The following is a 115,343-nucleotide window of genomic DNA, read 5'->3' on the forward strand; positions in this document are numbered from 1 at the left end:
GACGTCAATCGTTCGTTATGACGAGATGGACTTCCCAGAACATCCACGTCAATCATAATCAGTGAGCCACCTTCAAATGAAGGTGGCTTTTTAGATGTCGCTTCAAGTAAGATGAAAGAAAAACAGGAGGCGATCTTCGTGAATTACTGGTACCACTTTAAGCGTGCCTTCTTACCGATCGCATTATTGCTTGTGACGCTAGCCTTATACCAAATGATTTATCGTTTGAATAACATCTGGTATTCGCTTGGAGGACTTCTCCTTGTCTTTGCGGCGATTTACTTCGTCATGCGTCGTCTAAAAGCGAACCCAGAGGATTGAATGAGCAGGAAAGTCGAGTCCATTCTCTGAACGCGGTAAAATAGACACATACAGAGGAGGGGAAGATAGATGGCAAAAGCAATATTTGCAGGTGGTTGTTTCTGGTGCATGGTCAAGCCATTCCATAAATATGATGGGGTAGAGCAGGTCATTTCAGGATATACCGGTGGTCATACAGAGAACCCGACTTATAAAGAGGTCTGTTCGGAAACGACAGGTCACTTGGAGGCGGTTGAAGTCACGTACGATCCGTCCGTCATTACGTACGAAGAATTACTCGAGATCTTCTGGCGTCAAATCGATCCGACAGATGGTGGAGGTCAATTCAATGACCGTGGTGAATCATACCAACCGGCTATCTTTTATGTCGATGAAGCACAGCGTGAAGCAGCTGAACGTTCGAAAGCAGCGCTTGACGCATCAGGACGCTTCTCGCGTCCAGTCGCGGTAGAGATTCGTCCAGAAAAGCCGTTTTGGCCAGCCGAAGAATATCACCAAGATTATTATAAAAAGAATCCGTTCCGTTATCAGATGTATAGTGTCGGCTCAGGTCGCGCGAAATTCATCAAAGAAGCGTGGAAGGACCACGGTAAGGAAAAAGAATTGAAAGAGCGTCTGACACCAATTCAGTATAAAGTCACACAAGAGAACGGGACAGAACCCGCTTTCCGTAACGAATACTGGGATGAAGAACGTCCAGGACTGTACGTCGATATCGTCGATGGTACACCACTCTTCACATCAAAAGATAAGTTCCAGTCAAACTGCGGTTGGCCGAGCTTCGCTAAACCCATCTCAGAAGACAAGATGGAAGTCGAACTCGATACGAGTCACGGGATGACGCGGACGGAAGTGCGTTCTGCGAATGCGGATAGTCACCTCGGTCATATCTTCGATGATGGTCCGACAGAACTTGGTGGTCTTCGCTATTGTATCAACTCAGCAGCATTACGATTTATTCCGCTTGAAGAGCTTGATTCGGCAGGATATGGGGAATATAAAAAACATTTCGAGTAACATGTAAGGAGCAGTCAAACGATTTCGTTTTGACTGCTCTTTTTTTCAAATGGAAGGGAGAGAATCGAATGTTTCGACCTGTATATGAAGAGATTCGACAAATGACGATTGCGAAGGTGCTTGATTTCTACGATCACGAAATCCGTCAGCTCGATGAGCAAGCACGTCAGGAAAAGTACGACAAGATGAGCTTGAGTCCGTTTCGCTTTTTCCGTGGGAGTTCGCATCTGTTTTATTATGACGTGACGCGAATCCCCCTTGGTTTTGATACACCTCTTGATAAACCGACGTGGATTCAGGGAGATCTTCATTTTGAGAATTTCGGTGTCCATGGCAATGCGAAGGGAGATATCATCTACGACGTCAATGACTTTGATGAAGGGTACTTAGGATCTTATCTATACGATTTGATTCGCATGGCGGTCTCCGTCCGGTTGTTCGCTGAAGAGGCAGGATACGATCCGACTCCTGCGATTCGAAATTATGTTCTGGAATACTTACACGATTTAAAAAAGTACGCTCTCGGAAAAGATCCGAGTGATGTCTGTTTTACGCGGGATAATACGAAAGGACCAATCAAGAAGTTGATCAAAAAAGCAGAAAAGAAACGTGAGGAATTAATGGGAGAGCGGACGGAACTGGTGGATGGCGTGAGACGTTTTTGTACATTACCGGATATGCAAGCGGTAGATGATCCGACGCGAATAGCGATTGAGTCTGCTTGGTCCTCCTATATCGAGACGATTGACGCAGAGGATCGTCGTGACGAAGCGTTCTATACAATCAAGGATATCGTCCGGAAACTAGACAGTGGAACGGCATCGATTGGTCTTGAACGCTATTACATCTTGATTGAGGGGGAGGGAGGGGAAGAAGATTTGATTCTAGAGATGAAACAAGCTCAAACTTCTGTCCCTTCGTTGTTCCTTCCCGTCTATCGTCCAGAAGCAGAAACAGTTCATCAAGGACGCCGGATCATCACATCTCAAAAAGCGATGCAGGCATATGAGGATCCATATCTTGGCTACCTGACGATTGGGAAAAAGGAATATTATGTACGTGAGCGCTCCCCATATAAGAAAAAACTAAAAGCAAAGCATATCAAAAGTCAGGAAGACCTTGAGAACGTGCTGTGTATTCAAGGTCAAATTACCGCGAAAATCCATGCGCGGGCGGATCAGGACGCCGGGATTAAAGAAAAAATTTTGACACATCATGCGGATGTTGAAATCATCCAAGCCATTGGTGTTTCGGACACCGCTTTTTTAGAGCAAATCGAGCGTTGGTCAGAAGCCTACGTGACACGAACAAAGCTGGATTACCAAGTGTTTTTAGAGTGGATGAAGACCCGAAAAATAATTTAAAAACCTAATAAACTGAGGCTTGTTAGATGGGTGTGTAACATGTGTTACATATCCATCTTTTTTGTACAGATTTTTTTGTTTAACGAATGAAAGCGTTCAACAAAATAGAAATAGGTATAATGACCTATATCAATTTATCAGAAAACTTCGTAAATTTTTGATTAAGTTCTTACGGACGACTCGCTCCGTAGGACAAATCAAAAGAGACATAGGGGGAAGTACATCATGAGCTTGACGCGGAAAAAAGATGTTTCCGCTATGATTGCTGCAAGTAAACGAAACAGTGGACTTGCTCGAAATCTTGGCGCGATGGATTTAACGTTTTTAGGAATTGGCGCCATCATCGGAACCGGAATCTTCGTTTTGACGGGAACAGGAGCATTGACTGCAGGACCAGGACTTATCGTATCATTCATTCTATCTGCCATCGCCTGTGGTCTAGCTGCTCTTGCTTACGCTGAATTCGCATCAACGATTCCGGTCAGTGGATCCGTCTATACGTACACGTATGCAACGATGGGAGAGATCTTCGCTTGGATCATCGGTTGGAACTTGATCCTCGAATATGGACTCGCCTCGAGTGCTGTTGCAGCCGGATGGTCTGGATACTTCCAGTCCTTGCTCGCAGGCTTCAATATTCATATACCGACGGCGCTCTCAGCGGCTCCTGGAGCAATCGAAGGAGCGAAGACATTCTTCAACCTTCCAGCGTTCTTAATCCTCTTTGCCATTACGGCATTGTTGTCGATGGGGATCAAGGAAACAAAACGTGTCAACAACATCATGGTCGTCATCAAATTAGCAGTTGTTGTTCTCTTCATCGTCGTAGGGGTTGGCTACGTTGAACCTACGAACTGGGCACCATTTACGCCATTCGGTTGGGGAGGCGTCTTCTCGGGTGCCGCGATCGTCTTCTTCGCGTACATCGGTTTTGATGCTGTTACATCAGCAGCAGAAGAAGTCCGCGACCCACAAAAGAACTTACCACGCGGGATTATCGGTTCACTTGCTGTCTGTACGATTTTATACGTCATCGTTGCAGCCATCATGACAGGGATCGTACCTTACCAACAATTTGCTGGTGTCGATCATCCGGTCTCACTCGCCATCCAAATGGCGGGGCAAAACTGGGTTGCCGGATTCATCGATCTTGGTGCAATTCTCGGGATCACAACGGTCATTCTCGTCATGACTTACGGAATGGTGCGCCTTGCATTCGCCATCTCGCGTGACGGAATGTTCCCGAAAGTGTTCTCTGAAGTACATCCGAAGTACCAAACACCATTCAAGGCGACGTGGATGATTGGATTAGGTAGCTCACTCGTTGCTGGATTCGTTCCGCTCGATGTCATCGCAAACCTCGTCAACATGGGTACACTGGCAGCATTCGTCTTGATTTCTGTTGCTGTCTTGGTTCTTCGCAAGACACAGCCGGATCTCCCGCGTGCGTTCAAATGTCCTGGTATGCCATATGTGCCAATCGCAGCGATTGCTTCGTGTCTCTTCTTGATGTTCAATTTGAAACTCGAAACATGGATCGCGTTCGTGATCTGGCTCGCGATTGGTTTAGTACTCTACTTCGCCTTTGCGCGTAAGAGTTCGAACCTGCATCCCGGAAATATGCCAGCGGCTGAACTCGCTGCTTCAAAAGAAGAACAGTAACACACAAAAAGACCCGGTCGCCTGAAGGCGATCGGGTCTTCTGATGTTATGAAAGTGGAACCGGTCCTTTGACGCGGACCGCATCAAATTCACGACGAATACTTTCATTGGCTTTGGCTTCATCTTCTGCCGACCAGCCGAGTTCGCTACGCATCAAGGCGAGAACACCATCTGCGTACTGTTCAGCGTGAGGGAAATCAAAGAAGACGGCCGAGGCACGACGGTTCAAGAAGTCGCCGGGTTGCATGACGAGCTCAGCTTCTAATCCATATAGAAGGGCGCCGAACCAATGTAACGGTAATTGATAACGAGCCGCCTCGTCACCACGTGTCCGAATCAACTCGTAGACACGTTCGACGTTCGTACCGTAACGTTGGATGAGCCATGTCGCCTCATTCGGTGACAATCCGAGTGCTTCTCCTTTTGGTTGTTGTTCCTTCAAGTAGCGGGCAAATCCTTTACTTCCTTGTGGATGACCACCACCAAGCAAGATATCGTGCGTCCGGGAAGCGAGGTAAATCCGATTTTCTTCTGTCTTGAATTGGTCTGCGACCATATCGATGATTCGTTCTGCCATCTTCCGGTACCCGGTCAACTTCCCACCAGCGATTGACATCAGCCCAGATTTCGAGACGAAGATTTCATCTTTTCGGGACAGTTCACTCGGGTCCTTTCCATCTTCATGAATGAGTGGACGAAGTCCGGACCATGTCGATTCGACGTGTTCAGGTCGTAGCTCGACGTTGAACATTTGATTCGTCGCCTCTAGGATATAGTCCTGATCCTCCACAGTGACACCCGGCTCAAGAATATCTCCTTTATAGTTCGTATCAGTCGTTCCGACATAGGTTTTCCCTTCGCGTGGAATCGCAAAGATCATCCGACCATCTGGGACGTCGAAATAAACGGCCTGTTGTAGTGGGAAATGCGCTTGATCGATGACGAGGTGAATGCCTTTCGTCAGGTGGAGTGATTTCCCAGCTTTCGAACCATCTTTTTCTCGTAGTTCGTCGACCCACGGACCAGTCGCATTGATGATTTTCTTTGCCCGAATCGTATACGTTTTGTCACTTAAGACGTCACGGACTTCGACACCGACAACTTTTCCATTGTGGTAGACGAGCGATTCAGCCTTCGTATAGTTGACGGCACGTCCACCGTAACCAACGGCTGCCTTTAAGACTTCGACTGTCAATCGGGCATCATCCGTTTTATATTCGACATAACGACCACCACCGACTAAGTGTTCCGAACGTAATAGTGGCTCGTAACGTAATGTTTCTTCTTTGCTGAGCATCGTCCGGCGTTCATTGCGTTTGACGCCTGCGAGCTGGTCATAGACGCGTAAGCCGATCGATGTCGAGAAGCTGCCGAACGTTCCGCCTTCGACGAGTGGAAGCATCATCCACTCCGGCGTCGTCACGTGTGGGGCGTTCTCATACACGATGGCACGTTCTTTTCCGACTTCGGCAACAAGTTTGATTTCGAACTGCTTCAGATAACGCAATCCACCATGGACGAGTTTCGTCGATCGGCTCGATGTCCCTTCGGCGAAGTCCTGCATCTCGATCAATCCTGTCCGCATGCCTCGACTTTGTGCGTCAAGTAAAATACCGGCTCCCGTGATACCGCCCCCGATGACGAGCACGTCTAAAAGTTCTTGTCCCATCTCTTCTAACCAAGCTGTCCGTTCCGTACTTGAAAACATCTTGTCTTCCCCCTGTTCGTCTGAATGGATAGTTAGTCTACTTCTATCCATGTACCCGATTTTGCACTCTTTTGAGCACGATCAATGATTTTCATGACGAGTTCAGCCTGTTTTGGGGAAACAGGTGGTGTTGTTCGCTGTCGAATGGCTGGGGCGAGATCTGTATAATAATCCCCAAATTGCCCGGAGACAAAAGGAAAGTCTTCAAGGGGACCGTTTGCTTCAGCCAATTGATACGTCGCTCGTTTCGTATCGACTTCATCGACGAAATAGCTAGCCTTTGTCCCGTGTACCATTAGCGAAGGACCAACAGCCGGAACGATGGAACCGATGTGCAAAATAGCGCGTCGCGTGCCGAATGCTAAAATCAAATGTGTATAGTCATCAACGATCCCACCTTGCCGTTGGATCGTTTGATCACAAAAGACGCGATCTGGTACTGCGTTGAAGGCGACGAGTGCTTGATCGATCAAGTGTGATCCAAGATCGTACAAGAGACCAGCACCGGGTACGTCCTGTTCGCGCCAACGATCCTCAACGTCTGGACGATAGCGATCATAATGCGCTTCGAACGTTTGGAGCGTACCGAGACGTCCGGATTCGAGTAAGGTCATCAGCGTTCGAAAGTCCTTCGTATACCGACGATTATGATAAACTGTCAGTAACCGATCGTGTACACGTGCTAGTTCCGTCAACGTTTCGGCTTCTTCAAGCGTGACAGTGAACGGTTTCTCGACGAGTACATCACAGCCCGATAGCAAAGCGAGGCGCGCAAGGGGATAATGTAGTTCATTTGCTGTCGCGATGACGACTAAATCGATCTGTTCTTTAGCGAGCAGGGCTTCAAGTGTCGAATAAACAGGTAGCGTCGCGTCATAAGCAGCGACGGCTTCCGGACGACTCGACTGAACAGCGACTAACTGATAATCAGGTGCGTGTAAATAAGGAGCATGTAAATGTTCACCGGCAATACCAAAACCAACTAAAGCGGTACGAATCATGGAAAACACATCCTTTTCAAGTTCATACCCTCAATCTACCATAAGGAGGAATACAAGATGATTACGGAACAACACATCATCGAAAAGATGCGTCAAGCGATGCAACGCATTGAGCAAACGACAGGAGCCGCGCAGAAAGAGCAGATTGCAGCAATGAAGGCGTACTGTGAACTATTACTTGAATCTGAGGCAACATCAAGTTCAACGATATCGCTACCTACGTCAACACCTCAGGCAACACCAACAGTCGATCCGATGTTAGCGCGTTTCATGGGTGTTTCGCAGGAGAAAGAAGAAAAAGGCACTTCATTGCTCGATTTTTGAATGAAATGACGCGATTCAGGGAATAACCATCACAGTTGAAACGAGAAGGGGAGATACGTCATGAAAACAGTAATCGTCATCGGAGCAGGACCAGGAAACGGATATGAAATCAGTAAACGATTCGGACAAGAAGGTTTTCAAGTCGTTTGTGCGGCGCGGACGCAAGAAACACTCGCAGCCGTCATCACGGAACTAAAAGAAGCGGGCGTGGAAGCGGTCGGAGTGGAATGTGATGCTTCACGAAAAGCTGATATCGCATCCCTCATCGAATGGACAGAGGAGCAATACGGACAAGTTGATGTCTTAGTCTACAATGCTTCGATTTTACATCAAGCGTCTGTCCTTGAAGTCTCGGCAGAACAGATTACGAAAGAGTTCGAAATCGATGTTCTCGGTGCACTGCATGCCGCACAACTCGTTGCGCCGTCGATGCAGGAACGGAAAGACGGCGCCATCCTGATTACTGGAGGCGGCGCTGCGATGCAAGCGATCAAATCGTTACCAGGACTTTCAATCGGGAAGGCAGGCGTTCGCCAAGTGACGCATATGTTACACGATACGTTAAAGGAAGACGGTGTCTACGTCGGAACCGTCACGATTGCCGGGGAAGTGAAGCGTGGAACGGCACTTGATCCGAAAAATGTAGCGGAAGCGTTCTATCAACTTTATACGAACCGAAATGAAGTCGAAACGGTTCTTTCAGCAGACTAATGAATAAACAAGATAGCGTATGCGGGTTCGGGCTTTGACCGAATCCGTATTTTCATGGAAAGGAGCGAAACAGAAGTGAGACGATACGCCATGATGAGTCTACTTTTTTTATTCGTTCTCATCGGTTGTGCACCAGAGGAGACAGACTTGCTTGGCATCAAGCAACCGGACGACGAAAAAATCACGAAGGCGACGGTCGAACGCGTCATCGATGGGGATACGTTAAAAGTGAAGTTGGCGGATGGGAAAACGGAGGACGTTCGTCTACTCCTTGTCGATACACCAGAAACCGTCAAACCGGATACACCGGTTCAACCGTATGGAACGGAAGCTTCAGCGTTTACGAAAGAGACCTTACCGAGCGGGACAGCAATTCGGTTGGAGCGTGATCATTCCCGGACCGATCGATACGGAAGATTACTCGCATACGTCTGGTACGGCGATAAGATGTTGAATCAGGAGTTACTTCGAAAAGGACTCGCACGTGTAGCGTTCGTCTATGAGCCGGACACACGTTATGTCGATATGTTCGAACAGATCGAACAGGAAGCCAAGCAGGCGAAGAAAAAGATTTGGGAGCACGATGGCTACGTCACGAATCGTGGCTTCGACGCTCAAGCGATTACAGAAACGAAATCCTGCGAAATCAAAGGCAACATCAATCGGTCGGGTAAAAAAATCTACCATGTACCGGGAGGTCAGTCCTACGATGAAGTGAAGCCAGAGCAACGGTTCTGTACGGAAAAAGAAGCAGAAGAAGCTGGATTCGTCCGCGCTGCACGCTAATGAATGCAAACAAAAAGCCATCGAAATCGATGGCTTTTTGTTTATTCTACAGGTGGTGAGGGAGATTGATACTGCTGTACTTTATCATCTTCATCAAAGGAAATCGTGACATCGGTGACCCCTTTAAGAATTCGAATTTGTAGCTCCAGTCGATCCTTGATGTCGTCCGCTTGGGCAATCGTTAATTTAGGATCCACTTCAATCTCTGTCTCGACATGGAAGTGATCGCCTTCCTTGATGACTTCAAGCTTTTCAATATCACGAACCGCTTCATCACGTAATAGGATTTCACCGATTTTAGCAGTCAATACTTCATCAATCTCACCGAGTGCACCGGCAGCATTTTGAATAAAGACATTATAAACGACGTAGAACATCATCAGACCAATCAAAATCGATGCAATGCCCTCTGCTTGATAAAACGATGTGTAATGCGAAATCAGAACGGCGATGATCGCGATGATACCACCGAGAGTCGCAACAAGGTCTTCCATGAAGACAAGGCGTGTCGCTGGTTTTGCCTGCCCAAGATGGGTGAAGCTTTGTCCGACAAGCGTCAATCCTCGGGATTTGAGCCCGGTTTCATGAGCAATCTCGATCATTGCTTTATAAAAGACGCCGACTTCGAGGACGACACCAATTCCAAGTGCCGTCAAAATAATCCAAAGCCCAGTCGTCTCTTCGCCAGGACCGTGTGCGATATGCAAGATGCCTTCACGAATCGTCTCATACGCAAGGAGGGCGACGACGATGATTGCAGCAAGTAACACGAGGTTAACAAGCCGACCGAATCCGTTCGGGAATCGTTTCGTTGGTGCTTTTTTACTGAGAGCAGAACCGATATAGACGAAAAACTGATTCGCCGCGTCACCGATCGTATGCATCATTTCAGCGAACATTGCAACGTTCCCAGTCAAGATATAAGCGACGAACTTGATGATAGCAATGATCGTGTTGACGACAGCAGCAGCAAGTGCTGACTTATTGCCGCGACGGATCAATGAGAAAAAAGTGGCCATAAGCGGTTCTCTCCTTGTCTATTCAAAATAGGTTAACCGCGTCCTGCTTGGAACGATGGATAAAGTGTCATTCCGCCGTCCGCAAAGAGTGTGATACCAGTGACATAACTCGCTTCGTCCGACGCAAGCCATGCGGCAACGGCTGAAATTTCCTCAGGTTTTCCGATATTGCCCATTGGAATCATACTCTCGACTTCTTTTCGTTGTTCCGGATCTTCGAATTTTTCAGCGTTGATCGGTGTATTAATCGCACCAGGTCCAATCGCATTGACCCGAATGCCTTTTGGTGCATATTCCATCGCAAGGGTTTGTGTCATTAATTTAACGCCACCTTTACTTGCAGCGTAGTGGACGAACGTTGGCCATGGAATGATTTCATGAACACTCGACATGTTGATGATGCTACCTTTGACATCATGTTCGACGAAGTACTTCAGTGCTTCACGCGCACCAAGGAATGCCCCTGTTAAGTTGACGTCGATGACTTTTTGCCAGTCTTCGAGTGACATTTCATGAGATGCTGACGGCATCTCGATTCCTGCGTTATTGACGAAAACATCCAACTGACCAAAGTGAGCGACAGTCTCTTTGACGAGATTGATCATATCGTCTTCTTTCGAGACATCTCCTTGAATCGTGATGGCTTCGCCACCCTGTTCTTGAATCGATTCAGCGATTTTCTTTGCTTCTTCCGGATGACTGCGATAGTTGATGACGACACGCATGCCTTCCTCTGCATAACGGCGGACGATGGCTTCACCGATTCCCATTGATCCACCTGTCACGATGGCTACTTTTCCCTTTAAACTTTCATACATGATGCTTCACTCCTTCATTATTGTTTCGTAAATCCAATCATGATCCCACCAGCAACGACTAAAATACAACCGATGATGACGAAGGTCATTTCTTTCTTTGTCTTCGTTTCTTTTAGTAAGAGGACACCGCCAATCGTTGAGATGACGACTCCTGTTTGAGATAAGGAGAAGCTCGTTGCGACTCCGACTTTTGCTGTGGCAAACAGTAAAGCGACGTTCCCGACAGCCCACATGAGTCCACCGACTGTATTGCCGGCTGTTTTCTTCGTGAAGAGATCTCCTTCTCGTAAAGAAAGGAGAATCGCACTCACGACCATCCCGACAGCTTGTGGTAAGACTGCTTCCCATCCATTGATATCGAACCAACGGGCAATGACGACGTAGCCGACATACCCGACAGTCGAGATGAGGAGGAGCGTCAGTCCTTTTCCGATATTCTCATCTTCTTTACTCTTATCTTCCTTGTAAGACGTGAAAGCTGCTCCGGCAATGATCAATACAAGGGCACTGATTCCGAGAATCAACGCAGTTGTCGTTGACCACTCTCCAAAAGCGAGAACTCCAAACAACGATGTTCCGACGAGTTGCATCCCTGTTGAGATGGGCATCGTCTTTGAGACACCCATTTGACGGAATGCGGCAAACTGATTTTTTTGCCCGAGCGCCCAGAAGGCACCAGAAAAGAATCCGGCGACCCAAGCAGTCGTCGACATCTCTGGGCTGACAAAAAAGAAGGTGACGATCGCGAAAAGCAACGCACCCAGAGTCGTACCGATAATTTGTTGCGCCGTTGAACCTCCGATTTTTGAGACGACGAGCGGCAACGATCCCCACATTAATGCAGGAACGATGGCAATTAAAATATCAATCAAGTGTTTCACCTCTCCTTACTGTTATCTCTCTACTTGAAGCTGTACCCCGCGAGACGCGAGGAAAAACCTCGAAGCGTGAAGAAGAATTATTCTGAAATAAAAAAACGCCCATCGAAATGGACGTTTACTGATATTTCGTTTATCGGAACGGTTCGTCAGCAATCCGGACGATTTGTCGTCCGATCCGTCGACCATTCCATAATGCGATGACGGCGATCGTCAAGGAAATGCCCATGACGTCGTACTGCGTAAAATAATAGCCGAGATAACTAAAGGGAAGACTGATGATCCCGACGAGTGAACTCGTCCACTGCCGGATTTTGAGTGATTCGATGTTCGCGACACGAGAGAACTTTTGTTGCTCCATGATCCGCCAACGCGTCGGTTCGCTGAGAGCGTCGTTGACAAGACGCGGGAAGGCGAGCAATCGCGCACCGTACGATCCAGCGATTTGCAGATAACGATTTTGGTTTTTTCCTTCATCATCGAGCCAACGCCGAACCATTGGTTTGGCTAACTCGAGTAGGTTGATTTGCGGTGAAAGAATCTGAAGAATCCCAAGAATCGTCGAGGCAGCACGACCGAAGAACGCAAACTCGGCAGGGAGCTGGATCGGTTCGTTTCGGACGAGCAATTCGATATCGGATAAGACCTTCTCAATCAGTTTCGTATCGACGTTTTCCATATCACTCTCGAGATAGAACGTGACCGCTTTTTCAATTGCTTGTCGGATATTTTGCTTATTCGCATTCGGCAACAGGAATCGTAAATCTTCGAGACCATCGACGATCGCATCATAATCTAATGTGACGAAGGATTGGAGGATTCGTTGAATCGCTCGCATGTCATCAGGCGTCGTCGCTCCAATCATCCCAAAATCAAGCAAGACGATTTTGCCGTCGGACTGGACGAGGACGTTGCCCGGGTGTGGGTCGGCGTGAAATTTCCCGCCGAACAGTAATTGCTCACCAGCGTTCAAGAAGAGATTACGCGCTAGTTCGTCACGATCAATCTGATGTTCCGCTAAATAATCGAGATCGGTGATACGTGTCCCGTCAATCCATTCCATGACGAGCACACGATTCGTACAATGTTCTTCATAATAACTCGGAATATAGATGACAGGATTCGTCTCATACATTTTTTTAAAGTAGAGACCGTTTTTTAATTCAGTTCGGTAATTCAATTCATCACCGATGACGAAGACCATTTGGCGATACAGACTTTGTAAATCAGTCGATTTGTTTAATGAAGTCCGGCGTAACATGGCAATGACGATGCGCATGGCACGGAAATCGGTTTTGATGATTTGTTCGATGTTCGGTCGCTGAACTTTGATCGCAACTTTTTTACCATTTGATTTTAAGGTTCCGCTGTACACCTCACCAATCGAGGCAGAAGCGACAGGACGGGAACTGATATCCGAGATGATTTCTTCGATCGGCATACCCCAATCCTCTTCGATGATCTTACGTGACTCTCCAAGTTTACTTGAAGGCACTTTATCGACGAGTTCGGTCAGTTCCATCAAGACGGACGGAGGAAATAGATCGGCTCGAATCGACAAGAACTGACCGAGCTTGATCAGTAACCCTTCTAACCGTAATGCTTTTTTCTTATAGTCACGCGCAATCCGGATCATGATGCGCTCAAACTCTTCGTTGTTCGTACCTGGCCGGTTTTTCCGGGTGAATCGATAGATCGTAAAAATGTAACGTGCGAACATCGTCACGATGACGACGATGCGATAAAGCGCCCAACGTTTCATACGGTCACCTAGCTTCCTGTACAGTTTGTTTCAGTATAGGTTACTTTACCTAAAAACGTCACTCGCAAACGGTCGAAACGGTGACAGAAAATTAATGCTTTACGGAAACTAAAAAGAGAGTATAGTAAGTATTGGAATTTCTTTGTAGAAAGGTGAAATGTGCGCATGTCCTGGGACTTATTGAATATCATCGGCACGGTCGCTTTTGCGATGAGTGGAGCAATCGTTGCGATGGAAGAAAAATATGATTTATTCGGTGTCTGGTTACTTGCTTTGATCACAGCATTCGGTGGTGGTGCCATTCGTAATTTACTGATTGGTGTACCGGTATCGGCTCTCTGGTCGCAAGGTGGTCTCTTTTTAGTCGCGATTCTCGTTGCGTTGTTGATCTTCATGTTACCCCAGTTGTTCTTGCCGCACTGGACACGTTGGGGCGTCCTTGCGGATGCGCTCGGGTTGTCTGCGTTTGCGATTCAAGGTGCCTTGATGGCAACAGCAAAAGGACTGCCGTTGTCCGCGACGATTTCAGCTGCTGTGCTGACTGGTGTTGGTGGTGGAGTGATTCGCGATTTACTCGCTGGTCGGAAACCACTCGTCTTGCATAAAGAGATCTATGCGATGTGGGCCGTCATGGCAGCACTCGTGATTGATCGTTTCCAATTGACGAATCCTCTACATTTGTTCACATTGCTCGGACTCATCACCGTTTTACGTATGCTATCGTATTATTATGAATGGAATTTACCAGCACGACGGTTAGGGGGAGAATAAGCATGAAAGTTTTCATTATGATTGGCGCGATCTCGATGATGTTATCGGTCGCACTAGGTGCATTCGGTGCACACGCCTTAAAAGATATGTTGACGGAACGGATGCTCGCGAACTGGCAGACAGGCGTACTTTACCAGATGGTACACTCGCTCGGTATCCTAGCACTCGGGGGACTCTTACTAAAAGCATCGATCCCGCAATGGTCGTTGGCTGCATGGCTGATGCTTGCCGGAATCGTCTTCTTCTCCGGTAGTCTGTACGTCATGGCATTGACGAATGTAACAAAACTGGGTGCCATCACACCGATTGGTGGCGTCTTGTTCATCGCAGCATGGATCTTTGTCGCAATTGGTGCCTACAAAGGATTATGAGGATTGACCGTTTTTCTTCCGTCATGGAGAAGAACGGTCTTTTTTTGTATGAAAAACGCCTACTCGCGATGGAGTAGGCGTAAGTATCAAAACGAGTTCATCGTTTTGTCGTTTGTGTTTTGTTTAGCTTCGATAATGCTTGCTCATAGCGATCCAGTACACGATCTGCAACCGGTTTCAGCTCTTTTGAAAGCACAGCGAATTGCAATTCACGCGATCGTGTCGATCGGTTCATAGCATTCCCCATGGTAATTCCTCCTTACGTAATCAACCTACTATTTTATAGCCTGTTTTGTAGCCGCAAGGAGTATATTCCCATGAGATATTTCAATCAAACGTCATTCAACACATTAAAGTGCAAAATGAGTACTTAATTGTTCACTTTCGAGACGGTTCCCGATGAAGAACTCACCAAACTCACCGTACTTCGCGCTGACTTCGTCAAAACGCATTTCATAGACGATTTTCTTGAACTGGAGAATGTCGTCTGAGAAGAGCGTGACGCCCCATTCCCAATCGTCAAATCCAGTTGATCCACCGATGATTTGCTGAATTTTCCCAGCATAACTTCGACCGATCATACCGTGACGATACATGAGTTCTTTTCGTTTCTCCATTGAGAGCGTGTACCAGTTGTCGCCATCGCGACGTGACTTGCTCATCGGGTAGAAGCAGATGTGCTTCGCTTGCGGCAAGATTGGATAGAGACGATCACGCACGTAAGGGTTCTCGTATGGGTTTCCTTCGCCTGAACCACGGTACGTACCGAGTTCGACGACAGAGACGTAAGAATACGTCGGGATCAAGTAATCATAGAGATCAAGTTTCTGCATTTTGACTTCGACGTCTTGAATTTGTTCCATCGTTGGACGAAGAACCATCAAGACGAGATCGGCTTTTTGACCGATGATCGTGTAAAGTGCGTGGCTTCCGTCTTTTGCCGCTTCGACACCAGAAAGCTCTGAGAGGAAAGCTTGGAATTCTTCAATCATGCGCGCGCGGTCTGTCGCGTCGACTTGTTTCAAGCGTGACCAATCGATCCGGCGGAAATCATGTAATGTATACCAGCCGTCGAGTGTTTCAGCGGCTTGTTGCGTAGCAGTCGGTTCAGATGTTTGGTGTTGCATGGGATGACCTCCTGAGTCTGAAATAAATTGTCTTTTTCCATATCCTATCTTATCACATTCTACTGAAACGCTTCGCCCGAAAAGGTCTTTGTCCATGAGATCGTAACACATGAAAAAAGCAGAGAGTGGGTAAAAGGGGAAGTGGAGATTACGTTGCTTGGAAATAGTCTCTGTACCATTCTTGAAAATGACTGTAATAGTCAGTGAATATGGCTTCAGTGCTTTTGTTAGATAACTTTTTTGCAAATTGTTTTAACAACGATTGAGAACTGTGTATAATAAACGATGGAAAAGAAAATGGATCAAATCGACGACGTCGTGTTTACCTAAAAAGGAGAGAAACTCATGCAATTATTCGATATGTTAGAACAAAAGATTAAAGCGCACCAACCGAAAATCGTCTTCCCAGAAGGAATTGACGCGCGTGTTCTTGGCGCAGCTGTCCGTTTGAAGAAAGACGGTCTCGTCACACCGATCGTCATCGGACCACGTGTACAAATCGAAGAAACAGCAGCAGCAAACGGAATCGATGTCACGGGACTTGATACGATCGATCCTGCTTCTTACGCTGGAATTGATGAGCTCGTCGCATCGTTCGTTGAGCGTCGTAAAGGAAAAGCAACAGAAGAGCAAGCACGTGCTGTCATCTTAAAAGACGTGAACACGTTCGGTACGATGCTCGTTCACACAGGACAAGCAGAAGGTCTTGTATCGGGTGCGATGCACGCAACAGGCGATACAGTTCGTCCAGCACTTCAAATCATCAAGATGCAAGAAGGCTATAAAAAAACATCAGGCGTCTTCATCATGGTACGTGACGATGAGCAATACGTCTTCGCAGACTGCGCAATCAACATCGCACCAGATGCGAACGATCTAGCAGAGAACGCAATTGCATCTGCGAAAACAGCGAAAACATTCGGTATCGATCCGAAAGTGGCATTGCTCAGCTTCTCGACAAAAGGTTCAGCAAAATCACCAGAGACAGAGCGTGTCGTTGAAGCAACTCGCATTGCTAAAGAACGTGCACCAGAGCTTGCAATCGATGGCGAACTCCAATTCGATGCAGCATTCGTTCCAAGTGTCGCGAAATCAAAAGCACCAGAATCAGATGTCGCAGGTCAAGCGAACGTCTTCATCTTCCCAAGTCTTGAAGCTGGAAACATTGGCTACAAAATCGCACAACGTCTTGGTGGATTCGAAGCAATCGGTCCGATCCTTCAAGGGTTGAACAAACCGGTCAACGATCTTTCACGCGGTTGTAACGAAGAAGATGTCTACAAACTCGCGATCATCACGGCAGCGCAAGCAGTCGAAGAACGCCAAGCCTAAGCATGGTGTGAAAAAGTCTTTACTTTTTCGCTAAACCCCGTACAATGGTACACATCACGAAAATCACGAAACGTAAACGTATAGCAACGCTCGTATAATAGTGGGAATTGGCCCACGAGTCTCTACCGGATCGCCGTAACGGTCCGACTACGGGTGGTGAGTTACTGCTCTCTTTTTTGGCGTACAGTGGCTGCCCCCGGGTAGCGGCTGTACGTTTTTTCGTTTTTAAAGAGGAGAATGCATGTATGAAACGTCTACACGACATGATTAATCAAGAAGGAATCGTATTATCGGATCAAGTATTGAAAGTGGATGCCTTTTTAAACCATCAGGTCGACCCGACCTTGATGTGGGAAATCGCCTATGAGTTCATGGATCGCTTCCAAGATGCCGGTATCACGCGGATTTTGACGATCGAAGCAGGTGGTATTGCCCCGGCAATGATGACGGCGCTCCGTTTAGGGGTACCAATGGTCTATGCCCGTAAGACGAAATCCGTCACCCTGAATGAAGGAACGATTTCAGCTGAAGTCTTCTCGTTTACGAAACAACAGACGAGTACGATTACGGTTGCAGAAAAATACCTACAACCGGGTGAACGAGTTCTGATCATCGACGATTTCCTCGCGAACGGAGAAGCGGCATTTGGTCTCGCTCGCCTCGTTGAGCAGGCAGGTGCGGAAGTTGCTGGTTTTGGAATCGTCATTGAAAAGTCGTTCCAACCGGGACGTCAAAAGTTAATCGAAGCCGGGTTCCGCGTCGAGTCACTCGCTCGTGTGGAGTCATTGAAGGATGGAAAAGCGACGTTCGTTGACTCGGTGACCGTATGAGACTATCGAACTTCAAAGCCGCTAGTCTCGGACTTCAGCATGTGCTTGCGATGTACACAGGAGCAGCTGTAGTTCCGCTGATCGTCGGGAGTGCGATCGGATTGTCGGGAGAAGAACTTGCTTATTTAGTGGCGATTGATCTCTTCATGTGTGGCGTAGCGACCTTACTACAAGTGCTCGTCACGAAATATACAGGCGTCGGTCTTCCTGTCGTCCTCGGTTGTACCTTCACCGCAGTCGGTCCGATGATCGCGATCGGTAGTCTTCAAGGGATTACGGCGATTTATGGTGCTTTAATTGCGAGTGGGTTGATCATTCTCGTCATCTCAGGCTGGTTTAGTAAGATTGCAGTCCTGTTCCCGCCAGTCGTCCTTGGTTCTGTCGTGACGATCATTGGGATTTCCTTGATTCCGGCTGCAATCAACGATATCGGGGGCGGACAAGGGGTGAAGGACTTTGGTGACGCACGTTATCTTGGACTCGCCGGACTAACGATCGTCTTGATTTTAATCTTGAATCGCTACGGCACGGTCTTTTCAAAAGCAGCAGCCGTCTTGATTGCTGTGATGATCAGTACACTGGTTGCGTTTGGCATGGGGATGATCGACTTCAGTCCGGTGGCGGAAGCGTCATGGTTCCAAATGGTGACGCCGTTCTACTTCGGTGTTCCGACATTCAATGCGACGGCGATCTTGACGATGACGCTGGTTGGTCTCGTCTCGATGGTCGAATCGACAGGTGTGTTCTTGACACTTGGTGAGATCACGGATCGCCGTTTGACGGATAAAGACCTAGCACGTGGCTACCGGGCAGAGGGTGTCGCGACGATCGTTGGCGGTATCTTTAATAGTTTCCCGTATACGACCTATAGCCAAAACGTCGGTCTAGTTCAGTTGACTGGCGTGAAGACACGTAAAGTCATTCTGTTTGCGGGCGGATTTTTAATCTTGCTCGGCTTCTTACCAAAAGTGGCGACGTTCACGACGTTGATTCCAAAACCTGTCCTAGGTGGGGCAATGTTGATCATGTTCGGAACGGTCGCAGCGAGCGGGATTCGTATTCTGTCGCGGGTCGATTTCTCGAAGAATGAACACGTCATCACGGTGGCACTTGCCCTCGGAATTGGTCTAGGAATCAGTATGAATCCTGAGATCGTAGCCGGTCTACCATCGCAAATCCGTGTCTTGACGGATAGCCCGATCGTCGCAGGGTCACTAACGGCATTATTGCTAAATGGAATCTTCCGATTGACGAGTAAGTCGGAGTCAGTAGACGCGCCACTTGCTAAAGTTGAATAACAATTGTAACTTTCCGAAAGGAGCTGTCCTGTATACTACTTAGTAGCAGGAGGTTCCTTTTTTTATACTGCTAACGTAATCAGAATATTCCGAGTATGTGGATTTGGTAAGAAATATACATTGAAAACGTTTACAAAATCGACACATCTTCTTTATACTGACAACGTAGCGGTACGGGGAACTGCTAAGAAACAAACAGAGACGGGAAGGACGTCGTAAAAATGAAACAACAGACAGAGTTGAATCGGGGACTGGAAGAACGTCATATTACACTGATGTCGCTGGGGGCGGCAATCGGTGTCGGACTCTTCCTAGGGTCAGCAAAAGCGATCCAATTAGCAGGACCAGGGATCTTACTTGGTTATCTGATTGGTGGTGTCATCATTTTCATTATCATGCGAGCACTTGGGGAGCTTGCAGTGCGGGAGCCGGTGGCTGGTAGTTTTGCGGAGTATGCCCGGAAGTATGTCAGTCCATTAGCTGGCTTTTTAACAGGTTGGAATTATTGGTTACTCTGGATTTTTACGTGTATGGCGGAAATCACAGCAGTCGGTATTTACATGAAAGTATGGTTCCCGGATTCTCAGGGGTGGGTATGGGCACTAGCAGCACTTGTCTTGATGACGAGCATCAACTTCATTGCTGTTAAATTTTATGGTGAATTCGAATTTTGGTTTGCGTTGATTAAAATCGTCGCGATCGTCGCCATGATCATCTTAGGGACCTTGACGATTGTCATTGGTCTTGGAAACGGCGGCACACCGGTTGGGATTTCGAACCTGTGGTCACATGGTGGATTCTTACCAAACGGATTCGGTGGAGTACTTCTTGCCATGCAGATGGTCATGTTTGCGTTCTTAGGAATTGAAGTGATTGGGGTCACAGCAGGGGAAGCGAAGAATCCGAAGAAAACGATTCGAAAAGCCGTCAATAACGTCTTCCTTCGGATCTTAGTATTCTATATCGGAGCGCTCTTCGTCATTTTATCGATTTATCCGTGGGATCAAGTCGGTGCGAACAATAGTAGTCCGTTCGTATTACTATTTCAATCGCTCGGTATTGAGTCAGCAGCCGGCATCATCAACTTTGTTGTCTTAACGGCAGCACTCTCGTCATGTAACTCCGGTATCTTCTCGACAGCCCGGATGATGATGAACTTATCCGAGAACAGTGAAGCGCCACGTCGTTTCTCGAAAATCTCGAAAAACGGTGTACCGGCTCTAGCGACGATTCTTTCAGGTGTCGCCTTACTCGTCGGTGTCGCTTTGAACTACTTCTTACCGGAAGACGTCTTTGCAATCGTAACGAGTATCGCGACGTTCGGAGCTGTCTGGACGTGGGCAATGATTCTGATTGCACAAATGCGGGCGCGGAAGGTACATGGTTCAGCAGAATTCGCTGTTCCATTCTTCCCGATTGCGAACTATATTGCCCTTGCGGCACTTGCTGGTGTCATCGTCTTGATGGCATTTGACGCAAGTACGCGAATCGCTTTGGTCGTTGGACCACTGTGGTACGCGATTTTGATTGCTGTCTATTATGCACGGGGAATGCATAAGGAGACACGTCAGTCGACGCGTCGAGCATCAGGAGAATAAACGGATAGACAAGATTAATTGGAAGCAAGATATGAGATGATCTCGATAAACTGAGTCTGGTAAATACTAGACTCAGTTTTTCATTCAAACAAATTTTGAAAGCGCTTCATAAATAAGTTGACGTCATTCTAATTCCGTCGTATTCTAATAGGGAAAAGAATAAACCATTCAGGATTGTTACTGCAAAAGCAGGCAAAACCTAAATTGATATCTGTTGCGTGTTGCGGCGATGGATATGAATTTAGGTTTTTTCTTTTCAATTCGATGCTCAAGGGTGGAGGTGAGAGATTCCATGCAAATCGTGAAAGTGTTTAATAATAACGTGGTGGCGATTGAATCGAATGGGCAGGAACACGTCGTCATGGGGCGAGGAATCGCGTTTCAAAAACGAATGGGTGATGTGATTGACGAATCACGGATTGAAAAAATCTTTACGCTCGAGAGTAAAGAGAGCCGAGAACGATTTATCGACTTTTTAAATGAGATGCCGCAAGCTGAAATCGAAACAGTCAAGGAAATCGTTAAGATGGCAGAAGCGAAGCTCAACAAATCGCTCCATGACACGATTTACGTAACGCTAGCCGACCACATTCATTATGCGCTATCACGATATGCGGAGGGAATTGTGATTCGAAACCCGCTCGTCTGGGAAGTGAAACGATTTTATGGTCCGGAATTTGCTGCTGGAAAAGAGGCAGTTCGACTCATCAATGACCGGCATGAAGTTCACTTGGAAGAAGAAGAAGCGGTCTCGATCGCCTTGCACCTCGTCAATGCATCGATGTCTGGTGTCAAAGGCGAGAGCCTGCATATCGTTACTGAAATGACGAAGGCGACACAGGCGATCATGACGATCATCACATACCATTTCCAGGTGGAACTGGATGAGGAATCTCATGCGTACGCTCGTTTTTTAACGCATCTGAAGTTTTTTGTACAACGAATCGTCTCAAAGACAAAACTGAAAGTTGGAGGAGACGAGGAGTTGTATGAAATGGTCAAATCACGTTATCCACTCGCATTTGATTGTGTCGAGAAAATTGCTAATCTGATCACTGGGAAGTATGACTATGAAGTCTCGAAGGATGAGCGTTTGTACTTGATGATTCACATTGAAAATCTCATGAAACAAAATCGATCCTAAGGATGGTTACCGCATCGACGGGCCAAACCTAAATGATTGCAGGTGTTTTTCCACTTGCCGTCGTTTAGGTTTTTTTATTCCAAAAATATGAATGGAGTGAGTCAAATGGGCAAATATCAAGCTCTTGCACAAGATATCGTGCGCTTGGTTGGTGGCGAAGACAACGTCAAAACCGTCTTTCACTGTGCGACACGTTTACGCTTCAAATTGAAGGACGAACAACAGGCAGATGCTGAAGCGTTAAAACAAGTCGATGGCATCATTACCGTCGTAAAAAGTGGTGGTCAGTTCCAGGTTGTCATCGGTAATCATGTCGGTGAAGTCTATAACGAACTAAACGGGATTGGTCAGGAAACTTCGGAAGAAACAGAAAAAACGAGTCTGTTCAATCGCTTCATCGACACGATTGCTGGTATCTTCACACCAATTCTCGGTCCGATGGCAGGAAGCGGACTGCTAAAAGGCTTGCTTGCAATCCTTGTAGCGACGGGACTGTTGACGCCGACGATGGGGACGTACATCGTTTTAAATGCAACAGCGGACGCCTTATTTTACTTCCTCCCGGTCGTCCTTGGTCACTCGGCGGCGAAAAAATTCGGTGGTAACCCATATATCGGGATGATCATTGGGGGAGCACTAGTTTACCCGTCGATTGTCGCTTTGCAGGCTTCTGGTGATGGCTTAACGTTCTTGACGATTCCAGTCGTCCTCATGAGTTACGCATCGTCTGTTATTCCAATCATCTTGGCAACATTCGTTTCATCAAAACTTGAAAAATTCTTTAATCGTCATTCGCATGAAGCGGTCAAAAACTTCACGACACCGATGCTCGTCATCATGTTGGTTGTCCCACTAACTTTCCTTGCAATTGGTCCACTTGCAACGTATGCCAGCCAAGGACTGGCAGCTGGCTACTCGTTCATCTATAACTTGAGTCCAGTAATAGCGATTGCTTTCATCGGTGCGTTTTGGCAAATCTTCGTCATGTTCGGTCTGCACTGGGGACTCGTACCGATCATCATCAATAACTTGTCTGTCAATGGATTTGATACCATCACAGTTGGTGTATTGATGGCAACCTTCGGTCAAGTGGGTGCAGTTTTCGCGATCACGATGCGGGCGAAGGATCCAAAAATCAAAGGATTGGGTACTTCTTCGACGATTGCCGGTATCTTCGGTATTACGGAACCCGCGATGTACGGTTTGACATTACCGCGTAAAAAGCCATTCATCTTCGGTGTCGTTGGTGGTGCTGTAGGCGGATTAGTAGGCGGTGCGCTGGGAACAGCTTCCTACGCACTCGGTGGACTTGGGATTTTCGGAGTACCGGTCATGATTCCGCAAGACGGTATCAACCTCTCGTTCTGGGGTGCACTGATCGGACTAGCTGTTGCTACAGTAGTCTCGTTCGGATTGACATATTTCTTTGCACGTGACAAGCAACAAGTCACGGAAGAAGTACCGACAATCAGTGAACAAGTAGGTTTACCAGTACTTGCACCGGTCAAAGGACAAATTATTTCGTTGGATGAAGTGAACGATACCGTGTTTTCGAGCGGTGCGATGGGAAAAGGACTCGCGATCATTCCGGATGAAGGTGTTGTCTATGCCCCATTTGACGGAGAAGTCGTGACCGTCTATCCATCAAAACATGCGATTGGTTTACGATCTGACACTGGTGTTGAGATTTTAGTTCATATTGGTCTTGATACGGTTCAGTTGAATGGTCAGTATTTTGAATCGCTTGTCGACAATGGTCAGTCGATCCGAGTTGGAGATCCATTGATTCGTTTTAATATTGAACAAATCAAACAAGCGGGTTACGACATCATAACGCCGGTTATCGTCACAAATACAGCAAATTACCTGGATGTTTTACCGACGTACCAAGGGACAGTCGAACCGTCGCGTGATGTTTTACGCGTCTTAGTCTAAACCAAATTAGAGGAGGAATTTTTCATGAAACAGATCAAATCCGATTTTTTATGGGGCGGCGCAACTGCAGCCAATCAATTAGAGGGTGCGTATGCGACAGATGGAAAGGGATTATCGATTGCTGATGTCATGCCGGGCGGAAAGCACCGAATGAACGTCATTCACGATCCGCAGTTTGATTTTGAATTGAAAGAAGAATACACGTATCCGAATCATGACGGAATTAATTTTTACCATCACTACAAAGAAGACATCGCTTTGTTCGCTGAAATGGGCTTTAAGACATACCGGATGTCGATTGCTTGGAGTCGCATCTTCCCGAACGGAGATGAGACAGAACCGAATGAAGCAGGACTGCAGTTTTACGATAATGTTTTTGACGAGTTGTTGAAAAACGGCATCGAGCCGCTCGTGACGATTTCGCATTACGAATTGCCGCTCCATCTCGCAAAAGAATACGGCGGCTGGCGTGATCGTCGACTCGTAACGTTCTTCGAGCGATACAGTCGAGTATTGTTTGAACGCTATCAAGGGAAAGTTAAGTACTGGTTGACGTTCAATGAAATCAATGGTGCCCAGTTCATGCCGATGCTTAGTCTTGGGATGGCAATGCGTGAAGATGAAAATATGCTGCAGTCAACATATCAAGGGTTACATCATCAATTCGTCGCGAGCAGCCTAGCGACGAAAGCGGCTCGCGAAATCGATCCGTCGATGCAAATTGGCTGTATGCTGATCGCTGCACCGGTATATGCGTACAGTTCAAATCCAGTCGATGTTCAGTTTGCGCTCGAGGCAGAACGGATGATGAACTATTTCTGCGGGGACGTCCATGTCCGTGGGGCTTATCCGGCATTTGCCGACCGCTTCTTCGCAGAAAACGGAATCGAGTTGGTGATCGAAGACGGTGATCTTGATCTGTTACGCGACTATACGGTCGATTTCTTCTCGCTTAGTTATTATATGTCGCGGACGGAAAAAGCAGAAAAAGATGGAGATGAAGCTGGCGGAAATATCATGAGCGGGGTCAAAAATCCGTATCTGAAAGCGAGTGATTGGGGCTGGGAAATCGATCCGGATGGTTTACGTATTATCTTAAATAAACTGTATGATCGTTACCAGATTCCGCTGTTCATCGTCGAAAATGGACTCGGTGCTTACGACGAAGTGGAGCCAGATGGTGCGATTCATGATTCCTACCGGATTGCGTATCTCGAAGGACATTTGAAAGCCATGATGGAGGCGATTCAAGATGGCGTTGAGATGATGGGGTATACGAGCTGGGGTTGTATTGATCTTGTTAGTGCGTCGACTGGTGAATACAGTAAACGATATGGTTTCATCTATGTTGATAAACACGATGATGGTTCGGGAACACTTGCCCGATCACGAAAAGATTCATTCTATTGGTACAAAGAGGTTATTGCTACGAATGGTGCTGCATTGAAGCAGACTTCCGTCTCAAAATAAAAAGATGAAGCCCTGAAAACAGACTAGAAGCGTCTGCTTTTAGGGCTTTAATATGTATTGTGGAAATGAATTTAAATGAATCAATACCTTTGTTATCGATCTCAATAATTATTTGGATTCTGATCTATTAATCAGGGGATTCATAAAGTACGGTTTCGTTTTGTTTTAACGATAGATTTGCTACACTTACGGCAGAACCATACAGGAGGTCATACGAGATGAAAACGATTCATGTAGACGAGTTACAAGAGCGATTAGAGGCAGGCGAAGCGTTACACGTCGTTGACGTCCGAGAGCAGGATGAATACGATGCAGGACATATTCCGAACGTCCGCTTCCTTCCGATGTCTGAGATCGGCGAACGCTATACAGAATTGCAAGAAGGCGAAACTTACTTCTTGATCTGTAAAGCGGGCGCACGGAGTGAAAATGTCGGTCGTTTCCTCGAACAATATGGATACGACATCGTCAACGTCGAAGGCGGCATGATGAACTGGAAAGGCGATCAAGAAGCCTGAAGCTCTGTCATACGAATAAATGTATATGGCGAAAATAAAGATGCCATAGGTATTAATACGTTTTTGAAGATCCTTTACTTTTGCAGTATGTTACTACTGAAAGTGAAGGATTTTTATTTTATCAAAAATCTTCAATACCAATCAGAACGAATCACAGCCTCTTCAACCACCAGTGCGAATCATTCAGAAATCCTCTTTTCTAAGAAAAGCTCATTAAAGAATGATAGAAACGAAGTATATCGTAAGGATGTGCGTTATAAAAATACAAATTTAGTTTAGAAATTCTAAGTTCGAATGTATAGAGGAGGATATTATGAAGAACAAAATAATCTTATATTCATCCCCATACTTATCGTAATAGGTGGAACTATACTTTATTATGTCATGGATTATCTAAAGCCTATACCGCATAGTCTGTCTCAAGAAACCATCGAAAAATCAGACTTTTTAAAGAAACAAAAAGCCGTTGTATATTTCTCGACGACATCAGATCAAGATGTAGGAGGGGATGGTCTTGGATTAACTGTATTTATAGATCGTAAAAATCAGGCTAAATCATTTTCGTCTAAAGGATTAGAATTAAATAATTTAGCTGTCTCTTCTCAAAACGATCTTTTACTAGTGGATTCGGAAAAGATGAGATTAATTGGTTCTTCGTACAAAGAATTTGATCTAAAGAAACCGCAATATATGGGAGAACAAACGGGATACATTCCAAAAAAACAACTATTTTTCTCGCTTTTCAACACAGGGTTTGATAAACAGAATCAATACACCTATACACTTAGTTATGGTAATAAATCAGGATTTAAAGAGACAACTATTCCGTTCTATATAAATGCGACAGGAATTGGTCAAGATCGGATTTTATTACTGACTACCCAAAGTGTTCAAGAAGAAAATTCACCGATGATGATTCAAGACGTTACTTTTTCTTCAGGAAAAATGAAGCTAGCTGCTCAAGCCGAACTGAAGATTGAAGGCAAAAATGAAATTGAAGCATTCTCTTCTATTTTGAGTGATGCAGACTATTACTACGTCGTGTTAAAAGTTAGTGAAAGCGAACATGAAGAAAACAGTAAACTGGTCATGCAACGAATTGATAAGAACTCAGATGAACAAAAAACATTTTTGATGGATTCGTATAAAAAAGAGAAAGATTCAACTTCTTCGATTCCGTATAATATTAAAAATTCCTCCCATTTATATAAAGGGATCATTTATTATATCGATGGGAATGGAACTATAATGACGTTTGATACAAAAACAACTAAAATCAACAAAAAGTTTAAATTGGAGCAGGTCGATAAAGAAGGAAAGAAACATCATGAAGAGAGTTTCTTTAATGGCAACTCCTTATTTATGTTGCGATACGATCCAAAAAGTGCTGAAAAATATTTGATTGAAACCTATTCTCTCTCAAGCGGCAAAAAAGTTACTGAAAGTAGAATTAAAGGATTAGCTGAAATTTTGAATTCTACTCAAACACACGATGTGTTTTCATATGATTTTCGTATGTTGAATTGATGAGTTCTCTTCTTTTAAACGTTCAATAATAGTTAGATAATACGAATGTGATCAACTGAACGATACCTCTGAAGAAGATTCCTTTAAAAAAGGAATTTTCTTCTTTTTTTTCTTTCCTGTGAAAAAATACACATTCTAACCGATAAACAAAGTAGAATAACGAGTCCTTGCACTCGGGAATGGAGTGACACATGGAACAAAAAATCAAACGCACGATGAGCATCAAACAAAAATTAATTCTGACATCGATTCTATTATTAGTAATTCCAGCGCTCGTGATCGGATTCGTCGCCTACAATCAGGCGAAACAATCGATGACGGAGCAAATTCTACAATCGGCACATGGTGGAGTCGATCGAATGAACGATGAGATTCAGAATATCATTGATCCGATGCGACGCGATGTCGCCTTTTTTGCGGACCGAATTGACGGGACGCTCTATCAAAAAGGAAAACAAAATGCAGCGTTGAAGGAAAAAATGACGGAATATCTCGACATGCATCCGCAAGCGGCGAACATCTATTTCGCGACGACAGAAGGGGATATGAACATTTTCCCGGAACAAGTCATGCCCGAGGATTATGACCCACGTGAGCGCTCGTGGTACCAATCGGCTGAAGCAGCCGGTGGAAAAGTCGTCATCACCGATCCATACGTCGATGCTGCCTCGAACAAGATGATGGTGACATTGTCACAAACGACCGGAAACGGAAGAGGTGTCGTGGCGATTGATGTCGATGTCGACCGCATCGCGGAAATCGCGAAAAAGATTAAAATTGGTAAAGAGGGTTATGTGACGATTCTCGATTCGAATAAGAAGTTCGTTACGCACCCGACGCTAAAACCAGGTGAAAAGGCAACAGGGAACTGGGTTGCGCCACTCTACGATGACCCAGCCGGACAATTTTCGTATGAATTCGAAAATGAAGGTAAACAGATGGACTTCATGACGAACGATTTAACGAAGTGGAAGGTTGCCGGAACCCTGTACGATCATGAAATCACCGATGCGACGTCGAGTATTCTGTGGACAACGCTCGCAGTCATCGGCGGAATGTTACTCGTCGCAGCCGTCTTCATCTACTTCATCCTTCGCTCGATTCTTCGCCCACTCGGTCATTTGACACGTGGAGCAGAACGGATTCAATCTGGTGATTTGACGGAACCTGTCATCGTTGAATCAAACGATGAAGTTGGACAGGTCGCACAAAGCTTTAACGTCATGGTCGACTCACTCCGTTCAATCATCATCAATCTCGATCAGTCAATCACACAAGTGGCCGGTTCGTCACAGGAATTAATGGCGAACTCTGCTCAGACGACGTCCGCATCGGAACAAATCGCGGGATCGATTCAACAGGTCGCAGCAGGAGCGGATCAATCGAAGCGTCAACTCGATGCGAACGCCGTCTCGCTCCAGTCGATTACAGCTGGCATCATGCGAATTGCTGAGAGCTCAACGGACGTCTCAGAGCTATCACGTTCAACGGCTACAGAAGCTGAGAACGGAACAGTTGCTGTACTGCAGAACGTCCAGCAGATGAAAGAAATCGATGCCTCTGTTCAAAACTTTGGTGGTGTCATCAGTTCACTCGCACATCGTTCAAATGAGATCGGAAAAATCGTCGATGTCATCAATGGCATTGCCGAACAAACGAACTTGTTAGCACTGAACGCGGCGATTGAAGCGGCACGCGCGGGCGAAAACGGAAAAGGCTTTGCCGTTGTCGCAAGCGAAGTACGAAAACTGGCAGAGCAGTCACAGGATTCAACGAAGCAGATTGCGCAGCTCATTCAAAACATCAAGCAGGAGACGGATCAATCGGTTACGATGATGAAGGAAGTCTCGGGACAGACGAAAGCTGGCTTGTCGACGACAGAAGCATCGGCAGAGCGATTCCAGAAGATTCTCGAACGGACGCAAGAGATGACACCACGAATCGAAGACGTGACGGCAACTGTCGAGGAAATCGCAGCGAACGTTCAAGAAGTGTCAGCATCGGCGACAGAAATCGCTCATATCGCGCAAGAGAATTCGTCGGCGTCGAAACAAGTCGCAGCGACGACGGAAGAACAGTTGAGTGCGATGGAAGAAATTTCGCAATCCGCTAAAGCATTATCCGATATGGCGGAAGAGCTACAGGTACTCGTTGCCCGTTTCCGTGTTTAAGCCATCGATTAAAAAAAGCAAGGAAGCTAGTCTTCCTTGCTTTTTTTGTCTGTCACCATTCTGTGACGAACTGAACAAATAGCTTGGAATCCTTGTGAATCCGGGCTTGAGATGGTACTAAATCGGGAATTTAATAAATATCTAAACACTTCGAAGGAGGTGGGTGCGATGAAGCAGTTACGCAAGATGAGAGAGTGGAGTGAAGCGGGGCTTTTGGACGAAGCAACCGTCAAACGAATCATCGATTATGAGAACAATCGTAAGGAAAAGCAACGTCTACCGCTCTTGTTGATTGTAGGGGGTACGTTCGTCGTATTGGCTGTGTTCAGCTTTTTAGCCGCTAACTGGCAAGTCATGCCGGTCGGATGGAAAATCGGACTTGTCGTAGCACTCATGTGGAGTTGTTACGTCATGGCGGATCTTTCGGAACGTCGGAGTATGTTGCATCCGATTGTCTTCCGAATCGGTGGAATCCTAGCGTTTGGCGCCTCGATTCTCGTCGTTGTTCAAAGTTTCCACTTGCCGATGGAAGGATCATTACTCGGATGGTGTGTGTTTGTCGCCGCGTTAGCGCACTATGTGCTTTGGCGTCATGAAGCATACGGTGTCGTCGCCTTCCTTTCCGGATGGACGATCTTTACGAGTCTCGGTGGTTTTGGTCAGGAGCAGGCGAGTTATCTCGACTGGACATCGTTCGGTCTGATGGTCGTGCTGTCGTTCAGTTGGTTTTACTTCAGCCAACGTCTGCCATCGCTTTTGTTTAGCTGGCTGTTTCTCTTCTTCAGTGGTCTCTCCTTGTTTCTCCTTGTATCATATGACGGATTCCTGTGGCCGGTCTGGACGCTATTTTTACTCGTTCCCGTTCTCTGGCTTGTTCGTGAGGAGTCCAATCGTCGGATCGTCGAAATGATCTATCTGGTCGTTGCTGCCATCAGTTCGATCGTCTATCTGTCTGTACGTGCGGAATCAAATGCCGCATTACCATCTATGACAGAAGCGATTCTGCTAGCTATCGTATCCATTGGGTTAGGAATTTTCCTCTATCAAAAACGTCGCTCCTTATTGTTTATCGTTCCGCTTGGATTCGTTGGAGTCCTGTGGCTTGATGAACAGGCCATTCTACTCGCCATCCTCGTTGAACTATCCGCGCTACTGTATCTGTTGTATCAAGAACGTCGTCATGCGATCATCTGGCCAGCCTTCCTCTATTTCATTCTCGTTCAAATCGCGATATACGTCATCTATGCGTGGGATCGGTTGAACATGTCCTTATTTTTCCTCATCGGTGCGCTGCTCATCTTCCTATTGTCGGGTATCTTATGGTGGTTACGCCGTAGAGGAGGTGTGGCGTCATGAAACGCTATCTCATGCCCGTATTGCAGACGTGCGTCGTCGGTCTGTTGATTGTCAGCTTTTTTGCGACCTCCTGGTTCGGAACATCGTACCGTTTTCGGGCAGAACCGTTTGATCCGTTTGATCCCGTTTACGGCGAATACGTGATGCTGCAGTATCCGGATTTAAAACCAGGTCCGACGATTCAAAATGGACGTGTCTATGTCAGCTTCAAGACCGATGCTTCTGGTTATGCTCAAATCGACCGGATTTCGAATGAACGATTTTTCGGAAGTGTTGCTGGCGACTATTACGATCAATACGTGTCGATTCCACAATTGACGCAGTATTATGTCGAACAGGGAAGCGGAAAACAATATGAAAAAGCAAAAGCACTGGAAGTCCGTGCGGATGTGTCACCATGGGGAACGATCCGGACGACGAATTTAAAAATTTCTGAGTAAAAAACCTTGCGTCAGGAATGAAACGGTTGTACTATTAATTTAAATTTTCAGACAACTAAATCTGCATGCGTAGACGGGAAGAGTAAAGTGATCAGAAATCGATAGAGAGTCTCTGTTGCTGGAAATGAGACGATTTCGTCATTTGAAGATGGTCCCGGAGCAGTCGGAAGAACGTGAACCGTGTTCATCAGTAGAACCGACCGGTAGGACGGATACCGTTAGCATTCCAGGGAGTCTCGTACTCCTAGAGGTGGCTGAACGTGAGTTGAGCCATGAACGAAGGTGGTACCACGTGATCAGACATCACGTCCTGAGAGATAAGGGCGTGGTGTCTTTTTTGTGGAGACGTTCCCGCAGGAGGAGGATGACGAGATGGCAGAAGCATTGGTATTGCAATCAGACTTTGGCGTGAGTGACGGGGCTGTGAGTGCGATGTATGGGGTTGCGCATAGCATCAATCCAGAGATTCGGATTTTTGATTTGACGCACGACATTCCGCCCTTCCACATTTGGGAAGCGTCCTATCGGTTACTGCAGACGGTACCGTACTGGACGGAGCAAACGGTGTTCGTTTCTGTCGTTGATCCAGGTGTCGGATCGAGTCGAAAGAGTGTCGTCGCGCGGACGCATGCGAATCAATACATCATCACACCAGATAACGGAACGTTGACGCATCTTTGGCAAGCCGGATACATTGCTGAAGTGAGGCAACTCGATGATCGACGGCATCGCTTACCTCGAATGGGTGAATCGTATACGTTTCACGGACGAGATATCTTTGCCTTCACGGGTGCTCGGTTATCGAGCCATGTCATCACCTTCGAGGAAGTAGGACCCGTTTTACCTGCTTCGGACATCGTCTTGCTCGACCGGACACTTGCCTCGTCGTCGGATACCGGTGTTACCGGTATCGTCGAGATTCTCGATGTTCGCTTCGGAAATGTCTGGACGAATATTCCGGTCGCTCTCGTCCGTCAGGCGGGTCTCGACATCGGTAGCCACGTCAAGGTAACGATTTCGTACCGAGAACGGATTGTTTACGAACAAACACTGCTTTTTGGTCATTCGTTCGCCGATGTGCCGGTTGGTTCAGGCGTCGTCTACATCAACTCGCTGGATCAGATTGCTCTTGCCTTGAATCAAGGTTCGTTTGCGCATGCATTTGAGGTTGGAATCGGAAATGATTGGAGTGTTAACGTACAACATATTAAAGGAGGAGATCGAACATGAAAGGATTTACGACAAAACAGATCGTCGCAACCGGGATCGGAGCAGCAGTATTCATCATTTTAAGTCGATTCGCTGTGATTCCGACAGGCGTACCGAACACGTCAATTGAGACATCCTATGCATTTCTCGCATTCATGGCAGTTTTGTTCGGACCAGTCACAGCCGGTTTGATCGGTCTGATCGGTCATGGATTAAAAGATGCGATTTTATATGGGTCCCCGTGGTGGAGCTGGGTCATCGTATCCGGGTTCGTCGGTTTTGGCATCGGATTGATCGCTAACCGGATTCGTCTAGAAGAAGGCGGATTGACGACACGTAAAATCGTCTTATTCAATGTCACACAAGCCATCGTGCAAGCGATCGGTTGGATCATCATTGCACCGGTACTCGATATCTTAATTTACACGGAGCCAGCGAACAAAGTCTTCGTCCAAGGGGCTGTCGCTGCGACATCGAACATCTTGACAGTCGGTGTCATTGGAACGTTGTTGCTCGTCACCTATGCGAAAACAAGAAGTAAAGCAGGCAGCTTGAAACGCGAAGCTTGACCGAATGAGCTATGATCCTGTGCGAAGAGACGGCAGGATCATAGCTCATTTAGCTTGGGGGGAGAAGGATATGACAAACGTAATCGAATTTCAGGATTTTTCATTTACATATCGGAGTCAGTCGGAACCGACACTCCGGCAGATTCAATTAACGATTCAAGCAGGCGAACGCATCTTAATCGTTGGACCGTCGGGTTCAGGAAAAAGTACGCTCGCCCAGTGCATCAATGGGTTGATTCCGTTCTCGTACCCTGGAACGTGGGAAGGACAGGTCCTGATCAAAGGGCAGGATGCCCGGGAGTTATCGTTATTTGATCGTTCGCTGCATATTGGAACGGTGTTACAGGATCCAGATGCGCAGTTCGTTGGTTTATCGGTTGGCGAAGACATCGCCTTTGCGCTCGAAAATAAACAGACTGGGCGACCGGAAATGCAGGAGATCGTCGAACGTGTCGCACGGATGACGGATGTCGAGACGCTCTTGCAAGCACGATTAAATGATCTATCAGGAGGACAACGACAGCGGGCGGCATTAGCCGGAGTCCTCGTCGAAGATGCGGACATCTTACTGTTTGATGAACCGCTCGCGAATCTCGATCCGGTAGCGGGACAAGAAGCGATGGCGCTTATGGATCGACTGCAACGTGATACGAATCGCACATTGATCGTCGTCGAACATCGGATCGAGGATGTACTCGTCATTCCGTTTGACCGCATCATCGTCATGGTCGATGGAGAAATCATTGCTGATGATCATCCGGATGTCATCTTAAGTAACGGAAAACTGCAAGAAGCGATCTTGCGTGAACCTCTCTATGTCCGTGCCGCACGCTGGGCTGGTATGACCGTGAAGCCTGTGGATCAGCCGAGCCGCATCGATCCCTTTTTAAAACGATTCAACCAGACGAACGTGTTAGAGCGTTTAGAGGAAGCTGCTCAAAAAGAGACTGAAACCTCTACTGCATTGCTTGAACTTGAGCAGTTGGCGTTTCATTATCGCCAAGGAACGCCAGTGCTTGAGAATGTGACGGCGACTTTTCAAAAAGGAACACTGACGACGATCGTTGGTCAGAATGGTGCCGGAAAATCCACGCTTGCGAAAGTGTTGAGTGGTTACCAACGGACGACAGGTGGTCGGATCCTGCTTGACGGAATCGACATCACGAACCAATCGATCGCAGAGCGAGCAGGAACGATCGGATTCGTTCTGCAAAATCCGAATCATATGATTTCGAAGCACCTCGTGCAGGAGGAAATCCGCTACGGGATGCAGGCGCTCGGACTGAGTGAGGCGGAAGAAAACGAGCGTCTCGAGCAGACATTACGTCGTTGCGGATTATATCCGTTTCGTAATTGGCCGATCCAAGCACTGAGTTTTGGTCAGAAGAAACGAGTGACGATTGCTTCGATTCTCGTTCGACGACCGGATATCTTGATTCTCGATGAACCAACAGCCGGTCAAGATTATCGGCATTATTCGGATATGATGGACTTTTTAGAAGGATTGAAGCAGGACGGAATGACGTTACTCATCATCACGCATGACATGCATCTCGTCTTAGAATACAGCGATCAAGTCTGCCTCGTGCAAGCTGGGCGTATCCGTTATGCTGGAACATCATTTGGACTGCTGAATCAAGAACAATTGCTGAATCATGCCCATTTAAAACAAACATCGCTCTTTACGCTAGCGCAACACCTCGAAGTCGATCCGGAACGATTCGTCGAGTCCGTGATTACGGCGGAGCGAAAGGAGCGGGAACAATGGCTGTAGAAATGCTTGGCTATATTGAAAAAACGTCACCGATTCATCGATTGACGGGAACGACGAAACTGATCGGATTCTTATTATTTACGACAGCAACGATGTTCACCTATGATACACGTGTCTTACTTGTAATGGGGTTAGTCAGTATCGTGTTATTCCGATTGTCGCGTATCCAGTTTCGGGAAGTCCGCTTCGTCTTGATCTTTACAGCGATTTTCGTCCTGATTAATGCGCTCGCTGTTTATCTGTTCGAACCAGAGCAGGGCGTGGCAATCTACGGATCGCGTCACGTCTTACTTGAAGGAATCGGACGATTTACGATGACCGCAGAACAATTATTTTATCTGTTCAATTTAATCTTAAAATACAGTGTGATCGTTCCGATTGCTGTGTTGTTTCTCGTCACGACCCATCCGACGGAGTTCGCTTCTTCTTTGAATCGGATTGGTGTTCCGTATAAGATCGCATTTGCGGTCTCCTTAGCGCTCCGTTATATTCCGGACGTTCAATCTGATTTCCGGACGATCGCGAACGCTCAAGAAGCACGAGGGATTGCTGTCTCACACGGCTCCCTTTGGCAGCGGGCACGCAATAGCATCCAGATTTTACTTCCGTTGCTATTTACGAGTCTCGAGCGGATTGAGACCGTCAGCAATGCGATGGATCTCCGTGGATTCGGTGCCGGACGAAAGCGAACGTGGTACAACCAACAGACGATGACACGAATCGATTATGTCGCGATCGGCTGTGTGCTACTTTTGACGGTTTTGTCATTCGTCGTCACTTTCTATGATGGTAATCGCTTTTATAATCCGTTTTAAAAATGAGATACGAAAAAGGCAGTGGATGCGTCCACTGCCTTTTGTCATATGACCAATCCGCTTACGCAGATCGTTTTTGATTTTCCCAACGTGGTGAATTCAACAGTTCAATCCATTTCTTGACGGCTGAGATCGTGATGACGATCGCGAGCAGTCCCATCGTTACGGACAAGACCGTATTCAAGATGCTGAAACCTGGAGAATCGGGATTCGCATAGACGTTTGCGACCATCCAGATATCCGCGAACGTTACTGTGATCAGAAGATAGACGAGCGGGATGAACGTCGTCAGCGCATAGACTTTTTTATCGGCGATTTTCAAGATGATCGTCGTTCCGATGATCAAGCCGATTGAAGCCATCAGCTGATTCGATACCCCGAATAATGCCCAAATCGAACCGATGTCACCCGAAAACAGGAGATAGCCCCAGAAGAACGTCCCGAGTGCCGAAGCGAAGATCGCACCTGGAATCCAGTCGACACGTTTGAGTGGTTTGTAGAACTCCCCGAAGAAATCTTGAATCAAGTAACGGGCGACGCGTGTTCCTGCATCGATTGCGGTTAAGATGAAGACCGCTTCGAATAGAATGACGAATTGGAAGAAGAATCCGGCAATCTCTTTGAACCACGGGATGGCGCGGAAGATGAATGTCATACCGACGGCGAGTGAGACGGCACCACCTGTTCGACCTGCCAGATCGAGACCGATTTCACGGGATAAATCATCAAGATAGACCGTGCTCATACCAAGCGTCGCGAATACTTCTGGTGTTGAGTTGATTGCGAAGTAATCACCGACTTCAAGCGATGTCGCAGCGATCAACGCCATGACGGCAACAAGACATTCGACAAGCATAGCACCGAAGGCGACCGGTTTGATGTCACTCCACCGATTGATCATCTTCGGTGTCGTACCAGAACCAACGAAAGCGTGGAAACCAGAAATCGCACCACAGGCAATCGTGATCGAGATGAATGGCCAGACTGGACCAGCGATGATTGGACCACCGCCATCAACGAACTTCGTAAATGCCGGGAATCGAATGTCTGGGTTGATGATGAAGACACCAACGATCAAAGCAAGGAAGACACCGATTTTCATAAAACTCGATAGATAGTCGCGAGGTGCGAGTAAGAGCCACACTGGCAGTGCAGCAGCGAAGAATGCATAAATCGGTAAAGCAATCGCGAGTTGACGTGACGACAGATCGAACCAATCGCCGATGAATGTTTCCGTTAACTGAGGACCAAAACCAATCGCAGCTAGAATCAGTAAGAAACCAACTGTTGAAGCAAGTGCTAAGTTACCACCTTTACGTAAGTAAATCCCAACGAACATCGCAATCGGAATCGTCGAGAAGACAGCGAATGTACCCCATGGGTTATGTTCAAGGGCGTGTAAGACGACCATCGATAGACCAGCCATCGTGATTGTAATGATGAAAAGCATCGCAAGACCGGCACAAAAACCAGCGACGGGACCTAATTCTTTTTTAGCGACTTCAGAGAGCGATTGACCATCTTGGCGCATCGAAGCAAAAAGGACGACCATATCATGGACCGCTCCACCGATGACGGCACCGATTAAGAGCCACAGTAAGCCGGGGAGATATCCGAACTGTGCAGCAAGGACAGGTCCGACGAGTGGACCGGCTGCAGCGATTGCTGCGAAGTGGTGTCCGAACGAGACCCATTTATTCGTTGGAACGTAATCTTTTCCGTCCGCTAATTTATGAGCGGGCGTTTCGCGATCATCTTTGATTTTTAAGACTTTCGCAGCCATGAACGTACCGTAAAGGCGATACGCAATTAATAAGATACAGATGACAGCAATAACGATTGGAGTAGCGCTCATCTAAAATTCCTCCTCTTGAATGAACTATGATGGATTTAGTATACAAGTTATGGAAGCGCTTTCTTTGATTTTTAGATGAGTTGTCGGTTTCGTTCGATGAAAGGTTGAAAATGGACCTTGAATCACAAAAAAGAAGCGCTCAAATACCGAGCGCTTCTTTCAGTAGTTTGACATACGTCCGACTGACTGGCACATCAATCTGATGAATTTTTAAATTATAGGCTCCGTTGAACCAAGGTTCGATGGCATCGATTGCTGATAAGTTGACGAGGTATGAGCGGTGAACCCGTAAAAAGCGATGATCTTGAAGCTTTCGTTCAAGTTCGAGTAAGGTCTCGTTCGATGGATACGCATGGTGCTCTGTGACGATCTTCGTCTTTCCGTTCTCAGCGACGATATAATTGATATCTTGAGGAGACAATAATTTCAGTTGTTCGCCCGTCTCGACGGCTAAACGTTCAAGGCGAGGGGCTTTTTTCGGCAGCGGTCGCGCGACTTTTTCAATCGCACGGACAATCCGTGCCGGATCATATGGTTTCAAGATGTAGTCATAGGCATTGAGCTCAAACGCTTCAAGCGCATGAGCATCATACGCCGTCACAAACAAAAGAGCCGGAGGACGTGGCATCGACTTTAAGCGTTTAGCGATTTCAAGACCACTTCCGTCCGTCAGCTCGATATCGAGAAAGACTAAGTCGGGTTGAAGGGAGCGAACGAGTCGTTCGGCTTCCTCGACACTACCGGTTTCCCCGACGACTTCAAGACCGGCTGCGGTCACGTGATAACGGAGCTCGTCACGTGCGAGCGGTTCATCTTCAATCAACAAGGTGCGCATGCTGAATCTCCTTTCTGACTTCAATCGGGAGACGAATCGCGATCGTCGTGCCGTTTTGACCGTCACTCGTGATCGTAAACTGTCCCTTTTCACCATATAAACTTCGAATCCGTTCTGCCGTATTGAATAATGCGGTACCGGTGCCTGAGGACGGAACGACTTCTCGACCGAGACGGGCAAGGCGCGAGGCGTCAATCCCGCGTCCGTTGTCGACGACTTCGAGACACAGCTGGTCTGCCTCACACCATGCCGTCACCCCGACATATCCTGTCTGTTCAGAAGAAAACGCATGAAGGAACGCATTTTCGATCAATGGTTGTAAGATGAACGGTGGAACGAGTAAAGCCGTCGTCTCGTCTGCTAAATCGATATCGAGAAACGGGCGATTCGGAAAACGAGCGGCTTCAAGAGATGTGTATGCTTCGATGTGCTCGAGTTCCTTTTGGAGCGGAATTTTCGTCGATCGTGCGCCTTGGAGGTTACTGCGGAAGAACGTCGACAATTCGAGCAACAACGTGCGTGCTTGTTCGACATCCGTCCGGCACAGTGCATAAATCGTATTGATCGCATTAAACAGGAAGTGGGGATGAATTTGTGCTTCGAGTGCCCGGATCTCGGCATCCTTCAGTAAACCGGCTTGCCGCTCTGCGTTCCCGAGTGCTAGTTGTGTCGAGAACAGTTTCGCTAATCCTTCAATGAGTTCGACTTCGACGGCGTCGAGCAATTCGGCATGAGGATAATAGACTTTCAACGTCCCGATCGTCGTTTCCCCGACGATGAGCGGAGCGATGATGCCGGCTTGAAGCGGACAATCCGTTACGGGACAGCCGATATCGAGTCGTTCCGTCACAAGACGAACTTGTCCGTCTTGCAAGACATGCTCAGTCGGTTTCGTCGTCCAGTGACTCCCAGCTTGATGGTGGTCGCTCCCGATACCGATATGGGCCAGGATGATGGAACGATCCGTCAGTGAGACGGCTTCGGCTCGCGTTTGCTGCAACAGAATTTCCGCGACAGCTTCTGCCGTATGGATATGTAGACCACGCGTCAGATGCGGAAGCGTCAAATCGGCGATATGCAACGACCGTTCGGCTTCTCGTGCCCGAACCGTTTCCTCTTCTCGCGCAGCAAGGCGGATGATCGATAAGAACAACCAGACACCGAGGACGTTGATCAGTGTCATCGGTAAGAAGATGAACTGGACGAGTTCGACTGCCGCATCAAAGGGGCGGGCGAATAGTAAAATCAACGACATTTCAAACAGCATTAAAAAAGCAGTCAGACACACGGGCAATAATGCTTGGCTACTGAGACGGTCGCGCCAATAGGAGCGTAAGAGACCGCTGACACCACCGGCGATGACGGTCGAAAGCGCGCAAGCGAACGCTGTGAATCCGCCGAGGGAATACCGGTGAACCCCGACGATGAGTCCGGTCATCAATCCACCGAGCGGACCAGCGAGCAGTCCGCTGATGACGACGATCATCGTTCGTGTGTTTGCAATCGCTGATGTTCCGTCGACTTCTTCGAGCCAAGCATGGGGTAAGAATTCAGCTAAATCGACTTTGACCCCTGTATAGTTACTTAAAATGCCGTACGTCGCAAAAAACAGGACGAGAACACGGAATTGCCAGCCTGCTTCCGGTTGACGCAGTAGCCGTCGTGTCGGTCCCCACTGGGCGAGGATGAACGCTAAGATGATCATGATACCAAGTCGTTCGAGTAAAAAAGGAATCAATTCTAACATGTGCATTCCTCCATTCGAGTTAAGTGTAAACGCTCGCAAAACGGAGGGCAATGCCGGTATACAAAAAAAGCCGTACTCCCTCGGATTAAGAGGGAGTACGGCAGACTTACTTATTGTGCGTCTTTATCGAACGTGATCCGTGCGATCGCGTCGTGTTGGTGAATCGTTTCTTCGTTACGGCATTCGACGTAGAACGAAGCGATTGGATCCATTTCGTACAAATCAGCAGCAATCAAGCGAACCATATCTTCTACGAAACGTGGATTTTCGTATGCCATCTCTGTCACGCGCTTTTCATCCGGACGTTTGAGTACTGGGTGAAGTGGCGCTGAGGCATTGGATTCCGCAGCATCAAGCAATGATTGTTTCCAGTCAAAGTCTTCTGCTTCATCACGTAACGATGCTTCCATCGTGACGTAACCACGTTGGTTGTGAGCACTGTATTCGCTGATTTCTTTTGAACATGGGCAAAGTGTCGTGACGTTGATCGTCAAGCCGACAGACAACGTCGCTTCGTCCGTTTCCGTGTTGACGCTGACTGTTTGCCATACTTCAGCATTCATCAAGCCGCTAAGACCTGTTGCAGGTGCTTTACGTGTGAAGAACCATGGATAACGGATCGTCAATTGACCTTCCGTTTGTTCCATGCGGTCTGCTAAATCACGCGCGAATTGAATGAGTGACTCGTTCGTGACCGTCCAACCTTCGTTGTGGTATTGATCAAGTTGCTCCGTTAAACGGCTCATGTTGATCCCTTTACGGTCTTGTACGAGTGATGTCGACAGTTCAAACGTCGCCACAGTCGCTTGTGTGTTGTCTCCGTCTTGGATGACGACAGGATGTTTGACGTTCGAGATTCCGACAGCGTCTAGTGCGAACAAGAAGTTCTTCGGTGTATTTTGCAAGTCGACCATCTTATCTTTTTCAGTCGGTTTTGTTCCTTTGATCGGTGGTACCGAACCGAACAGCTTATGGCGCTCTTCTTTTGTTGGTAACGTAATCGGGTAGGTAGACATATTCATTGGCCCCTTTGTCCTTTTGTAGTGTTTCAATAGTAATAACATGACAGGAATGCTAGAGACGAGCAAGTCTGATGATTCCGCAAATGTGTTTCATCTTTTCATCGCTAGAAGTATTGTCTTGAATTTTATCACGAACGTTCGATAAACGAAACTCGCACGACTCAAAATCGACACATTCTATATCTGTAGGAATAACTTACTTGCAATCGGGTATACTATCCTATAGTATATGTTCAGGTGAACGTGTAATCATTGTTTTTTCGTCATGGTCAATAATTGAAGTTTTTTTATTTTACAGGTAGTAAGAGAAAGGGATGACAGAGATGGATTGGCAGTTATTATTACAGTATGCCTGGGTCGTACTCGTCTTGATCGCGCTTGAAGGATTACTTTCAGCGGATAATGCACTCGTACTCGCGGTCATGGTCAAGCACTTACCAGGAGAACAACAAAAGAAAGCACTTTTTTATGGACTAGCTGGAGCGTTCGTCTTACGATTCGCGGCATTGTTCGCGATTTCGTTCCTCGTCGATATTTGGCAAATCCAAGCACTTGGAGCGGCGTACTTGCTCATCATGGGACTACGGCATATTTATAAGACCGTTAAAGCCAGAAAGCTCGGTGAGAACCATGGGGCTGAAAATGAGCTAGATGAAGAACCGAAGTCGGAAGAGCCAGTTTCAAAAGGTGAATTCTGGCGGACAGTTGCGAAGATTGAATTTGCAGACTTAGCGTTTGCTGTCGATTCGATTCTTGCAGCAGTAGCACTTGCCGTTGCCCTTCCAAACTGGGGATCAGGCGAAATCGGTGGTTTGAACACAGGTCACTTCATCGTCATCTTAACAGGTGGTTTGATGGGTGTCGTCTTGATGCGTTTCGCAGCACGTGTCTTTGTTAAATTACTCGCAGAGCGCCCAGGTCTTGAGACAGCAGCGTTTGCGATTGTTGCCTGGGTTGGTGTGAAGCTAGCCGTTCTTGCGCTCGAACACCCGAAATACCATGCATCAATCGAAGGAACAATCTTTGAAGCCTTAAAACTTCCTGAAGGATTTGCCCACAGTACACCGTGGCAGGCTTTCTTCTGGACAGTCATGGTCGGTCTTGCTCTTTGGGGTTGGTTCTCTTCACCAAAAACGAAACCAAATCCAGATGCTGAAAAGAAAGTTGATCAAAACTTATAAGAAATGGAAACGATCCGTCGATGACGGGTCGTTTTTTTGTGTTAGGTTTTCTTAAACAATGGGAATAAAACACAAGGTTAAGTACTTGAGTCGAGCTTTCATCTTTTTCTTTCCGATCGACCGGCATATAATAAATAGACTGAACAATAAAGGGGATTCGTTAGTATGGATATTGGATTAATTACACAGTATGCGACCGTCGGGCTCGTACTGATCATTTTGCAAGGACTACTATCCGCCGACAATGCGATGGTCATGGCGGTCCTCGTCCGACCGTTACCAGACGATCAACGTAAAAAGGCGCTTTTCTATGGTCTCGTCGGAGCACTCGTCTTACGTTTCGTGGCAATCTTCTTTGCCTCGTACTTAGCGACGATTTGGGAGCTTCAGGCACTCGGAGCAATTTATCTCTTTTATGTCGCGTTTAAAGGAATCGTCGAGGCACGATCGAATAAACACCAAGTACCGGACACGATTGCCTCACAAAAAGCCTCACCGAACTTTTGGTGGACGGTCGTTAAAGTCGAGTTCTCTGATTTAGCGTTTGCGGTCGACTCGACGCTTGCTGCTGTCGCCATGGCGACGACACTACCGATGATTGGTGGAACGATCGGTGGTCTGAATACAGGACAATTCTGGGTCGTCTTCTTCAGTGGGATCATCGGTCTCGTCATCATGCGTTACTTCGCGAGCTGGTTCGTCGTCTTGCTCCAAAAGCGACCAGGCATCGAAGAAGCTGCCTTTTGGCTTGTTGCATGGGTTGGTGTAAAACTGGTCGTCATGACACTCGCGCATCCGTCAATCGACGTCTTGCCGCATGAGTTTCCAGAGAGTACACTATGGCAAACGATCTTCTGGGTCGTACTTGCCCTGATTTTAATCATCGGTTGGTTCCGTAGCGGAAGTAGTTCAACCAAATCAGCAAAATAATACAATGGCGGGCAGGGTACTCTCTGTCCGTCTTTCGTTAGGAGAGATTTCATGCAAAACGGTAATTTCATTCGAATGCTGACACGGATGCAAAACGTTCCACGGTGGGATGAATATGCACCACGTTTTCCGGACAACGCAGCCAGTCACAGCTTTCGTGTTGCCTTATTCAGTTTGATGGCAAGCTATTTAGAAGAAGCAGACGGGCAAACACCAGTCGATCGCCTGACATTGCTCGGAAAAGCTCTATTCCATGATATGAACGAAGTCATCACTGGACCAATTAAACACCGGACAAAAAAAGAGCCAACGTTACATGCACACATTCAGGCAATGGAACAACAAGCAAGTGAACAGCTCGTTGCCTTACTCTCAAAGTCGCTTCAACCAGCGTTTACGACATACCTCGTACATGCAGAAGATGAATCACCGGAAGGACGGATCGTCGAAGCCATCGATACGTTCGATGCGATGTTGTACGCACGAAGGGAAGCACGGATGACAGAGTCCGTCTTTTTCGAACAAAAGGCAGCGGAATTACAGGCTGTTCTAGAACGACACCCACTCGTTTCGATCCGTCGCTTGACACAGTCGGTCATGGAAGAGGACGAGATGTCTCATTTCATTGAAAACGTCTTGATGATGGATACGATTCGGCGCTGGAAAGGACGTTTCAACACGATTGATGATAACGACGCGACACATGCGTTTCGAGCAGCCTCGCTTGGTATCTTCAATGGTCTGATTGAATCAGAGAAGTACGGCGTCACGATCGACATCGAAGAAGTCGTCTCGCGTCTCTTGTGTCATGATCTCGTTGAAGGAACGACGGGAGATGTTCTTGGACCTGTCAAACATGCGACACCGGTCACAGCAGCAGCCTTCGAAGCTTACGAACGGGCAGAAGGAGAGACGTTGATCAATAATCTACCGAAAGAAATCCGAGCACCGTTCCGTCGGTTCGTCGTGGAAGCAAAAGACGAGACATACGAAGGACAGATGGTCGATGTGATCGATAAACTCGACGCATTGATTAAAATGAACATGGAACGGAAGTTGAACGGGGTCGAGTATGAGACCGGTTACCGCGCACAACTCAAAAAGGTTCAGATGACATATGAAAATCCATCGGTCGTCTTTTTCCTCGCTTATGTCTTGCATGATTTGGATTACGTGACGTCATGACGAAAGAAACCATGACCCCACGCCGCTTAACGTTGATCTTGATCCTCGGTTCGCTTGCTGCACTCGGACCGCTCTCGATCGACATGTATCTACCTGCTTTTCCAGATATGTCACGCTCGTTTGATGCGAGTGCATCACTGATCCAATTAAGTTTGACGGCTTGTATGCTCGGAATGGCGCTCGGACAATTGATTGTTGGTCCGCTGAGTGACGTTCGCGGACGTAAACGACCGCTGATGGTTGCTCTGCTCGCATATCTGCTCGCTTCTCTCGCCTGTGCGATGGCACCGACGATCGAAGTGTTGATCGCGCTTCGATTCATCCAAGGGGCAGCTGGAGCGTCAGGAATCGTCATTTCTCGGGCAATCGTTCGTGACTTGTTTGACGGACCTGAATTGACGCGGTTTTTTGCTGCCTTGTCACTCGTCAACGGAACGGCACCGATTCTCGCACCCGTCATCGGGGGACAGTTGCTTCGGTTCGGTGACTGGCATTTCGTCTTCTACTTGCTTGCGATTTTAAGCACAATGATGTTACTTGCCGTCGCACTCCGTTTACCGGAAACGCTCCCGCTTGATAGACGTGTCGAAGGAAACCTGACGACGACGTTGAAGACGTTCGGACGCTTGTTGACGGATCGCGTCTTCATCGGCTATGCGTTCGCGCAAGCATTCGTCATGGGCGCGATGTTTGCCTACATCTCGGGTTCACCATTCGTCTTACAAAATATTTATGGCGCTTCGCCGCAACAGTTCAGTTTTTTGTTCGGTTTAAACGGAATCGGAATTATCTTAGCAGCACAAATCGCCGGTCGTCTTGCGGGTCGTGTCGATTCAGAGCGGCTGATGCGAATCAGTTTGACGATCGTTGCGAGTGCGAGCATCTTATTGTTCCTCGCCTTGACGTTAACGAATCAGCTGATCTTCGTTATGATTCCACTATTCTTCGTAGTTTCAAGCGTCGGTTTGATCTCGACGCTCGGTTTTACCTTAGCGATGCAAAATTACGGAGCAACGGCAGGCAGTGCCTCGGCTCTTTTAGGGCTCTTGCCGATGCTCGTCGGTTCGCTCGTGTCACCACTCGTCGGGATCATGGGAGAACAATCGGCTGTTCCGATGGGACTGATCATCATGACCTTAGATTGCCTGGCGCTCATTCTCTATTATGGTCTGATTGTTCGTCGACCGAATCGTTCATAAACGCTAATTATTCAAAAACGTTTGTCCTCTGTATGGGATGAACGTTTTTTTCTTTTAATGAAAGGAAAAGAATTGGAATTCATTTTGAAACATTTTCTAAAAAATAAGCGTAGAAGAGAAAGAAAGCCAGTACTTCAGAAAGGAGTGGAGCGATGAAACAGGAGTTGCAGCGTGAACGAGAGCCGTCGATTGAGGCAAGATTAGCACGTCATTTTGCCGCACAGAAAAAATACTTACGTCGTCAAGAAGAGGCAATCGATCAACGAGACAAAGAAGTGGCTCGTTTATTGTTTGAGGAAAACCGGGCTGCTTATCAAAGGGCTTACCACGAACTGTATGGCTCACATCCTTACATCGAGGTGAACGAAGATGGACGTTAGTACACTTTATTTATATGCGTTAGCGGCCGCTGCTTGTGGTGTGTTTGTGTCCATCCTATTCTCAGACGTCATTCCAGGCGTCGATCAAATCTTTCATCCCACGTTGATCTTATCTTTTGTCATCATCACGTCAGCCATCGGATTCGGACTCGAACAGCTCAGTCCGCTGCGTTCGATGTTGATTTTAATCATCAGCAGTGTGATTGCGTTATTAGTGACGACGCTGATGCACATCTTTTTATTCGTTCCGATGGCACAAGCTGAACAGTCGCTTGGATTTTCGGAACAGATGCTAGAAGGTCGCAGCGCAACCGTCATCGTGCCGATTCCGACTGAAGGATATGGTGAAATCTTACTTGATGACGTCTCAGGGCGCGTATCAAAGTCAGCCGTTCTGTTTGAAGGACCTGCCTTACCACAAGGCACGAAGGTGCTTGTCATTGAGATCAAACAAGGCGTCGCGTCTGTCGTGACGTACCCCCAACAATGGAAAAAGGAGATGTTTACATGAATCCAGTGTTAATCGTATCGATCGTCGCGGTCGCGTTGATCGTTGCCTTAATCGTCTTATTCATCACGAAGTACCGAACGGTCGGTCCGGAAGAAGCGTTGATCGTATCGGGTAGTTATCTCGGAGGACGCAACGTCAATACGGATGAGTCCGGTAACCGGGTAAAAATTATTCGAGGTGGCGGAACATTCGTGTTACCTGTCTTCCAACAGGCGACACCGCTGAGTTTGTTATCGAGTAAACTCGAAGTCACGACACCTGAAGTCTATACGGAGCAAGGTGTACCGGTCATGGCAGACGGTACAGCGATCATCAAGATCGGTAGCTCGATTTCTGAGATTGCGACGGCAGCGGAGCAGTTCCTCGGAAAATCAAAGGAGGAGCGAGAAGGCGAAGCACGTGAAGTCCTTGAAGGACACTTGCGTTCGATTCTCGGGTCGATGACCGTCGAAGAAATTTATAAGAACCGTGATAAGTTCTCACAAGAAGTCCAGCGGGTCGCGTCTCAAGACCTGGCGAAGATGGGACTCGTCATCGTTTCGTTTACGATCAAAGACGTCCGTGATAAGAACGGATACTTAGAATCACTCGGGAAACCGCGGATTGCACAGGTGCGCCGTGATGCGGATATCGCAACGGCAGACGCGGAAAAAGAGACGCGCATCAAACGGGCGGAAGCTTCAAAAGATGCGAAAAAAGCAGAACTCGAACGTGCGACAGAAATCGCTGAAGCGGAAAAAGAAAATCAGTTGAAGATGGCAGACTACCGTCGCGAACAAGATATCGCGAAGGCGAAAGCCGACCAAGCGTATGATCTTGAGAATGCACGCGCACAACAAGAAGTCACGGAGCAACAGATGCAAATCAAAATCATCGAGCGTCAAAAACAAATCGAGCTCGAAGAACGCGAAATACTCCGTCGTGAGAAACAATACGACGCGGAAGTCAAAAAACGCGCTGACGCGGATCGTTACTCGATTGAACAAGCTGCCCAAGCGGACCGTGCGAAGCAATATGCGGAAGCAGATGCAACGAAATACCGGATCGAAGCATCGGCAAAAGCGGATGCAGAACGAATTCGTCTGGATGGTCTTGCAAAAGCGGATGCGGAGCGGGCACAAGGGGAAACGGAAGCGGAGATCATTCGTCTGAAAGGTCTTGCGGAAGCAGAAGCAAAAGAAAAAATCGCGCAGGCGTTCGAACAATTCGGGCAAGCGGCGATTCTCGACATGGTCATTCGGATGATGCCAGAGTACGCGAAAGAGATTGCAGCACCACTCGGCAACATCGATAAAATTACAGTCGTTGATACAGGTAGTGGTGAAGGTGGCGGTGCGAACCGTGTCACCGGTTACGCAACGGATTTGATGGCGTCACTGCAAGAAACGTTAAAAGCGTCGTCAGGATTAGATGTCAAAGAGTTGATCGAGAACTTCTCCGGTAAAGGAACAGCAAAACCGTTGACGGTCAACTTGAATTCCCATGATGCGGTGGCAGCGTCGAAAACAGAAGACTGATATAATAACTAGGCACTCGTAGAAGTAGTTTCTGAAAGGATATCTCATCATGGATAGTTTAGCTCTACTGCAAGAGCGCTGGATGCTGTTGCTCCCGTTCCTCGTCGTCCTCTTAATCAACGTCGGGTTATTAACTGCCCTTCTGAAGAAGCGACGTGATTTACCGAAGCTGTTAGTCTTCGGAATGGGTGGGATGGCGCTCGTGTTCATCGTCTCCTCGCTTGGATTAAGCATGGCACTGCTGTTCTTTGGATACAATTCATAAAAAGCGGAGCTGACTCAAAAGTCAGTCTCTACAAAGATAGGGGTGGCAGAATGATGATCTGCCACCCCTATCTCGTAATAAAAAGAATGACTCGTCACACGCAACTCCTACAGGAAAAAGCGCATTTATGCGCTGTCAGAGACAAACAAGATCCGCTTTCCTGCTTGAATGAAGCAGGAAAACTGGCTTGTGTCTCGCCTGAGGAAAGGGCGTGAACAGACGAATCATTCTTTTTTTGAGTCAGCCTCGTTTAATGAAGTAAGAATAAATGCCGTTAACGTGGAAGGTCATACCCAATGACGACGAGTCCCGGTCCTGTATGTGAACCGATCGCTGCGCCGGCGATCGTCAAGATGACTTCGCTTGGTGAAAACTGTGCTTCAATCAATTGTTTTAATTGTTCTGCGCGTTCGATCGAATCCCCATGACCAATCATGATTCGATGTCCGTCAATCACAGGGCGTGCTTCTTCCATCCACTCGACGATCCGGTTCATGACTTTTTTCTGACCACGGATCTTCTCTTTTGGGATCAACTTCCCGTCTTCGACTGTCAATAGTGGCAAGATCGATAAGAGACCACCAATGAAGGCGCTAGCTCGCGAAACACGTCCACCGCGCATCAAATATTCGAGTGATTCGACTGTAAACAGATGACGAATCGTATTTACCTTGGCTTCAGCATAAGCCACTGTTTCTTCAAACGAATGCGTTTGTGCGTATTCTGCGACGTCGAGAACGAACAATCCTTGTCCTGTCGAAGCGGTTTTCGTATCGAGTACGAGATAAGGAACGTTCGGATATTTTTCAGCGAGTTCCTCTGCTAGCATCTTCGCGGTTTGAAATGTTCCCGATAATTCGCTCGAGAAGGCGAGGTAGAGGAAGGGATCCCCTTGTTCGAAGTGACGCGTAAACACCTCGACCATCCGGCTGACTTCTACCTGGAATGTCTTCGGTGCTGCACCGTCACGCATCTTATCATACAGTTGTTTCGGAGATATCGATTCTCCATCGAAGAACGTGTCTTCGTCGATCAATACGCCGAACGGCATGACCGTAAAAGCATAAGCATCTAACATGTCTTTTGGTGCATCAGCACCACTGTCTGTGATCAATCGGATCATCACGTTCTCTCCTTTCTTAACCTAGGGCTTTTTCGTTTCGATCAAGCATTCGACTCAAGTTGACACCGAACCGCTCGTTCTCGAGTTCTGTCAAAGTCGCTGGTGTCAAATCAGCGCCGAGCGCAAGTAACGCTTCATACGCACGACGTAAGCATTCCTCGACCGTCAATGAGATGCCGAGTAGTTCTTCGAGGGAAGCCATCGTTTCCGGAACGACAGTCGGATAGACGAATTTCGTCGTCTCACCTTGAAGCGCTGCCGCGTAAAAGTCACGGACTAAAGCGGCGCGTTGACTTCCGCTTCCATTGACACAAAGATAGATTTGAACGGCAACTCCTCCACGAACACGACGCTGGGAGATACCAGCGAATTTTTTACCGGCAATCGATAAGTCATAAGAACCGGGACAATACGATCCGACGACTTCACCAGCGACGATCGCGTCCGTTTCTTGTGCGAACATGCGGCGAACGAGCGCAAGCATCGCTTCATAACCGCTGTCGATATCAATCCCACCGCGTTCCGGTAAGACGAGTGAAATATTCAAGACACCGGCGTCGAGGACGACGGCAAGACCACCTGAGTTACGAACGACGGGCGAGAAACCATGTTCATGCAGAACGGCTACACCGTCAGCAAGATGAGGAAGACGGGCATCCTGGATGCCGAGGACGACGGTTTCGTGGTGAATCCAAGAGCGGAGTGCGGCTCCTTCTGTTGCAACGGAGGCACATAATGTGTCGTCCATCGCAAACGATTGTGTCGCATGGAAAGCAGTTCCGAGTGACGTTTGATCAAAAATACGATAATGTTCTTGTTTTAAGAGTTCGATTCCCATAGGCTCGTTCCTTTATTGTAGATTTGCGACATCATTATAGCACAGGGTGTGTAAAGTTTCTGTGCGAAGCGCCGCGCGAGACAGGAATCCTTGGAAACAAAACCGAACAACAACGACATAGACTCGATTTAAAGGAGAGAAACATATGTATCAATCATTAGGACAATTAAAGGAAACGAAGGTCTTCAAAGATCCTGTTCATCGCTATATCTATGTCAGTGATCAGTTAATTTGGCAACTGATCGGTACACGTGAATTTCAGCGACTACGCCGGATCAAGCAACTGGGAACATCCTTTTTGACGTTTCATGGAGCGGAGCACACACGGTTCCATCATTCGCTCGGTGTCTATGAAATCACGCGCCAACTGATCGATGTATTCAACGGTCGTGCCGATTGGGACGATCAGTACCGGGAGTTGACGCTGGCTGCGGCACTCTTACACGATGTCGGACACGGTCCGTTTTCGCACGCGTTTGAGAATGTCTTTGGTGTTAACCACGAGACGTGGACAGAGCGAATCATTCTCGGGGATACAGAAATCAAAAAAGTCCTCGACCAAGTCGGAGACGGATTTGCGGAAGAAGTAGCGTCTATCATCAACAAGACGCATCCGAATCAACTGCTCGTCACGATGATCAGCTCACAACTTGACGTCGACCGGATGGATTACTTATTACGCGATGCGCACTTTGCCGGTGTCAGCTACGGAAAATTCGATCTCGAGCGGATGCTTCGGGTATTGCGTCCTGCCCATAATCAGATGGTTGTCAAACAATCAGGGATGCATTCGATCGAAGACTACATCATGCGAAGGTATCAGATGTATTGGCAAGTCTACCTGCATCCGGTAACACGGTCGAGTGATTACCTATTAAAGGCTATTCTTGAGCGGGCGCAGGAGTTGTACCTGTCCGCATATCCGTTTGCGATTGCACCGATTCATTTGATGCCGCTATTTGATCAGAAGATGGAGTTGCGTGATTTCCTTGGGCTCGATGAGACGATCGTCTACTTTTACTTTCAGCAGTGGGCGAACGAGCAGGATCCAATCCTTGCTGATCTCTCGAGGCGATTCGTTGACCGAAAGTTGTTCAAGTATGTCGATTATCCGGCTGAAAAGCGTGAACTCGTCCACGATAAGTTGTGTGAGTTGTTTGAAGCAATCGGCTTGAATCCGACGTATTATCTGCTTGAAGATAAACTCAGTCGTCTTCCTTACGATTTATATGGAGATAACGGTGAAATTAGTAAGCAACCGATCATGTTACAGATGAAGGATGGGCAGATGAAAGAGATTTCGCAAGTTTCACCACTCGTTCAAGCCATCGCGACGTCACGCCAGACGGATGAGAAGCTGTTCTTCCCGCAAGAAATTTTGCACGACTTGCGCGAACATGCGAATGAGAAGATGCAGATCGACCAGTTATTGATTGGTAGTGTGACATCATGATATCGTCCGCTGTCCTTACGAAAATCTTGCAACAGCTTGGACAGGAGGGAGGAGAGGTCGAAGTCTTAAAAGGCGCGACATCCTCCCTTGTTTTTCGGGTCGGTGAGGGAATTCTTCGTGTCCATACGAATCAAGACTGGCTACATGAGGAGCCGGATCTTGTCTTGCACGAGGTGTTTGCGTTACAAGCAGCAGGTGACTTAGCACCAGATGTGTTGGACTATCAAACTGATTTTAGAGACGAAGTACCGCCGTGGTTGTATATGACGCGTTCACCGGGAGAGATCCGGCTTGATCAGGTGGATGAGCAGTATGTCGAACGATTGGCACAGATGCTCGCGGCAATCCATGCGCTACCGGTACCAGAATCTCGATACGTCTATCAGCCGTATGCGACGGAACGTCACGTTCCGACGTGGACGCAGCATCCGGAGAGATGGCGTCAGCTACTGGCGGTCGAACCGGACGAAAGTCAAACGATCCGATTCATTCATCGGGATTTTCATCCGGTCAATGTGTTATACGAAATGAATGGAACGTGCCATACGATTGATTGGATTAATGCGTGTGTAGGTCCCATTGAAGTCGACCTTGCGCATTGTCGTTTGAATCTTGCCTTGCTTGAATCCATTGAGATGGCGGATCATTTTTTAAAAAGTTACCTCAAACAGACGAAACGTTCTTACGATCACGCGTGGGATATTCGGGCTGTTTTTGATTTTGGACCTGAAACGATCGACGTCTATCCGGGGTGGAAAGCATATGGAAGGCAAAACCTTAGTCAGGACAATGTTCGGGAACGCTTGGAAAAGTTTGTCTTGAAAGTCTATGAAAATAACGAAAGCGGTTACTAAATGAACTTTTCCTCTTGTAGTTCTTCGAAATATTGATTATTCTATTACTTGGAAAGAGATTAAACGTCAGACATCGTACGAATGTACAACTGATAAACAACTAATAGATAGAGGGGTACTTCATGAAATATCTTATCGCACTACTCGGACTGGCTATCGTTTTCGGCTTGGCACTCCTTGTCAGCAGTAACCGTAAAGGCATCAAATTGAAACCGCTTGCGGTCATGCTAGTTCTTCAGCTCGTACTTGGGTTCATTTTACTCAATACATCGTTCGGATATATCGTCATTCGTGGCGTCGCGAAAGTCTTTGAAAAACTGCTTAGTTATGCGGCAATCGGAATTGATTTCGTCTTCGGTGGTTTAGCGAACGAAGGCGCACAACCATTCTTCATCAATGTTTTGCTCCCGATCGTCTTCATCTCTGCTTTGATCGGGATTCTACAATTCACGAAGATTTTACCACTCTTAATGCGCGGTATCGGTTTCGTCCTATCAAAAGTCAACGGTATGGGACGTCTTGAGTCTTACAACGCGGTTGCTTCAGCTGCGATCGGACAATCAGAAGTATTCATCACAGTCAAAAAACAAATCGGTCAATTACCAGCAAATCGTCTCTACACATTGTGTGCGTCAGCGATGTCGACTGTTTCGATGTCGATCGTCGGTGCATACATGACGATGGTAGAACCGAAATATGTCGTTACAGCAATCGTCTTGAACTTGTTCGGCGGTTTCATGATCGTCTCGATCATCAACCCATACACGGTTGATCCGGAAGAAGATATTCTTGAAATCGTCGAAGAAAAACAAACGTTCTTCGAGATGCTCGGCGAGTACATCATGGATGGATTCAAAGTCGCGATCATCGTCGGTGCAATGTTGATTGGTTACAACGCCTTGATCGGAATGGTCAACGATATCTTCTTGATGGTTCTAAACATCTCGTTCCAAGAAATCCTCGGATACATCTTTGCACCGTTCGCTTTCATCATGGGTATTCCATGGGCAGAAGCTGTCAGTGCCGGTAGTGTCATGGCAACGAAATTGATCACGAACGAATTCGTTGCGATGTTGAGCCTTCCAGAATACTCAAAAGAATTCTCGGAACGCACACTCGGAATCGTTTCTGTCTTCTTGATCTCGTTTGCGAACTTCTCGTCAATCGGAATCATCGCTGGTGCGGTTAAAGGATTGAACGACCGCCAAGGAAGCGTTGCGGCTAGTTTTGGTCTGAAGTTACTCTACGGCGCAACACTCGTCAGTGTCTTGACGGCAATCGTCGTCAGCGTCTTGCTTTAAGAGATACACTTATAAAAGAGCAATGGATCATTGATCCATTGCTCTTTTTGTCTGTCATTTAGTCGTACCGTGCGACGCAATCCCGACACGGACGCGATGATGGGTTCCGTCACGGTAGACTTCAACGGCGAACTGCGCGACGTTTTCCCGGGGAATCGGTCCTGTCGGTGCAGTGAAGCGTGTCGCCTCGATCAACAGGTCGTCAGCAGCAAGTGCTTTGTCTTCCGTCAGTTGTGTTGGGCAGATGACGGTGAAGTCGACGTCTGCATCCTTTAAGGTCAAATAAGCTTTCAAGTGATCCTCTGCTGCAATCGTCGAGCGTCGACGGGACTCACTCGATTGGAAACGATACTTTCCTGGTTCTTCTGATGCATCGAGAATGCCTGCTGTACCGATGAAGACGATCCGTTCGATACCTACGTCCTTCATCTTCGTGACGAGATGTGGAATCGCTGTCGAGAGTACCTGCTGTTGATCGGTACCGAGACAACTGAAGACAGCGGTACTTCCTGCGAGTGCTTGTTCGAGATCATCTGGATTTGTCGCATCTCCCGTCAGGATATGAAGGCGATCATGGACGGGTAAGCCCGGTGACGTGGAACGTACGAGTGCACGAACGTCGTAGCCATCTTCTAATAATCGATCAATCAAAGGTCGACCCGTTCGACCGGTCGCACCAAGTACAGTAACAGTAGTCATAAGAATTCCTCCTTAGAGATCAAGTAGATGGGAAAAAGAGACGCACGGTAACGACCGGACGTCTCTTGTTGTTTATTTATCCGCGAACATGACGCCAGCTTGACCGTAATCTGTTTTTTCCATCTCTTCGATGAAGACCGTGATGTTTTCTTTAGGAGCATTCGTCGTTTCCGACACCGCTTCCGTGACTTTTTCAATCAAAGCGCGTTTTTGTTCGACTGTACGACCCGATAACATTTTAACCGTAACATATGGCATGACTTCATTTCCCCCTCTAGCATGATGACGATACGCCATCAGTATAGCGCATTCGATAGGGGATTCGTCAATTCGAACATCGTTTTCGAAAAAGAAGGGTATAAGGTAGGAGCTATTCTTGTCGGAAGCGAAGGTAGTCATACACATACGACAGAAAAGGAGAGACATATGGACGCAATCATACGGAAGAAGATTCATACGTTACTGATTTTTGATCGGGCGTTACCGGAAGATACGAATTATCCGTTGTCTGGTGCTAAAGGACTCGAAGTCGCAGATATCGTCTTTGAACAGAACATTCCATTCGGACGACTCGTAACGGATAAAGAACTCGCTCAACTGCTGAATCAAAAAGAAGTAAAGCGATACGGGATGTTGACGTTGCTTGAAGACGATGTACGTTTCAAACCGTTGTTTCAAAATCGAAAACCGACGGCTGACATGGAAGAAGAGGTCGAGGCGAAGGTACGCGAACTCGCGCATCAGTTACGTGCGATTCGGTCGCGGTGTTCTTCGCTGGAACGTCTCTTTTTGTTCGGTCGTGCGGCGCAAACCCTGTTTGACCGCGCTTTGCTTCATCTTGAAGAGGTCAATCCTCCGGCACATGAGGAAATTGCGTCCATGACGTGTTATCGTCTCCCGACGATTCGCCGAGCATCAGAGGAACAATTACAGTTACTTCGTTATGAGTGACTGGTTGCAGACACCTCGGAATACGGTATGATAGAAGCAACAGGATTAAAAGGGGACAAAACACGATGGAAAAAAAGATTAACTTTAATATCATTTCAGATAACTCTACAGACGGTCACGGAGGATTTGGTGTCGGGACACTTAGCTTAAATAGTATGTCACCCGTCATCATTTCTCCTGAAGACGGTGAAGCTTACATCGACATGGGTGCGATGCACGCGAAAGCAGCAATCGAGAAACGCGTCAAGTTCACGACGGATAAAGCCGATACGCCGAATGGCAAACTGTACTGGATCGTCTGGGTGACGGTCGGTCGTAAGCCAGAAGGATTCTATTACGGTGGTGTGGCTGCGTGCGATCTGCTAGTCGATGCGGAAGCGCGTCGCGGATTCAAGATTCTTGCTGATCACGTCAATAAGATGGATAAATCTCTTAAAGGACGGATTGTCGTCGATCATATGGATGAGCGTTCAAAAGAATTGTTACGTGATTTCTTGCAGACACACAAACCTGAGATGTGGGAAAATGCTGACGCTGCTTTACATGAAGCGTTGGTCTAAACAAAAGAACGTGTGCCGCGGCACACGTTCTTTTTTCATGGTCGTTTCAGCGTCAAGACGACGAGTTCTGGATGATTGAACAGACGAAACGGAAACAGGCTGTTTCCGAGACCACGACTGACGATCAGTTCGGTCTGCTGTTCCTGATAGCGACCTGCCGTCACGGTTGGAAAGAATCCTTGACCAGGCGCATACAGACCTTCCGTAAACGGCAGGCGGATCTGTCCGCCGTGGGCGTGACCGGATAAGACGAGATCAACGGAACGCTCGGCATACAAGGATTTATATTCCGGACGATGCGCAAGCAAAAGTCGAAACGCATCAGGTGATACGTCTTGCAATGCTTGATCGAGACTTTGACGAATGCCATCCGGTTCTGATAGCCCTTCGCGCCACCGTGTCGTCGTCGGGTCATCGATACCGATCAGCGAAATTGATTGACCTTGGTATTCGATGACACGTGATTGATTTCGGAGAACGGTGACACCCAGTTGCTCAAGCTTTGGCAAAATCGTTAGATTGAGCCGAACCTCATGATTCCCGGTGACGAAGTAGACCGGGTATCGATCAACGAGCGCTTTCATGAGTGTAAGGGCAGCTTCTTCACCGTTTCGCCTCGAGTCAATCAAATCGCCAGTCATGACGACGAGATCCGGCTTTTCGCGATCAATTTTCTTCAGTAGTCGTTCTTGTTCATTCCCGAACGCCTTGCCATGTAAATCTGCTACTTGGACGACACGATAACCATCAAATGCTTCCGGTAAGCGATTTGACGTAACCGTCACCTGTGAGACATCAATGATGTTATTTTCACGATATAAAAACCAGCTTCCTAATGCGAGGACGCTGAGGGATACTAACCAGCGTGTACGTTTTCGCATGAGCCACCTCATTTCTTTCTACTTTGCATAATTCAGGATAACAAAAAAGACCTCCTTCCGTATGCGACGGAAGGAGGAATTCAAAACGATTTAGGCATCTTGTTTTAAGTCTGTGACTTCTTTTTGCGCATCGGGTTCTTCCGATAAATCTTTGAACAGGGCGATGACCATCATTCCGACGACGAAGATGAACGGGAAGGCGGCTAGAACAGCTGCTGCCTGTAGGGCACTCAATCCTCCGGCATAAAGTAAGACGGCGGCGATTGAAGACTGGATGATACCCCAAGCAAGCTTGATGCGTAAGCTTGGCATGAGACTACCACCAGACGATAGCATACCGAGAACATATGTCGCGGAGTCAGCCGAAGTAATGAAGAACGTCGTAATCAAGAAGACAGCGACGATGCTAAGGAACGTGCCTAAGCCACCGAATGTTTCAAATAGAGCAAACATACCGGTTTCGACTCCTTTATCGTTGACCGTCGAGATCAGATCGACATTTTGGAACAATTCGTTCCAAATCGCTGATCCACCGAAGACAGAGAACCAAAGGAGACCAAAGATCGTTGGGACGAGCATAATCCCGATGACGAACTCACGAATCGTCCGTCCTTTCGAGACACGGGCGATGAACGTACCGACGAATGGTGACCAGGAAATCCACCATGCCCAGTAGAAGATCGTCCAATCGTTGATCCAGCCTCGTTCGTCTGGATTAAAGGCAGATGCCCGGAAACTCATGACCGGTAAGTTTTGCAAATAAGCACCTGTTGTTTGCACGAAGAGGTCCATGATGAAACTGAACGGTCCGAGGAACAGGACGCCAATCATCAACAGAACGGCGAGGACGATATTGGCGTTACTGAGACGAACGATTCCTTTATCGAGTCCTGATGCCGCACTCATCATGTAAAGGACAGACACAACGACAATGATGATCATTTGTGTCAGGAAGGAGTTAGGAATACTACTCGTTAGGAAGTTCAGTCCACCTGAGATTTGTTGTGCACCGAGACCGAGCGACGTCGCGACACCAAATGCTGTTGCGACGATGGCGAGTACTTCGACGGTACCTTTACCGGCAGAAGCATACCGAGGCTTCATCAATGAAGCGACAGTGTCACCAATCGTAGCTGGACGTCCTTTTCGGAATGTCGAGTAAGCGATAGCAAGCGCGACGATCGCGTATAATGCCCAAGGATGTAATCCCCAGTGGAAGAATGAATAGCGCATCGCGAGGCGTGCTGCTTCCGTTGGATCATCTGTTGCGACTGGCGGTGTATGAAAGTGCGTCAATGGCTCTGAGACACCCCAGAAGACAAGCCCGATTCCCATACCAGCACTGAAGAGCATAGCAAACCAAGAAATGAGACCATATTCAGGACGGTCCGAATCCTTACCGAGTCGAATCGAACCGAAGCGGGAAAAGATTAAAAAGATAGCAATGATTAAAAAAGCACTCATGCCGAGAAGATATAGCCAGCCAAATCCGTTAGAAACAAAGGATTGTGCTTTAGCTGTGACATTTCCGAGACTAGCTGCACCGATTAGGGATTCCGGTAAGATTCCCCATATGGTAAAGAGCACACAGAAAATGACGGATACCATAAAGACTTTTGTGATCTTACTTTTTCGATTATTTTCCATCGTGTTCAACACCTTCTTTCGAATTTTACATAGTTGTTCTGTATCAAATGATGGCAACGACATTATCATTACCCCGTCGATCCGATAACAAAACCTAATCACGCAGGGTACTACCGTAACAAACATTTGTGTGGAAAAGCAAATCGACCGGGAAATGAGAACAAAGAGATCAATGTTTTTCATGGAAGGATAAGCAAAAAAGATTGCAATCAAGCGTTTTTAAAATAATGTGGAAATAAAAAAAAGAAAACGTTAATACTATTATTTCCCGTTTCGTCTTAAAACTAACGTAAAGCTTGATGTGAGCAAATCAGAGGCGGTCTGAAATCAGATTTGATATAACAAAAGCAGTCATCATTTTGAAGGAGGCATTTCCAATGGAAAAACAACAACAAAAACAAGCGATTCTCGAAGCATTTCAATCTCGTCATGCGACAAAGACATTTAATGGTCAAATGATCCCAGAAGACGATTTTCGGTTCATTTTAGAAACGGCGCGTCTGTCACCGAGCTCGTTCGGATATGAGCCATGGAATATGCTCGTCATTCAAAATCCAGAAATCCGAGACGCATTAAAAGAAATTTCTTGGGGCGCACAAGGACAATTGCCGACAGCGAGTCACTTTGTCTTGTTCCTCGCCCGGACAGGAGAACAAATGCAGGCAGATGGTCCACATGTCACGCAGATGATGGATTTCCTTGGTCTATCCGAAGAAGCAAAGGCCGGACGGACGAAGCGTTATGGTCTGTTTTTAGAGGAGGATTTCGCGATTGGTGATAACCCAAAAGCGATGGAAGACTGGGCAGCAAAACAAGCTTATATTGCACTTGGAAACATGATGTCGACGGCAGCACAAATCGGTGTCGATTCATGTCCAATCGAAGGATTCGACCAGCAAGCCGTCGAGCAATTACTCGTCGATCGTGGACTGCTCGATCGTTCTGTTTTCACGGTGCCGGTCATGGTCGCATTCGGTTACCGGGCAGACGAACCAAAACGTGATAAGCAACGTCGTCCACTTGATGAAATCGTGACGTTCGTCGAGTAAAGACGGAAGACAAAAATTTTCGAATTATATAGAAGTTTCTTTCGAAATTCGGTATACTCGCATTTGTATGATTAAGAAGCGCCGTAAACGCCACTCGCATACGAACAACTTTTGTCTTGATGAAAGAAAGGGGTTCTATCGCAAATGGAACAAAAATTAAAGTTATGGTTCACGGAACACCAAACGGAAGATTACGGTATCACATTCCGTGTCAACCACGTTTATGAGAGCGAACAAACGGAGTTTCAACGCCTAGAGATGGTTGAAACGGACGAGTTCGGTACGATGTTGTTACTTGACGGAATGGTCATGACGACAGATAAGGACGAGTTCGTTTACCACGAGATGGTCGCGCACGTCCCGTTGTTCACACACCCGAATCCAAAATCGGTTCTGGTCGTTGGTGGAGGAGACGGCGGAGTCATCCGTGAAGTCTTGAAACACCCGTCCGTCGAAAAAGCTGTTTTAGTTGAAATCGACGGAAAAGTCATCGAGTATTCGAAAAAATACCTCCCGAACATTGCAGGTGGATTGGACGATGCACGCGTCGAAGTCATCGTTGGGGATGGATTCATGCATATCGCAGAAGCAGAAAACGAGTATGATGTCATCATGGTCGACTCGACTGAACCAGTTGGTCCAGCGGTCAACTTGTTCACGAAAGGCTTCTACTCTGGTATTTCAAAAGCATTGAAAGAAGACGGTATTTTCGTCGCACAATCGGATAACCCATGGTTCACACCAGACTTGATCCGTGATGTCCAACGTGATGTTAAAGAAATCTTCCCAATCACGAAGCTCTACATCGCTAACGTTCCGACGTACCCAAGTGGTCTTTGGACGTTCACGATCGGATCAAAGAAACACGATCCGCTTGCTGTTGCACCAGAGCGTTTCCACGAGATCGACACGAAGTATTACACGCCTGAGCTTCACACGGCAGCTTTCGCACTTCCGAAATTCGTTAAAGATTTGACGAACGGCTGAGCTCAGTCACTATAGCACACATGAACAGAGCGGTTTCGATCTTCGAAATCGCTCTGTTGTCAGGTAAACAGACGTTTGTATCAGCAAACGGCAAATGAACAGGGGGAATGGATCATGCGTTTTGATGAAGCATATTCAGGAAAAGTCTTTATCGCGAGTCAACCGACTCACGAAGATGCAAAAGGAATTTTATACGGCATGCCGATGGACTGGACGGTCAGTTTCCGTCCGGGTTCACGATTTGGTCCGGCACGTATCCGTGAAGTATCTCTTGGTTTAGAAGAATATAGCCCGTACTTAGATGGTGACATCGCCGACGCGAAGTTGTTTGACGCGGGAGATATCCCGTTACCATTCGGGAATGCTCAAAAATCACTTGATATGATTGAAGAATACGTCGATTCGTTACTGACAGCAGGCAAGTTCCCGCTCGGTATGGGTGGCGAACATTTAGTCACGTGGCCAGTCGTCAAAGCGTTCGATAAACACTACGATGATTTCGTCGTGCTTCACTTTGATGCGCATACGGACTTACGCGATGAGTATGAAGGAGAGCCATTGTCGCACTCGACGCCACTTAAGAAAATCGCAAACTTAATCGGACCAGAGAACTGCTATTCATTCGGAATTCGTTCAGGTATGAAAGAAGAGTTCGAATGGGCGAAAACGTCAGGCTACAACCTCTTCAAATACGAGATCGTCGAGCCGCTTCGTCAAGTTCTTCCGACACTTGCCGGTAAAAAGGTCTATGTCACGATCGATATCGATGTTCTCGATCCGTCAGCAGCACCAGGGACAGGTACACAAGAAATCGGTGGAGTGACAACGAAGGAACTACTTGAAGTCGTTCATATGATCGCACGAGCAGACGTCGACGTCATCGGCGCGGATTTGGTAGAAGTATGCCCAGCGTACGATCAATCCGACATGACAGCGATCGCGGCAGCGAAAGTATTACGCGAAATGATGATTGGATTCATTAAATGAAAAAGCAAAAGAGACCGGACGTGATGTCGGTCTCTTTTGTTTTGTTTAGAGGAAGAATTGAATGATCCCGAACGCACCGAATCCGATGATTAGACTGGCAGACGTCCACTGGATGATACGTAAAGTGGGTGTCGCAAGCTGGTGCTTGAGCAGGTGTGTGATGTTCGCCAAGATGACCCACCAAGTGGCAGAACCGAGAAAAATACCGATTAGAAACAAAAAGGCATCCTGTCCGTTCGTCATCGTCAATTTAAATCGTGCGAACAACGCCAGGAATAGCGTGATCGTCATGGGGTTCAAGAACGTCAGGAGTAAGACGGATAGATAGCTACTTAACCGTGACGAGGCTGTATCGGAAATTGAGGCGGTCGAAGAAGCTTGAAACATCGACCAGCCGATGTAACACAAAAACAGACTGCCGATCAGTTGCATCCAGGATGCTTGGGTGAGTAAAGATTGGACGAGTGAAAAACCAGATAAGGCAAGCAATCCATAAGTAAAGTCTGCCGTTGCGGCTCCGAGTCCGGAAACAATTCCGGAAATTCGTCCATGTCGAAGAGTTCGTTGCATGCATAAGAGGCCAATCGGACCGACGGGGGCGGCTAAGGCAAACCCGATTCCAAAACCAGTCGTAAACATCAGTCCACCTCGGGTAACGGAAAATGAAGCGACTCCTTTTCCGTTCGCATGATGATCGTCGTTTTCGTCCGCAGGATACCTGCTAATTCTTTGATGTGGTAGGTGATGATTTCATCAAGTTGTTCTGTATCCCGACAACGGATTTTAAGTAGGTAATCATCGTCCCCGGCGACGTGATGGCATTCCAGTACATACTCAAGTTCTTGAATCCGTTTTAGAAATGGCGCTCGATGTTCCGGTCGCTCGAGTGAAACAGCGACGAATGCAGCAAGACGATAGTCAAAGGAGGAGGGGTCTAGCACCGTCGTCAACTGACGGATGATACCTTGCTCTTGTAAGCGTGCGACGCGCTCTGCAACAGCCGGTGCCGATAAGCCGATGTGTTGTGCAAGTGTTGACCATTTCATCCGGGCATCCCTTTTCAAAAAAGTAATAATTTTTAAATCGTAGGAATCCATAGATTTTAACCTTCTTTTTTATTGTTATTTAAGATATTTTATTTCGAAAAGAAAGAAAAAGTCAATGTGTTTGTAGAACAAGTTCATAGCACACTGAAATCTTTACACATTTACGGCAGTATCTTAAGTTTAAGATGTCACCACGAAGGAAATGTTCTGAAGTGTAAGAACATTGGTTTGAGAGCGATGTACATTTGACAATCAGAAAGGTGGAAAAAAGATGAAGAAACTCTTATCGTTTGTGACCGCTACGTTGCTGTTTGCACTATTCGTGCTACCAGTAGGCGCAGCAGATGACGCAATGGTTCGTGTCATTCATGCTTCACCAGATGCTCCGGCAGTCGATATCGCGGTCGATGGCAAAAAAGCGGTATCAGGAGCAAAATTCAAAGATGTCACAGATTATCTCACACTACCAGCTGGCGAACATAAAGTAGAAGTATTCGCTGCAGGAACTACGAAAGATCCTGTGCTCTCTCAAACACTCAACGTAGAAGCTGGTAAATTCTATTCGGTCGCAGCAATCGGCAAATTAGCTGATATCAAACTCGCGGTCATGGAAGACAATGGTAAAGGCGAAGATGGAAAATCAATGGTTCGTGTCGCACACTTTGCACCAGATGCGCCAGCTGTTGATGTCGCACCAAAAGGTGGAGACCCACTCTTCAGTAACCTTGAATTCTCAAAAGTCTCTGACTACGGTACACTCGATGCAGGTACGTATGACCTTGAAGTCCGTCCTGCAGGCGCAACGGATGTCGTCAAAGCACTGGATGGTGTCAAACTCGACAGTGGCAAAAACTATACAGCACTCGCAATCGGCTTACTTGAAGGCGAACCAGCATTTGAAGTCCTCTTGATCCCAGACGGTGGTGAAATGGCATCAATGCCAGAAACAGGACTTGGTGGTTCATCTGATACGGCTTCTGCTACACCATGGGCAGTCGCAGCAGCAGCTGCCTTGTTAGTAGGAACAGCGTATGTCGTCCGTCGTAAACAAAACGCTTAAGAGTAGTCTTCTTCTCTTACTCGTATTAGCCGGATGTCAATCGGGATCACCTCCAGATGCTACAAAGCCGGAAAAACCAAAACAAACCGAAACAACGACGTCTTCTTCGTCCACGCCATCCGAAAAGGTGGACGAAGAGGCGTTCATACCAAAGCGTATTACGATTCCGACGCTCGATGTGAAAGCGAACATCGAAGTCGTCGGGAAGGATAAACAAGGACGGATGGATGTTCCGAAACAGACCGATCAGGTCGCTTGGTATAAATACGGAGCAAAAGCCGGACAAACCGGAAATGTCGTGCTAGCCGGACATTTGGATGATCAAGAAGGTCCCGCTGTTTTTTATGATTTAGCCAAGATGAAAAAAGGGCAACGGATTGAAGTGACGGGAAAAACAGGACAACAGGTATCGTACGTGGTGACGAACGTCATGTCCTATCCTGTCGATGAAGCACCTGTCGGATCAATCTTCGGTGCGACCGTCATGAATAAACTGACGCTCATTTCATGTATAGGTACGTTTTCAGAATCAAAAGGATACGATCAGCGTCTTGTCGTCACAGCAGAACAAGACGAGTAAAGTAAAATAGGCAATTCTTATTTCGGTTAAAACCGAGAATAAGAATTGCCTATTTTTTAATGTGTTTCGGAAGCAGCGACAAGATCCGTCGTCAGTGTCGTCAAGCCTTGTGTCGTCTTACTGAGACCTTGGATCGTCTCGACGATTTGCCCGAGGTTTTCTTTGTTGCGTCCAAACAAGGTGAGGGAATTCTCCATTTCACTCTTAACGGTTTGAATTCCTTGTTTAACTTGTTGCAATTCTTGCTGAGATGCGGTGTTGGCACGTGTAATGTCTTCCATCTGAGAAACGAGTTGTGTGATATTACCATTGTTCTTTTGAATCAGACCGTTGATACTGCTACTCAACGATTTCGCATTCTCGGCAAGGTTTCGAACTTCCGTCGCGACGACAGCAAATCCTTTACCGTGTTCACCGGCACGTGCTGCTTCAATCGAAGCATTCAACGCGAGTAAGTTCGTCTGATTGGCGATCGCTTCGATGCTTTGCGTCATCTGGACGATCTCATCCGATGTCGTCTTCAATTCATGGATGCTTTCAAGCGAAGTACCAACTTGTTGTGTCGATTGAGCGAATTGTTGCTCCATCTGTTGCATCTGTCGTTCGTTAGCAATCGTCATTTGAACGAGTTGCTGGCTTGTCTGCTCCGTCTGAGCTGTTTCTGCTAATACTTGTGAAGCACGTCGGCTCGTCTCGATGATGGCATGATCCGTGTGCTCAACTGAGCTTGCGACTTCTTGACTGACACGAACGACGTCCGTCAAAAGTTGACGGCGTGACTCGTTCGCCGTCGTCACTTCATTCAAGCGAGAATCGACGTACTGGCTCGTCACGATCTGAGCGTCTAAGTTCATTGCGTGAGTCAATGCAAGCACAGCTGTTGTCAGTTGTGCTGGGTCATGCTGATAGTGTTCGACGATTTTTGGAATCAACAACGTCTGAAACGCAGCATACGAAGCGATGAACCAAGTGACGGGAACGAAGTTGTGTTTATGTGTCTGTCCCATTCGCGTACGCATCGCGAGGAATGACTCGTTCATATTTCCTGTCAGTAGACTCGTGAAGTAGTCAGCAAAGACTTTCTTCAGTCGTTCGCGTGTCGACGATTGTTTTGCGATGGTTGCCATCTCAGGATTTAATAGAAGATGATCGAGGACCTGTTCAAGAACCTCATCTAAGATGCCTTGAACGACAGGTGCCATCGATTTAAGTGTCTGTAGCTGTTCTTCTGTATACCCCATGTATACGAGACGGGATGTGAGATCAGGATCTGCCGTCTTCGTAATGAGACGGGAATCAGGAAAGCCGATGGTAGCTTGATAAGCCGAAGTAGTCTTACTTTTAAAAGGATTACGCACGTAGTTGCCTCCAATACTCAAGATGTGAATAAAATGATGTCTGTTTCTTATCGGTTCATCTTGCCGAAGCGATACTGGTTTTCGAAAAAAAAGACAAAAATATTGAAAAACATTGACCGGAAACAAAAAAACTCATGGCAAGCGCCATGAGGAGAATGGAAAAAGAACAGGATTAGACTGGTTGGTCTTCCTGAAATGCTTTTTTGGCGTCCACGATCGAGCGCATTCGTTGAACGCAAGCTTGAACGAATTGAATGTCAATGGAGGTGAAACGGGTGACAGGTCCACGAGCTGACTCGGCACTGAATGTGAAGGTTCCGAGATTCCAAAGTTCGATTTTAAATCGTTTTCCTTTGTTGTCGTCGAAGTGTTCTACGAATTCGATTTTCGGTACCATACGAACCCCTCCTTACTCCGTACATTCCCGCTTTTCAAAAAATAAAAAAGCCAAACTGCGTGTTAGAAGCAGTTTGGCATGAAAATTTAAGCAGTCGGTACATCGTAGCCAATCTCTTCAATCGCATCGACGAGACGTTCACGAGGTACATCCTCGTGCTGGACTGTAACCTGGTTTTGTTCGAGTGAGACAGTTGCCTGTTGCACACCTTCGACTTCAGATAGAGCGGATTCGACACTTGCTTTACAGTGATTGCATGTCATACCGATAACAGATAATGTTGTTTCTTTCATGATGATGTTCCTCCTTTAGATAGTGGGGTACGTTTTAATCGTAACGCATTCGTCACGACAGAGACAGAGCTGAATGCCATCGCGGCACCCGCAAGCCATGGGGCAAGCAGACCGAGAAAGGCGACCGGAATACCAATCGTGTTATAACCGAGTGCAAAGACGAGATTTTGACGAATGTTTTTCATCGTCTGCTCACTCAGCTCGATCGCAAGTAAAACTTGTTTTAAGTCGTGTCCAAGTAGCGTCACGTCGGCTGCTTCAAGGGCAACGTCCGTTCCGCTACCGAGCGCGATGCCGACATCCGCCGTTACAAGAGCAGGGGCATCATTGATACCATCTCCGACCATCGCGACACGTTTCGTTTGTTGAAGTGACTGAATGACATCTGCCTTTTCAATCGGCAAAACGTCAGCAAAGACGAACGCTGGATCCAGTCCCAGTTCTGTTGCTAAATGATCAGCGACTTCCCGGCGATCACCGGTCAGAAGATATACTTCTTTTGTCTCGCGCAACCGCTTGATCGTTTCTTTCGCTGAATCTTTCAATGCGTCACGGATGGCGTATCCGGCTGCGACTTCTCCATCGACAGCGACGTATACGAGAGTCGCTCCAGGTGATGTCCAATCAGGAAGAATGATGTTTCGTTCCTGCATCATTCGCGCCGATCCGACGATGAGATCATGTCCCATGATTTGTCCCGTGATCCCACGTCCTGATTCGACGTGGAACCGTTCGATATCAAAGACGACATCCCGTTCTGCTGTGATGGCGCGAGCAAGAGGGTGTTCCGATTGCCGTTCAAGCGCAGCAGCGAAATCGAGCGCTGTCTCCGTACCGAACGTTTCGACGACGACAGGGCGACCGACTGTCAGTGTTCCGGTCTTATCAAAGACGACAGCATCGACATGTTGAAGATTCTCGAGTTGAGCGCCCCCTTTAAAGAGAATCCCTCGTTCAGCCCCTTTTCCAGTTCCGACCATGATCGAAGTCGGTGTCGCAAGTCCGAGTGCACATGGACAAGCGATGACGAGCACCGCGATGGCAGGACGAATCGCTTCCGCAAAGGATCCACTGATCATCCACCAAGCGGCTAACGTCAGAAGCGCGATGGCAACGACGATCGGCACGAACACACCAGAAATCCGATCGGCTTGTCGTTGAATCGGTGCCTTTTCAGTCTGCGCTTGTTCGACGACACGAATGATTTGTGCGAGAACCGTCGCTTGTCCGATCTTTGTCGCTTCGACTTGTAAAGATCCATTCGTATTCAGCGTACCGCCAATGACGGATGCTCCAACCGTTTTATGAACAGGCGCAGATTCACCGGTCAACATCGATTCATCGAGATACGCGTCGCCTGAGCGAATGATACCATCTGTCGGAATTTTATTCCCAGGTTTTACGAGTAAGATCATCCCGGTTTGAATTGCATCGATGGAGACCGTTCGTTCCTGTCCGTTCTCTAAGACGACGGCTTCCTTTGCTTGCAGAGAGAGCAGACTTTTAATCGCTCCCGTCGTCTGTTGTTTCGCACGGTCTTCGAGGACCTTGCCGAGTAAGACGAGTGTAATCAGAATCGCACTCGTCTCAAAGTAGAGATGTGGCATATCAGAGACGAGTAGCATTTCAGCAACGGAATAAAAGTAGGCTGCCGATGTTCCGAGTGCAACGAGGACATCCATGTTGGCACTCCCACTCCGTAAACTTTTATAAGCCCCACTATAGAAGGGCGCTCCGATGATGAATTGCACCGGTGTCGCTAAAGCAAACTGTAGCCACGGATTCATTAAGAATGGAAGGTGGAACGGACTGTTTGGAATATGCGTCAGCATGCTCGCGAGCAACGGTAACGATAGAATGGCCGCGATCATAAAGCGATACAGCATCCGGCGATTCGATTTTGTTGCGTGTGGTGCTTGTTTGACCGTTGCCCCGTAGCCGATTTTTCGGATTTTTTCGATAATCGCTTGATCGTCATAAGAATCAGAAATCGAAACACGAGCGGTTTCAAGCGGCAAGTTGACCGTTGCTTCAACCCCGTCCATCCGGTTGAGGACTTTTTCAATCCGGGCGGAGCAGGCGGCACACGTCATGCCTTCAATATCAAACTCAATCGTTTTTGACATCAGAAAACCCTCCTTACTTTTTCAATCGAGCGATGACCGACATCAATTCATCGACGTAAGCGTCCGTACTATCTTGACGGGTGGCGACTTCATGCATGCACATCTTAACGTGGCGTTCGATGATTTGTAGTTCGACTTGCCGCAAAGCTGCTTGGATTGATGCCGTTTGCGTCAAAATGTCGATACAATACCGATCTTCAGCGACCATATTAGCAATCCCGCGGACTTGTCCTTCGATGCGCTTCAATCGCTTCATCAACGCATCTTGTTCTTCATTCGTTCGTGGAACGACGGGGTGATCGTGTGTCATAGTCGTACCTCCTTTGGTGATTTTGTTGTTATCTTTACTCTAACATATAGGTATGGGGGGTACCAGTATATAGCTTAAGAAATAAAAAAGCAGTCGCGAGAGGCGACTGCTTTTGCACTTACTGATTGGAAACTTGTGGTTTGACGATCGTTTCGTTCAATGAGCGTTGATCGTTGATGATATCTTCGGCTTGTGTCGCCCGTTTAATGAAGAAGGCAAGGACGAATGCTAGACCAGCGATGAACGTCGAGATGAAGAACGCATAGTTGATTCCGTCAAGCGTCGCTTGCATCGTAATCTGCTGTTTCAGAGCAGCAGCCGCTTCAGCTGTCGGTTGACTCGTCATGTTCTTCGCCGCTTCAGCCGCGAGTTCTGTCCCACGCGTCTTCGCATGCGTCGACATGATCGTTACGAGCAAGGCGGTTCCGATCGCACCGGATACTTGTTGCAACGTATTGTTCATCGCTGTTCCGTGTGGATAGTAGCGTGTTGGTAGCTGGTTCAAACCGTTCGTCGAGACCGGCATCATGACCATTGACATCCCGAACATCCGTAACGAATACAGGACGATCAGATGTGTATACGTCGTATCCATCTCAAGCTGACTGAAGTAGTAACTGGTAACGACTGTGATGAACAAACCAGTCAACGCAAGAGGACGTCCACCGATTTTATCAAACAGTTTCCCGTTGATCGGTGACATGACGGCCATCAAGATGGCACCCGGTAATAGCATGAGACCCGCATCGAGTGGTGAGATACCGCGAATCGTCTGGACATAGATCGGAAGCAATAACATGCCCGAGAACATCGCCATCGTGACGACCATCGAGATGGCAGAAGACAAGGCGAACATCGGGTAACGATAAATCTTGAAGTTGAGCATCGGACGTTCCATATGGAGCTGACGGTAAATGAATGTCACGAGTGCGATGACTCCGACGATCAGCGCTCCATAGACGTGAAAGCTGTCCCAACCTTTAGAGCCGGCAGAACTGAAACCGTACAGTAAGCCACCGAAACCAAGTGACGAAAGTGCCACGGAAGCGAGATCGATCCGAGTGGCAGACCGTTCCTTGACGTCACGAAGTAAGAAGAAACCAGCAACGAGCACGATCAAGGCGATTGGTGTGATGAAGTGGAACAACATCCGCCAATCGTAGTGCTCGATGATCCAACCAGACAACGTCGGTCCGATTGCTGGGGCACCCATCATGATTAATCCAAAGAAGCCCATTGCGGTTCCGCGTTTTTCAATCGGGAAACTGACGAGCATGACGTTCATCAGTAACGGCATCATGATCGCAGAACCAGATGCTTGAATCATCCGTCCTGCAAGCAAGACAGGGAAGACTTCTGCGAAGCCGGCAAGAATCGTTCCAGCCGAGAAGAGAGTCATCGCGAGTAAGAAGAGGCGACGAACCGAATATTTTTGAATCAAGAACGCAGATGTCGGAATCAAGACACCGTTGACGAGCATGAAACCAGTCGACAGCCATTGAGCAGTTGATGGTTCGATCGCAAGATCCTTCATGATGGAAGGCAGGGCGATGTTGAGCAACGTATTATTTAAGAAAGCAATGAATGCCCCGATCATCAAAACGGCGAGAATGCCATAAGGAGCTCGAGCTGTGTGAGTTGCACTTTGTTGCATGAATATCCTCCTAACTAAACTAACGGTACATATTTCTATACGGTCGTTCTATCTGTAGTTTATCTTAATCTGATTTAGTTCGAATTACAAATAATAATAGCTAAGAAAGATAATTTTTTTTTATGTAAGATTGAAAGCGTTTTTCTAGTGAAGTAAACAAGGAAAGAAGCATGTTGTACACTCGACATCGCTTCCTAGGATAACGATTCGTGGTAAACAAAAAAGCGCAATCTTTCTCGTTAAAGAAAAATTGCGCTTTGTCTTCAGTTTGAAACAGCCGGAGGCTTGTTTCACAGCAAGCATTACTGGACGTTCGTTTCGAGTGCATCTTTCGTGATGTCGTAATGCGAGGCTGTCCAGACCGATTTACCGTCTTGAATGAACAAGACTTGTGGTGACTCGTGCCGAACGCTGTAATGTTCGGCGATGTGATTCGATAAGGTCCGAGCTTCTTGGACGAAAAGATACGCTGTTGGAACAGACGTTTCATCTGCAAATTTCGTATACTCCGAGAATCCTGCGGCACTGATCGGACATGTCGTGCTGTGTTTGCAAATCACGAACGCGTTGTGTTCGGACGCAAATTGATCAAAATCAGAAATGGATTGCAGCTTACGTGGTTGTGTCATGTATATCATCCTCCATACGTCCGGAGACGTTCACTTAACTTTAGATTTTCCCGGTAATCGACCGGACAGTCAATCAAAACGGGTCCATCACTTGCAAATGCTTGGTCAAGACAATGTGCGAGGGAGCCGTGTTCACCGACACGGAGACCGAGTGCGCCGAAAGCATGAGCCAGTTGAACGAGGTCTGGATTGTCAAACGTGATGTAAGACGAACGCCCAAACGCTTGTTGTTGTTTCCATTCAATCAGTCCATAGGTTCCGTCACGCCAAATCAATACGACGAGCGGAAGCTTCAGACGAACAGCGGTCTCGAGATCTTGTCCATTCATCAAAAAGGCACCATCTCCAGCGGCACAGGCGATTCGCCGGTCCGGATATAACAGCTTGGCTGCGAGCGCACTCGATAAACCATAGCCCATCGAAGCAAATCCGTTGGAAATGAATAACTGATCCGGACGTGTCGTTTGATAATGGCGTGCGAGCCAGACTTTGTGTGCACCAACGTCCGAGAAGACCATGCCATCCTCCCCGACAGTTCGTTCGAGTTCACGGACGATACTTTGAGGATGTAAAGGCAGGGCAAGCGAGTACGTTTCTTGAATCTCGTCGCGTAATTTATCGCGATCTTGTTGCCAGTCGTTCCACGCACGCTCGGGCAGTAAAGGAGTCAATACAGTCAGCATATCGACGAGTGGTCCGACTACGTTCGCGACAACCGGATAATAAGCATCGATTTCGTGAGGATTCGTATCCAAATGGACGATCGGTGTCTTTTTCGAATTCCATTTTTGCGGAGGTAACTCCGTAATATCGTAGCCCACCGTAATGATGAGGTCACTCGAATCGAGAATCCGTTGGTTGTAATCGACGTCTGGTAAACCGATTGTGTGTGCGGCAAGCGGATGGTGTGAAGAAATCGCTCCTTTTCCCATCATCGTCTCGACGACGGGAGCTTGGAGCTTTTCGACGAATGCTCGAAACGCATCAAGTGCTTGTTGCCGATGAATGCCAAATCCAGCAATGATGACCGGACGTTTTGCTCGTTCGATCAGACGTAAGGCGTCAGGATCATCAATCGTCAGGGAATGGAGATGCGTTGGTGTACTGTCCTGCTGTAAGGGTGTCGCTGCTTGATCACGTTCTTGTGTTGCGATGTCTTCTGGAAAAGAGATATGGGTTGCCCCTGGTTTTTCACTTTTTGCTGTCGCGAAGGCACGTCGCACGATTTCCGGAATGACCTCCGCCGACAGAACGGATGTACTAGACTTCGTGACCGGACGATAGAGGTCTACGAGGTCAAATATTTGATGCGATGCTTTGTGTTGCCGTGCTGTCGCTCCTTGACCTGTGATCGCGACGACAGGGGAATGATCCATCGTCGCACTTGCAATACCGGTCATCATATTGGTCGCACCGGGACCAAGTGTCGATAGGCAGACACCCGGTCGTCCACTCAGGCGACCGAACATCGCTGCCATGAACGCAGCATTCGTTTCGTGACGCGTCGTGATGAACGTGATCGACGAACGACTGAGTGATTCGAGTAATGTGATGTTTTCCTCACCGGGAACACCAAAGATATGCGTGACGCCCTCTGCCTCTAAACATTGGACGAACCAATCCGCCGCGTTCACGCTAGTCCACCGATTGAAATGTACTTCGTCTCGAGATAGGCTTCGAGTCCTTCACTACCACCTTCGCGTCCGAGACCGGATTGTTTCATTCCACCAAATGGTGCTTGCGCAGCAGAAGGAACACCATCATTCCAGCCGACGATTCCGTAATCAAGCCCTTCGATCGCGCGAATCGCACGGGCGTAATCCTTCGTAAAGACATACGAAGCGAGACCGAATGGTGTCTGGTTGGCGTAACGAACCGCTTCCTCATCAGAACTGACACGCTGGACGGGAGCAACAGGTCCGAACGTCTCCTCGTTCATGATCAGCATGCCGGGTTTTACGTCCGCGAGAACGGTTGCTTCATAATAATAGACATCGTTCTCCTCATCCGTCGTTCCTGTTCCGCCCGTGACGACTCGTGCACCAGCGGATGTCGCATCATCAACATGTTTTTTGACTTTATCGTAACCCGCTTTATTGATCATCGGTCCAATCTTCGTCTCAGCATCAAGACCATTTCCGGTCTTCAGCTTCGCTGTCTCTTGCCCGAGTTTTTCAACGAACGCATCATAGATCGAGTCGGATACGTAAATCCGGTTTCCGCAGACGCACGTTTGACCGCCATTACGGAATTTCGACTTAATCGTCTCAGCGACAGCTAAATCGAGATCACAGTCATCAAAGACGAGAATCGGTGCATGTCCGCCAAGTTCAAGCGACATCGCTTTGATCGTCTCTGCTCCTTGAGCCATCAGCGTCCGTCCAACTTCGGTTGAACCAGTGAAAGTGATCTTATCGACATGTGGATGTGTCGCGAGTGATTCACCAAGCGCTTTCCCGCTACCTGTAACGGCATTGACGACGCCTTCTGGAATCCCGACTTCTTGACAGAGTTCAAGAAGACGAAGCGCGGTAAGCGGAGTCGCTGTTGGTGGTTTGATGACGAACGTACATCCGGCGACGAGTGCCGGAGCAAGCTTTCGGGTAATCATGGCAGCCGGGAAATTCCATGGTGTGATCGCAGCAACGACACCGACCGGCTGTTTGATGACTTGAAGTCGTTTGCTCGCATCATGCGTTGGAATGACACGCCCATAAGCGCGTTTTCCTTCCTCTGCAAACCATTTGACGAAGTTTGCGGCATACTGCACTTCACCTTCTGACTCAGCGAGCGGTTTCCCCATTTCAAGCGTCATCAGGCGAGCCAGTTCATCTTTTTTCTCAATCATCTTCGCATATAACTTCTCGAGAAGTTCGGCACGTTCGTAGACTGTCCGCTTCGACCAGTCAGGAAATGCCTTCCGTGCTGCTTCTACTGCGTCGTTGACGTCTGATTTTGTTCCGTTTGGTACACTACCGACGACTTCTCCAGTTGCTGGATTCGTAACATCCGTCCGTTCTCGTCCGTGATCTAGCCATTGCCCACCAATAAAGAATTGTCCCTTCATCCTGAAAATCCCCCTTTTTTACATGCATTGGTAAGGGTATACCCGAACGAAGAAAAAAAGATTCACTTTCGGAAGGAAAGGTTATGCAAAAGGGTAGAAATCGACCGATAAACAGTGTAGGATAATTCAGTAAATGTAATGTAAAACGATCTGAAATATTCAGTGTGAACGAAGAGTGACAACCGTTGATGTGAAATGGTGGAATCACCCCCGAAACATTGACTTTAAAAGTGGATTTGATAAGATGAAGGTAGAGGAATTGCGCAATCGGTTGCGCTATGTGTATAGAAGTTCAATAACTGATGAAAACAACACCCCAAAGACTGACCTACGAGAGGATTCACGACACATGACACAAATGATACCGCGCCCTGAAACGGCCCAACAAACAATTACACGAGCTTGGTGGAAAGAAGCAGTTGCTTACCAAATCTATCCACGCAGCTTTTACGATGCAAACAACGATGGAATCGGCGATATTCCGGGTATCATCGCAAAATTGGATTATTTGAAGGATCTTGGCGTCGACGTTCTTTGGATTTGCCCGATGTTCAAGTCACCGAACGACGATAACGGATATGACATTAGTGATTATGAAGACATCATGGATGAGTTCGGTACGATGACGGACTTCGATCTCTTGATGGAAGAAGCGCATAAGCGCGACATCAAGGTCTTGCTTGATCTCGTCGTTAACCACACATCGGATGAACACCCGTGGTTCCTTGAATCACGTTCGTCAAAAGATAATGAGAAACGCGATTGGTACATCTGGAAAGATGCGGTCAATGGTGGAGAACCGAACAACTGGGAAAGTATTTTCGGTGGATCAGCATGGGAATATGACGAAAAGACGGAGCAGTACTTCCTGCACGTCTTCTCTCGTCGTCAACCAGACTTGAACTGGCAAAACCGCGACATGCGTCAAGCCGTCTATACGATGATCAACTGGTGGCTCGATAAAGGTATCGACGGTTTCCGAATCGATGCGATCAGTCACATCAACAAGGATCAATCATTCGCTGATCTCCCGAATCCGCTCGGTATGCCGTATGTCCCTTCATTCGATATGCACATGAACGTCGAAGGCATCCATGCGTATCTCGAAGAGTTGAAGGATGAGACGTTCTCGAAATACGATATCATGACAGTCGGAGAAGCAAACGGCGTCACACCGGAAGAAGCGGATCTCTGGGTCGGAGAAGAGAACGGTAAGATGAACATGGTCTTCCAGTTCGAGCACATGGATCTCTGGCGTGCAGATGCAGAAAAAGGCGTCGACGTCGTCAAACTGAAACAAGTGCTGACGAAATGGCAAAAAGGACTTGAAGCAACAGGTTGGAATGCGTTATACCTCGAAAACCACGATAAGGTTCGTTCGGTCTCCCTTTGGGGTGACGAGGAACAGTACTGGAAAGAGAGCGCGAAGTCGCTTGCGATGATGTATTTCTTCATGCAAGGCACACCGTTCATCTACCAAGGACAAGAGATCGGGATGACGAACGTTCAATTCCCAGACATCTCGGATTATGATGATGTTGCGACGAAAAACATGTACGAGATGCAACTCGCTTCCGGGAAGACACATGAGGAAATCATGGAAGTCATCTGGAACTCGTCTCGTGATAACTCACGCACACCAATGCAATGGACGAACGAGCAAAACGGTGGCTTCTCAAATCAATCTCCATGGTTCGGTGTCAACCCGAACTACGCGGACATCAACGTCGCGTCGCAAGAACAAGATGAAGATTCGATCTTGAACTTCTACAAACGAATGATCCAAATCCGTAAGATGGAAGAGACGTTGATCTACGGCGCGTATGATCTCATCTTACCGGAAGATACGAAAGTCTACGCGTATACACGGACGTTTGGTGACGAACAATTCTTGATCGTTACGAACTTAAAAGGTGAAACAGCAGAAATCGATACGGACATCATCTTGCACTCGGACAATATGTTGCTTGGCAACTATCCGACGATGCACCATGAAGGAACAGAACTGGAACTTCGTCCATTCGAAGCTCGTCTGTACCGTGTGCGCTAATATGTTTTGAACGGATTCGATAGTTGTCGAATCCGTTTTTTTCTTGCATGTAAGCAGAAGGTGCATCAGACGAAAAAATCGTGTACGCTAAACGATGAGGTGATAGAAGTGAAACCAGTAAAGTACCCGGTGTCATTACGACAAGTGACGACGATCGAAGATGGTCCGATGCGTGAATCGGTCGAACTTGAGGCGGACGGCACATTGTTCGAAACAAAAGACGGTTTTGCCGTGAAGTTCGTTCAGCCGGATGAACAACCGATCGATACGACGATCAAATGGTCAAAAGACCAGATCGCTTTGAATCGCAAAGGTCCTGTTGCGATGCATCACGTCTTCATTTTAGGAGAGACGACCAAAAGCCAATATGGCAGTCAATTCGGTCAGATGTTGATGGAAACGGACACGAAGACGATTGAGATGAAACGGCAGCAGATGCAGTTTCGCTATACATTAAAGATGAATGGACAAGCAGTCGGTACGTATATGATTGATTTAACTTGGGAACGGAGTGAGACGAATGGCATTTGAACAAACAGTACGTCAAATGGAGCAGATGTTGGAAGAGGAATGGTTTGAGTGGCTCGAGAACGATGAGCCGCGTTACAACGAATGGCGCGATCAACTCGAAGGACTCGCAGAGCAGGTCATCACGGAATATAATCCGAAGGTCGATCCAGAAGCGATTGATACACTGCTTTTAATTAACGAAGAACTACCTGTCTTATACGGTGAAGATACCGTCATGCTGTATACAGCACTCTTGAAAGCACGTCAGGAAGACGATCAAGTATACGAGCGTTACTTGACGATTCTTGGTGCGTTCGCGGACGAACAGCATCCAGCAATCCGAGAAGTCGAAAAGTTAGTCGCGAAAAAGGACTATAAAAATGCCTTCGCACGTGCAGTTCGTCTGCCACAGTCGCTCGGTCTAGAATAAACAATCAGTGGACCATCTTGTTTTAGGCAAGCTGGTCTTTTTAGGAGGAAGCACCATGTATCCACTTTATCGAATCATCGTCGCGATCATCCGCAAGGGCGATCAACTGCTCATCGTCCATAATCAATCGGGTCAGGAGAAACGCTGGAGCTTACCCGGTGGACAGATTGAATCTGGAGAGACCCTCGAGCAAGCACTGCGTCGCGAGGTGGAAGAAGAAACCGGCTTGACGGTCACATCGTCGTCGTTTGCCTTCTTAACGGAGAACTTCATGCCGACCTATCAAGCGCACAGCCTCGTGACTTATTTTGATTGCGAAGTGAGTGGTGTACTTGATCCAAATGATCCCGATGAAGAAATCATTGAGACGAAGTGGATCAACCAAACAGAGTTAGCGGAGTACATCACGAGTGAAGACGTCCGTCTTCCATTATCGGCATATTTAGAAGAACAGTACAAAGGCTATTACATGTTTGAAGAGATGAAGTGGTAACTCGGCTGTTATCGTTTCTTTACATTCCTTAAAGCCGTCTCCATCGTTCATTTACATTCGCTCGGTATGATGAAACCATCATCGTGAACAGGGAGGAAACACAAATGAACAGGAAATGGATGGCGACAGGTATTCTCGGAACAGTGCTTATGACGGGAGTTGCGGGCTATACATATGAATCGGCTCAACCGGTCGAGGCAAAACAAAACACGAAACAAGCGAAGGTTAAAAATGTCATCTTCATGATCCCGGACGGTTATTCGGCTGCCTATGCAACGAATTATCGCTGGTATCAAGGAGGCGAGGAGACGGAACTCGACGGTCACTTAAAAGGAATGATGCGGACGTATTCGGCAAACACGAAAGTGACCGATTCAGCTGCTGCCGGAACGGCGATGGCAACAGGAACAAAAACAAACAACGGAACAATCGGTATGGATCCAAGTGGAAAAGAAGTGGCGTCTATTCTTGATCGGGCGGATCAAGCGGGCAAAGCAACAGGACTTGTCTCGACATCAGCTATCACCCATGCGACACCAGCTGTTTTTGCATCACACGTCGCAACGCGCGCGAACGAAGCGGACATCGCGAAGCAATACATGGATGAAATGAAAGTCGACGTCTTACTGGGTGGCGGTCAGAAGTTCTTTTTTGATCAGAAAAATGGTGGCGTTCAAGAGGCTGGTAATCTAGTGAAGAAAGCAGAACGAGCAGGATACCAGTATGCGGATTCACTCGAAAGTCTAAATGAGACGGACGGTCGTAAAGTTCTTGGATTGTTTGCAGAAGAAGGAATGGCACCAGAACTGGACCGGGAAAACACGAATCAACCGAGTCTTGCGACGATGACATCGAAAGCCCTGCAAACATTGAAGAAAGATCGCGATGGCTTCTTCTTGATGGTAGAAGGAAGTCAGATTGACTGGGCGGGTCACGCGCATGATGCTGCTTGGGCGATGAAGGATGCAGAAGCGTTCCACCAGGCTGTCGAAAAAGTGCTTCGTTTTGCTGCAAAAGATAAACATACTTTAGTCGTCGTTGCCGGTGACCATGATACAGGTGGTATGTCAGTCGGTGGATACGATGAGTACGTAGCGAAACCGGAAGTCTTGAAAAACGTCAAGGCGACGGGAGATGAGATGGTTCGTCAGTTCAACGACGACTTATCGAACATCGCAACTGTCGTCAAACGAGAAACGACGTTTGATTTGACGGCTGAAGAAATTCAGACGTTGCAAAAAGTGGATGCGAAGAAACGCGTCATGACATTGAATGAGATGATCAGTAAACGAGCGTATGTCGGCTGGACGACTGCCGTGCATACAGGTGTTGACGTTCCGCTCTACGCGTACGGTCCACAAAGCGAACAGTTCAGTGGATTGCATGAAAATACGGACATCCCTGGTCTGATGGCCAATGCGATGAAATTAAAAAAATGATGTATTGGACGTGATTAAATCAAGCGGTGGATGATCCACTGCTTGATTTTTTTGAGTACTTTATCTGCTTGTGTGACACAGTAAAAACTAAATGAAAAAAATGAATGAATAGCCATTCATTATATGCTATACTCATTTCAACACAACTGCTTTAGGGGGAAAGGGGTTTGTTCGAACATGAATACGTTTTTACTCATCAACTGGATTGCCTTCCTACTCGTCATCGGCTATGCGGGCTATCTGTTCACGTCACTCGTCAAAAGTCGTTATGCCGCCATTAAACGGGGGAAAAAGGCGGAATGGACACTGACGAACAAAGAACGAATAGACGCAGTCTTAGTCAACGTCTTCGGTCAAAAGAAATTATTAAAGGATAAGAAAAGTGGCGCCATCCACGTCATGATGTTCTATGGCTTCTTACTCGTTCAATTCGGAGCGATTGATTTTATCTGGAAAGGACTCGCCGTCGGTCAGCGTTTCCCGCACGTCCCACTCGGTCCGCTCTATCCGATTTTTACATTCTTCCAAGAAATCGTCATGCTCGTCATCTTGATTGCCGTCGTTTGGGGATTTTATCGCCGGTACGTCGAAAAACTCGTCCGTTTGAAACGAAACTTCATGGCAGGTCTTGCGTTGATCTTCATCGGTGGTTTGATGGTCGCCGTCCTGTTCGGGAACGGATTCTTCCTTGTTTATGAGAATCATTCGACGCTCGGTGAACCGGTTGCTTCAAGCATCGCGTTCTTATTCAGTTGGGTGCCGGAGTCAATTGCGTTCGGATTATTCGTTTTCTTCTGGTGGGCACACTTATTGTTCTTACTTAGCTTCATGGTTTACATCCCGCAAGGTAAACATGCGCACTTGATTGCCGGTACAGCAAACGTTTGGCTCGGTCGAACGTCGAAAGTCGGGCGTTTGGCACCGATCGATCTATCGGTCATGGAAGAGGCGGAAGACGACGAAGCGGAATTCAGCTTCGGGGTCAACCGAATCGAAGATTTCAATCAGAAACAGCTCGTTGATCTATATGCCTGCGTCGAGTGTGGACGCTGTACGAATATGTGCCCAGCAAGCGGAACGGGGAAGATGCTGTCGCCGATGGATTTGATCGTTAAATTACGAGACCATCTCAACATGAAAACGGCAGCGATCACACAGCGCTCGCCATGGGCACCTGCCTTTGCGTTCGAAGGATCGCAAGGCAATCAGATCGCTTCACTGGCAGCAGCCGGACAGATGGATATTGTTCCCGATTCATTGATTGGGAATGTCATTACGGAAGAAGAGATCTGGGCGTGTACGACATGCCGGAACTGTGAAGATCAGTGTCCAGTCATGAACGAACATGTCGATAAGATCATCGACCTCCGTCGTCACCTCGTCATGATGGAAGGCAAGATGGATCCGGAGATGCAACGGACGATGGCGAACATCGAACGTCAAGGTAATCCGTGGGGGATGAACCGGAAAGAACGCGAAAACTGGCGGAAAAACCGGGATGAACTCGTCGTTCCGACAGCAAAGGAGAAGAAAAAAGCGGGCGAAGACTTCGAGTACCTGTTCTGGGTTGGTGCGATGGGATCGTACGATAACCGAAGTCAAAAAATCGCGATGGCGTTTGCACGTATTCTTAACGAGGCCAATATCTCGTTTGCGATTCTCGGAAACGATGAGAAAAACTCGGGCGACACACCACGTCGAATCGGGAACGAAGTCTTGTTCCAAGAACTCGCAGAAGCAAACATCAAATCATTTGAGAAATACGGCGTCAAAAAGATTGTCACGATTGATCCGCATGCCTACAATACATTTAAAAACGAGTATCCAGATTTCGGACTGAGTCCGGACGTTGAAGTGTATCACCATACGGAATTGCTCGCACGACTGATTGACGAGAAACGGATCACACCGCTCCATGAAGTCAAGGAGCGTGTCGTTTATCACGATTCGTGTTATCTCGGTCGTTACAATGATATTTACGACGCACCACGTTATATTCTCGAGAAGATTCCAGGAATCACGCTCGTCGAGACGGAACGCAATCGGGAAAAAGGGATGTGTTGCGGTGCTGGCGGCGGGATGATGTGGCAAGAAGAAAAAGTCGGCGCACGCGTCAACGTCGCACGGACGGAACAATTGTTGACGGTCCAACCGTCTGTCATTGGGTCAGCATGTCCGTACTGTCTGACGATGCTCAGTGACGGCACGAAGGCGAAGGAAGTCGACGAGGCGGTTGCTACGTACGATGTCGTTGAATTACTGGAACGCTCGATCGTCGGTGTACCAGTCGAAGAACCTGTCGCAACCGTATGAAAAAGTGGGATGAAACGATTATTCTCGTGCGAACGGGAGTAGTCGTTTTTTTTCTCTTAAAAAGCGCGACGTTTTACTGTATGGTTTTGACATGATAAGATAAAAGAACTAGCTATGGAAAGGAGGTGAGAATCTTTTGGGAAGGCGTTACTTCGAATCGGTCAGGTCGCGGAGACCACCGGCTTATCAAAACGAACGATCGATTACTACACATCACTCGGTCTGTTAACACCAGAGCGTACCGCTTCTGGCTACCGTCTGTATGACGAATCGGTCATTCATCAAATCGAAAAGATTGAATATTTGAAGTCTCAACGGCTTTCCCTGCAAGAGATTCTTGCTTCTTTTACGGAACGGGAACAAAAAACAGGGGAGACGATTTATCAGGAAGTGAAACAACTTCAGGCGACGGTTGAAGGACTCGAGCAGCGTTTGTTACATTCGACGGACGTCGAAAAACAAGCGATCCGCTTAGAACTGTCCCGGCGTCTAACATTGATTGCTTCCTTGATTGCACAGCTTTAATACAAAACAATGGAGGTGACCCCTGTTTAGGGGATTTTGGATACTATATTATTCATCAATTTATTTTTAGTGGTCTTGTTGATTGCGTTGACGGCGTTTTTCGTCGGATCGGAATTTGCTGTCGTTAAGGTTCGGATGTCGCGTTTGGATCAAATGATTCAAGAAGGGAACAAAAGTGCCGTCCTTGCGAAAAAAATCGCGGGCGATCTTGATTACTACTTGTCTGCCTGTCAGCTTGGGATCACGGTCACGGCACTTGGTCTTGGGGCACTTGGTGAACCAACCGTCGAAAAGATCTTGCACCCTGTCTTCGATGACTTCGGGATCTCTGCTGCTGTTTCGACACTCTTGTCGTTTGGTATCGCATTCGTATCCGTAACGTTCTTACACGTCGTCATCGGTGAACTCGCTCCGAAGACGCTTGCGATTCAGTATGCAGAACGCATGACATTGTTGTTCGCCCGTCCACTTTATGTGTTCGGTAAAATCATGTACCCATTCATTTGGTTACTCAACGGTTCAGCGCGCTTATTCCTCGGTCTGTTCGGTGTCAAACCAGCAGGGCATGAACAAGCCCACTCGGAAGATGAATTGAAAATCATCATGGCGCAAAGTTTCCAAAGTGGTGAAATCAACCAAACGGAACTTGCCCTCATGCAAAACGTCTTTGCGTTTGATGAGCACATCGTCAAAGATTTGATGGTTCCGCGGATGCGGATGGAGACGATCTCGGAACGTTTGACGAAAGATGAACTGATGGAAATCTTCATGGATAATCCGTACACGCGTTACCCGGTCACAGAAGAAAACGATAAAGACCGGATTCTCGGATACGTCAACGTCAAGGAAGTCTTGACGGATTATGCGAACGGGAATGAGCATCCGGTAACGCATTACATCAAGGATTTACCGGTTGTTTCGGAAGTGACGTCGCTTCAAGAGACACTTCGCAAGATGAAACGGACCCGGACCCATCTCGTTCTCGTCGTCGATGAATATGGTGGAACGGCAGGTCTCGTCTCGATGGAAGACTTACTCGAAGAAATCGTCGGTGAAATCCGTGATGAATTCGACGCAGATGAAGTCGAGGAAATCGAACAGGTCAAATCGGACGAGTTCCTACTCGACGGTACAGTCTTGCTCGCTGACTTGGAAGAACGTTTCAACATTCGCTTTACGAATGTCGAAGATGTCGATACGATCGGTGGCTGGATTCAGATGCACAACATCGATCTTCAGCCAGGTGAGCATATCGACACACCAGACTTCTCCGTCGAAGTGATGGAGATGGAAAACTATCAAATCAACCGCGTCAAGATTTGGTTGCATCCAGCTGAACAAGCAGAAGCATAAGATGGTCGGTTCCTCATGGAGGAACCGGCTTTTTTTCATCGCATCAGTCAAAAAATCAAGAATGGACGGATTGTGCGAACTTTCGGCAGGCATGATAGGAGAATGCAGAGAGGAGCGGGAATGTAATCTACAGCTACTTTATTGTTAAATCGCGTCCTATGAAACGAGGAGGTATTCCGTGCTCGAGCAGATTCCATTCTTACTGAGTCGTTTAGGTATGTTAGCACTGTTAGCCTTTTTATTGTCCCAGTGGCGCATTTCCCGATACATATTCAAGATGGACCGCGGAATGAACCTTCCACTGCTCTTCGCATTCGTGTCATCCGGTATATTGATGAACTATGCAGGAATTGAACTTTCGCAAGATACGACGATTGATCCGTTACTCGGATTAGCCGTCGAAAAAGATGCCTTGTTGCTTGATACCCGACTCGCTGTCATCGTGACGAGCGGATTGATTGGTGGACCCGTGATTGGCGGCATTACGGGATGTTTAGTTGGTCTACACCGCTACGTACTCGGTTCGTTAGGGGCGGAAGCCGGTTGGATCATCGCCATGCTCGCTGGACTTGCGAGCGGCTGGTATCGAAAACGCTGGCGCTTGCATGATGGTTATGCGCTCGTTCCACCGATTGGTATCGTCTTGACAGCATTACTGTTTGAAAGTGGAATCACGCTATTACTTGCACCGGATACGGCAAAAGCACTTGATTTGATGAGTCGTGCTGCTTTTCCGTTACTGTTCGCAAACATATGTGGGGTCGTACTGTTCATCATGATTTTACGGACACAACTTCGACTCGAAGGAGCACTCTTCGTCCGGCAAACCGAGCGTTCCGATCGTCTACTGCAAGCATTACAACCCTTACGAAAGCAGGGATTGACTTCGGAAGTCGCACGGCAGATCGGAGCGACGTTATTGAAGGAGACGAAGATGCAACGGATCGTCGTGCTCGGGGCGACAGAGGTCGTCATCGATATGACGGACCAGCAACCAGCAGTCTGTGGCGAGCAACCGAGACGTGAGGAACAACGATGGATCGAAGCAGAAGAACCCGTCCGACAGGAAGACGAGCAGACGGGACAAATTCTCAGTTTTCATCCGATGCGCATTAACGGTCAAAAGGCAGGTGTCATCTGTTACTTTTCGAAAGACTTATTTGACGACACCGTCGAGCGGATGACGGAACAACTCGTCCGTTTATTAGCACGAGAGCTGCATATGCATCGAGAAGATCAGTTGCTCCGGTTAAGCGGAAGAAAGATGAAACCGATGTTACATGTCAGCTATCTGAAAGGCATCATCGAAGAAATCCAGCGGACAGCTGATCCAGGAACTCCTGTGAAACATCAACTGAATGCGCTACTTCAACTGTTGACGGCAGCGACGCGGCATGATGAACATCCACTCCGTGAGGAACTGGCGACCCTGAAGGCCTATTTATCACTAGAAGGAACACGACGTCGCCCGAATCAACTGACCTCTGCCGATATCACGGTCGATCTTGATATCGAGACCGCTGTTGAAGAATACTTCGTTTTCCCGTTCCTTGTGACGCAGCTTGTCGATAATGCACTACGTCATGCGTTCGTGAAGGCAGGACGACATCACCGGATTGATGTCCGTGCCTTCAAGGCGACGACAGACTGGGTCATCGAAGTCACAGATAACGGACAAGGGATGCCGCTTGCCGTGATGCAACAACTGGATCAACAGGAAGCGGGGGATTCGAACCTGTTCCTGATTCGACGCGCATTAAACGTGACATACGGTCCGGCTGCAACATTATACGTCCACTCGATCATTCATCAAGGAACTCGGATCGAAGTGCGATTACCTCTCCCGTCTCTTTAACAACAGTGGCATTTTGCCATTGTTGTTTTTTTGTCTCGTTCCGAGGGTAAATACGAAAACAGGAAAACGTATCGTACAGGAGGAAGCAAATGATGATTACGACAACAGAAGTAGGGCAACTAGGAGATCAGTCCTTGTTACGATTCACGTTACAGAATGTGCATGGGCATAGTATCGATATCTTGAACCGAGGCGCAAAAATTCTTGCCATCCGGGTTCCGGATCAACATGGAATGGTCGAAAATGTCGTACTCGCGTTTGACGACCTATCAGAATACCAAGATGATCCGCATCACTTAGGCGCCACGATCGGACGCGTCGGAGGACGAATTGCAAATGGTGCGTTTGCGTTGGAAGGAATGACGTATGTACTCGAACAAAATGAGGGTGAACATCACCTCCATGGAGGAAGCGAAAATTGGGCGAACCGAATGTTCACGCACGAAATCAACGACGACAAACTTGTTCTACGTTTAGATAGTCCGAGTGGGGAGAACGGCTATCCGGGGCACTTGTCGTTCACGCTGACGTTCGAATGGACGGACGAGAACGTCCTGCATATCCATTATGAAGCGGAGACGACAGCTTCGACACCATTCAGTCCGACGAATCATACGTACTTTAACTTGACGGGTGAGGCGAAGACGACGATTGAACAGCATCTGTTACGAATGGATGCACCTTTTTATGTTCCGTTGACGAAAGATGCGGTACCGACCGGTGATATTCTCCCGGTGACAGACACCGTCTTTGATTTTCTCGATACCCGTCCCCTGCATGAAGTGACACATGCATCAGATGAACAACTCCGCCAAGCAGGTAGTGGGGTTGATCATCCCTTCCTGCTTAGAGAGGGTGGAGAAATCGTTCTCGATGAGCCAATCAGTGGGCGGCGATTGCGCGTCGTGACGGATCAACCGGGAGTCGTCGTCTACACTGCTAATCATTTGTCGGGCGAGTTTACGATTTGTGGAAGACGCGCAACCCCATACCTCGGAATCTGTTTTGAGACACAAGGATTACCGGATGCGATCAACCAACCGAATTTTCCTTCCGTCGTCTTGCATGCCGATGAGCACTATCATAAGCGTACATCGTTTCATTTTCAGATGATGTCATGACGTTTCTTGCGATTTCCACTTCTGTATATGGTAGGATAAAGCGAGAAGAATCTAACGGAGGCTAAGGAAAATGACTAAAATAGCATGGGTGACCGATAGTATGGCCTATTTCAAGAAGGAAGAGGCAGAAGCGATCGGCGTCAATGTCGTACCGATTCAAATCTTACTCGGTGATACGGCGTATCAAGAGAATGCGATCACGGTCGAGCGTTTGTTCCGTGCGCTTGATGCGGACAAAAAGCTGATTGCCAAAACATCACAACCAATTTTCGGAGAGTTCGTCGGAACGTACGAACGCTTGAAAGAAGAAGGCTATGACTGTGCGATTGCAGTACATTGTACGAATGGACTCTCAAGTACCGTCCAAAGTTCAGCATCAGCAGCGGAAGCAGCCAGCTTCCCGGTTCATATCATTGACTCTCATACGGCGTTTGAGAACCAACAAGAGTTCATTCGTTACGGGATGGAGCTCGCGGCACAGGGGAAATCCGTCGAGGAAATCGTCGCTGCCTTACAAGCGTTGACGAAAAAGACCCATTTCTATATGATCGTCGGTAATATGGAGACGATGCGTCGGGGTGGACGTGTCTCATCCGGTGACTTGTTCCTTGCGAACCTACTCAGCATCAAACCGATCATCACGACGGATGAAGCAGGAAAAATCGTACCATTCAAAAAAGCACGTTCTTTAAAGAAAGCTTACATCGAAATGGTTAAACAAATCGATGAATCGATGCGTCAGCACACGTTCTACAAGAACCGGATTTATGTCGCGACGACGATGGCACCGGAAATGGCAGCGGAACTGCGGCAACAAGTCGCAGCGAAGTTCCCAGATTTGACGATTCTCGAAGGCACGTTCGGACCAGCAATCGGGACGCATGCCGGAGCAGAGACGGTCGGTCTATTCTGGATGAATGATTAAACTGAAACGGATACGACAAGAGGCGACGGATTTTTCCGTCGCCTCTTGTTTCGTTCAAGCTGTAAGTGTAATTCCAAGGAACGCTGCAAGAATTCCGAAACCGTAGCTCGAGATGAGGTAGAGGGTAAGTACTTTACGATTTCCGTCCTGAAATAACTGCAACGTCTCGATTTTGAACGTCGAGAACGTTGTAAATGATCCAAGGAAACCGGTACCTAAGAGTAACGTCCATGTCGTATCGAGATGCGCACCGATGACGAGACCAAGCAAAAACGAACCGATTACGTTAATCAGGAACGTCGCTAGTGGAAATTCACGTTTCCAAACCGTCTTCATCCATTGACTGACGGCAAACCGACTGATGGCGCCGCAAAAAGCACCGATGGCGAGAGCAAGTAGCATCATTCACTCACGTCCTTTCGTCACGTGACGCAGTCGTCGTGTTCCGAGCGCGTAACCGACATAAGACAGGAACAAACCGCCAAATAGGCTGACGAGTACGTAGAGGAACGCGTCCGCTAAATGATGTTCATTAAGTAAGGTCACCGTCTCGACGCTGAATGTCGAAAACGTCGTAAAGGAACCAATGAAACCCGTGCCGATGGCTGTGATCGCATATTGATGTAAGAGTTTCGTTCGAAATAAAAAGTGTGTCGCATAGCCGAGAAGAAAACTCCCGATCAAGTTGATCGCAAGCGTCGCCCACGGAAACGGACCAGTCGTGAAGTCGCTAATCAGCAGTCCGAGCCCATACCGTGCCGAGGCACCGAGAACACCTGCGAGACCTACGAGTACATACAGCATAGAAATCCTCTTTTCTGAAAAAGTCTACGTTAACCGTACTCCCGCTTTCAAGAAAGCGTCAAGAAAAAAAGTCACTCGAGAGACTTAACGAATGAATTCTTTCTGCCGATGAACAACTGTATGACTTTAATAAGGTGAAGGAGTTTGAACAAGATGGTATCTGCCCTCGAGCAACAAAGTACAAAGATTTTGTCCCGCCTGATTGCAACGTTAATTACGATTGCGCATCCATTGATTTTCTTATTTGCGCAAATGAATTACGTCCCAATCAGTGTGTTTTATCAGTTTTTAGTCGGTGGTTTGATCTTGACGGTCGCGTTGCTTGTGGGCAACCGCCTACTTGGACATCGTCCGAGCGGGAAGTACGGCCAAGTGACGTTAACGTATTTCGTACTCGCTCTCGTTTTGGTGACATTGCCGTCGCCAAGCATTTGGACGATCGTCTATCTCTACTTGACGATTTCAATCGTCTATTTAATTCCGCGTTTGGTCATTCTCGCCGGAATCCTTGGACTCGTTGAGATGGCAGTATTCACAATGCTAGGAACGATTGTCTTTACGAATACATTCGACTTGATCGTCGCCTATGTCATCTATTTGATGATTTTCTCAGCGGCTGTTTTTGTCGCTGTCTTTGGACGGAACGTCATGTTAGCCGTCCGCCAAGAACAAGAACGGTCGGAAGCCTACGCGGCAACGTCGCAAATTGCTCTCGAACAAACGGCAGCAACCGCAACGGAAGTAACGACGTTCACGGAAGAGATGAGTGAAACAGTTGACGCGGCGAAGGATTCCTTCAGTCAGGTTGATCTAGCGATGCAACAGCTGGCACATGATGCAGCGGGAAGCGTCCAAGCGATTCGTGAAATTCGTCAATTAAATGATCAGCAAGTCAACCGGATGGAAGATGTGACCGTTTCGGTCGATCACGCACTCGAGCGCAGTTCGTCCTCGCGAACGACAGCCGAAAAGAGCAGACAGACGATTGGTCTTGCCGGACAATCCCTGCAACAATTGACGACGAGCATGGATGATTCGGTCACGTCGTTCGGACAGCTTGCTGGACGTTTCCAGGAAATCGTCGCCATCACGTCGAGCATCAATGCGATTGCGGCGCAAACGAACCTGCTTAGTCTTAACGCATCGATCGAAGCAGCTCGTGCCGGCGAGTTCGGAAAAGGCTTTACGGTCGTTGCGCAAGAAATTCGTAATCTATCAGCACAGACGGCAGAAGCGTCGAAGGAAATCAATGCGATCATCGAACGTGTTGATCAGGACGTCACGCAGACAGGGAACTCGATTCATGCGAGTACGACATTGTTACGTGAGCAGGAAGAGCGTATGGCCGAGAGTCAGTTAGCGCTACAGACGATCGAGATGGATGCAACGGAAGTTGTCGGTTCGATCCAGTCGGCGCAGACTCAGTTCGCGACGATGACGAGTAGTCTTACTGCTATCACGACAGCAGCCGGTCAACTTGATACGTTCATGAATGCGTTGCTCGCACAAAGTGAGTCACTATCCGGCTTGACACGTCATCAAGTCGGTCAGGTCATGGAGCTGCAGCATGCGATCCATGCCTTGAACGAAACGGCATCCACTCTTCAGCAAACGAATCGTTAACGAAACGGCTCCTCATCGATTGATGGGGAGCTGTTGTGTATCTTCAGACTGTTTGTCGGTAGGACGGACGGGGAAGAAGATAGGGAACGAATATTGAAGGAGGAGTCAACGGATGAAGGCAGCTTACATTGAACAGTATGGTGGATCGGAACAATTCAAGGTCGGAGAACTGGACAAGCCGGTCATCGGACCGGATGATGTTTTAATCGAAGTCTATGCCGCGAGTGTAAACCCGGTCGATTGGAAACTACGCGAAGGATACTTGCGTCAGATGTTGAGCTACGAAATGCCGCTCGTCATCGGTTGGGACGTTGCCGGTGTGATTCAGGAAGTAGGAGAAAACGTCTCCGATCTTCAAGTCGGGGACGCTGTTTTCAGCCGTCCGGAAATCGCTCGCCAAGGAACATATGCCGAGTACGTCGCGGTCGATGCCCATCTCGTCGTCAAAAAACCAGAATCGCTCAGCTTCGCAGAAGCAGCGTCTCTTCCACTCGTCTCACATACAGCGTGGCAGGTCATGTTCGAAGTGATGGATGCGAAGCCAGGTGACCGGATCTTTATTGGTGCCGGATCAGGCGGCGTCGGAACGGTCGCGATTCAACTCGCAAAAGCGAACGGTTTGTACGTCATCACGTCAACAAGTACGAAAAACGTTGACTGGGTAAAAGCGCTTGGAGCCGACGAAGTCATTGACTACAAACAGGAAAATCCGGCCGATCGTGTTCGCGACGTCGATTTTGTATTTGATACGATGGGTGGCGACAAGCAAGGGGAACTGTATCAGATGCTGAAGCCGAACGGAATGCTCGTCTCGATTTCCACACCACCAGATGAAGAACAAGCGAAAGAGCATAATGCACGTTCTGCGTATGTCTTCATGCAACCGACGGGTGAACGTTTACGACATATCGCTAAAGCTGTCGAACGTGGCGAGCTACAACCTGTCGTCGATCGGATCTTTGATCTAGATCAAATTAAGGAAGCACATGATTATGGCGAAGAAGGACACGCAAAAGGAAAAATCGTCATTCGGGTCAAGGGAGAATAAGAAGAGGAGGACGCTGAAATCAGCGTTCTCTTTTATTTTTTGTCAATCTTTTTATCGAACCATAAACAAAAAATAACCTGGTTAAAAAAGTATAAAGGATAAGGGGTTGCTTCTTCCTATACTAGGGCTATCAGACGTGAGTCAGCCACATTAAAAGGAGGAAGTAACATGAAAAAAGGATTGAAGTGGGCAGGAATTATCGTGATCGGCGCAGTTATTCTCGGGAATCTAGGAGATGACGAAGAACAAGCAGCACCGGAGAAAAAAGTAGAAGTCGAACAAGAAGCAGTCAAATCAGAAGCAAAACCAGTGAAGGCAAAAGCAGTTGCAAAACCGGTCAAGAAAACGTACGGGGTGAATGATCAGGTAAAGGTCGGGAAACTGACGTACGTCGTCAACGACGTCAAGATGGTCGATACGTTGTCGAACGTTCTCGGAGAAAAGAAAACATCAGGACAATTCTTAGTCATCGGTCTGACGATTCTAAACGGAGATAAGGAAGATCGATTCGTCGACAGCAACATGTTTAAAGTCAATGTCGGCGATACGGAATACTCAGCCGATACGGAACTCGATCTTTATGCGAATGAAGACGGAATGGGCTTCTTCTTGGAGACGATCAACCCGAATATCGAGAAAACCGGCAACATCGTCTTTGAATTACCGAAACAGGTGAAAAATCCGATGCTTGAAGTCTCGTCTGGCTTTGGCTGGGCAGGTGGACAATCAAAAGAGATTCAATTGACACAGTAATGAGTGACCATAGAAGAGATTCAATAAAAGAATGACGCGTCTTTTCACGCCCTTTCCTCAGGCGAGACACAAGCCAGCTTTCCTGCTTCATTGAAGCAGGAAAGCGGGTCTTGTTTGTCTCTGACAGCGCATAAATGCACTTTTCCTGTAGGCGTGGCGTGAAACGCGTCATTCTTTTTGTTACGAGATAAGGGTGGCAGGTTTTCATTCTGCCACCCTTATCTTTGTGGAAACTGACTTTTGAGTCAGCCCCTTCTTGTTACCGTCCTGATTGTTGCATCGAGAGCTCAAGTGTCAATCGATTAAGTAAGTCGAGTGTCTCCGGATGAGAGGCGAGCGTCTGGTCGAGTGCGTTCCGTTCAGTCTCTAGACATGCTAGATAACGTTGAGCCGCTTCAGCGTGCGTTGCGGGTGTCAGGACGTCATAGACCGCTTCAAGAGCAAGGCGTGGATGGTCTGGCAATGTCGTCGGAATCGTCTTTAATCCAAGTTGCGCTCGTTCTGGAGCATGATGATGGAGTAAGACTTTTGCGAACTTGATCAAGGCGCTACGGAGCATCTCGACTGCCCATAAGTCGTTTCCCCGTGCTGCTGCTTTTTTATATTGGAACAAGAACCAGACAGCATCGATTGCTTCATCGGTCGCTTCTTGAGCAGAAAGTGTTAAGTCACATGTGTCGGTAAAGTCCGTCAACTGTTCTTGTGGATCATATAAGACACGCAATTGATCCTTATGGTTCAGCGAATCAAGCGTCACCGTGAATAAATCAATATGTAGCAGATCATCATAGACGACGATCATTTGTGGGGCGATGATATCGATCTCATCTTTCCAGATGATTGAACGATAGGCAGAAAGGTGGGACAAACGACGCGATAAGAATGTTGTTTGACGTTCTTCCGAGACGAGACAGTACAGATCGATGTCTGAATGGACATCTTCTTCTCCCCGTCCGAAGGATCCTTTCAAGAAGATGGCTTCGACTGCAGGATCTTGTTTGAGTCGAGAAACCAGTTGCTCGATTGCATGAAGTTGATGCATGAGGACTCATTCCTTTCCGAAAACAGAAGTCTATTACGTCAGTATACGTGATAATAGACAGGTTTTTCCATAAAAAATGAGAAATCACATCGAAATGGATTTCTCATTGAGAGGCCGATGCTAATTTTTCTTTCTGTTCAAGATGAATGACGTGCTGTTCGCCCCATGCATTGATGGCGTCAAGAACCGGGATAAGCGTCCGACCATAATCCGTCAGCGAGTACTCGACGCGGGGGGGAACTTCCTGATAAATCTCGCGATGGACGATATCGTTCAGTTCGAGTTCACGCAGTTGAGCCGTCAGCATCTTTTGCGTAATGTTTGGCAATTGTCGCTTTAGTTCACTGAAGCGGAGCGTTCCGTGTGTGATCAAGACGAGTAAAATCGACGGCTTCCATTTTCCGGTCAAGATTTCGAGCGCTGTCTCGACGCGACAGCTTGGTGTCTCTTCCATCGGTCTTCCTCCTTCATGGTATCGTTTAGGATACTATACCACTTATTCGTGCCTACTTCCGCTTCGATCGCTTCCGCGTAATAATAGGGATACGAGCTATTTCATTGAAGGAGGAAACAACATGTCCATTCATCCACAAATCACACTCGGTCCTGTTCGCTTGCGTATCACGGACCTCGACCGTTCGATTTCATTTTATACAACGTCACTCGGATTACGCGTGCTAACGCAAACGGATCAGTTGACGGTGCTCGGCGCACAAGATACACCACTCGTTGAACTTGAAGTTCATCCGAATGCCCGCCGTTTTCCACCGAACTCGGTCGCCGGATTATATCATTTTGCGATTTTGCTACCGAACCGAAAAGAACTTGGTTTCGTCATCCGGAATTTAATCGAACAAGGAATTGAGATTGGTCAAGGTGACCATCTCGTCAGTGAAGCCTTTTATCTGTCGGATCCAGATGGGAACGGAATCGAGATTTATGCCGATCGTCCGCGTGAGACGTGGACATACGAAGCGAATGGAGACGTCAAGATGACGACGGATCCCGTCGATTGGCAAAGCATGCTCGTCGAAGCGGGAGAAGAAGACTGGTACGGCATGCCAAGCGATACGGTCATGGGACATGTCCATTTCCACGTCAAGACACTCGAAGCAGCGCGGGCATTTTATGTCGAGACGCTCGGTTTTGAAGTTGCCGCTGACGCTTCGCGAATGCGTGCATTATTCGTTGCTGCCGGTGGATATCACCATCACATCGGTCTGAACGTCTGGTCTGGTGTCAACGCACCGACGAATCCGGAAGATGCGGTCGGACTCGTCTACTGGACACTACGTTATCCGGATCAAGCGACGCTCCAAGCAGCGATCGAGGCGTTGAAGTCTTCCGCTTATACCGTTACGGATCAAGCAGGCGATGTCTATGTCACCGATGATGCCGGAATTACCGCTCGATTGACAACGTAACCGAAAAAAATCCCCTTACAGTGAAAACACTGTAAGGGGATTTTTGGTTTACCGTGAAGACGACGTTGCGTTACCGTCGTACCGGCTGATCAGTTCATACGGTCTGACTTTATATAAGGCATGCGGGAAGTAATGGGGATCCATCGCATCAAGCGTCCGCAACTGGAAGTGTTCCCGTTTGATATACTCACTCAGCGAGTCACGTGTCAGTGGGAAGAAGCCGACATCCGTCGTTTCGCCTTCTTGTGTCGCGAGTTCACCACCGACGGCTTTCCCACGGAAGCAGACGCACAGGACATGGCTTGAGACATTTTGATAGATACCGGTGATGCCATCGATCGTGACATCAACACCGGTTTCTTCTTTGACTTCCCGTTTGATGGCGTCAAGAATCGACTCGTGATTTTCGACTTGTCCACCCGGCATCTCATACGTATCACCCCGGTGGAGGTTGCGGACGAGCAGGACTTCACCGGCATCGTTCGTGATGTACGCGGTCACGCTGACGATCGCGCGAGGGGGAGCATACGTACCGGTCGCTGTCATGAAATCTTCATAGGATTTGATATAGAGGTTTTTGCCGAGACGCGCGCGCTTCTTCATCGCTTCGCGACGTAAGGCACTGTTGCGGACATCACGATCGACTTGTTCGTAATGTTCACGGTCGCGATATTCCCAAATGGCGATGACTTCATCTTCTGCCTCGGTCACCCAGCGACCAACAAGACGGGCACCATGGCTGACTTGGAGCGGGTACAAATAGGTATGGAAAAACTCAGTGAATTCTTCTAGGCGTTCGGGACGAATCGTATAGGTCTTCCGGCGATGTAACATGGAAATTCCTCCTATCAGATGAGCGTTCAGATGTACGTTGTACCCCTTCTCGAACGGACGGATGAAACCCTTTTTCTCGATGTGGGAAAAGGAGTTTTTATTGAACGATTGCGTATACATATCCTCCGGTCTACGTGACTTTAAATCATCGATGATGATCTCTTTTGATCGGAAAAGTATAACTAAAGAAGAACTTAAGAAATGGATAGGGCTCAACTTCAGAAAAATCGGGGATACTGAAAGTAGAGAGAAACAGAAAGAAGGGATACGTGATGGATATCATGGCACTCGTCCGCCTGGCTGGCGGAATCATGTTCACCCCATTGTCGGACGATGTCTTGATGATGAGTTTTGCAGCACTTCGATTACGAGAGGGGATGTACCCGGTCGTCATCTGGTTGACCGCATGGCCGGTCTTCTTCATCGCCTTTACGTGGTTTTATCTACTTGCTCGGTTCTTCCGTGAGATTCCGCTCGTCAAACGCTGGATGAAGTCACGTTTCTTAGAACGAGCAGAAACGATCATCGAACGGCGCGGGTTATGGGCGATCGGACTATCGTTCTTCTTACCCGGCGTCAGACATCCGATTCATTATGTCGCCGGACTCCTCGGTTATCCGTTACCGCGTTATTTAGTAATGACATTCTTAGCAGCAGGCGTGTATACAGGACTCTGGACTTTTTTGATCGTCCGGATCGGAGAAGCTGTGACGTGGTCGGAGCTGTGGAACTGGCTTCAGGTGAATCCCGGAATCATCAGTGCGATCGTAGTCATCTTAATCGGTCTAGTAGTAACAGGTATCGTATATCATCGGCGTCAAAAGGAATCAGTCGAGGAAAGTTCTTCAATATAAAAACATCAAACGAGCAAGCGAATCCAGATCAGGATTCGCTTTTTTAGATGAAGTTTGGTTTTATGAATAAGGATAGTTTTTTGAAATAAGAAGTAATCTACAAGAAAAGTGAAATCATTGTCAAAAAAAGACGTTTTTCACTTCTTAAAAGCTACCTGATTTACACACTGTATTGGCAATTTATCGTCACAAGCAAGTGGCTGAAATTGGATTGTAAACGCTTATACTAGGAGGTGTTCACAGAGTGGACATATTTATTGCCAGAGGAGGATACATATGAATCTCATGCAGACGGAAGAGACGGTCAAAAAAGCACCGACTTCTTCTGCTTACCGGACGATTTGGCGGTGGCATTTTTATGCTGGTATCATTTTTGCACCGTTCCTAGTCATGCTTGCTGTGACAGGATCCATTTATCTTTTTAAGCCACAAATCGAAAACGTCCTGTATCAATCGTATTATGAAGTTACACCACAAGCAGATCGCATCACTGCGACGGAACAGATTGATCGCGTCAAAGCGAAGTATCCCGATGCACTTGTCACGTCGTACCGACCGGGTGAATCCGACGATCGATCCAGTGAAGTGAAGGTCTCGTCACCAGACATGTCGGCGACGGTCTTCGTCAATCCGTATTCTGGTAAGATCATCGGAACATTATCTGACGATGACCGGATCATGAATAAAATCGAAGAGATCCACGGGGAACTGATGGCGGGAACGACTGGCGATCGGATCGTTGAACTCGTCGCCTGTTGGGCAATCGTCTTGATCGTGACGGGACTGTTCCTATGGTTCCCGCGTAAGCAAAAGGGACTGTCAGGTGTCTTGTTCCCACGTCTTCGTCAAGGTAAGAAGTTATTCCGTCGTGATCTCCACGCTGTTCCAGCATTCTGGATCACAGCAGGGATGCTGTTCCTGATCTTGACTGGCTTACCGTGGTCCGGTTTCTGGGGAACGAACTTCCAGTCCCTTGTCACGAACCAAGGGCTTGGTTATCCACCGTCCATCTGGGGTGGGGAGGCACCGACGTCAACACTTCAAACGAAGGATATCGCGGAAGTCCCGTGGGCTGCCGAAACACTTGATGTCCCGCAATCAAAAGTCGAAGGTGCTGTTCCAGCTTCGATCGATGACATCGTTGCAATCGGCAAACAACAAGGGATGGATCCAAGCTTTAAGATCAGTATTCCAAGTGACCCGAGCGGTGTCTATACGCTGTCTGCATATCCAGCGAAAGCACAGAATGAAGCGACGATCCATCTCGATCAATATTCCGGTGCCGTGCTCGCTGATTATCGTTATGACAACTATGGTGTCGTCGGAAAGATCGTCGCGACCGGGATCACACTCCACAAGGGAACGGAATTCGGCTGGTTCAATCAGTTAATTAGTCTGTTGATTTGTCTCGGAATCATTCTCGTGGCAGTCAGTGGTTTCTATCTCTGGCTGAAGCGAAAACCAAGTAAAGGGATGGGGGCGCCGAAAGGACCGAAAGCATTCATGTTGAAAGGATTCCTCGCTGTGCTTGTCGTGCTGGGAATCGTCTTCCCGCTCGTCGGTCTATCGTTGCTCGTCGTCTGGCTGGTCGATTTCCTCGTCATCCGTCGTATTCCGAGTGTAAGGAGGTTCTTCAATGCGTAAATCGATACAAACACTCATGCTCGGCGGACTGCTCGTCACGACGACGAGTCTTGCTGGCTGTGCGGTCGATTCCGATGCAGCAGAACAGTATGCCGTAGCTAAGCCGTTATCGATCAAAATGAATATCCCAAAGGACTTACAACCGGATGCCAAGAAAAAGCAGACGTTTGAAGCAACAGTCTGGCGTGAAGCCAAACCGGTTCAAAAAGTCGATTATGTACATTTCGAAATCTGGAAAGCGGATGGAACAGTACGCTATAGTATGGAACCGGCAGAGGAGACAAAGCCAGGTGTCTATACGATTGCGAAGGCACTACCGAAATCCGGCTTGTATTATGTCAAAGCGCATGCAAGCAGTGAAGGTGCGATGATCATGCCAACACGGCAGTTCATCGTCGGTGAGTTATCGAAAGAAGATTTAAAAATCTTACAAGGTGGAGCAAAACCAGCTGGCGGAAGTAGCGGTCACCATCATTGAAGAATAATGAAATAAAAAATGAGAGGGCGGAATACTATTCCGTCCTCTCATTTTTCGTATAGACGATTAATCGTCATCACCATGATCTCCGTGATCATCCCCGTCATCGTCTCCATGATCGTCTGAATCATCATCTTGATCATCATCTTCTGAGTCATCCGAAGAATCATCGTCATCCGAGTGCTCATCTTCTGATTCGAGTTCCTGTCCATTATAGAACTTGATCTGGACGTGTAACGTTTTGATGTTTGGTAATTGAAGCGCCTGTGCGACTAACGTTAATAATTCTTCTTCCGTCATCGATGGTGTGACGAGAAGACGATCTTTTAACGTCGCAACGTCAGTAATACCGATCTCGTCTTTAAAGCGCAATTCTTTCCGTTGATGTTCATTACTGTAACGCCACTCGAACTTTTTCTTATTCGTATCCGTCACTTTGATCATGATCCGTTTGAGTTCTTGATTATTCTGAACTCCGTCTTGATCCGTATCTTCCTGATCGTCTCGAGTCCCGTCCTGATCGCTGTCTGCTTGTGTTGGATCAGAATCGAGTTCAAATTCATCTTCGTTGATAAGCGTATCCCGGTCCCGGTCTTCTTCATTGTCTTTGATGCCATCACGGTCTGAATCCTTTTTCAATGGTTGCGTACCGACGATGAACTCTTCGCGTGTCGTCAATCGATCTTTGTCTTGATCTTCTTTATCATCAGAAATACCATCTTGATCGGAATCCTTCTTCAACGGATTTAGATGCGCTGTGTATTCTTGTTGATTCGTGAGTGAGTCGCGGTCCGAATCCTCTTTCCCATCCTTGATCCCGTCACGATCCGAATCCAATTTAGTTGGGTTGAGACGAAGTTGATACTCTTGTACATTCATCAAACCGTCGCGATCGTGATCTTTTGTTGCGACTTGTTTTCCATATCCCAAATGATATTGTTTTTGCCAAGCATCTGGAATCCCATTTTTGTCTCGATCGACTTGCACGACAGGTTTCTTCTTCGCTTTACTTTTTGCTTCGACAGGTCCAACTGCTTGCGAGACGACGAGCGAAGCAAGTACTGCGCCAATGACAATCCGTTTCATAAGTCCACTCCTGTTCTATAAAAGATAAAAGATGAGGTTATAAGAAGATTCTAATGAAATGATTAGAAAATAAGTTGGCTATTTCGCGAAATGAGTAAATAAAAACTAAAAAATAATGAAAGTGCTACATAAGTTTATTTCGTCAGAAAAAATATTTTAAATAAAAAATGTAAAAAGATAAAACCATTCGTGAACTCCTTACGTTATCTATGTGAAGTCCAAAAAATCAAAGGGGTGTTCATAAGATGAAGATGAAAAAGTCGTATCTCGCTGTTCCGCTTAGTGCCGCATTGTTGATTCCAGCAGCAGGTGTCAGTGCTCACGGTCATGAGGACCATAGTAAGATGTCTCACAGTTCAGGAAAAGTCTCCCTCGATGTCTCATCTCCAGCATCGGATTTACGAGCGACACTCGATCAAATTCTATCTGAACACGCGTATCTCGCAGTCGTTGCGATGCAAAAAGGAATTGATGGTAAAGAAGATTTTGAGCAGGCAGCCGGTGCCTTGAATCAAAACACGGATGATTTAGCGGCAGCTGTTGGTTCCGTCTACGGGGAAGAAGCAGGCGCTGCCTTCAAAGAAATCTGGGCGAGCCATATCGGTTACTTCGTCGATTACGTCAAAGCAACTGGTGCCAAGGACGAAGACGCGAAACAAAAAGCATTGAAAGAGCTTGATGAGTATCGTGTCGAACAGGCTGCGTTCCTCGATAAAGCAACGGAAGGACGTCTGAAGGCAGCGGATCTCGAAGCAGGACTAAAAGTCCATATCACGCAACTGTTAACATCGTTTGATAGCTACGTTGCTGGTGATTATGATGCTGCCTACAGTAATCTACGTAAAGCAATCGAGCATATGTATATGGTGGGAGAAGGGTTATCTGGTGCGATCGTCGATCAGTACCCAGATAAATTCAAAAATACGAAAGTTGATACACCAGCAGCTGATCTTCGTGCCGGACTGAACCGAAACTTCTCTGAACACGCGGCGCTTGCAGTGCTCGCGATGCAAAAAGGAATTGACGGAGCAAAAGACTTTGACGCTGCGGCCGGTGCCTTGAATCAAAATACGGATGACCTGACAGCTTCGATTGGCTCTGTTTATGGTAGTGAAGCAGCGCAACAATTCAAGAAGATTTGGTCGAGCCACATCGGCTACTTCGTTGACTATGTCAAAGCAACAGGTGCGAAAGATGATCAAGCACGCGACATGGCTGTGAAGGAACTTGATGAGTACCGTGTTGAACAGGCAGCATTCCTCGATGCAGCAACAGAAGGACGTTTGAAAGCGAAAGATTTGGAAGAAGGATTAAAGGTTCACATTGACCAACTCTTGCTTGCTTTCAATAGCTATAATGAAAAAGATTACGACAAAACGTATCCAGCGATTCGTGAAGCGTACGCGCATATGTACGGTGTAGGGGAAGGGACTGCGACAGCAATCGTCGATCAGTTCCCAGATAAATTCAAAGGTGCACCATCTGGAATGCCGAACACTGGTCTCGGTGGTATGCAAGAAAAAGCATCGACGACAGGTATCGTCTGGTCACTGCTTGGTATCGCAGCAGCATCGATCCTTGGATTCTTCGCACTCCGTCGTCGCCCGCAACAATAAAGGACGACCCGCTGGTGACAGCGGGTTTTCTTGTACACATCAAGCAGAAAGGAGGTAAACGACATGCGCATCATCCGATTTGCCCTTCTGTTCCTCATTTGTCTGTTGCCCATATCGGTCGAAGCACACACGAGTTTAAAAAGCTCGAATCCGGCAGATGGATCGGCATTATCTGAACCCGTCGATCGGATCCGCTTGACGTTCAGTGAGGCTGTTGAAAAAACGAGCACCTTACGTGTAGTAGACGCGAATGGAGTTGAACAAGCCCTTGCGAAACCACTTATCATCGGAAATGAACTGAGTGCTGTCGTCTCAGAGCCTTTAACGGAAGGAAAATACACGATCAAGTGGGCGTCGATTTCAGATGATGGTCATCCCGTGAAAGGAACGATCCGTTTTACGGTACTGGGTGCGGCAAAAGCTGAAACAAGCACTGTAGAAAAGGCTGAGCCGATGGAAAAAAAAGCAGCAGTCGTTCCTGAAGCAGAGCCTGTTTCAAAAGGACTCGTTCCGACACTGCTCCCATGGATCGTCGGGGGACTGTTAATCAGTATCGTCATCCTTCTCGTGTTACGTCGTCGTTCGACATGAGTGCGTTTCTAGGAGAACTACTCGTCTATATGGGTGGAGCGCTTTGGATGGGCTATTTGGTATTATGCTTCATCCCAACGAAACGAAAACCGCTATTAATGGACGGTACGTCGTGGGCGGTAGCGGGACTCGGGATGCTCGTTCTTGGAACGAGCATCCCGGTCTTTGGTGCCGTTCGTTTTCTACTTTCGACGCAAACGATGACAGAGGCTCTTCGAACAGGATTACTGGAGTTGCATATCGGTCGGATGTTTCTTGTCGTTTACTTCTCTGCTTTACTCCTATTGATCGTATTCGCATGGCAAAAGCTACGATCCATCCTGCTCGCACTCTTGACGATCCCGTTATGGATTGGCATCGCAGGAACGAGTCACGCGGCGGCCAAATACGGTGCGCTCGGGTGGACGCTTCAGTTTAGTCACTTCTTATGTGTGACAGCTTGGATCGGTGTCGTGTTTTGGGTAGCCATCGGTGCTCGCTCGACCGTTCATTGGTCTGCCTTTTTAAGTTGGTTCAGTCCGTTTGCCCGGATCGCCTTTACGGGTGTCATCCTGTCAGGGCTGTTACTGATGCAACTGGCGATTCCGCTTGAACGTTATCCGAATCTCTGGGGCGTGCCATACGGTCAAGCGTTGTTGCTGAAGCACCTTTTATTGTTACCGCTTTTGTTCTATGCTTTCTGTAATGGCACGCTTGTTCGGCGTCGGTTGCGTTTTGACTCAACGTACGATCCGCGTCCGTTACTCCGGATGGAGAGTATCATTTTAGTATTGCTGTTCATGGCGAGTGCTTCACTCAGCCGTCTCGAACAACCGACGCTAGGGCAACTACCGACCGGTGATCCAGTGGGGAATGGATGGGTTTTGATGATGGGGATTGCAACCTTACCACTGCTTTTACTAGGATATCGTCGGCATGCAGTGGGTATCTTGCTGAGTTTATTCAGCGTCAGTTTGATTTATCTTGGGTTGCTAGCGACAGGATGAGTATAAAAAACAAGGTAGCGGATCGTTCCGCTACCTTGTTTGACGTGGTCTTATTTCGTTGAAACAGCGCAATTCGTTGCTTTCGCAAGAATCTTCGAATAGGCACGTGCGCCCTTGATATTCAAATGGACACCATCTGCTTCGAAGTAAGATGGATGTTTGACGGCAACAGCATGCCAGTCGATCAGTTCGACTCGCTTCCGTTTCGATGCCTCGCGTAACATCTGATTGACCTCTGCTTCCCACGGACGCGGGACGCGTGCAGTGACCAGATAGACGTGATCGGCATTTGCGAATTGATCGAGCAAACTGTTCAACTGATCCTTTCGGAAGCTACCGTTCGTTCCGAGGTGGAGAATGACTTGGCGTCCATGTCGATTATACGCGGCATACTGCTCACTCAGCGGAATCGCTTCTCGCAGCTGACGACCGAGTTTCGCATCAATCGTCAATTGCTTGAGCGTACTGCCGAGATAATCTTCGACACCGAGTAAGACCGAGTCCCCGATCGCAAGCGTCGGTCGACAGATTTTTCGCTGATCGGGCTTTGCTTTTGGTGTCGTCGGTTTCAGGATCGGCTTCGGTTTTTCTTTTGGCGCCGCTATCTTCTCGAAAGCAGGTTCTGGCTTCGGCGTATCGGAGACAGCAAGAATCGATAAGTTACCGATGAAGCTGACGATGAGAATCGTCAACACGGCAACACTCGTCCACTGCATCGTTGAAAACTGACGTAACTGTCGCGGATGTAACGACAGACGTTCTAAATAACCGGATAGTCCGTGCTGACGAATCGGACGTTCGATAAAGCGATACGATGCTTCGGTTAACGCAATCAGCACAACGACGATCAACACGGTCCGAAGTAATGAGAACGTGCCGATTTGCTCGACTGGCGTTATCAGTGTGATGACGGGAAAATGCCACAGATATAGACCATACGATCGTTTACCGATCGCAACAAGTGCTGGATGCGCAAACCATTGACTCCAAATCGACGCCGGATGAGCAATTGTAGCAATCAATAGTGCAGCAAGGACGGCGACAAGGAAAAAGCCACCCCGGTATAAGAAGCTTCCGAACTCACTTGTGACAATCATCAATATAAGCAAGAGTGGCAAAGTAACGGCACCTATTTGATTCAGTAACCGGACACCACGTTTTGGGATATCGAGCTTAAAGCGGGTTGGTTGCCACGCGAAAGCGAGTAGACTCCCAATCAATAGGGCGAATAACCGAGTATCCGTGCCATAGTAGACACGACTTGGATCTTCACCAGGTGTGAACTGAATCGCCATCGCAAGCACGGATGCACCGATCGCAACGCCCATCAATTGCAGGAACAAGCGACGATTTTTCATTCCGAACCAAAGTAAGATCGGGAATAGCAGGTAGAACTGCTCCTCGATTGCGAGTGACCAAAGGTTTTGAATCGGTGATGGCTTACCGAACGACTCGAAATAGGAGACGTCATGGAAGATATACCACCAGTTCGTCCCGTAAATGAGCGCAAAGGCACTATCTTGGCGAACCGTATGCAACAGTTCGCGTTCAAAGATGGTCACGTACCCGAGAACGAGTAACAGCATGACGAATAGGGCCGGGAACAGGCGACGGAAGCGATGAATCCAAAATCGTTTCAAATCGAGGCGTCCGGTCGTCTGCCACTCGCGTAACAAGAGACCGGTAATCAGATAACCGGATAGGACGAAAAAGAGATCAACACCGAGGAAACCACCGGAGAAGAATGAAACCGACAGATGGTAGAGAATGACAGATAGAACAGCGAAGGCACGTAAGCCATCAAGCCCTGGCATATATGTAATCGAACGAGACGAGGATTTCATAAGACACGAACAACTCCTTTAAAACGACAACTAATTTCTAACAGTCTTTAGTGTATCGAATTCCAATTTCAAAGAAGTGTCTAAGAAGTAACAACCTGACCAAAAAAGCACCCGATGCGCACATCGGATGCAGGCTTATGAAACATGTGGAAAACGACAGGTCACGATGAAGCGGTTGTCTTGTGAAGTCAATGCGACACTACCCGCATGACGTGCCATGATTTGCTGAACGATTGACAGACCGATGCCGGAGCCACCAGACGAGCGAGAAGCATCCGACGTCCCGAATGGCGTCAGCCACGTGTTTAGTTCCTCTAGCGTATAGGTCGTTTCAATCGCATTTGAGCAGATCAGCTGGATGCCTTCTGCTTCATCTTTGATCGAAATCCGAAGGTCACCAGTTCCGTGAAGCGTCGCATTGCGAATCAAATTCTCAAGCAAGCGCCGTAAGAGCATCGGATCGGCGAACAATGTCACGTGAGGTGGACCATCGATGACGCCATCGATGCCGGGAAACAGCTCCAGGACTTGTTCCGTTAAGGTCACGAGATCGAGTGAGATCCGTTCGACTGGATAATCGGTGTTCGATAATTTAGCGAGCGTGAACAGTTCATCGATCCGGGCAGCGAGCGTTTCCGACTGGCGGATGACGATCGCTAGAAGTTCCGCGCGTTCTGTCGCGGATAACGTCTCATGTTTTTCCGTCAGCCACTGGATGAAACCTTGGATTGAGGTCAAGGGTGTCCGTAAGTCATGCGAAAGACTAGTGATCAAGCGCAACTGTTCTACGAACCGCTCCTGATCACGCATCCGTAACGTTCGGAGTTCCTGTTCGATTCGTTCGATCGATTGGGCGAACAGTTTAAACTCCTTCGGTCCTCTGACCGGTGGGAGTGATTCAGTTGGTGGCGGTTCGACCGTCAACCGTTCGAGTCGTCGTTCGAGTTCCCGGAACAATCCGGCAATCCAACGCGTCAAGAGTAGTAAAAAGAGGATGAACAAGACGACTTGTAAGACGAAGAAGGCGTTCGAATTCCCGATTTGATATTCATTGAGTCTCGGTTTATCTGTCTGTACCGTCAGAAAAAAACCGGACGCCCCATTTGGTAGGGAAATCGCTTCGATGTGGTGCAATGTCCGGATCGTTCCTATGTCGGACGGCTCTCGCTCCGTCGGTGTTTGAGCAGCGAGTAACCGGCTGGGCGTCAAGTCTTCCGGAAACTTGTCAGATGCATCGAGGCGACGACTATCGGCACTGTAAACGGCCCACTCGTAAGGACCGTTCGGTGATTGCCCGTTTTCGTAACGGGCGATATCACGTTTTACGTCTTGGACGACTTCTTGCTCTGTCGTGTAATAGTACCGAGGAACCGTCTTCGTACCGAGCGGCAACTGACTCGCAAGCAACCAGGCGAGTGCCGTACTTAAAACCGCGGCGAGTAAGAGTAAGACGAGCATCCAAACAGTTAGTTTGATCCGTCTCATGGCTCAACCTTATAACCAACGCCCCAGACCGTCTGGAGGTGGCGCGGTTCTTTCGGGACATCCTCAATCTTGTCGCGGAGCTTATGGATCAGGACCATGACAGCGTTCGACGCGGAACCAAGTGCTTCCTCCTGCCAAACCCGTTCATACAGGTCTTCAGCCGAGAAGACACGACGGGGGTGACTCAAAAAGAGCGCCAGGCAATCAAATTCACGGCGTGTCAGGGCGAGCGGTACATCGTATTTAAAGATGACGCGTTCGTCTTCTTTGAGTGTGAACGGACCGACCTGAATCGCTGAAGCAGTAGTCGGGACATGATACTGACTGACGCGGCGTAACAGCGCCTTGACGCGGGCGACGACTTCAAGCGGATTGAACGGTTTACCGATGTAATCGTCCGCCCCGAAGGTCAAACCTTGAATTTTATCCATGTCTTCGCGTTTCGCTGTCAGCATCAAGACGGGTAACGTGTGACCGGCAGCGCGCGCAGCTTGAACGGTCGAGAAGCCATCGCGAACGGGCATCATCACGTCGAGTAACATCGCATCAACTGGACGCGTTGCAAGAGTCGCTAACGCTTCCTCACCATTTTCGGCTTCGAGGATCTCGTACCCTTCATTGGTTAAATACAGTCGAAGCAATTGACGGATGTCTGCTTCATCGTCAACGATCAAGAGCGTGGGCATGTGTAGATTCCTCCTGTTGTATCCCCTCGAAAACATAAGCCGGGGGCAGATTGTAGAGCGTGTGCGAATAACTGTGTTCTTGGAAATAGTCCCGGAACATCTTGAACTGGAACCGGGTGTATTGAAAGGCGATGAAGTGACCGCCTGGTCGTAGTAACGTTTGGAATTGTGCTAATAAGTCATGCCGCAACGCTGCCGGGAATGACGCGAACGGGAGACCACTGACGATGACGTCGATCTGTCCGCTCCATGAATCGGATAATCCTTGAACGTCACCAATGAAGAGAGTGACATTCGTTTCTTGAGCTAGCAACTGCTCGAGTGCCGGGCGGAACGTTTCGCTCCGTTCACAAATCAAGAGATGTGTCTCCGGTGAACGAGCGGCCAGTAAAGCTTTGGTGATCGCTCCGTCACCCGCTCCGACTTCAAGAATTTGGCGTGGACGATCGGCGACGGCGCGTCGTGCCATCATTTCAGCCAGACGTGGACTGCTCGGTGCGACGGCTCCGACACGGAGTGGTGCGTGAAGTGCTTCTTTTAAGAAATCAAACATGAAAACCCTACTTTCCGTTGAGTATATCATGTAGTATGCACATCGTCCCTTTCGAAAACAGGACGATGTTTCTTAAGTGAATCTTAAACATATCAATGCCTGATTTTCGGCGACATGATGACCGGACAAGCCGGTATACTAAGGACAAAGGAGGGGAAGGCGATGGAACATCACACGTATTATGAAGCGCTCGTTCGCCGGGACGCGACGTACGAAGGAACGTTTTTTGTTGGTGTCAAGACGACCGGCATCTTTTGCCGTCCGACGTGTCCGGCACGAAAACCGAAAGCAGAGAACTGTGAGTTTTTTGAGACGGCGCAAGAGGCATTACTTGCCTCTTATCGACCGTGCCGTCGTTGTCATCCGCTTGCTTATCCCGGCGATCATGGTACGATTCAACGCTTGATCGAAGCGGTCGAGGCAGAACCAGACAAACGATTCAAGGAAGCCGATTTTCGAGCACTTGGTCTCGATGAATCAACGGCACGCCGCCAGTTCAAGAAACGCTTCGGAATGACGTTCGTCGCGTATGCTCGGGCACGACGGATGGGGCTTGCGATGAAGGAGATCCGGACCGGTAAGCCGATCATCGAAGGGCAGTTGGCTGGAGGTTATGAATCGAGTAGTGGTTTTCGTGAGGCGTCAGCACGGATTCTCGGGCAGGCACCGTCGCGCTTTGACGGGCAGGTCTTACGCGCGAAATGGCTTGATACACCACTCGGTTCGATGCTGGCGATTGCCGACGATCAACTCTTACATCTGCTCGAGTTCGTCGACCGACGTGGACTGGAGCGGGAAATCGAACAATTACGTCAAAAAGCGCGCGCTGTCATCGTTCCCGGGGAATCACCGGTCTTTGGACAGATCGAAGCGGAGCTCCGTCGTTACTTCAAAGGAGAGCCGGTATCGTTTCAGACGCCACTGATGCGGTACGGGACACCATTTCAACGCCGCGTCTGGGAAGAACTCGAGCGGATTCCGAGTGGGGAGACGATCTCGTACCAAGAGCTGGCGATCCGGATCGGTCAACCGACTGCTGTTCGTGCCGTCGCACGAGCGAATGGAGCGAACCAACTGGCAATCGTCATTCCGTGCCATCGGGTCATTCGGACGAATGGAGATTTAGGTGGATACGCGGGTGGACTCGCACGCAAGGAAACATTGCTCAAACTGGAGCGCACACAGAGAGGATTGGATGAAGGATGAGTTTGATTAAAGATGTATTTTCACCGAGTTGGCTCGACCGCTTAGGAGCAGCGGTCGATGTACCGGATTTTCGAAGACGAGTCGAGCAGGGAGACTGGGAAGAACTCGCGTTTAAACAACGTGTCCGTCGTGTGGCGGAGACGCTGGAGACGATCTTGCCACCGTTTCCGGACTCGGTGTCGGAGCTAGAGCGACTCGCACCGCAGTTTACTGGGCTACCGGGAATTGTTTTTCCAGAGTATGTCGAACGAACGGCAGACCTTTCTGACTGGACGCTTGCGATAGAGATACTTGCCAAGTTGACGCAACATTCGACGTCGGAGTTCGCCGTTCGGCGTTTTCTACTTGTCGATCAGGAACGTTTCCTCGAGCAGGCACTCAAATGGACAACATCAGATGATGAACATGTCCGGCGCTTAGCGTCTGAAGGAACACGCCCGCGTCTGCCGTGGGGACAAGCGATTCCGCGTTTGATTGCTGATCCGCGTCCAGCATTACCGATTCTTGACGCCTTACTACAGGATCCGTCACTCTACGTCCGAAAAAGTGTCGCCAATCACTTGAACGATATTTCAAAGACACATCCGGAATACCTGATCGAGCGAATCGAACGTCACTTAGGAACAGATCCGAATACAGACTGGATTTTACGTCACGCTTCCCGGACGTTACTGAAGCGCGGAAATCCAGAAGTATTACAGTTGTTCGGACACGTCACGCAAGGTGAGGTCGAGGTGACGGACTTGGTCGTCTCACCAGTGACGATTGGTCAAGAGTTACAGTTTTCGTTTCAAGTAAACAGTTCCGTCGAGCAACGTCTGCGTCTTGAATACGCGATCGATTACGTCAAACAACGCGGAACGAGTCGGAAGGTGTTTCAACTGCGGGAGCGGTAAGTCAAAGGTGTCTTACAAGTCGAACGACGCCAATCGTTTCGGAACATGACGACGCGTGTCCATTATCCCGGAACACATACATTAACGATTTTGATTAACGGAGAGGCTTACGCGACAGCAACGTTCGAGGTCGAGGAGGAGAGCTGAATGCAAGGGAGACATCCGGATTTTACGACGTCACGCCTGTTTGTCGAAGCAACGGATGACGAATCGGGTTGTAAGTGGACGTTGCATGCGTTACGTGAGAAAACAATCGTCGGAACGATTACCTTCACATGGAATGGATCGACCGGAAACTTACGTTATACAACGACGGATGAGGACGATCAGCGCGGATACATCACAGAAGCGTTGACGTCGATTTTGTCGTATTTCGCGCGGACGTTATTACTGACGCGTGTCTACGGCGAAGCAGGCAGTGAGACAGTCTGGCGTCGAAACGGATTTCAGTTGCAGGCGAATCGATATGCACGCGAACTCCATCACTAAAGCCCCGCCTGCTTGAGCAGGACGGGGCTCGTTTGTGATTAGACCGTTGTTTTGGACCAGTTGAAATGGTCGCAAATCGCTTCAGCGCTTTCACGCGCGCTTAACTGTTCCGTATCGAGGAAGAGGTAGTTGACGTCCGGTAGTTCACCTGGAAGCGAACGTGTCCGGTATCCGTCCGCCGTCTCGCGTAAGTCCTGTTCAGAAGCAGCGAGATCACGCTTCGTTACTTTGTGCGTCAATCGGTTTTCGGTCGTGTTCCGGTGCAGGCGTGTTGCGACCGGCGCATCGAGTTCAACGATATAGACGTCAGCACCCGCTTGTTCGAATAATTCGACTGTCTCTTCAATGAACTCGAGACCACCACCTTCGACGCCGAATAGACAGAGGAATGTAAACAGGACACCTTCGAGCGAACTGTTCGCCATTTCCTTGAACATCTCGCGCCGGATCGTATCCTTTAAGCGGTGATGTGCGGGTTCAGAGAAATCAAAATAAGGCAATAACAGGTCGATCGTCTGGTGGTTATGAAAGACTTTCATCTCCGTCAATCGTTCGATTTCCTGACCGATCGTCATCTTTCCGACCGCTTGGGGACCGAGTAACAAGACAAATTTCATAGACGAACCTCATTTCCTTTTTCTGCTAAGAATAGCACATTCCGACGAGTGACATCACTAGAACGTTTGTTCGTAATTTGATATAATTCAAGTATGAAGTCCCGTCGTGTCCTTGTCTGAAGGAGGACAACCATGCAAGAACAATGGAAATCCGTCATCGGCTATGTAGGTATATATGAAGTCTCATCGCTAGGTCGCGTAAGATCGCTCGACCGAACGATCGTGACGTGTCGCGGTGTCCAGCAACGACGAAAAGGTGTCTTGCTCCGTCCGCGACTCAATCGGGAAGGATACCGGAAAGTCACGCTTTATCAACGTGGTCGAGGAGAACGCGTCCAGGTCGGTGTACTCGTTGCACAAGCTTTTCTAACGGCTGACGTCACGGAAGCGAAACTCGTCCGGCGCAACGGCAAACGGGCTGACGATCAGTTATCGAACTTAGACGTCCTGCCTTCGATCGATCAACAGTATACTGAACTGCTGGGCGAGTTTGATCTCTTGTTAGGTCAACATGTGACGCTGTCATCGTTTCAGATTCGAACGATTCGCGCGCAGTATGAAAAAGGGAAGACGATTCGTCAGCTGGCAGAGCAGTATCAGGTGACGGAGAACCGGATTCGAAATATCATCGATAAAAAGGAAGCACGTTATATCGGCTGAGAACAGAGGAAAGGAGCGCTTACCAGAGATGGGAGGCGCTCCTTTTGTTAAGATGGCGATTCACTCGAGCGAACGGTCTGTTGCAACGAACTGATGCGTGACTCGAGTACCGCACTATGTGTCTTCAGTTCCGTCTGCTGGTTGACGTGGTGTTGCATTTGATCACCGAGGACTTGGCTGTAAGAAGAGAGCTCCGACATCAACTGCTGAACGGACTGTAGATGTTCCTGCATGTTCGACTGAACGTGGACGACGATTTGACGTTGTTGTTCGACGGTACCCAGTGTCGTCTCAATTGTCGTCGCTTCAGTCAGCATTTGTTGCAAGTGTGCCGTTGCCGTCTCGAGCTGTTGCGATGTTGAGAGAAAACGTTCGGTCATCTGCACGATGGCTTGTTCGACTTGATCGAGTCCCGCCGTCCATGTCTGATTGACTTGACGGATGTGATCTGTACTCGTTCGGATATCGATTGCGAGTTTTTCGACTTCCTTGGCAACGACGATAAAGCCACGACCGGCTTCTCCAGCACGGGTTGCCTCAATCAGCGCGTTCAGCGACAAGCGGCGCGTCTCTTCAGCAACGCGCTGAATGTGCGAGATTGAGGTCTCCATCTGTTGCTGTAGGTGTGAGGTCTGTTGCAAAATCTGCTCTGTCGTCGCGGATTGTTCCTTTAGTAACTGGCTTTCCTCTTGTAAGATCTCAAGTGTCGTGTGATTCGTCTGAACAGTCTGTTGAAAACGGGTTACGGCATGTTGGCTGTTGAGAAGTGTCGTTTGCATCTCACTTAACGCATCGTGCCCTTGAGCGGTCAAACGTGTCGAGGCGACGATTGTCTGATCCATTTGCGACGATTGCGCAAGTAAAGAACCGGCGACTTCATCGACGGCTTGGACTGATTGATCCATCGCGGATAAGCGCGAAGAAAAGTGGGGTTGGACGGATTCGAGTTCCTGACTCGCTTGTTGCATCTCAGCCGTTAAATCTCCGATCTGTTGCATCAACTGATTGTATTGAAACGTCAGCTGTTGTAACTCAAAGGTCGTCGTTTTGAGTGTTAATGGACGATACGATCGCTTCGCATGCGCTTCTTCAATCTGTAAGGCGAGTTTCGATAGTGGGGCGAGTTGTCTTCTAATTCGTGAGCGAATCAAGAAGCTGATGCTGACAAGCGTAATCACACTGACCCAGACGAGTGTCCAAGCTAAATCGCGAGCAGGGGCGATTAATTTATCGCGATCGGTCGTCAGCAAGATGACGTCATCGAGTTCCGGAATCGTCATTGCGACAAGAAACTGGTCTTGATTCGAAAAAGCATATGTACGGGCTGTTTTTAAGTGCTGTAGTAGTTGTTTTCGTTTTGCCGGTTCGAGTGTTAGCGGTCGGAACGCCTCACTCGTTTTCAGGCTTTGAAAGCGAATCGAATAGTCGTCACGTGATAAGTCGGTTCGCTGTTGCTGTTGCAATCGTTTGATGGCACGCGAGCGGTCTGTCGCGTCATCCGGATACGCAAGAAACGTTGCCCGGACATTCGCGTCGAACATGGTTAACTCACGCATCAGCCGTTCCTCAGTTGCTGCGACGGATTGTTGATACGATGCGTAAACGCTGAGACCGCTGATCACGATCAGCCCGATGGCAACGATCGGAATCAACCATCCATTTAGTTGTTGTGCTAATAATCGTTTTTTCATAAGCATAAAAAACATCTCCTCCCGTGTACCTATCGGAAGGAGATAAAGCAACATGTATGAAGGTGTTGTACGGCTTGTGTAAAGGTCTTGTGAATCTAATTCACGTAAACCGGAAGGACAGTCGCAAGATGTGTCATAAGTGCTTGTGTCTCTTCTTTTGGTTCAGATGTGACATAAATGATCAACGCAGCAGCAACGATGACGAAGATAGCGATAACGAGAATAATGAAGAATGGCATCTTACTTTTTCGTTTTTCAGCTTGACGGTCCATGAAAGATTCCCCCTTAATGATGTAGACGATAGACATATTTGTTTGATTCCCTCTCCTCTTGTTTGAAAACCTTGGAAAAAGAGGGGAATGTGTAATTTGGAGGGAATAGAGTAAACATCTGAAATGGAATGAGGAGGATGTCGTCGTGCTTACGTTGCTTAATTCATTGTTGTTGAACTTCTCACTGTTGATTGCGACATTGCTGTTTGCGTTTTTACCGCTAAGACGGATCGAGCGCATCTCGCCTAACTCTTCCTTACAAGTCCGACTCGCGATCGGTTGTATCGCCGGTGTGATTGGTGCCCTGTTGATCTTTAACAGTATTTCCTATGACGTTGCAAAGATTGATTTGCGTCTCGTTGCGCTCGTCACGGCGTACTTTTACGGCGGATTAGTCAGCGGTAGCATCACGATGCTGTTCATCATCGGCGCCCGATTTGCAGTGACACCAGCTGGCGAATACCAAGGACTGATTCTGACAACCTTGATCTGTGTCGCGTTACTCGTGACAGCGACGATTTATCGACGGTTCGCTGCTCAACGGATGAAGGATTATCTCGTGTTGCTTGGAACAGGTATCGCATACAGCTTACCGGCGCTCTATTTATTAACGAACACGTTCGAGCGGTTTTTAGAGATTGCGCTCGTCTATATCATCGTCATCATGATTGGTGGCTACGTCACCTATCGTTTCTTACAAGAACTAAGGAAGCACTTTTTGTTCGTACATACGCAACAGGAACTGGCTTTAACGGATGGACTGACGCAACTCGGAAACCGCCGGAAGCTAGATGAAACGTTAGCCGAGTATACTCAGAACGGAACGGTCTTTTCCGTCCTCATTCTCGATCTCGATCATTTTAAATCAATCAACGATACATACGGTCATGAAGGGGGTGACGTCGTCTTACGACAACTCAGTCACCTCTTACAATCGTATTGTCCGGAACAGGGCGTCGTCGGTCGATACGGTGGTGAAGAGTTTGTCTTACTATTGCCGGACGTACCACTTCGACAAGCGGAACGACTCGGGGAACGGATTCGATCTGCCTGCGCCGATCAACACTTCGTTTATAAGGAGCATCCTGTGTTTCATGTCACGTTATCGCTAGGGGCTGCTTCATCCGATCAAGCGTCGACTGTATTTGAGACTGTCCAGAAAGCGGACTTAGCATTGTATGAAGCCAAACAAACCGGTCGGAATCGCGTCGTCTGTTATCGAGATCCTTTACTGTAAATAAAAATTGCCCCGCTCGACCAACTGGTCAGGCGGGGCAGTTGTGTTTAGCGATGCAGTAACGAAAATACATCATGTCGTTCAAAATCAGCTAAGATATTCGGCGCGATCAACTGACGAATCATTGTTTCGTCCGCCCAGAGATAAGCGTCGTGTTCCACTGATAATTGAACGTCCGTTTGATGCGTCGAACAGACGTACATCAAGAGAACGATTTGCCGATCGGGATGCGTCAGGAAGCTCGAAGCATAGAGCAGACGCTCCGGCGTAACTGTCAACTGTGTCTCTTCTTTTATCTCGCGAACGAGACTATCGAGCGGCAGTTCACCGAAGTCAATCTTGCCACCCGGGCATTCCCACGTCCCACCACCGAAGTCAGCAGCAGCCCGGCGGACGATCAGGAGACGCTGCTCGTGAATGATGATGCCTTTGACGGCAGGAACGATCGCTGTCATTTGACGGGACTCCGCGATAATACGACGGGATCGGTTCCTTCTGTTTCGACGAGGTGCTGATTGCGTAGATAGATTCCGCTCTCGTCAGTAAGCCCGAAAGCACGGTCTGTGCTTTCTTCCGTAAACGATTGCGTGAGATGGGCGGCTTCGCCCCACGTCTCGTAATGGACACAGATGACCGCGTCGTTCAGTAAGGCAAGACCAGGCAAGCGAAGACGTTGATTGTCGCGTTGGTCGATCTCCGGAATGATACACCGTTCGGGCGAAACGAGGGCACCGGCTGAAAAGCCGGCGACCGGCACACCATCTACGAAACGCGACTGAATGATGTCACCGATCGGTGTACCGACCAGGTATTGCTGATACAATTCGGTCTCGCCACCGGAGATGATGATGCCTTGACACTGCTTCAGTTGCGCGAGTTGTCCGTCTGTTGGTGCGTCAGATAGTGGCAGATGGACGAAAGACGAAATGCCATCTTCCTGTAACGGCTTCGTATAAATCGAGGCGTAGCTCGTCCAGTCCTTACCGGTTCGTGGAACGTATAGAATCGCGACCGGTCCACCGTTCGTTAATGCGGCAAATCGTGTTCGTAAGTTCGGTGTAAAAGGAGGACCGCCTCCAAAGAGGAATAAGTGAGTCGGCATGAGGCATGTCTCCTTTCAAGTTTAATCCAGTGTATAGCGGTTGATCGTCTCGTGCAACTCACGGGAGAGCGTATAAATCTCTTCCGTCAGCGTATGCACGACATCCATTCGTTCGCTGAAAGCGAGTGATTGCTCGGATGCATGTTGGTTGTCTTGGGCGCTGGCAATGATTCCGGCGCGTAACTGTTCGGCTTGCGCGACGAGGTGGGAAGCGGTCGATAAGACATCCCGGTTCGTTTCAGAAAGGGCGGCCATATCAACAGTAACCCCTTTTGACTGGGTGACGATCGAATCAAATGATTTCGTCGCTTCCGTGACGCGAACGACACCGTCTTGAACGGCAACGGTTCCGCGTGCCATGGCGTCTTCGAGTTGTTTTGTCTCCAGTTGGATCGAATCAATTGTTTCCTGGACACGAACCATTGACTGTTTCGATTGGTTGGCAAGATTCTGAATCTCGCGTGCGACGACGACGAATCCTTTGCCTTGTTCCCCGGCACGTGCGGCTTCGATCGAAGCGTTTAATGAGAGAAGATTCGTTTCGTTAGCGATCGATTCGATGATACTGATGATCTCTAAGATATTCTCGGAAGCGATTTGGACGCGACGTGATTTATCGGCAGCCTCATCAATCGCATTTTGAATCGATTGCATCTGTTCCGTAACGGCATGGAGATCCGAACGTCCGGTCGTTGCAAGATTTTC

At 47.9% G+C, this 115,343-nt stretch carries 115 protein-coding genes and 1 riboswitch (2 of these 116 running past the window's edge); of the genes, 70 read left to right on the plus strand and 45 right to left on the minus strand.

The genetic code is table 11. The features are described from left to right. The 5 genes from EXW93_RS00890 to bcaP form a co-directional block, all read left to right on the plus strand. A protein-coding gene (locus EXW93_RS00890) for an amino acid permease (RefSeq protein WP_029343164.1) crosses the window boundary here: on the plus strand, window positions 1–58 show its end. It extends 1,424 nt beyond the left edge of the window; 58 of the gene's 1,482 nt are visible here — the last part of the coding sequence; the start codon falls outside the window, past its left edge; the stop codon is at window positions 56–58. An 80-nt stretch (window positions 59–138) separates the two neighbouring features. Continuing rightward, entirely contained in the window at window positions 139–321 is a 183-nt protein-coding gene (locus EXW93_RS00895; RefSeq protein ID WP_035399267.1) for a hypothetical protein, read from the plus strand. A 69-nt stretch (window positions 322–390) separates the two neighbouring features. Beyond that, window positions 391–1,338 carry a peptide-methionine (S)-S-oxide reductase MsrA gene (msrA, locus tag EXW93_RS00900; protein WP_035399219.1) on the plus strand — a complete coding sequence of 316 codons (948 nt, stop codon included), beginning with the start codon at window positions 391–393 and terminating at the stop codon, window positions 1,336–1,338. 68 nt (window positions 1,339–1,406) lie between these two features. Then, entirely contained in the window at window positions 1,407–2,702 is a 1,296-nt protein-coding gene (locus tag EXW93_RS00905; RefSeq protein WP_174315906.1) for a DUF2252 domain-containing protein, read from the plus strand. Between the two features lie 225 nt (window positions 2,703–2,927). Then, window positions 2,928–4,364 carry a branched-chain amino acid transporter BcaP gene (gene bcaP, locus EXW93_RS00910; RefSeq protein ID WP_035399215.1) on the plus strand — a complete coding sequence of 479 codons (1,437 nt, stop codon included), beginning with the start codon at window positions 2,928–2,930 and terminating at the stop codon, window positions 4,362–4,364. A 46-nt stretch (window positions 4,365–4,410) separates the two neighbouring features. On the opposite strand, the gene EXW93_RS00915 is transcribed toward bcaP, so the two are convergent. Next, entirely contained in the window at window positions 4,411–6,072 is a 1,662-nt protein-coding gene (locus tag EXW93_RS00915) for a glycerol-3-phosphate dehydrogenase/oxidase (protein ID WP_035399214.1), read from the minus strand. 32 nt (window positions 6,073–6,104) lie between these two features. Further along, window positions 6,105–7,073, minus strand: coding sequence for a Gfo/Idh/MocA family oxidoreductase (locus tag EXW93_RS00920; RefSeq protein WP_035399213.1), 969 nt, complete (start codon window positions 7,071–7,073; stop codon window positions 6,105–6,107). A gap of 57 nt (window positions 7,074–7,130) precedes the next feature. Between EXW93_RS00920 and EXW93_RS00925 the strand changes: the two genes are divergently transcribed. The 3 genes from EXW93_RS00925 (at window position 7,131) to EXW93_RS00935 (ending at window position 8,894) form a co-directional block, all read left to right on the plus strand. Further along, window positions 7,131–7,397 carry a DUF5327 family protein gene (locus EXW93_RS00925; protein ID WP_058265458.1) on the plus strand — a complete coding sequence of 89 codons (267 nt, stop codon included), beginning with the start codon at window positions 7,131–7,133 and terminating at the stop codon, window positions 7,395–7,397. A 60-nt stretch (window positions 7,398–7,457) separates the two neighbouring features. Then, complete coding sequence (locus tag EXW93_RS00930) at window positions 7,458–8,108, plus strand: SDR family NAD(P)-dependent oxidoreductase (protein WP_029343173.1); 651 nt, start codon at window positions 7,458–7,460, stop codon at window positions 8,106–8,108. 75 nt (window positions 8,109–8,183) lie between these two features. Then, the gene (locus tag EXW93_RS00935) at window positions 8,184–8,894 is read left to right on the plus strand and encodes a thermonuclease family protein (protein ID WP_244150224.1); all 711 of its coding nucleotides are present in this window, start codon (window positions 8,184–8,186) and stop codon (window positions 8,892–8,894) included. Window positions 8,895–8,935: 41 nt separating this feature from the next. Here EXW93_RS00935 and EXW93_RS00940 read toward each other — a convergent pair whose 3' ends face one another. The 4 genes from EXW93_RS00940 to EXW93_RS00955 all read right to left on the minus strand — a co-directional run bounded on the left by EXW93_RS00940 (window position 8,936) and on the right by EXW93_RS00955 (window position 13,371). After that, window positions 8,936–9,913 (minus strand): cation diffusion facilitator family transporter, encoded by a 978-nt coding sequence (locus EXW93_RS00940; protein WP_058714050.1) that lies wholly within the window; start codon window positions 9,911–9,913, stop codon window positions 8,936–8,938. 32 nt (window positions 9,914–9,945) lie between these two features. Further along, window positions 9,946–10,731, minus strand: coding sequence for a glucose 1-dehydrogenase (locus EXW93_RS00945; RefSeq protein ID WP_075642779.1), 786 nt, complete (start codon window positions 10,729–10,731; stop codon window positions 9,946–9,948). A gap of 17 nt (window positions 10,732–10,748) precedes the next feature. After that, window positions 10,749–11,600, minus strand: a complete 852-nt coding sequence (locus EXW93_RS00950) for a GRP family sugar transporter (RefSeq protein WP_174316738.1) — start codon at window positions 11,598–11,600, stop codon at window positions 10,749–10,751. A gap of 142 nt (window positions 11,601–11,742) precedes the next feature. After that, the gene (locus EXW93_RS00955; RefSeq protein ID WP_058265463.1) at window positions 11,743–13,371 is read right to left on the minus strand and encodes an ABC1 kinase family protein; all 1,629 of its coding nucleotides are present in this window, start codon (window positions 13,369–13,371) and stop codon (window positions 11,743–11,745) included. Between the two features lie 165 nt (window positions 13,372–13,536). On the opposite strand from EXW93_RS00955, the gene EXW93_RS00960 reads away from it, so the two are divergent. Both EXW93_RS00960 and EXW93_RS00965 read left to right on the plus strand, forming a co-directional pair. After that, entirely contained in the window at window positions 13,537–14,142 is a 606-nt protein-coding gene (locus EXW93_RS00960) for a trimeric intracellular cation channel family protein (protein ID WP_023466752.1), read from the plus strand. A 2-nt stretch (window positions 14,143–14,144) separates the two neighbouring features. Next, a complete protein-coding gene (locus tag EXW93_RS00965; protein ID WP_023466753.1) occupies window positions 14,145–14,513 on the plus strand; it encodes a DUF423 domain-containing protein in 369 nt (122 codons plus the stop codon). Between the two features lie 97 nt (window positions 14,514–14,610). Here EXW93_RS00965 and EXW93_RS00970 read toward each other — a convergent pair whose 3' ends face one another. Both EXW93_RS00970 and hemQ read right to left on the minus strand, forming a co-directional pair. Beyond that, entirely contained in the window at window positions 14,611–14,760 is a 150-nt protein-coding gene (locus tag EXW93_RS00970) for a hypothetical protein (RefSeq protein WP_023466754.1), read from the minus strand. 103 nt (window positions 14,761–14,863) lie between these two features. After that, window positions 14,864–15,640: a hydrogen peroxide-dependent heme synthase gene (gene hemQ, locus EXW93_RS00975; RefSeq protein WP_174315907.1), complete on the minus strand. Its 777-nt coding sequence runs from the start codon at window positions 15,638–15,640 to the stop codon at window positions 14,864–14,866. Between the two features lie 345 nt (window positions 15,641–15,985). Here hemQ and pta point away from each other — a divergent pair, with 345 nt between their 5' ends. The 16 genes from pta to EXW93_RS01055 all read left to right on the plus strand — a co-directional run bounded on the left by pta (window position 15,986) and on the right by EXW93_RS01055 (window position 35,626). Then, the gene (gene pta, locus EXW93_RS00980; RefSeq protein WP_055969917.1) at window positions 15,986–16,972 is read left to right on the plus strand and encodes a phosphate acetyltransferase; all 987 of its coding nucleotides are present in this window, start codon (window positions 15,986–15,988) and stop codon (window positions 16,970–16,972) included. Window positions 16,973–17,042: 70 nt separating this feature from the next. After that, a riboswitch (purine riboswitch) is annotated at window positions 17,043–17,142 on the plus strand. 75 nt (window positions 17,143–17,217) lie between these two features. After that, window positions 17,218–17,802, plus strand: a complete 585-nt coding sequence (locus EXW93_RS00985; protein ID WP_023466757.1) for a xanthine phosphoribosyltransferase — start codon at window positions 17,218–17,220, stop codon at window positions 17,800–17,802. Then, the gene (locus tag EXW93_RS00990; RefSeq protein ID WP_174315908.1) at window positions 17,799–19,100 is read left to right on the plus strand and encodes a nucleobase:cation symporter-2 family protein; all 1,302 of its coding nucleotides are present in this window, start codon (window positions 17,799–17,801) and stop codon (window positions 19,098–19,100) included. The genes EXW93_RS00985 and EXW93_RS00990 overlap by 4 nt, the downstream gene beginning before the upstream one ends. Before the next feature lie 221 nt (window positions 19,101–19,321). Then, window positions 19,322–20,698, plus strand: coding sequence for an amino acid permease (locus EXW93_RS00995; protein WP_058265466.1), 1,377 nt, complete (start codon window positions 19,322–19,324; stop codon window positions 20,696–20,698). 292 nt (window positions 20,699–20,990) lie between these two features. After that, the gene (gene licT, locus EXW93_RS01000) at window positions 20,991–21,842 is read left to right on the plus strand and encodes a BglG family transcription antiterminator LicT (RefSeq protein WP_174315909.1); all 852 of its coding nucleotides are present in this window, start codon (window positions 20,991–20,993) and stop codon (window positions 21,840–21,842) included. Window positions 21,843–21,947: 105 nt separating this feature from the next. Further along, window positions 21,948–23,777: a beta-glucoside-specific PTS transporter subunit IIABC gene (locus EXW93_RS01005; protein WP_174315910.1), complete on the plus strand. Its 1,830-nt coding sequence runs from the start codon at window positions 21,948–21,950 to the stop codon at window positions 23,775–23,777. A 24-nt stretch (window positions 23,778–23,801) separates the two neighbouring features. Further along, on the plus strand, window positions 23,802–25,247 hold the full coding sequence (locus EXW93_RS01010) for a glycoside hydrolase family 1 protein (RefSeq protein WP_174315911.1): 1,446 nt from the start codon (window positions 23,802–23,804) through the stop codon (window positions 25,245–25,247). 218 nt (window positions 25,248–25,465) lie between these two features. Next, on the plus strand, window positions 25,466–25,765 hold the full coding sequence (locus tag EXW93_RS01015; protein WP_174315912.1) for a rhodanese-like domain-containing protein: 300 nt from the start codon (window positions 25,466–25,468) through the stop codon (window positions 25,763–25,765). A gap of 294 nt (window positions 25,766–26,059) precedes the next feature. Beyond that, window positions 26,060–27,292: a hypothetical protein gene (locus EXW93_RS01020; protein WP_174315913.1), complete on the plus strand. Its 1,233-nt coding sequence runs from the start codon at window positions 26,060–26,062 to the stop codon at window positions 27,290–27,292. A gap of 191 nt (window positions 27,293–27,483) precedes the next feature. Then, the gene (locus EXW93_RS01025) at window positions 27,484–29,463 is read left to right on the plus strand and encodes a methyl-accepting chemotaxis protein (RefSeq protein ID WP_035399193.1); all 1,980 of its coding nucleotides are present in this window, start codon (window positions 27,484–27,486) and stop codon (window positions 29,461–29,463) included. A gap of 168 nt (window positions 29,464–29,631) precedes the next feature. Next, window positions 29,632–30,819, plus strand: coding sequence for a DUF2157 domain-containing protein (locus EXW93_RS01030; protein ID WP_174315914.1), 1,188 nt, complete (start codon window positions 29,632–29,634; stop codon window positions 30,817–30,819). Next, entirely contained in the window at window positions 30,816–31,259 is a 444-nt protein-coding gene (locus tag EXW93_RS01035) for a GDYXXLXY domain-containing protein (RefSeq protein ID WP_023466766.1), read from the plus strand. The genes EXW93_RS01030 and EXW93_RS01035 overlap by 4 nt, the downstream gene beginning before the upstream one ends. Before the next feature lie 372 nt (window positions 31,260–31,631). Next, the gene (locus tag EXW93_RS01040; protein WP_029343188.1) at window positions 31,632–32,489 is read left to right on the plus strand and encodes an SAM hydrolase/SAM-dependent halogenase family protein; all 858 of its coding nucleotides are present in this window, start codon (window positions 31,632–31,634) and stop codon (window positions 32,487–32,489) included. Next, on the plus strand, window positions 32,486–33,037 hold the full coding sequence (locus tag EXW93_RS01045) for an ECF-type riboflavin transporter substrate-binding protein (protein WP_023466768.1): 552 nt from the start codon (window positions 32,486–32,488) through the stop codon (window positions 33,035–33,037). Before EXW93_RS01040 ends, EXW93_RS01045 begins: the two co-directional genes overlap by 4 nt. Before the next feature lie 70 nt (window positions 33,038–33,107). Then, window positions 33,108–34,811: an energy-coupling factor transporter ATPase gene (locus tag EXW93_RS01050; protein ID WP_174315915.1), complete on the plus strand. Its 1,704-nt coding sequence runs from the start codon at window positions 33,108–33,110 to the stop codon at window positions 34,809–34,811. Beyond that, the gene (locus EXW93_RS01055; RefSeq protein WP_023466770.1) at window positions 34,802–35,626 is read left to right on the plus strand and encodes an energy-coupling factor transporter transmembrane component T family protein; all 825 of its coding nucleotides are present in this window, start codon (window positions 34,802–34,804) and stop codon (window positions 35,624–35,626) included. The genes EXW93_RS01050 and EXW93_RS01055 overlap by 10 nt, the downstream gene beginning before the upstream one ends. Window positions 35,627–35,687: 61 nt before the next feature. On the opposite strand, the gene EXW93_RS01060 is transcribed toward EXW93_RS01055, so the two are convergent. The 4 genes from EXW93_RS01060 to folE2 form a co-directional block, all read right to left on the minus strand. Continuing rightward, on the minus strand, window positions 35,688–37,481 hold the full coding sequence (locus EXW93_RS01060) for a carbon starvation CstA family protein (RefSeq protein ID WP_023466771.1): 1,794 nt from the start codon (window positions 37,479–37,481) through the stop codon (window positions 35,688–35,690). A 139-nt stretch (window positions 37,482–37,620) separates the two neighbouring features. After that, on the minus strand, window positions 37,621–38,316 hold the full coding sequence (locus tag EXW93_RS01065) for a LytR/AlgR family response regulator transcription factor (RefSeq protein WP_174315916.1): 696 nt from the start codon (window positions 38,314–38,316) through the stop codon (window positions 37,621–37,623). After that, window positions 38,297–40,063 carry a LytS/YhcK type 5TM receptor domain-containing protein gene (locus tag EXW93_RS01070; RefSeq protein WP_023466773.1) on the minus strand — a complete coding sequence of 589 codons (1,767 nt, stop codon included), beginning with the start codon at window positions 40,061–40,063 and terminating at the stop codon, window positions 38,297–38,299. The genes EXW93_RS01065 and EXW93_RS01070 overlap by 20 nt, the downstream gene beginning before the upstream one ends. Window positions 40,064–40,173: 110 nt before the next feature. Then, on the minus strand, window positions 40,174–41,079 hold the full coding sequence (gene folE2, locus EXW93_RS01075; RefSeq protein ID WP_035399184.1) for a GTP cyclohydrolase FolE2: 906 nt from the start codon (window positions 41,077–41,079) through the stop codon (window positions 40,174–40,176). Between the two features lie 329 nt (window positions 41,080–41,408). On the opposite strand from folE2, the gene EXW93_RS01080 reads away from it, so the two are divergent. The 8 genes from EXW93_RS01080 (at window position 41,409) to EXW93_RS01115 (ending at window position 48,253) form a co-directional block, all read left to right on the plus strand. Further along, on the plus strand, window positions 41,409–42,266 hold the full coding sequence (locus EXW93_RS01080; protein ID WP_035399265.1) for a TerC family protein: 858 nt from the start codon (window positions 41,409–41,411) through the stop codon (window positions 42,264–42,266). 165 nt (window positions 42,267–42,431) lie between these two features. After that, window positions 42,432–43,196 carry a TerC family protein gene (locus tag EXW93_RS01085; protein WP_029343196.1) on the plus strand — a complete coding sequence of 255 codons (765 nt, stop codon included), beginning with the start codon at window positions 42,432–42,434 and terminating at the stop codon, window positions 43,194–43,196. A 51-nt stretch (window positions 43,197–43,247) separates the two neighbouring features. Further along, window positions 43,248–44,381, plus strand: a complete 1,134-nt coding sequence (locus EXW93_RS01090) for a YfbR-like 5'-deoxynucleotidase (protein ID WP_023466777.1) — start codon at window positions 43,248–43,250, stop codon at window positions 44,379–44,381. Next, window positions 44,378–45,580 carry a multidrug effflux MFS transporter gene (locus tag EXW93_RS01095; protein ID WP_035399180.1) on the plus strand — a complete coding sequence of 401 codons (1,203 nt, stop codon included), beginning with the start codon at window positions 44,378–44,380 and terminating at the stop codon, window positions 45,578–45,580. Before EXW93_RS01090 ends, EXW93_RS01095 begins: the two co-directional genes overlap by 4 nt. A 152-nt stretch (window positions 45,581–45,732) precedes the next feature. After that, window positions 45,733–45,960, plus strand: a complete 228-nt coding sequence (locus EXW93_RS01100; protein WP_035399178.1) for a hypothetical protein — start codon at window positions 45,733–45,735, stop codon at window positions 45,958–45,960. Beyond that, window positions 45,950–46,471 (plus strand): NfeD family membrane protein, encoded by a 522-nt coding sequence (locus tag EXW93_RS01105; protein ID WP_055969938.1) that lies wholly within the window; start codon window positions 45,950–45,952, stop codon window positions 46,469–46,471. The genes EXW93_RS01100 and EXW93_RS01105 overlap by 11 nt, the downstream gene beginning before the upstream one ends. Continuing rightward, window positions 46,468–47,988 (plus strand): flotillin lipid rafts scaffold protein FloT, encoded by a 1,521-nt coding sequence (locus EXW93_RS01110; protein ID WP_023466783.1) that lies wholly within the window; start codon window positions 46,468–46,470, stop codon window positions 47,986–47,988. Before EXW93_RS01105 ends, EXW93_RS01110 begins: the two co-directional genes overlap by 4 nt. A gap of 49 nt (window positions 47,989–48,037) precedes the next feature. Further along, the gene (locus tag EXW93_RS01115) at window positions 48,038–48,253 is read left to right on the plus strand and encodes a hypothetical protein (RefSeq protein ID WP_174315917.1); all 216 of its coding nucleotides are present in this window, start codon (window positions 48,038–48,040) and stop codon (window positions 48,251–48,253) included. A 274-nt stretch (window positions 48,254–48,527) separates the two neighbouring features. Here EXW93_RS01115 and EXW93_RS01120 read toward each other — a convergent pair whose 3' ends face one another. Together EXW93_RS01120 and lipL are read right to left on the minus strand one after the other, a co-directional pair. Next, the gene (locus EXW93_RS01120; RefSeq protein ID WP_174315918.1) at window positions 48,528–49,376 is read right to left on the minus strand and encodes a DegV family protein; all 849 of its coding nucleotides are present in this window, start codon (window positions 49,374–49,376) and stop codon (window positions 48,528–48,530) included. A 16-nt stretch (window positions 49,377–49,392) separates the two neighbouring features. Beyond that, window positions 49,393–50,214, minus strand: coding sequence for an octanoyl-[GcvH]:protein N-octanoyltransferase (gene lipL, locus EXW93_RS01125; protein ID WP_050677301.1), 822 nt, complete (start codon window positions 50,212–50,214; stop codon window positions 49,393–49,395). 145 nt (window positions 50,215–50,359) lie between these two features. On the opposite strand from lipL, the gene EXW93_RS01130 reads away from it, so the two are divergent. The 3 genes from EXW93_RS01130 to EXW93_RS01140 all read left to right on the plus strand — a co-directional run bounded on the left by EXW93_RS01130 (window position 50,360) and on the right by EXW93_RS01140 (window position 53,822). Then, window positions 50,360–51,667 carry an HD domain-containing protein gene (locus tag EXW93_RS01130; RefSeq protein WP_023466787.1) on the plus strand — a complete coding sequence of 436 codons (1,308 nt, stop codon included), beginning with the start codon at window positions 50,360–50,362 and terminating at the stop codon, window positions 51,665–51,667. Continuing rightward, complete coding sequence (locus tag EXW93_RS01135) at window positions 51,664–52,521, plus strand: phosphotransferase family protein (protein ID WP_174315919.1); 858 nt, start codon at window positions 51,664–51,666, stop codon at window positions 52,519–52,521. The genes EXW93_RS01130 and EXW93_RS01135 overlap by 4 nt, the downstream gene beginning before the upstream one ends. A 122-nt stretch (window positions 52,522–52,643) precedes the next feature. Further along, window positions 52,644–53,822 (plus strand): NupC/NupG family nucleoside CNT transporter, encoded by a 1,179-nt coding sequence (locus EXW93_RS01140; protein WP_023466789.1) that lies wholly within the window; start codon window positions 52,644–52,646, stop codon window positions 53,820–53,822. Window positions 53,823–53,876: 54 nt separating this feature from the next. On the opposite strand, the gene EXW93_RS01145 is transcribed toward EXW93_RS01140, so the two are convergent. Together EXW93_RS01145 and EXW93_RS01150 are read right to left on the minus strand one after the other, a co-directional pair. Continuing rightward, the gene (locus tag EXW93_RS01145; RefSeq protein WP_055969945.1) at window positions 53,877–54,521 is read right to left on the minus strand and encodes an NAD(P)-dependent oxidoreductase; all 645 of its coding nucleotides are present in this window, start codon (window positions 54,519–54,521) and stop codon (window positions 53,877–53,879) included. Window positions 54,522–54,593: 72 nt separating this feature from the next. Beyond that, a complete protein-coding gene (locus EXW93_RS01150) occupies window positions 54,594–54,779 on the minus strand; it encodes a 2-hydroxymuconate tautomerase (protein WP_023466792.1) in 186 nt (61 codons plus the stop codon). A 168-nt stretch (window positions 54,780–54,947) separates the two neighbouring features. On the opposite strand from EXW93_RS01150, the gene EXW93_RS01155 reads away from it, so the two are divergent. Both EXW93_RS01155 and EXW93_RS01160 read left to right on the plus strand, forming a co-directional pair. Beyond that, window positions 54,948–55,472: a hypothetical protein gene (locus tag EXW93_RS01155; RefSeq protein ID WP_174315920.1), complete on the plus strand. Its 525-nt coding sequence runs from the start codon at window positions 54,948–54,950 to the stop codon at window positions 55,470–55,472. Window positions 55,473–55,537: 65 nt separating this feature from the next. Continuing rightward, window positions 55,538–56,032 (plus strand): YwhD family protein, encoded by a 495-nt coding sequence (locus EXW93_RS01160; RefSeq protein WP_023466794.1) that lies wholly within the window; start codon window positions 55,538–55,540, stop codon window positions 56,030–56,032. 35 nt (window positions 56,033–56,067) lie between these two features. Here EXW93_RS01160 and EXW93_RS01165 read toward each other — a convergent pair whose 3' ends face one another. Continuing rightward, window positions 56,068–56,913 carry a metallophosphoesterase gene (locus EXW93_RS01165; protein ID WP_023466795.1) on the minus strand — a complete coding sequence of 282 codons (846 nt, stop codon included), beginning with the start codon at window positions 56,911–56,913 and terminating at the stop codon, window positions 56,068–56,070. A gap of 90 nt (window positions 56,914–57,003) precedes the next feature. Further along, complete coding sequence (locus tag EXW93_RS01170; protein WP_035399263.1) at window positions 57,004–58,560, minus strand: BCCT family transporter; 1,557 nt, start codon at window positions 58,558–58,560, stop codon at window positions 57,004–57,006. Window positions 58,561–58,937: 377 nt separating this feature from the next. Between EXW93_RS01170 and EXW93_RS01175 the strand changes: the two genes are divergently transcribed. From EXW93_RS01175 to speB, 3 genes are all read left to right on the plus strand, one after another. After that, window positions 58,938–59,609 (plus strand): NAD(P)H-dependent oxidoreductase, encoded by a 672-nt coding sequence (locus tag EXW93_RS01175; protein WP_133208256.1) that lies wholly within the window; start codon window positions 58,938–58,940, stop codon window positions 59,607–59,609. A gap of 144 nt (window positions 59,610–59,753) precedes the next feature. Then, a complete protein-coding gene (gene speE, locus EXW93_RS01180) occupies window positions 59,754–60,596 on the plus strand; it encodes a polyamine aminopropyltransferase (RefSeq protein ID WP_023466799.1) in 843 nt (280 codons plus the stop codon). 114 nt (window positions 60,597–60,710) lie between these two features. After that, complete coding sequence (gene speB / locus EXW93_RS01185; RefSeq protein WP_023466800.1) at window positions 60,711–61,583, plus strand: agmatinase; 873 nt, start codon at window positions 60,711–60,713, stop codon at window positions 61,581–61,583. Between the two features lie 45 nt (window positions 61,584–61,628). On the opposite strand, the gene EXW93_RS01190 is transcribed toward speB, so the two are convergent. Together EXW93_RS01190 and EXW93_RS01195 are read right to left on the minus strand one after the other, a co-directional pair. Continuing rightward, complete coding sequence (locus tag EXW93_RS01190; protein WP_023466802.1) at window positions 61,629–62,222, minus strand: LysE family translocator; 594 nt, start codon at window positions 62,220–62,222, stop codon at window positions 61,629–61,631. Continuing rightward, complete coding sequence (locus tag EXW93_RS01195; RefSeq protein ID WP_023466803.1) at window positions 62,222–62,680, minus strand: Lrp/AsnC family transcriptional regulator; 459 nt, start codon at window positions 62,678–62,680, stop codon at window positions 62,222–62,224. Before EXW93_RS01195 ends, EXW93_RS01190 begins: the two co-directional genes overlap by 1 nt. A gap of 220 nt (window positions 62,681–62,900) precedes the next feature. Here EXW93_RS01195 and EXW93_RS01200 point away from each other — a divergent pair, with 220 nt between their 5' ends. Together EXW93_RS01200 and EXW93_RS01205 are read left to right on the plus strand one after the other, a co-directional pair. Further along, window positions 62,901–63,689, plus strand: a complete 789-nt coding sequence (locus EXW93_RS01200; protein WP_023466804.1) for a DUF4397 domain-containing protein — start codon at window positions 62,901–62,903, stop codon at window positions 63,687–63,689. After that, on the plus strand, window positions 63,661–64,269 hold the full coding sequence (locus EXW93_RS01205) for a class F sortase (protein ID WP_174315921.1): 609 nt from the start codon (window positions 63,661–63,663) through the stop codon (window positions 64,267–64,269). Before EXW93_RS01200 ends, EXW93_RS01205 begins: the two co-directional genes overlap by 29 nt. A gap of 56 nt (window positions 64,270–64,325) precedes the next feature. Here EXW93_RS01205 and EXW93_RS01210 read toward each other — a convergent pair whose 3' ends face one another. From EXW93_RS01210 to EXW93_RS01250, 9 genes are all read right to left on the minus strand, one after another. Then, window positions 64,326–65,627, minus strand: coding sequence for a globin-coupled sensor protein (locus tag EXW93_RS01210; RefSeq protein WP_023466806.1), 1,302 nt, complete (start codon window positions 65,625–65,627; stop codon window positions 64,326–64,328). A gap of 172 nt (window positions 65,628–65,799) precedes the next feature. After that, window positions 65,800–66,024: a hypothetical protein gene (locus EXW93_RS01215; protein WP_023466807.1), complete on the minus strand. Its 225-nt coding sequence runs from the start codon at window positions 66,022–66,024 to the stop codon at window positions 65,800–65,802. An 86-nt stretch (window positions 66,025–66,110) separates the two neighbouring features. Beyond that, window positions 66,111–66,317, minus strand: a complete 207-nt coding sequence (locus EXW93_RS01220; protein ID WP_035399161.1) for a cation transporter — start codon at window positions 66,315–66,317, stop codon at window positions 66,111–66,113. Then, window positions 66,314–68,443 carry a heavy metal translocating P-type ATPase gene (locus EXW93_RS01225; RefSeq protein WP_174315922.1) on the minus strand — a complete coding sequence of 710 codons (2,130 nt, stop codon included), beginning with the start codon at window positions 68,441–68,443 and terminating at the stop codon, window positions 66,314–66,316. The genes EXW93_RS01220 and EXW93_RS01225 overlap by 4 nt, the downstream gene beginning before the upstream one ends. A 13-nt stretch (window positions 68,444–68,456) precedes the next feature. After that, the gene (locus EXW93_RS01230) at window positions 68,457–68,753 is read right to left on the minus strand and encodes a metal-sensitive transcriptional regulator (protein ID WP_023466810.1); all 297 of its coding nucleotides are present in this window, start codon (window positions 68,751–68,753) and stop codon (window positions 68,457–68,459) included. Window positions 68,754–68,871: 118 nt separating this feature from the next. Further along, window positions 68,872–70,407, minus strand: coding sequence for a DHA2 family efflux MFS transporter permease subunit (locus EXW93_RS01235; protein ID WP_174315923.1), 1,536 nt, complete (start codon window positions 70,405–70,407; stop codon window positions 68,872–68,874). Between the two features lie 302 nt (window positions 70,408–70,709). Then, entirely contained in the window at window positions 70,710–71,036 is a 327-nt protein-coding gene (gene ytxJ, locus EXW93_RS01240; RefSeq protein WP_023466812.1) for a bacillithiol system redox-active protein YtxJ, read from the minus strand. A 5-nt stretch (window positions 71,037–71,041) separates the two neighbouring features. Further along, window positions 71,042–72,670, minus strand: a complete 1,629-nt coding sequence (locus tag EXW93_RS01245) for an acetolactate synthase large subunit (protein ID WP_174315924.1) — start codon at window positions 72,668–72,670, stop codon at window positions 71,042–71,044. Beyond that, window positions 72,667–74,103: an NAD-dependent succinate-semialdehyde dehydrogenase gene (locus EXW93_RS01250; protein WP_023466816.1), complete on the minus strand. Its 1,437-nt coding sequence runs from the start codon at window positions 74,101–74,103 to the stop codon at window positions 72,667–72,669. Before EXW93_RS01250 ends, EXW93_RS01245 begins: the two co-directional genes overlap by 4 nt. Window positions 74,104–74,494: 391 nt before the next feature. Here EXW93_RS01250 and EXW93_RS01255 point away from each other — a divergent pair, with 391 nt between their 5' ends. From EXW93_RS01255 to EXW93_RS01305, 11 genes are all read left to right on the plus strand, one after another. Continuing rightward, entirely contained in the window at window positions 74,495–76,153 is a 1,659-nt protein-coding gene (locus EXW93_RS01255) for a glycoside hydrolase family 13 protein (RefSeq protein ID WP_035399261.1), read from the plus strand. Between the two features lie 108 nt (window positions 76,154–76,261). After that, on the plus strand, window positions 76,262–76,684 hold the full coding sequence (locus EXW93_RS01260; protein WP_235147615.1) for a YwiB family protein: 423 nt from the start codon (window positions 76,262–76,264) through the stop codon (window positions 76,682–76,684). Beyond that, window positions 76,674–77,093, plus strand: coding sequence for a hypothetical protein (locus EXW93_RS01265; RefSeq protein WP_023466820.1), 420 nt, complete (start codon window positions 76,674–76,676; stop codon window positions 77,091–77,093). Before EXW93_RS01260 ends, EXW93_RS01265 begins: the two co-directional genes overlap by 11 nt. A 55-nt stretch (window positions 77,094–77,148) precedes the next feature. After that, a complete protein-coding gene (locus EXW93_RS01270; RefSeq protein ID WP_174315925.1) occupies window positions 77,149–77,586 on the plus strand; it encodes an NUDIX domain-containing protein in 438 nt (145 codons plus the stop codon). 104 nt (window positions 77,587–77,690) lie between these two features. Continuing rightward, window positions 77,691–79,025 (plus strand): alkaline phosphatase, encoded by a 1,335-nt coding sequence (locus tag EXW93_RS01275; RefSeq protein ID WP_035399156.1) that lies wholly within the window; start codon window positions 77,691–77,693, stop codon window positions 79,023–79,025. Window positions 79,026–79,202: 177 nt separating this feature from the next. Continuing rightward, the gene (locus EXW93_RS01280) at window positions 79,203–81,338 is read left to right on the plus strand and encodes a (Fe-S)-binding protein (protein WP_023466823.1); all 2,136 of its coding nucleotides are present in this window, start codon (window positions 79,203–79,205) and stop codon (window positions 81,336–81,338) included. 156 nt (window positions 81,339–81,494) lie between these two features. Continuing rightward, window positions 81,495–81,863 carry a MerR family transcriptional regulator gene (locus EXW93_RS16555; protein WP_035399153.1) on the plus strand — a complete coding sequence of 123 codons (369 nt, stop codon included), beginning with the start codon at window positions 81,495–81,497 and terminating at the stop codon, window positions 81,861–81,863. A 36-nt stretch (window positions 81,864–81,899) separates the two neighbouring features. Beyond that, a complete protein-coding gene (locus EXW93_RS01290; RefSeq protein WP_023466825.1) occupies window positions 81,900–83,216 on the plus strand; it encodes a hemolysin family protein in 1,317 nt (438 codons plus the stop codon). Between the two features lie 178 nt (window positions 83,217–83,394). Next, window positions 83,395–85,071: a LytS/YhcK type 5TM receptor domain-containing protein gene (locus EXW93_RS01295; RefSeq protein ID WP_174315926.1), complete on the plus strand. Its 1,677-nt coding sequence runs from the start codon at window positions 83,395–83,397 to the stop codon at window positions 85,069–85,071. A gap of 92 nt (window positions 85,072–85,163) precedes the next feature. Continuing rightward, complete coding sequence (locus EXW93_RS01300) at window positions 85,164–86,192, plus strand: aldose epimerase family protein (RefSeq protein WP_081637451.1); 1,029 nt, start codon at window positions 85,164–85,166, stop codon at window positions 86,190–86,192. 70 nt (window positions 86,193–86,262) lie between these two features. Next, entirely contained in the window at window positions 86,263–87,117 is an 855-nt protein-coding gene (locus EXW93_RS01305) for a DegV family protein (RefSeq protein ID WP_023466828.1), read from the plus strand. Window positions 87,118–87,171: 54 nt separating this feature from the next. On the opposite strand, the gene crcB (EXW93_RS01310) is transcribed toward EXW93_RS01305, so the two are convergent. Both crcB (EXW93_RS01310) and crcB (EXW93_RS01315) read right to left on the minus strand, forming a co-directional pair. Beyond that, a complete protein-coding gene (crcB, locus tag EXW93_RS01310; protein WP_023466829.1) occupies window positions 87,172–87,522 on the minus strand; it encodes a fluoride efflux transporter CrcB in 351 nt (116 codons plus the stop codon). Next, window positions 87,523–87,921, minus strand: coding sequence for a fluoride efflux transporter CrcB (crcB, locus tag EXW93_RS01315; RefSeq protein ID WP_023466830.1), 399 nt, complete (start codon window positions 87,919–87,921; stop codon window positions 87,523–87,525). Window positions 87,922–88,074: 153 nt separating this feature from the next. Between crcB (EXW93_RS01315) and EXW93_RS01320 the strand changes: the two genes are divergently transcribed. The 3 genes from EXW93_RS01320 (at window position 88,075) to EXW93_RS01330 (ending at window position 91,345) form a co-directional block, all read left to right on the plus strand. Then, entirely contained in the window at window positions 88,075–89,544 is a 1,470-nt protein-coding gene (locus EXW93_RS01320; RefSeq protein WP_174315927.1) for a methyl-accepting chemotaxis protein, read from the plus strand. Between the two features lie 112 nt (window positions 89,545–89,656). Then, a complete protein-coding gene (locus tag EXW93_RS01325) occupies window positions 89,657–90,592 on the plus strand; it encodes an NADP-dependent oxidoreductase (RefSeq protein WP_174315928.1) in 936 nt (311 codons plus the stop codon). Window positions 90,593–90,760: 168 nt separating this feature from the next. Then, window positions 90,761–91,345 (plus strand): DUF4352 domain-containing protein, encoded by a 585-nt coding sequence (locus EXW93_RS01330; protein ID WP_174315929.1) that lies wholly within the window; start codon window positions 90,761–90,763, stop codon window positions 91,343–91,345. Between the two features lie 259 nt (window positions 91,346–91,604). Here the strand turns inward: EXW93_RS01330 and EXW93_RS01335 are convergent, their stop codons facing one another. Both EXW93_RS01335 and EXW93_RS01340 read right to left on the minus strand, forming a co-directional pair. Beyond that, window positions 91,605–92,387: a nucleotidyltransferase domain-containing protein gene (locus EXW93_RS01335; RefSeq protein ID WP_174315930.1), complete on the minus strand. Its 783-nt coding sequence runs from the start codon at window positions 92,385–92,387 to the stop codon at window positions 91,605–91,607. A 103-nt stretch (window positions 92,388–92,490) separates the two neighbouring features. Beyond that, entirely contained in the window at window positions 92,491–92,841 is a 351-nt protein-coding gene (locus EXW93_RS01340; RefSeq protein WP_053452464.1) for a winged helix-turn-helix transcriptional regulator, read from the minus strand. Window positions 92,842–92,962: 121 nt separating this feature from the next. On the opposite strand from EXW93_RS01340, the gene EXW93_RS01345 reads away from it, so the two are divergent. Further along, the gene (locus EXW93_RS01345; protein ID WP_053452465.1) at window positions 92,963–93,811 is read left to right on the plus strand and encodes a VOC family protein; all 849 of its coding nucleotides are present in this window, start codon (window positions 92,963–92,965) and stop codon (window positions 93,809–93,811) included. Between the two features lie 48 nt (window positions 93,812–93,859). On the opposite strand, the gene EXW93_RS01350 is transcribed toward EXW93_RS01345, so the two are convergent. Continuing rightward, complete coding sequence (locus EXW93_RS01350) at window positions 93,860–94,645, minus strand: NUDIX domain-containing protein (RefSeq protein WP_023466838.1); 786 nt, start codon at window positions 94,643–94,645, stop codon at window positions 93,860–93,862. 272 nt (window positions 94,646–94,917) lie between these two features. On the opposite strand from EXW93_RS01350, the gene EXW93_RS01355 reads away from it, so the two are divergent. The 3 genes from EXW93_RS01355 to EXW93_RS01365 all read left to right on the plus strand — a co-directional run bounded on the left by EXW93_RS01355 (window position 94,918) and on the right by EXW93_RS01365 (window position 97,621). Beyond that, complete coding sequence (locus EXW93_RS01355; protein WP_053452466.1) at window positions 94,918–95,499, plus strand: DedA family protein; 582 nt, start codon at window positions 94,918–94,920, stop codon at window positions 95,497–95,499. 276 nt (window positions 95,500–95,775) lie between these two features. Beyond that, on the plus strand, window positions 95,776–97,143 hold the full coding sequence (locus tag EXW93_RS01360) for a PepSY-associated TM helix domain-containing protein (protein WP_035399142.1): 1,368 nt from the start codon (window positions 95,776–95,778) through the stop codon (window positions 97,141–97,143). Continuing rightward, window positions 97,136–97,621, plus strand: a complete 486-nt coding sequence (locus tag EXW93_RS01365) for a FixH family protein (protein ID WP_023466843.1) — start codon at window positions 97,136–97,138, stop codon at window positions 97,619–97,621. The genes EXW93_RS01360 and EXW93_RS01365 overlap by 8 nt, the downstream gene beginning before the upstream one ends. A gap of 66 nt (window positions 97,622–97,687) precedes the next feature. Here EXW93_RS01365 and EXW93_RS01370 read toward each other — a convergent pair whose 3' ends face one another. Then, the gene (locus EXW93_RS01370; RefSeq protein WP_053452468.1) at window positions 97,688–98,707 is read right to left on the minus strand and encodes a hypothetical protein; all 1,020 of its coding nucleotides are present in this window, start codon (window positions 98,705–98,707) and stop codon (window positions 97,688–97,690) included. A gap of 245 nt (window positions 98,708–98,952) precedes the next feature. Here EXW93_RS01370 and EXW93_RS01375 point away from each other — a divergent pair, with 245 nt between their 5' ends. The 3 genes from EXW93_RS01375 to EXW93_RS01385 all read left to right on the plus strand — a co-directional run bounded on the left by EXW93_RS01375 (window position 98,953) and on the right by EXW93_RS01385 (window position 101,900). Continuing rightward, on the plus strand, window positions 98,953–100,323 hold the full coding sequence (locus EXW93_RS01375; protein WP_023466846.1) for a hypothetical protein: 1,371 nt from the start codon (window positions 98,953–98,955) through the stop codon (window positions 100,321–100,323). 63 nt (window positions 100,324–100,386) lie between these two features. Beyond that, window positions 100,387–100,914, plus strand: a complete 528-nt coding sequence (locus tag EXW93_RS01380; protein ID WP_023466847.1) for a copper resistance CopC family protein — start codon at window positions 100,387–100,389, stop codon at window positions 100,912–100,914. Continuing rightward, the gene (locus tag EXW93_RS01385; protein ID WP_174315931.1) at window positions 100,911–101,900 is read left to right on the plus strand and encodes a copper resistance D family protein; all 990 of its coding nucleotides are present in this window, start codon (window positions 100,911–100,913) and stop codon (window positions 101,898–101,900) included. Before EXW93_RS01380 ends, EXW93_RS01385 begins: the two co-directional genes overlap by 4 nt. Before the next feature lie 50 nt (window positions 101,901–101,950). Here EXW93_RS01385 and EXW93_RS01390 read toward each other — a convergent pair whose 3' ends face one another. From EXW93_RS01390 to EXW93_RS01405, 4 genes are all read right to left on the minus strand, one after another. After that, window positions 101,951–103,744: an acyltransferase family protein gene (locus tag EXW93_RS01390; protein WP_174315932.1), complete on the minus strand. Its 1,794-nt coding sequence runs from the start codon at window positions 103,742–103,744 to the stop codon at window positions 101,951–101,953. Window positions 103,745–103,879: 135 nt separating this feature from the next. Further along, window positions 103,880–105,229, minus strand: coding sequence for a sensor histidine kinase (locus EXW93_RS01395; RefSeq protein WP_174315933.1), 1,350 nt, complete (start codon window positions 105,227–105,229; stop codon window positions 103,880–103,882). Beyond that, window positions 105,226–105,915 (minus strand): response regulator transcription factor, encoded by a 690-nt coding sequence (locus EXW93_RS01400; RefSeq protein WP_023466854.1) that lies wholly within the window; start codon window positions 105,913–105,915, stop codon window positions 105,226–105,228. Before EXW93_RS01400 ends, EXW93_RS01395 begins: the two co-directional genes overlap by 4 nt. After that, complete coding sequence (locus tag EXW93_RS01405; RefSeq protein ID WP_174315934.1) at window positions 105,893–106,468, minus strand: class I SAM-dependent methyltransferase; 576 nt, start codon at window positions 106,466–106,468, stop codon at window positions 105,893–105,895. The genes EXW93_RS01400 and EXW93_RS01405 overlap by 23 nt, the downstream gene beginning before the upstream one ends. Window positions 106,469–106,630: 162 nt before the next feature. Between EXW93_RS01405 and EXW93_RS01410 the strand changes: the two genes are divergently transcribed. From EXW93_RS01410 to EXW93_RS01420, 3 genes are all read left to right on the plus strand, one after another. Further along, the gene (locus tag EXW93_RS01410) at window positions 106,631–107,674 is read left to right on the plus strand and encodes a bifunctional transcriptional activator/DNA repair enzyme AdaA (RefSeq protein ID WP_087681842.1); all 1,044 of its coding nucleotides are present in this window, start codon (window positions 106,631–106,633) and stop codon (window positions 107,672–107,674) included. Then, window positions 107,671–108,570 carry a DNA alkylation repair protein gene (locus EXW93_RS01415; RefSeq protein ID WP_254606171.1) on the plus strand — a complete coding sequence of 300 codons (900 nt, stop codon included), beginning with the start codon at window positions 107,671–107,673 and terminating at the stop codon, window positions 108,568–108,570. The genes EXW93_RS01410 and EXW93_RS01415 overlap by 4 nt, the downstream gene beginning before the upstream one ends. A 147-nt stretch (window positions 108,571–108,717) precedes the next feature. Beyond that, window positions 108,718–109,059: a GNAT family N-acetyltransferase gene (locus EXW93_RS01420; protein WP_174315935.1), complete on the plus strand. Its 342-nt coding sequence runs from the start codon at window positions 108,718–108,720 to the stop codon at window positions 109,057–109,059. Between the two features lie 38 nt (window positions 109,060–109,097). Here the strand turns inward: EXW93_RS01420 and EXW93_RS01425 are convergent, their stop codons facing one another. After that, window positions 109,098–109,676 (minus strand): AAA family ATPase, encoded by a 579-nt coding sequence (locus tag EXW93_RS01425; RefSeq protein ID WP_174315936.1) that lies wholly within the window; start codon window positions 109,674–109,676, stop codon window positions 109,098–109,100. A 132-nt stretch (window positions 109,677–109,808) separates the two neighbouring features. Here EXW93_RS01425 and EXW93_RS01430 point away from each other — a divergent pair, with 132 nt between their 5' ends. Further along, window positions 109,809–110,336, plus strand: coding sequence for an NUMOD4 domain-containing protein (locus EXW93_RS01430; protein WP_174315937.1), 528 nt, complete (start codon window positions 109,809–109,811; stop codon window positions 110,334–110,336). A gap of 47 nt (window positions 110,337–110,383) precedes the next feature. On the opposite strand, the gene EXW93_RS01435 is transcribed toward EXW93_RS01430, so the two are convergent. After that, entirely contained in the window at window positions 110,384–112,033 is a 1,650-nt protein-coding gene (locus EXW93_RS01435; protein WP_174315938.1) for a methyl-accepting chemotaxis protein, read from the minus strand. An 89-nt stretch (window positions 112,034–112,122) separates the two neighbouring features. Beyond that, window positions 112,123–112,299 carry a hypothetical protein gene (locus tag EXW93_RS01440; protein WP_167341066.1) on the minus strand — a complete coding sequence of 59 codons (177 nt, stop codon included), beginning with the start codon at window positions 112,297–112,299 and terminating at the stop codon, window positions 112,123–112,125. A gap of 145 nt (window positions 112,300–112,444) precedes the next feature. Here EXW93_RS01440 and EXW93_RS01445 point away from each other — a divergent pair, with 145 nt between their 5' ends. Then, on the plus strand, window positions 112,445–113,536 hold the full coding sequence (locus EXW93_RS01445; protein ID WP_174315939.1) for a GGDEF domain-containing protein: 1,092 nt from the start codon (window positions 112,445–112,447) through the stop codon (window positions 113,534–113,536). Window positions 113,537–113,583: 47 nt separating this feature from the next. On the opposite strand, the gene EXW93_RS01450 is transcribed toward EXW93_RS01445, so the two are convergent. The 3 genes in view from EXW93_RS01450 to EXW93_RS01460 are tightly spaced (at most 21 nt apart) and all read right to left on the minus strand, a layout consistent with a single transcriptional unit that may run on beyond the window. Next, window positions 113,584–113,991 (minus strand): NUDIX hydrolase, encoded by a 408-nt coding sequence (locus EXW93_RS01450; protein WP_035399133.1) that lies wholly within the window; start codon window positions 113,989–113,991, stop codon window positions 113,584–113,586. Further along, window positions 113,988–114,638: a Type 1 glutamine amidotransferase-like domain-containing protein gene (locus EXW93_RS01455; RefSeq protein ID WP_174315940.1), complete on the minus strand. Its 651-nt coding sequence runs from the start codon at window positions 114,636–114,638 to the stop codon at window positions 113,988–113,990. Before EXW93_RS01455 ends, EXW93_RS01450 begins: the two co-directional genes overlap by 4 nt. Before the next feature lie 21 nt (window positions 114,639–114,659). Next, window positions 114,660–115,343, minus strand: partial view of a methyl-accepting chemotaxis protein gene (locus EXW93_RS01460; RefSeq protein ID WP_174315941.1) — the 3' end only. Its footprint extends 1,395 nt past the window's final position; only the last 684 of its 2,079 coding nucleotides appear in the window; its start codon lies off the right edge, out of view; its stop codon occupies window positions 114,660–114,662.

Origin of the sequence: Exiguobacterium sp. JMULE1 (assembly GCF_013337175.1) — a bacterium.
GTDB lineage: Bacteria > Bacillota > Bacilli > Exiguobacteriales > Exiguobacteriaceae > Exiguobacterium_A > Exiguobacterium_A indicum.

Coding starts and splice junctions, on each gene's coding strand:
- EXW93_RS01030 (WP_174315914.1), top strand. CDS start 29,632: ATGAAGCAGTTACGCAAGATGAGAGAGTGGAGTGAAGCGGGGCTTTTG.
- EXW93_RS01170 (WP_035399263.1), bottom strand. CDS start 58,560: ATGGAAAATAATCGAAAAAGTAAGATCACAAAAGTCTTTATGGTATCC.
- EXW93_RS01010 (WP_174315911.1), top strand. CDS start 23,802: ATGAAACAGATCAAATCCGATTTTTTATGGGGCGGCGCAACTGCAGCC.
- pta (WP_055969917.1), top strand. CDS start 15,986: ATGCAATTATTCGATATGTTAGAACAAAAGATTAAAGCGCACCAACCG.
- EXW93_RS01280 (WP_023466823.1), top strand. CDS start 79,203: ATGAATACGTTTTTACTCATCAACTGGATTGCCTTCCTACTCGTCATC.
- EXW93_RS00985 (WP_023466757.1), top strand. CDS start 17,218: ATGAAACGTCTACACGACATGATTAATCAAGAAGGAATCGTATTATCG.
- crcB (WP_023466830.1), bottom strand. CDS start 87,921: ATGCTGTATGTACTCGTAGGTCTCGCAGGTGTTCTCGGTGCCTCGGCA.
- EXW93_RS01025 (WP_035399193.1), top strand. CDS start 27,484: ATGGAACAAAAAATCAAACGCACGATGAGCATCAAACAAAAATTAATT.
- ytxJ (WP_023466812.1), bottom strand. CDS start 71,036: ATGACACAACCACGTAAGCTGCAATCCATTTCTGATTTTGATCAATTT.
- EXW93_RS01115 (WP_174315917.1), top strand. CDS start 48,038: ATGGATAGTTTAGCTCTACTGCAAGAGCGCTGGATGCTGTTGCTCCCG.
- bcaP (WP_035399215.1), top strand. CDS start 2,928: ATGAGCTTGACGCGGAAAAAAGATGTTTCCGCTATGATTGCTGCAAGT.
- EXW93_RS01225 (WP_174315922.1), bottom strand. CDS start 68,443: ATGTCAAAAACGATTGAGTTTGATATTGAAGGCATGACGTGTGCCGCC.
- EXW93_RS01035 (WP_023466766.1), top strand. CDS start 30,816: ATGAAACGCTATCTCATGCCCGTATTGCAGACGTGCGTCGTCGGTCTG.
- EXW93_RS01070 (WP_023466773.1), bottom strand. CDS start 40,063: ATGTTAGAATTGATTCCTTTTTTACTCGAACGACTTGGTATCATGATC.
- EXW93_RS00915 (WP_035399214.1), bottom strand. CDS start 6,072: ATGTTTTCAAGTACGGAACGGACAGCTTGGTTAGAAGAGATGGGACAA.
- EXW93_RS01045 (WP_023466768.1), top strand. CDS start 32,486: ATGAAAGGATTTACGACAAAACAGATCGTCGCAACCGGGATCGGAGCA.
- EXW93_RS01220 (WP_035399161.1), bottom strand. CDS start 66,317: ATGAAAGAAACAACATTATCTGTTATCGGTATGACATGCAATCACTGT.
- EXW93_RS00925 (WP_058265458.1), top strand. CDS start 7,131: ATGATTACGGAACAACACATCATCGAAAAGATGCGTCAAGCGATGCAA.
- licT (WP_174315909.1), top strand. CDS start 20,991: ATGCAAATCGTGAAAGTGTTTAATAATAACGTGGTGGCGATTGAATCG.
- EXW93_RS01020 (WP_174315913.1), top strand. CDS start 26,060: ATGTATAGAGGAGGATATTATGAAGAACAAAATAATCTTATATTCATC.
- speB (WP_023466800.1), top strand. CDS start 60,711: ATGCGTTTTGATGAAGCATATTCAGGAAAAGTCTTTATCGCGAGTCAA.
- EXW93_RS01425 (WP_174315936.1), bottom strand. CDS start 109,676: ATGAAATTTGTCTTGTTACTCGGTCCCCAAGCGGTCGGAAAGATGACG.
- EXW93_RS01400 (WP_023466854.1), bottom strand. CDS start 105,915: ATGCCCACGCTCTTGATCGTTGACGATGAAGCAGACATCCGTCAATTG.
- EXW93_RS01135 (WP_174315919.1), top strand. CDS start 51,664: ATGATATCGTCCGCTGTCCTTACGAAAATCTTGCAACAGCTTGGACAG.
- EXW93_RS01265 (WP_023466820.1), top strand. CDS start 76,674: ATGGCATTTGAACAAACAGTACGTCAAATGGAGCAGATGTTGGAAGAG.
- EXW93_RS01405 (WP_174315934.1), bottom strand. CDS start 106,468: ATGTTTGATTTCTTAAAAGAAGCACTTCACGCACCACTCCGTGTCGGA.
- EXW93_RS01415 (WP_254606171.1), top strand. CDS start 107,671: ATGAGTTTGATTAAAGATGTATTTTCACCGAGTTGGCTCGACCGCTTA.
- EXW93_RS01085 (WP_029343196.1), top strand. CDS start 42,432: ATGGATATTGGATTAATTACACAGTATGCGACCGTCGGGCTCGTACTG.
- EXW93_RS01420 (WP_174315935.1), top strand. CDS start 108,718: ATGCAAGGGAGACATCCGGATTTTACGACGTCACGCCTGTTTGTCGAA.
- EXW93_RS01190 (WP_023466802.1), bottom strand. CDS start 62,222: ATGTTTACGACTGGTTTTGGAATCGGGTTTGCCTTAGCCGCCCCCGTC.
- EXW93_RS01105 (WP_055969938.1), top strand. CDS start 45,950: ATGGACGTTAGTACACTTTATTTATATGCGTTAGCGGCCGCTGCTTGT.
- folE2 (WP_035399184.1), bottom strand. CDS start 41,079: ATGTCTACCTACCCGATTACGTTACCAACAAAAGAAGAGCGCCATAAG.
- EXW93_RS01325 (WP_174315928.1), top strand. CDS start 89,657: ATGAAGGCAGCTTACATTGAACAGTATGGTGGATCGGAACAATTCAAG.
- EXW93_RS01380 (WP_023466847.1), top strand. CDS start 100,387: ATGCGCATCATCCGATTTGCCCTTCTGTTCCTCATTTGTCTGTTGCCC.
- EXW93_RS01395 (WP_174315933.1), bottom strand. CDS start 105,229: ATGAGACGGATCAAACTAACTGTTTGGATGCTCGTCTTACTCTTACTC.
- EXW93_RS01110 (WP_023466783.1), top strand. CDS start 46,468: ATGAATCCAGTGTTAATCGTATCGATCGTCGCGGTCGCGTTGATCGTT.
- EXW93_RS01385 (WP_174315931.1), top strand. CDS start 100,911: ATGAGTGCGTTTCTAGGAGAACTACTCGTCTATATGGGTGGAGCGCTT.
- EXW93_RS01100 (WP_035399178.1), top strand. CDS start 45,733: ATGAAACAGGAGTTGCAGCGTGAACGAGAGCCGTCGATTGAGGCAAGA.
- EXW93_RS01095 (WP_035399180.1), top strand. CDS start 44,378: ATGACGAAAGAAACCATGACCCCACGCCGCTTAACGTTGATCTTGATC.
- EXW93_RS01050 (WP_174315915.1), top strand. CDS start 33,108: ATGACAAACGTAATCGAATTTCAGGATTTTTCATTTACATATCGGAGT.
- EXW93_RS01205 (WP_174315921.1), top strand. CDS start 63,661: ATGTCGTCCGTCGTAAACAAAACGCTTAAGAGTAGTCTTCTTCTCTTA.
- EXW93_RS00995 (WP_058265466.1), top strand. CDS start 19,322: ATGAAACAACAGACAGAGTTGAATCGGGGACTGGAAGAACGTCATATT.
- EXW93_RS01375 (WP_023466846.1), top strand. CDS start 98,953: ATGAAGATGAAAAAGTCGTATCTCGCTGTTCCGCTTAGTGCCGCATTG.
- EXW93_RS00990 (WP_174315908.1), top strand. CDS start 17,799: ATGAGACTATCGAACTTCAAAGCCGCTAGTCTCGGACTTCAGCATGTG.
- EXW93_RS01015 (WP_174315912.1), top strand. CDS start 25,466: ATGAAAACGATTCATGTAGACGAGTTACAAGAGCGATTAGAGGCAGGC.
- EXW93_RS01410 (WP_087681842.1), top strand. CDS start 106,631: ATGGAACATCACACGTATTATGAAGCGCTCGTTCGCCGGGACGCGACG.
- EXW93_RS01440 (WP_167341066.1), bottom strand. CDS start 112,299: ATGGACCGTCAAGCTGAAAAACGAAAAAGTAAGATGCCATTCTTCATT.
- EXW93_RS01215 (WP_023466807.1), bottom strand. CDS start 66,024: ATGGTACCGAAAATCGAATTCGTAGAACACTTCGACGACAACAAAGGA.
- EXW93_RS00955 (WP_058265463.1), bottom strand. CDS start 13,371: ATGAAACGTTGGGCGCTTTATCGCATCGTCGTCATCGTGACGATGTTC.
- EXW93_RS01165 (WP_023466795.1), bottom strand. CDS start 56,913: ATGCGAAAACGTACACGCTGGTTAGTATCCCTCAGCGTCCTCGCATTA.
- EXW93_RS00940 (WP_058714050.1), bottom strand. CDS start 9,913: ATGGCCACTTTTTTCTCATTGATCCGTCGCGGCAATAAGTCAGCACTT.
- EXW93_RS01305 (WP_023466828.1), top strand. CDS start 86,263: ATGACTAAAATAGCATGGGTGACCGATAGTATGGCCTATTTCAAGAAG.
- EXW93_RS00965 (WP_023466753.1), top strand. CDS start 14,145: ATGAAAGTTTTCATTATGATTGGCGCGATCTCGATGATGTTATCGGTC.
- EXW93_RS01005 (WP_174315910.1), top strand. CDS start 21,948: ATGGGCAAATATCAAGCTCTTGCACAAGATATCGTGCGCTTGGTTGGT.
- EXW93_RS01365 (WP_023466843.1), top strand. CDS start 97,136: ATGCGTAAATCGATACAAACACTCATGCTCGGCGGACTGCTCGTCACG.
- speE (WP_023466799.1), top strand. CDS start 59,754: ATGGAACAAAAATTAAAGTTATGGTTCACGGAACACCAAACGGAAGAT.
- EXW93_RS00960 (WP_023466752.1), top strand. CDS start 13,537: ATGTCCTGGGACTTATTGAATATCATCGGCACGGTCGCTTTTGCGATG.
- EXW93_RS01340 (WP_053452464.1), bottom strand. CDS start 92,841: ATGGAAGAGACACCAAGCTGTCGCGTCGAGACAGCGCTCGAAATCTTG.
- EXW93_RS00930 (WP_029343173.1), top strand. CDS start 7,458: ATGAAAACAGTAATCGTCATCGGAGCAGGACCAGGAAACGGATATGAA.
- EXW93_RS01370 (WP_053452468.1), bottom strand. CDS start 98,707: ATGAAACGGATTGTCATTGGCGCAGTACTTGCTTCGCTCGTCGTCTCG.
- EXW93_RS01250 (WP_023466816.1), bottom strand. CDS start 74,103: ATGAAGGGACAATTCTTTATTGGTGGGCAATGGCTAGATCACGGACGA.
- EXW93_RS00905 (WP_174315906.1), top strand. CDS start 1,407: ATGTTTCGACCTGTATATGAAGAGATTCGACAAATGACGATTGCGAAG.
- EXW93_RS01145 (WP_055969945.1), bottom strand. CDS start 54,521: ATGACTACTGTTACTGTACTTGGTGCGACCGGTCGAACGGGTCGACCT.
- crcB (WP_023466829.1), bottom strand. CDS start 87,522: ATGATGCTACTTGCTCTCGCCATCGGTGCTTTTTGCGGCGCCATCAGT.
- EXW93_RS01435 (WP_174315938.1), bottom strand. CDS start 112,033: ATGCTTATGAAAAAACGATTATTAGCACAACAACTAAATGGATGGTTG.
- EXW93_RS01320 (WP_174315927.1), top strand. CDS start 88,075: ATGGTATCTGCCCTCGAGCAACAAAGTACAAAGATTTTGTCCCGCCTG.
- EXW93_RS01060 (WP_023466771.1), bottom strand. CDS start 37,481: ATGAGCGCTACTCCAATCGTTATTGCTGTCATCTGTATCTTATTAATT.
- EXW93_RS01160 (WP_023466794.1), top strand. CDS start 55,538: ATGGAAAAAAAGATTAACTTTAATATCATTTCAGATAACTCTACAGAC.
- EXW93_RS01130 (WP_023466787.1), top strand. CDS start 50,360: ATGTATCAATCATTAGGACAATTAAAGGAAACGAAGGTCTTCAAAGAT.
- EXW93_RS01175 (WP_133208256.1), top strand. CDS start 58,938: ATGGAAAAACAACAACAAAAACAAGCGATTCTCGAAGCATTTCAATCT.
- EXW93_RS01360 (WP_035399142.1), top strand. CDS start 95,776: ATGAATCTCATGCAGACGGAAGAGACGGTCAAAAAAGCACCGACTTCT.
- EXW93_RS01430 (WP_174315937.1), top strand. CDS start 109,809: ATGCAAGAACAATGGAAATCCGTCATCGGCTATGTAGGTATATATGAA.
- EXW93_RS01090 (WP_023466777.1), top strand. CDS start 43,248: ATGCAAAACGGTAATTTCATTCGAATGCTGACACGGATGCAAAACGTT.
- EXW93_RS01150 (WP_023466792.1), bottom strand. CDS start 54,779: ATGCCATATGTTACGGTTAAAATGTTATCGGGTCGTACAGTCGAACAA.
- hemQ (WP_174315907.1), bottom strand. CDS start 15,640: ATGCAACACCAAACATCTGAACCGACTGCTACGCAACAAGCCGCTGAA.
- EXW93_RS01230 (WP_023466810.1), bottom strand. CDS start 68,753: ATGACACACGATCACCCCGTCGTTCCACGAACGAATGAAGAACAAGAT.
- EXW93_RS01200 (WP_023466804.1), top strand. CDS start 62,901: ATGAAGAAACTCTTATCGTTTGTGACCGCTACGTTGCTGTTTGCACTA.
- EXW93_RS01355 (WP_053452466.1), top strand. CDS start 94,918: ATGGATATCATGGCACTCGTCCGCCTGGCTGGCGGAATCATGTTCACC.
- EXW93_RS01140 (WP_023466789.1), top strand. CDS start 52,644: ATGAAATATCTTATCGCACTACTCGGACTGGCTATCGTTTTCGGCTTG.
- EXW93_RS00920 (WP_035399213.1), bottom strand. CDS start 7,073: ATGATTCGTACCGCTTTAGTTGGTTTTGGTATTGCCGGTGAACATTTA.
- EXW93_RS01080 (WP_035399265.1), top strand. CDS start 41,409: ATGGATTGGCAGTTATTATTACAGTATGCCTGGGTCGTACTCGTCTTG.
- EXW93_RS01270 (WP_174315925.1), top strand. CDS start 77,149: ATGTATCCACTTTATCGAATCATCGTCGCGATCATCCGCAAGGGCGAT.
- msrA (WP_035399219.1), top strand. CDS start 391: ATGGCAAAAGCAATATTTGCAGGTGGTTGTTTCTGGTGCATGGTCAAG.
- EXW93_RS01450 (WP_035399133.1), bottom strand. CDS start 113,991: ATGACAGCGATCGTTCCTGCCGTCAAAGGCATCATCATTCACGAGCAG.
- EXW93_RS01275 (WP_035399156.1), top strand. CDS start 77,691: ATGAACAGGAAATGGATGGCGACAGGTATTCTCGGAACAGTGCTTATG.
- EXW93_RS01335 (WP_174315930.1), bottom strand. CDS start 92,387: ATGCATCAACTTCATGCAATCGAGCAACTGGTTTCTCGACTCAAACAA.
- EXW93_RS01155 (WP_174315920.1), top strand. CDS start 54,948: ATGGACGCAATCATACGGAAGAAGATTCATACGTTACTGATTTTTGAT.
- EXW93_RS01390 (WP_174315932.1), bottom strand. CDS start 103,744: ATGAAATCCTCGTCTCGTTCGATTACATATATGCCAGGGCTTGATGGC.
- EXW93_RS01300 (WP_081637451.1), top strand. CDS start 85,164: ATGATTACGACAACAGAAGTAGGGCAACTAGGAGATCAGTCCTTGTTA.
- EXW93_RS00945 (WP_075642779.1), bottom strand. CDS start 10,731: ATGTATGAAAGTTTAAAGGGAAAAGTAGCCATCGTGACAGGTGGATCA.
- EXW93_RS00970 (WP_023466754.1), bottom strand. CDS start 14,760: ATGGGGAATGCTATGAACCGATCGACACGATCGCGTGAATTGCAATTC.
- EXW93_RS01455 (WP_174315940.1), bottom strand. CDS start 114,638: ATGCCGACTCACTTATTCCTCTTTGGAGGCGGTCCTCCTTTTACACCG.
- EXW93_RS01040 (WP_029343188.1), top strand. CDS start 31,632: ATGGCAGAAGCATTGGTATTGCAATCAGACTTTGGCGTGAGTGACGGG.
- EXW93_RS01345 (WP_053452465.1), top strand. CDS start 92,963: ATGTCCATTCATCCACAAATCACACTCGGTCCTGTTCGCTTGCGTATC.
- EXW93_RS01120 (WP_174315918.1), bottom strand. CDS start 49,376: ATGATCCGATTGATCACAGACAGTGGTGCTGATGCACCAAAAGACATG.
- EXW93_RS01330 (WP_174315929.1), top strand. CDS start 90,761: ATGAAAAAAGGATTGAAGTGGGCAGGAATTATCGTGATCGGCGCAGTT.
- EXW93_RS01055 (WP_023466770.1), top strand. CDS start 34,802: ATGGCTGTAGAAATGCTTGGCTATATTGAAAAAACGTCACCGATTCAT.
- EXW93_RS01065 (WP_174315916.1), bottom strand. CDS start 38,316: ATGCGCACCTTGTTGATTGAAGATGAACCGCTCGCACGTGACGAGCTC.
- EXW93_RS01235 (WP_174315923.1), bottom strand. CDS start 70,407: ATGCAACAAAGTGCAACTCACACAGCTCGAGCTCCTTATGGCATTCTC.
- lipL (WP_050677301.1), bottom strand. CDS start 50,214: ATGGGAATCGAACTCTTAAAACAAGAACATTATCGTATTTTTGATCAA.
- EXW93_RS01350 (WP_023466838.1), bottom strand. CDS start 94,645: ATGTTACATCGCCGGAAGACCTATACGATTCGTCCCGAACGCCTAGAA.
- EXW93_RS01195 (WP_023466803.1), bottom strand. CDS start 62,680: ATGGATTCCTACGATTTAAAAATTATTACTTTTTTGAAAAGGGATGCC.